The following is a 113629-nucleotide window of genomic DNA, read 5'->3' on the forward strand; positions in this document are numbered from 1 at the left end:
GACGGCTTCGGTCACCATCTCTCCTCCGGCCGGGAGCGGGGTACGCCGACGGGACGGATCGCCGGCGTACCCGTCCCGGGCATGTCAGGCCGGCGGCTGGGCGTCCGACGAGGTGTTCATCACCGGGCGGACCTCGACGTTGCCGGACGGGCAGATCTTGGCCAGCTCCAGCGCCTGGTCGAGGTCGCGGGCGTCGACGATGTAGTAGCCGCCGAGCGCTTCCTTGGTCTCGATGAAGGGACCGTCGGTGACCAGCGGCTCGGCGCCCTCGCGCTGCTTGACCGTGCTCGCCGTGCTGGACCGCTCGAGGGCCTCCCCGCCGAGGATCCGCGCCCCGGCCTTCTCCACCGCTTCGGCGAACGCCCCGTGCAGCTTCATCGTCTGCTGCCAGTCGTCAGGCGTGACGTTGTCGTACCACTCTTCGCTGTCGTACAGCAGGAACATGTACTGCGCCATCTCGGGCTCTCCCTCGGGTAGGGCTTGTACTGAACATCTTGCTGACGATCGCCGCCACACGGAATCGACAACACCGGGGAAGAATCTTCCTTACTGTTGAGTACTGTGGCTGCCGTGAGCTCAGTGGAGCACCTGGACGTCCTGATCGTCGGCGCGGGCCTGTCCGGCATCGGCGCGGCGTACCGCGTCCAGACGCGCTGCCCGGACCGGACGTACGCCGTTCTCGAGGGGCGTGACGCGCTCGGCGGCACGTGGGACCTGTTCCGGTATCCGGGGGTCCGGTCGGACTCGGACATGTTCACGCTCGGGTTCCCGTTCCACCCGTGGAAGGCGGCGAAGGCGATCGCGGACGGGCCGTCGATCCTCGACTACCTGCACGAGACGGCGTCGGCGTACGGCATCGACAAGCACATCCGCTTCGGTCAGCACGTCGTGCGCGCCTCGTGGTCGTCGCCGGACGCGCTGTGGACGGTGGAGACCGCGGCCGGCGCGTCGTACACCTGCTCGTTCTTGTACGTGTGCAGCGGGTACTACGACTACGACTCGGGGTATGTGGTCGACTTCGACGGGCAGAGCTCGTTCGAGGGCCGGATCGTCCATCCGCAGCACTGGCCCGCCGACCTGGACTACACCGGGCAGCGAGTGGTCGTCATCGGCAGCGGCGCGACCGCGGTGACGCTCGTGCCCGCCATGGCCGGTACGGCGGAACACGTGACGATGCTGCAGCGTACGCCGAGCTACGTCGCCTCTCGTCCCGCCCGCGACGCGTTCTCCGACCGCCTCCGCGCCGTACTGCCCGAGAACCTCGCGCATCGGTTGATCCGTGGGAAGAACGTTGCTGTCAGCAGTGCGCTCTACAGTGCCTTCCGCAAGTGGCCGGTGCACGCGGCGTGGCTGCTGAACGCCGGTGTGGCCCGGGAGCTGCCGAAATCGATCCCGGTCGACCCGCACTTCACCCCGCAGTACAAGCCGTGGGACCAGCGGCTGTGTCTGGTGCCGGATGCCGATCTGTTCAAGGCGCTGCGGGACGGGTCGGCCTCGGTGGTGACGGATGAGATCGTCCGGTTCACTCCGGGCGGTCTGCTGCTCCGCTCGGGCCTGGAGCTGGAGGCCGATCTGGTGGTCACCGCGACCGGCCTCCGTATGGTTGCGCTCGGCAACATCCAGGTGACGGTCGACGGGCGGTCCGTCGAGCCGCACGACACGTTCGTCTACAAGGGCATGATGCTCAGCGGCGTACCGAACCTCGCCTGGTGCATCGGGTACACCAACAACTCCTGGACGCTGCGTTCCGACCTGACGTCGCAGTACGTCTGCCGGCTCCTCAACCACCTGACCGCCACTGGCACACGGATCTGCGTCCCGGAGGTCGATCCGGCCGAGTACGACGCCCCGCCGCGGCCCGTCGTCGATCTGACCTCCGGCTACATCCGCCGCGCCGCCGCCATCCTGCCCCGCCAAGGCACCCAGGGCCCCTGGCGGCTGCGCCAGAACTACCCGCGCGACCTGGTGTCCCTCCGGTTCAGGGCGCTCGACGACGGCGTCATGCAGTTCGTCCAGTAGTTCGACTAGGAGATGGGCGCCGGCGGCTGCGGGCCGACGTACGTCGCGATCGGGCGGATGATCTTCGGGTCCTCGGACTGTTCGAGGATGTTGGCGGACCAGCCGATGATGCGGCTGACGGCGAAGGTCGGCGTGAACATCGCGCGCGGGATGCCGCAGAGCTCCATCACCACGCCGGCGTAGAACTCGACGTTCGCGTAGAGGTTGCGGCCCGGCTTCAGTTCGGCGAGGACGTCGACGATGCGCTGCTCGACGGTGGTGGCGAAGTCGACCAGGTCGCCGCCGATGCCGCGGGCGATGTCGCGGAGCATCAGCGAGCGCGGGTCCTCGGTGCGGTAGACCGCGTGGCCGAAGCCCATGATCCGGTCGCCGGCGGACACCTTCGCGCGGACCCAGGCGTCGATCCGATCCGGCGTACCGATCTCGTCGAGGCTGGCGAGCGCACGGTCCGGGGCGCCTCCGTGCAGCGGGCCGGAGAACGCGCCGATCGCTCCGGCGACGGCCGAGACGACGTCGGCGCCGGTCGAGGCGATCACGCGCGCGGTGAACGTAGAAGCGTTGAAGCCGTGGTCCACGGTCGAGACGAGGTAGTGCTCGACCGCGGTCGTGTGGACCGCTGTCGGCTCGGTGCCGGTGACCAGGTAGAGCCAGTTCGCCGCGGCCGACAGGTCGGCGCGGGGTTCGAGCGGCTGCTGACCTTCGCGGAGGCGGTAGAGGGCCGCGAGGATGGTCGGGGTCACGGCGCAGACCAGCATCGCGTCGGCCTTGCGGCGGGCCGCGTCGGCGTCCCACAGCGGCGGGAGGCCACGGACGGCCGCCAGGAGCGACAAGGCGGTGCGGAGGCCGGCGAGCGGGTTGAACTTTGCCCCGGCGGTTGCGATCGCGGGCAGTACCGCGCTGACCTCGTCGGGCAGGGCGCGCAGCGGCGCCAGCTCGGCGATGAACCGGTCGCGCTCGGCGTCGGTCGGCAGGCGGCCCTCGAACATCAGGTACCAGACGTCTTCGAGCGTCTTGGACTTGGCGAGATCGATCGCCGAGTACTGGCGGTAGTGGTAGAACCCCTCGTCACCACGGACGTCGCCGAGGGTCGTCTCGGTGACGACGACGTTGCGCAGACCGGGCGGAACAGTGATCGTTGTGGACATATCCTCAGGGTTGACACGCAATCAACTATTGTCAATATTGATCCAGTCAATGTGAGCGGCTCGAGGAGCGGGGAATGACGGCCGAAGGTGACGAGAATTACCTGACCACCGCAGAGGTCGCACGCCGGCTGCGGGTGAAGCCGGAGACGATCTACGCCTACGTCAGCCGCGGCCTGCTCACCAGCGTCCGGGCCCGCGGCCGCCGCGGCAGCCTGTTCTCCCCCACCGAGGTCGACCGCCTCGCCAGCCGCTCGGTGGACCACTCCGGCGTGGTGGAGCGCATCGAGTCGGAGCTGACCCTCCTCCAGAACGACGAGCTCTACTACAGAGGCCACTCAGCCCGCGAACTCGCCACCAGTTGGACACTCGAGCAGGTAGCCGACCTCCTCTGGACCGCCCAACCCCCCGCCCGCTCCACCCCGAACACTGCCGGGGCGGTGTTCGGGGTGGAGCGGGAGGGGGTGCAGCTTGCTCAGGCTGCGATGGGGGTGGTGCCGGAGGGGGCTCGGTTGACGGATCGGTTACGGGTGGCGGTGGCGGTGCTGGGGGCTGCTGATCCGTTGCGGTTCGACCTGTCTGCGCAATCGGTGACTGCCGCAGCTGGGCGGCTGATCGGGACCTTGGTGACCGCGCTGCCCGGCGATATGGGCTCCGGCACGCTCGGCGCGCGCCTGTGGCCGAAGCTGTCCGGCGAAGCGCCTCGCGCCGAGGTGCTCGATGCCGCGCTGATCCTGCTGGCCGACCACGGGCTCGCCGTCTCGACGGTCGCCGCCCGGGTCGCGGCCAGCGCACGCGCCAACCTGTACGCCGTGATCTCCGCCGGCCTCGGCGCCCTCGACGGCCAGTACCACGGCGCCGCACCGACCCTCGCCTACGAGTTCCTCCGCCGAGCACAGCAGGACCCGCTCAAGGCCCTGTCGGACCAGCTACGGACAGGCGAACCGATCCCCGGCTTCGGGCACCGGATCTACCAGCACCGCGACCCACGCGCCGAAGTACTCCTCGGCCTGCTCGGCGACCACCCGATCGTCGGCACGATCGCCGCGGTCGCCGAGCGCACCCCGACGTTCCCGAACAGCGACCTGGCCATCGCCGCGATCATGCACGCGTACGACTTCCGTCCCGACGCCGGCGACGCGCTCTTCGCGATCGCCCGGATGATCGGCTGGACCGCGCACGCCCTCGAGGAGTACGCGGCCCCGGCCCTCCGCTTCCGCGCGATGGGCGTCTACACCGGTCAGACCACCTGACTACTTCGCGCCGAGCTTGATCAACGTCGCCGCACCCGGTGCCAGCTCCAGCGGGATCGGACCGACCCGCCGCGCGGCGTACGCCTGCTTCGCCGGCTGGAAGATTCCGACCGACCCGACCGTCTGCTCGTTCACCGAAACCACGGTCGGGGCCAGCGTCGAGTGCGAGCGGTTGGCCACCAGCACCCAGCGATCCTTGACGGCTGCGTCCCGCGACCGGAACGTGCCGAGCACCACCGGACTCCGCGAGACGTCGGTCACGAACTCGGTCGGCGTGAACCCCACTGCTCCGTTCGGGAGCGGGGTCTCGTTCGCGTGGACGACGGACTCCGACACGAGCGGCTTCAGCTCGCGCCCGACCTGATGCAGCCAGGTCGTGTTGATCTTCTTCGCGGCGGCGTAGCGGGGAGTGCGTTGCCCGTCGACCGTGATCAGCGCCGGACCGAACCCTTCACCCCGAGCAGCCTCGGGCGTCCAGTAGGTGAAGTACTGGATCCCCTTCGCGCCGTACGCGAGGCTGATGTTGACCTGCCAGAGCAGCTCGGCCGCGGTCGGCTCGCGATGGTTGTTGTAGGCAAGCGTCTGGATGTAGGTCCACGCCGGGATGTCGCCGTGCAGCGCCGCGTCGCGGACGATCGCCCAGTTGTGGAAGTAGTTCTCGTCCTCGCGCCCCTCCGACAGCAGCGGGTACCGGTCGAAGGAGATCAGCGACGGCTGCACCACGTCGACGAAGTTGCGATAGTACGTCGCGTCGTCGGACGGCAGCAGGTTGATGTACGGCAGCAACTGCGGGGCGAGCTCACGCGAGATCGCGAGCGCCTTCGCCAGCGTCGCGAACCAGCCCGCGCCGGGTTCGTCGTAGAAGTTGAAGCCGGCCAGCGAGGAGTACGGTCCGTACGCGTCGCGGGCCCGGACGTAGAGCGCGCTCGCCTCGGCCGGCGTCACGCTGAGGAAGTCGGTGGGGGTGTCGGAGATCGAGAACCAGCGCGACATGTTGCGGATCTGGATGTCGTCCGAGATCAGCATCTTCAGCCCGGCGTCGCGGGCCAGCCCGAGCTGGTACTGGAAGATGTTGCCGTCGCCGGCGTAGTTGCCGGAGACAATGAAGTCGAAGCCGGCGGTCCTGATCTCCGCGAACCGTTCAGTCGTACTCGCGTACGGATGCGGCGGCCAGAACAACCCGATCGGGAAGTCGGGGCCACCGGTCAACGGCAGCGTGTCCGGCGACGGCACCGCGGCAGTCGCCGGCCCGGCAGCACCGGCCGCGGCGGCGCTCGCGGTGGTGGTGGTTGCGACACCTGCCGCAGCGGTCAGGGCGGTGGCGCCGGCGCCGAGAAGCAGGCTGCGGCGGCTCGGGCCGAGGATCTCGTGCGGACTCTGCATGGTTCTCCTTCGTAAGGCGGTCGAACGGAGCTTGCGGCAGACTTTTCAGGACCGTTGGCGGTGATCCGCGACGGCGTCGGCGGTCGCGTCGAAGGCCTGCTCGGCGAGGGGGTAGTCGCGCTGGGCGACACCGAGGTACAGCGCGTCCAGGACGATCATCTGGGCGTGCCGTCCGGACAGTCCTCCGGTCCGGAACGTGACATCGCGCGCCGCTGTGACCAGCACGATGTCCGCGGCCCGCGCCAGCGGCGACCGCGGATAGTTGGTGATGGCAACAGTCGTCGCCCCTTGCCGGCCGGCCCGGGACACCGGTTCGAGGACTTCGATCGTCTCGCCGCTGTGCGAGATCCCGATCGCGACATCACCCGTCCCGAGCAGGGCCGAGCTGGCCAGCGCGGTGTGTACGTCGCTCCAGGTACTCGCGGCGCGCCCGATCCGGTGCAGCCGCAGCCGCAGGTCCTCGGCCACCGACGCCGATCCCGCCACGGCGTACAGATCGATCCGCCGCGCGTCCGAGATCGCCTGCACCGCCCGCCCGAGGGCGTTGACGTCGAGCGAAGCGACAGTGTCCTCGAGCGCCCGCGTGTCGGCGCGCAGCAACGTCCGGAGTACGTCGTCGAGCGAGTCGTCCGGACCGACCTCCGACCCGGTCCCGCGCTCCCAGCTGAGACTGGTCCGGCCACTCTCGGCCGCCAGGGTGAGCCGCAGCTCGGCGTACCCCGACAATCCGAGCGCGAGGCAGAACCGGGTGACGCTCGGCAGCGACGTACCGCACCGGGCCGCCAGCTGGCCGATCGTCGAGCCGGCAACCGCCGCCGGATCCCGCAGTACCTCGGCGGCGATCCGGGCCTGCGCCGGGCTCAACGCCGGCAGCAGGCCGTGGATCCGCGCCTCGAGACTCGGCGGCGGCGATGCGACAGCACTCATGTGAAGAATTCTCAGAGCATCTCAGCACCAATTACAAGAATTCACACTGTCCGATTCCGGCCAGGTCCGTCAGCCCCTCACCCCTGCCGCATCCGCCGGACAGTGAACTGGTCGGACCAGCCGCCCGCGATCAGCACGTCGATCCGCCCGCTCAGCACATACGTCCCGGACGGCGTGACGGCGGCCGTCGTCGGACCGGAGACCGGCCACGGCTCGACCGACCGCACCTGGGCGGTCCGGTAGTTGTCGCGACTGCTCAGCACAGTCGCTCGCTCGACGCCGGCCGCACCGAGCTTGTTGGTGATCGCGATCAGCCGCCCGTCCCGCGCGAGCGCCAGACCGTCGCCGCCGACCAGTGCACTGGTCAGACCAACCTCGGTCATCTCACCCCGGCGAGTGATCCGGAACAGCTTGCCGACGTCGTACCGAACCGTCAGCAGGTAGCCGGCCGGGTCCCAGACGATGCCGTTGGCACCGATCGTGTCGCTGCGCAGCCGCTCGTCCCGGACCAGGACCGACGCCGTGCCGGCCGGCGTGATCCGGTAGATCGCGTCCGCCGCCGGGTCGGTGACGTAGGCGTTGCCCACGGCATCGATCGCGAGATCGTTCACGCCGTGACGACCGCCGGCCGGATTCAGCCGCGGGGTGTTCAGGTCGACCCTGCGCTCGAGCCGGCCGGTGCGCAGGTTGTAGATCGCGACGCCGGACTGCTTGTAGAGCGTGGCATCCGACGTCCGCTCGCCGTTGCCGATGTCGGCGTACGTGACGAGCACACGATTGCGGACGGCATCGACATGCAGCCCGAACGTCGACACCCCCGGCGCGACGCCGAACGGGTGCGGCACGCCGTCCCGGCCGACGACGGAGATCCGGCCGGTGGCCAGCGAACCGATCAGGAACGCCTGCCGGGTCGGGTCCCAGGCGATCCCCTCCGGGTACCGATCGGCTGTCCGCCCGTCGATCTGCACGGGTAGTGCCTTGGATGCGGTGCCGGCAGGACCGGCAGCCGCAGCAGCGGTGACGGACAGGGTGGCCGACGGTGTCACCAACGCGAGCAGCGCCGCGGCCAGCACACGAAACTTCATGGAGAACCCCTCCTCTGAATGGATACGAGCACAGAGACTAATCAGAGGTCTGATGATCGTCAATGCATATATCATCGCCGCCGTTCGTAGGATGGTCCGTATGCGGATGTCCTTCGACGAACGGCTCGGCAGTCACTTCAAGCGGGTCGAGCAGGAGCTGCAGGCGGCGAAGTCGGCCGCCGTGAAGCCGGCCGGGCTCACGGTTCCGCAGTACGCCGCCCTGTTCGTGCTGGACGAGCAGCCGGGGATCTCGGCCGCCGAGCTCGCCCGCCGCTGCGCCGTCACGCCGCAGACGATGACGACGATCCTGCGCAACCTGGAGGCCGGCGGCCTGATCGAGCGCACGCCGCATCCGCTGCACAAGCACGTGATCGAGACCCGCCCGACGCACGCCGGGCGCAAGGCACTCGATCAGGCCGACAAGCGGGCCACCGGCGTCGAGCGCCGGCTGGCCGCGGCCTTCACCGAGGAGGAGGCGGAGACCCTCCGCACCCTCCTCGCCAGGGTCTCCGAGACCTTGACCTCGGACCCGATCCTGAAGGGATAGAACAGGCTGGAACGGGCTAGAACAGCGCCGACATCAGGCGGCGGCGAGCCTTCATCACCCGCTCGTCGTCCGCGCCGACCACCTCGAACAGCTCCAGCAGGTGCAGCCGGACGGTGTTCCGCTCGTCGCCCGAGGTCGCCTGGACCGTGCTGATCAGGCGGGCGAAGGCGTCGTCGACATGTCCGCCCATCAGATCGACATCGGCGACCAGCAGCTGCGCCTCGACGTCGGTCGGGTTGTCGGCGGCACGCGTCCGGACGTCGTCCGGCACGTCCTGGGTCCGCTTGACCAGCTGCACCCGGGCCAGTCCGGACTTCGCCTCGGCGTCGCCCGGCGTCTCCTTGAGCAGCTCCTCGTACGCCGCGATCGCGCCGTCCAGGTCACCCGCTCCGACCGCGTTCTCGGCCTTCTCGTACCGCGGGTTCGGCGGCGGCTCTTCGTCCGACTCGGCGTCCGGGGCGGCCGGGCCGACCGGCTCCGCGCGACCGGTGATGCCGTTCGCGACCGCGACCGTCAGCAACTGGTCGAGGTACTGCCGGACCTCGGGCTCGCCGAGGACGCCCTGGAACAACGGGACCGGCTGACCGCGCAGGATCGCGATCACCACTGGCACCGCCTGGACGCCGAACGCCTGCGCGACCTGTGGGTTCGCGTCGACGTCGATCCGGGCCAGCAGGAACTTCCCGGCGTACTCGGTCGAGAGCTGGGCCAGGACCGCACCGAGGGCGTTGGAGCCCTGCGAGCGCGGCGACCACAGCTCGACCACGACGGGCGCCTGCAGGGAGCGCTCGATCACATCGGTCTGGAAGTTCGCCTCGGTCACGTTCAGCACATACGCGCCGCCCGCAGCACCAGCCGGCGCACCGGCACCTGGACCGCCGGCAGCACCCGGCGCACCGGGCGCGGCTCCGGCCGGCTTGCGCAGGCCCGACAGGTCGATCGCCCCGGGACGGGAGAAGTTGGACTGGCTCACCACTGTCCTCGCATTCCGTGCCCACTACCTACGTTCACAGGTCCATCCTCTACGACGGGGCCGAACTCTGCTGCCCCCGGGTCGCCATCAACAGCCGGGCCAGGCCGCTCCGGGTGCCCGCGACCGCGATCCGGTCCCCCACCCGGAGCTCCCGCTCGGACGCCGGAGTCCGCCCGGACGGGGGCGTCCGGTCGCCCGGCCGGGGCTCGGGGCCGGAGGTCGGACTCCAGTCCCAGGACTGGCCGGCGTCCTGCCGTGCGAGCACCCGCAGTCCGCCGGCCTCGTCCAGCTCGCCGAGCCGTCGCCCGACCGCGATCGAGCCGAGCTCGACCGTGACCTCGGTCAGCAGCAGAACACGCCGACCGGCGGGGACCGTCACCTGGCTGCGCCGGTTCGCCACCGCGGCGGCGACCGCCGGCGCGACCAGCATCGACACCGACCGGCTGTGGCCGAGGCCGAGCCGGCGCTCGACCCGTTGCGCCAGGTCGTGGTCGAACATCCGCATCGTGATCCAGGCGTCCGGGTTCAGGTCCCGGGCCATGATGGCCGACTCCAGATTGGTGATGTCCCCGTCGGTGATCGCAAGCACCGACTGACACCGCTGTACGCCGGCCGACCGCAGCGTCTCCTCGTTGCTGCTGTCCCCGACCACCACCGGGATCCGCAGCCGGTGCGCCGTCTGTACGCCGGGGGCCTCGTCGTCCTGGTCGACCCCGACCACCGCGACTCCCCGCTCGGTGAGGATCTCCAGCACCCGCGAACCGACCGTACCGAGGCCGCACACCACCACGTGATTGCGCGGCCGGCCCCGGACACCGCCGATGATCCGCGACAGCCGCGCGCCGATCAGCGAGTCGACCACGACCGCCGTCAGCAGCGCCATCAGCACGATCCCGGTCAGCTGGACCAGGACCGCGCTGACCTTCACCCACGGCTGGGCGTCGTTGAACTTGTCGTCGTCGATCCCCGCGGACGTCACCACACCGGCCGCGAGGTACAACGCCCGCCACCACTCGATCCCGCCGAAGAAGTGGATGATCCCCGTACCGGCCACGATCAGGAACGCCATCACCGCGGCGATCTTGCGGACCCGGCTGTCGAGGATGTCGCGCAGGGCCATGAACCAGCCGGCCGGACGGACGTCGTGACTGCGCCAGACCGTCCGTACGCCGGTACCGAGCACGATGTCGCCCTCGGGATCCGAGCTGGACAACGGCAGCAGGTCGGGCGTGGCGGACGAGCTCGTGTCCGCGAGCACTGTGAGGTGCGGCTCCCGGATCAGGTCGGCCTGACCGGCCACCAGCCGACGACCGCCGAGGTCCAGCCAGGTCAGCTCGTCGTCCTCCAGAGCGTCCGAGACGAACGCGGGAGCCGCCAGCGACGGCCCGTTGATCACCACACAGTCGCCGAGCAGACTGTTCATCTGCTTGCCCAGCCGCGGGTTCACCATCTGCACGATGATCCGCAGCTCCGGATCCATGTCGCGCGCGGTCAGCGCGGTATGCACATTGTGAACGTCGTTGGTGTCCAGCAGAACCAGCGCACGCGCCGTGGACGGCGCCCCGTCGTCGGCAGCGTCGACCCCGGCCCGCCGCAGCAGCGACTCGCTGATCACCCGCGCGCCCATCACGGTCGCGCCCAGCTCACTGATCCGGTCGAAGTGCCGCGAGTCAGGGTTGACGATCGCGGTCACCCGGTCGCCCGAGCTCACCAGCTCGGTGACGACCCGCAGCATCGTGCGGTCCGAGCCGCAGACCACCACCGGCCGCCCGTCCGGCGGACCGGCCGCGCCACTGATCGCGGCGGCCCGCTCGGGCGGTGGCGGCTCCTCAGAACCGGGCGGGCTCTCGGTACTCTCCCCACTGTTCCCGAAGAACGTGACAGATTTCCCCCATCGTGGCCTCCGCACGCACTGCCTCCAGCATGGGCTCGATCAGGTTGCCAGTGCCGCTGGCCGCCTCCACCAGAGCCGTCAGCGTACGCCGTACCCGGTCCTCGTCACGCTGGGTCTTGCGTTCCGCCAGCACCCGGCACTGCTCGATCTCGACCTCGTGCGAGACCCGGAGGATCTCCAGGTCGCCGGACACGGTGTCGGTGAGCGTGTTGACGCCGACGATCTTCTTCTCGCCCTTCTCGAGCTTCTGCTGGTACTCGAACGCGGCGTCGGCGATCTCGGCCATGAACCAGCCGTCCTCGATCCCGCGCAGGATGCCGCCGGTCATGGTCTCGTCCGGGCTCATCTCCTTGATCCGCGCGAAGATCTGCTCGGCCTCGGCCTCGATCGCGTCGGTGAGCGCCTCGACGTACCAGGAGCCGCCGAGCGGGTCGGCGACGTTGGTGACCCCGACCTCCTCCATCAGCACCGACTGCGTCCGCAGCGCGATCTCCGCCGACTCCGCGGTCGGCAGCGCCAGCGTCTCGTCGAGCGCGTTGGTGTGCAGCGAGTTCGTCCCGCCGAGCACCGCGGCGAGCGCCTCGACGGCGGTCCGCACGACGTTGTTGACCGGCTGCTGCGCCGTCAGGGACACGCCCGCGGTCTGGGTGTGGAAACGCAGCGAGAGAGCCTTGTCGGTCTTCGCGCCGTACACGTCGCGCAGCCAGCGGGCCCAGATCCGGCGGGCCGCGCGGAACTTCGCGATCTCCTCGAAGAAGTCCAGGTGGCTGTCGAAGAAGAACGACAGGCCCGGCGCGAACACGTCGACATCGAGGCCGCGCGACAGCCCGAGCTCGACGTACCCGAACCCGTCGGCGAGCGTGTACGCGAGCTCCTGCGCGGCCGTCGAGCCGGCCTCGCGGATGTGGTACCCGGACACGCTGAGCGGCTTGTACGCCGGGATCGTGGTCGCGCAGTACTCCATCAGGTCGCCGATCAGGCGCAGATGCGGCTCCGGGGGGAACAGCCACTCCTTCTGCGCGATGTACTCCTTGAAGATGTCGGTCTGCAGCGTCCCGTTGAGCTTGGTGATGTCCGCGCCCTGCCGCTCGGCGGAGACCAGGTACATGCAGAAGGCCGGCACGGCGGGGCCGGAGATCGTCATCGACGTGGTGACGTCCTGCAGTGGGATGTCCTTGAACAGCCGGTCCATGTCGGCGGCGGAGTCGATCGCGACGCCGCAGTGGCCGACCTCGCCGAGCGACTTCGGGTCGTCGGAGTCGCGGCCCATCAGCGTCGGCATGTCGAACGCGACCGACAGGCCGCCGCCACCGCCGTTCAGGATCATCCGGTACCGCTCGTTGGTCTGCTCGGCGTTGCCGAAGCCGGCGAACTGGCGGATCGTCCAGGTCCGGCCGCGATAGCCGGTCGGATACAGCCCGCGGGTGAACGGGAACTCACCCGGCCACCCGATCCGCTCCATCCGCGGGTCGTCGAACCCCTCGGGAGGCCCGTACACAGGCGCGACCTCGGTGCCGGAGAGCGTGGTGAAATCCGCCTCCCGCTTCCGCGCCGCGTCGTACCGCTGCTGCCACCGGCTCCGGCCGGCCGCAATCGATTCGGCATCCATCAGTCAGACCTCCTCGGGAACTGGTCCCAAAATACTAGGACGTCCAACTATTTCCAACCGCGGGGGGCCTGCGGGTCGAGCAGCTACGGGATCAGAAGTCGCCGGCGTTGTGGCGAAGGGGCTCGAGGACGGTCCAGAGCATCTTCAGCTGCTCATCGGTGAGCCCGGACACGGCGAAGTCGGCGGCGACCAAGTCGGCGGTGGCGCGCTCGACCAGTTCGCGACCCTCGGGGGTGATCTCGCACAGGACCGCGCGGCCGTCATCGGGGTGCGGCGTCCGCGTCACCAGCCCGGCCGCCTCCAGCCGGCGGACGATCGAGGTCACCGACGTCGGATGCACCTGCAGCCGCTCGCCCATCTTGCCCAGCGGCAACGAGCCGCGCCGCGAGAAAGTGAGCAGCACCAGCGCCTCGAACCGCGCGAACGTCAGCCCGTGCTTGCGGAGGATGTCGTCCAGCTCGTTGATCACGATCTGCTGCGCACGCATCAGCGACGTGACGGCACGCATCTGCTCGACCGCGCCCCACCGCCGCCCCCACTGCCGCGACGCCTCGTCGATCGGATCGAACGGCAACGCCCTCTTCCTCGCCATGGGCCGAAGATTAGCCCGACACTAGGCAGACCATGTCGAAACTCAGAGATTCGGACTTCCCCGCCCTCGGGACCGAGACCCCCGCCGAACAACTGATCAGCCTGCGGTTCCAGTGGTACAACCGGCAGGCCAACTGGGCCCGGACGGCCTATCGCGGCCTCGGGACCGTACAGCTGGTCGCTGCCCTGCTGATCGCGATCTCGGTCGCCTTCGACGTACCCAGGTGGCTGGCGCCGGCACTCGGCGGCGTGATCGCCCTGGCCGAAGGGATCCGGACGCTGTTCGGGTTCAAGGACTCGTATCCGACCTACCGCCGGACCGCCGAGGACCTGCGCAACGAGGCGTGGCTGTACGTCCAGCGGGCCGGGCAGTACGCGACCGCCGGCGACGCCGGGAAGCTGCTGACCCAGCGGGTGGTCGAGATCAGCCATTCGGAGACTTCGGACTGGGAGGAGGCGCTCAAGGCGCGGAGTGTATGAAACTGTCCACGGGGTCTGGGAAGGTGCGGGCATGAGATTTCTCGAGCACGTGCAGGCCGAGAGCGCGCGGCTGGTCGAGGTGGCGCGGACGGGGCTCGACGCGGCCGTGCCCAGCTGTCCGGGGTGGACGGTCGACGACGTCGTCCGCCATGTGGCGCAGGTCTACGTCCACAAGGTCGAGGTGCTGAAGCGCGGCGCCCTCCCGGACCCGTGGCCGCCGGACTTCTCCGACCTGGAAACCCTCCAGTGGTACGACGATGCGCGCACAGCCCTGATCGCCGCGCTCGAAGCGGCCGGGACCGAGACGCAGACGTGGACATTCAACCCGCGCGACTCGACCTCCGCCTTCTGGTTCCGGCGGATGGCGCACGAGAGCCTCGTCCATCGCATCGACGTCGAGCAGGCCCACGAGGTCATCACGCCGATCGACCCCGACCTGGCGCTCGACGGCATCGACGAGGTCCTGTACCCGAACGTCGGCGGCCCGTGGTGGGAAGAGGGCGACACCGAGTTCCCGATCGACGCGACGGTCCGCATCACCGCGGCAGGCCGGTCCTGGACGATCCGCGCCGACGCGACGGCCGTCGACGTACAGCAAGGCGCCGAGGGCGAGGCGGCCGCGGAGATCTTCGGTGATCCGGCGCCGATCTACCTCTGGCTGTGGGGCCGGTCCGGCGAGGACGCCATCCAGACCGTCGGCGATCCGACTGTGGTCCGCGCGTTCCGCGGCCGGATCTCGGAAGCCACGCAGTGAGGATGTCCTCTCCGATGTCCTCTGTGGGTCTGCCTGTTCGTTCCTTTGACGAGGGACCAGAGTGGTCCCAGCGAGAAGGAGGACTCCGATGGCGCAGTACCTTGCACTGACCTACACCGCGGACGTGGACTGGTGGGCGCCCGAGCAGGCCGAAGAGCTGGCCGAGTACCGCAGGTTCGGCGTCGAGTACGCCGGACAGGTCAAGGCGAGCGCCGTGCTGCACCCGACCGCGACGGCGACCGTCGTCCGGGTCGAGGGTGCGCGCGGCGGGCCGGTGATCACCACCGACGGCCCGTACGCCGAGACCAAGGAAGCACTGACCGGCTACTACCTGATCGAGGCCGAGGATCTCGAGGCGGCGGTGAAGATCGCGGCCGAGATCCCGGCGGCCTGGGGCGGCGCGGTCGAGGTCCGCCCGGTCATCGTCGCCAACTGAGTCGCTGGATGAGTCGCTGGATGAGTCGCTGAATGAGCCAGCGGTACGACGCCGTTGCCGACACGATCCGGATCGAGGGGACGCGGATCCTCGCCACCCTGATCCGGACCGTCGGCGACGTGCAGCTCGCGGAGGACGCCGTCCAGGAGGCCGCGCTGGCGGCGCTCGGGGCGTGGCCGGTCACCGGCGTACCGCCCGAGCCGCGTGCCTGGCTGACCGTGACCGCGCGCCGGAAGGCGATCGACATCATCCGCCGTGAGCAGTCCCGCACGGCCAAGGAGCGTGCCGGCGCCGACCTGATCGAGCTGTCGCGCCGCGAGCCCGACTCCGACGAGGTCGTCCACGACGACCTGCTGCGGCTGATCTTCACCTGCTGCCATCCGTCGCTCTCCCCGCCGACCCGCGTCGCACTCGCCCTGCGCACGCTCTGCGGGCTGTCGGCCGCGCAGATCGCCGGTGTGCTGCTGACCACCGAGGTCGCCACCACCAAGCGGCTCGTCCGCGCTCGCCAGAAGATCGCCGCCGCCCGCATCCCGTACCGGGTCCCGCCGCAGGACGAGCTCGCCGGCCGCCTGCCTGCGGTCTGTGCGGTCATCCACAGCCTCTACACCGCCGGCCACGCTCCCGCCGAGGGCGAGGCGGCGTACGACGTCGACCTGTGCGCGGAGGCGATCCGGCTGGCCGAGCTCCTGCATACGCTCCTGCCCGACCAACCGACGCCGACTGCGATCCTGGCGCTCCTGCTGCTGACCGAGGCCCGGCGCCCGGCGCGCGTGGATGAGTCCGGTGAGGTGGTGACGCTCGACCTGCAGAACCGTTCCCGCTGGGACCAGAGCCTGATCACCCGCGGGGTCGCGCTGCTCAACGACTCGCTGGAGCGCTCCGATCGGCAGGCGGACGCCTATCAACTCCAGGCTGCGATCGCGGCCGAGCACGCCCGCGTCCCGAGCTACGCCGCCACGGACTGGCGCGAGATCGTCCGCCTGTACGACCTGCTGGTCGAGGTCTCCCCCAGCCCCGCGGCCGAACTGGCCCGCGTCGTCGCCATCGCCGAGACCGGTGAGGTCGACGCCGCGCTCAAGCTGCTGGACGCCATCCCGCAAGGCTCGCGCCGGCACGCGATCCGCGGCGAACTCCTGGCCCGCAAGTCCCGCTACGCAGAAGCCGTCACCGAGCTGGACGAAGCCCTGGCGACCGCACCCGCAAGCCATCCCGAGCGAGCGCACCGGGAGCGCCGCCGCCAGCACTTCCTGCACCTCGCCAACTCGCCCCCGCCAGCCCGACAGCCCTCCGACCCGCCAGACCTGCCAGACCCGCCAACAGGACCGCCCGACCCACCGTGGACCATCTGAGGGGTTAACCCCTCAGCTTGAGGGTTGGCCCCTCGCCTGCAGGGGCGCAACCCACCAACTCAGGGGTCAACCCCTGAAATGGCCCCCGACACGCGGCGGGATCAGTCGTCGTCGGTCCAGTTGCCGCGTTCGCTGTTGAAGATCGACTTGGCGCCGGACGGCGGGGTGGGGCGCGCCTCGGGGGTGGTCTTCGTGGTGGTCGTCACCGGGGCGTAGGCGCCGCTGACCTCTTGCGCGGAGTCCATCCCGATCGGGCCGGTGCCGTCGTCGTCGGAGTCCTCGTCGCCCTGCAGTACGTCGACGCTCGCGGACGCCCGCAGACCGGTCCGCTGGATGACGCGCTGGATGGTCAGGTCGCGGTCGTCGGGCCGGCTGACCCATTTGATCTCACGGAAGCCCTGGTCCTGCGCGGCGGATTCGAAGACGAAGTGGCCGTAGCCCAGCATCCGGCCGATGATCGGCTTCTGCAGGGTGATGTCGAGAACCCGGGCGATCGGGGTGGTCGCGACGGTCTGGGAGAAGACGCCACGGATCCGCATGACTCGCATGTTGGTGACCACGAAACGGTCCCGATGGTGGGTGAGGAACTGCCAGAAGGCATGGGTCAGCAACACCAGCACGATCGCGAGCAGCACCGGCTGCCCACCGATCTCGGTGGCCGCCATCGTCAGCAGCAGGGCAGCCGCCAGCGCAACCTCGAGCATCGGCACCGAGTACACCACCCAGTGCTGCCGAACCTCGTCGATGACGACCTCGCCCTCGTCCGAGATCAGATGGCGCCGGACCTTCGGGTCGAAGATCCGGAACACGCCTATTCCGGCCATCCACTCACTCCCCTGGCGCGCCGTTGTGTGACCCCGTACAGCCAAGTGTCCCGCACGATCGCTCGCAACGGGACACGTGACCGGCAGATCAGCTGAACAGCGCGGTCAGGAACGTGATGACGCTCCCGAACGCATCACCAACGGCCGAGAACGCGCCGCCCACCGCGTTGGCGGCGTTCGTCGGCTGAGTGAACAGATAGAAGCCGGCAAAGGCGATGAGCGACCAGATCAACAGCTTCTTCGGCATGTCGCCACTCCTTGTTCCTAACCACTCGGTCGACTGTGTTGGAATTTGTATCACGGACCGTCACCAATTGTCACTGACTGAACACAGCCCACCGCACAATGCTCACCAGCTACAAGGTCCATTCTGTAACGGATTCGGGGGCATGGCACCCACCGGCGCGCCGCCCCGAGACGCCGATCGGGCCGCGCCGCGGAAATCCTGCGGCATTTGCCCGAATTCGGCACAACTTCCGGTGAACGGAAAGCGAAGACACAATGTGACACTGCGTGGTCGAGTGTTCCATGACGTTCTTCGGCGAGACAGACGTCACAAAGCCGCGATCAACTCGTCCGCCGCAGAATACGGGTCGGTGCCGCCGTCGGCCACCTTGGCCGCCAGTACGTCGAGCCGCGCGTCGCCGTGCAGGTGCGCGAACCGGGCCCGCAGCGCCGTCGTCGCGATCGCCTCGATCTCGTCCCGCGCCCGCGACTGCCGGCGTTCGGTCAGGACGCCGTTCCCGCGCATCCAGACCAGCCGGTCCTCGATCGCCTGCACCACCTCGGCCACCCCTTCATTGCGGGAGGCAACCGTCTTCAGGATCGGCGGCGTCCAGGCGCCCTCGGCCCGCTCGGCCAGCGCCAGCATCGAGCGCAGATCCCGCGTGACCGACTGGACACCGTCCCGGTCGGCCTTGTTCACCACGTAGATGTCGCCGACCTCGAGGATCCCGGCCTTGGCCGCCTGGATGCCGTCGCCCATCCCGGGCGCCAGCAGCACCAGCGTCGTGTCCGCCATACCGGCGATCTCGACCTCGGACTGCCCGACCCCGACCGTCTCGACCAGCACCACGTCGAACCCCGCGGCATCCAGCACCCGCAGCGCCTGCGGCGTCGACCACGAGAGTCCGCCGAGATGCCCGCGCGATGCCATCGACCGGATGAACACCCCACGGTCGGTGGCGTGGTCCTGCATCCGCACCCGGTCCCCGAGCAGCGCACCGCCCGAGAACGGCGACGACGGGTCCACCGCGAGTACGCCGACGCGCTTGCCGGTCTCGCGGTACGCCGAGACCAGCGCCGACGTCGACGTGGATTTGCCGACGCCGGGCGAACCCGTGATGCCGACGATGTGCGCGTGCCCGGCGTGCGGTGCCAGCGCGGCCATCACCTCACGCAGCAGCGGGGACTCGTCCTCGACCAGCGAGATCAGCCGAGCGACCGCCCGCGAGTCCTCCTCGCGGGCGCGCTCGACCAACTCGCCGACCGGCGCGGTCCGTCGCGGCATCAGGCTCCTCGTCGCTGGATCGGGCCCGGCATCAGTTCTGCGTCGACTTTTGCGGCACCCGGACGATCAGCGCGTCACCCTGGCCGCCGCCACCGCACAGCGCGGCCGCGCCGACGCCACCGCCGCGACGGTTCAGCTCGAGGGCCAGGTGCAGCACCAGCCGCGCGCCGGACATCCCGATCGGGTGGCCGAGCGCGATCGCGCCGCCGTTCACGTTGACCTTGTCGTCGCCGACCTGCAGCTCACGCGTGGACGCGATCCCGACCGCGGCGAACGCCTCGTTGATCTCGATCAGGTCGAGGTCCGCGGGCTGGATGCCTTCCTTCTTGCAGGCCTTGGCGATCGCGTTGGCCGGCTGGCTCTGCAGCGTCGAGTCCGGCCCGGCGACCGAGCCGTGCGCGCCGATCTCGGCGATCCAGCTCAGGCCGAGCTCCTCGGCCTTCGCCTTGCTCATCACGACGACAGCGCAGCCGCCGTCGGAGATCTGCGACGCCGACCCGGCCGTGATCGTGCCGTCCTTGCCGAACGCCGGCCGCAGCCGGGCCAGCGCCTCCACCGAGGTGTCGCCGCGGACGCCTTCGTCGCTGTCGACCACGATCGGGTCGCCCTTGCGCTGCGGCACCTCGACCGGCACGACCTCGTCGGCGAACACGCCGTTCTTCCAGGCCTCGGCGGCACGCTGGTGCGAACGGGCGCTGAACTCGTCCTGCTCCTCGCGGCTCAGCTTCAGGCCGGTGTTGTTCGCCTGGTCCGTCAACGCACCCATGGCCTGATCGGTGAACGCGTCCCACAAACCGTCGTACGCCATCGAGTCGACCAGCGGCACGTCGCCGTACTTGAAACCCTCGCGGGACTTCGGCAGCAGGTGCGGCGCGTTGGTCATCGACTCCATCCCGCCGGCCACGACGATCTCGTACTCGCCGGCGCGGATCAGCTGGTCGGCCAGGGCGATCGCGTTCAGCCCGGACAGGCAGACCTTGTTGATCGTGATGGCCGGGATGTCCATCGGGATCCCGCCCTTGGCCGCGGCCTGACGGGCGGTGATCTGACCGCCGCCGGCCTGCAGCACCTGGCCCATGATCACGTACTCGACCTGGTCCGGCGCGACGCCGGCCCTGGCCAGCGCGCCCTTGATCGCGAAGCCGCCGAGCTCGGCGCCGGTGAAGCCTTTGAGTCCGCCCAGCAGCCGCCCGATCGGGGTCCGCGCGCCGGCGACGATAACGGTGGTGTTCCGCGTGTCAGACATATCGTCACGATACCTGCGGCGGCACTGGTACGCCGCTGCCCGGACGCGTCAGACGGGTCACACGGATGGTGTCGGCTGGGCCACTTTCGATGGCCTCCTGGCATCGGTCTGCGCCACGCTGGCGGGATGGATCAGCTGTTCGACGCGATCGACCATGTCGGCATCGCGGTCGCCGACTTCGACGAGGCCGTGCGGTACTACGCGGACGTGTTCGGCATGACCGTCGCGCACGAGGAGATCAACGAGGAACAGGGCGTCCGCGAGGCGATGCTGTCGGTCGGCGACTCCGGTTCCTCGATCCAGTTGCTGGCGCCGCTGTCGGACGCGTCGCCGATCGCGAAGTTCCTCGACCAGCGCGGCCCCGGCATCCAGCAACTCGCCTACCGCGTCAGCGACCTCGACGCGGTCTGCGGAGTACTGCGCGAGCGCGGCGCCCGGCTGCTGTACGACGAACCACGGCGCGGGACGGCCGGATCGCGAGTGAATTTCGTTCACCCGAAGTCGGCCGGCGGCGTACTGGTCGAACTCGTTGAGCCACCGGCGCAGAACAGCCGGTGACGGCGCGCGCTGACACCCTCCTCGGTTGCCCCGGGCGGACTACTCTGTTCAGGTGCTGAGGGACAGCGCCACCGACTCCTTGCACGGTGCGCCGGCCGGGTTCAAGCACGACGCCTTCGTCCACGGATCGGACGAGGAGTTCGTGCTGCGCGCGGCTGCGTTCGTGCGCGAGGGCCTGGCGGCGGGGGAAAAGACCGTGGCCGTGCTGCCGCCGGAGCGGATCGCGGTCATGCGCGACGCCCTGGACCGGCCGGCCTCCGACGAGCTGACCGTCGTGGACGCGACCGTTGCCGGGGGCAACCCTGCGCGGCTGGTCCCGTTCTGGCGGGCGATCCTCGAGCAGCATGCCGGCCGGCCGGTGCGAGGTCTGATCGAGGCGGCGTACCCGGGTCGGCGCGCGGCGGAGTACGACGAGGTCCTGCTGCACGAGGCGTTGAGCGACATCGCTTTCGCCGCGGACCGTTCGTTCCGGCTCGTCTGCGCGTACGAGGCCTCGGTCGGGATCGATCCGACCGCGACCCATTCCGGCCGGAGCGACCTGGGAGCCCTTGCGGACAAGACGTTCCGGACCGCGCTGGCCGACGTACCGGATCGCGCCGAGAGGTGGGAGTTCGGGGCGGACGAGCTCGGGCAGGTGCGGCAGTGGGTCGGCGGGCAGGCGTCCTCGCACGGGGTGTCGCGGGACCGGCTGGAGGACCTGGCGCTGGCGTTGCACGAGATCTGCACGAACAGCATCCGGTTCGGCGGCGGCCGCGGGGCGCTGGCGGTGTGGATCGCCGACGGTGCGCTGATCTGCGACGTGACCGACCGCGGCCGGATCGACAACCTGCTCGTCGGCCGGGTGCTGCCGCCGCTGGACGGGCTCGGCGGCCGGGGCGTCTGGCTGGCGAACCAGCTGTGCGACCTGGTCCAGCTGCGATCCGGCGACGACTTCACCCAGGTGCGGCTACGGACCGGACTGCGGTAAGACCACTGACAACGGTGGACTGGTGGAGTGACGGTCGTCTCAACCGTCGCTCGCTGTGTTACAGGGCACAGCCAGGCGTGCATACTCAGCGGTAAGTTCCGCTCACCGCGTTGACCTTGGCCGCCGTTGCAGGAGGTACTTCCGTGAAGCAGATCCTCGAAGCGATCTTGTCCGGCGACACCGCCGCCGTGGGCGAGCTCGACGTACCGGAGCACTATCGCGGCATCACCGTGCATGCCGACGAGGCGACCATGTTCGAGGGTCTGGACAGCAAGGAGAAGGATCCGCGCAAGAGTCTGCACCTGGACGACGTGCCGACGCCCGAGCTCGGCCCGGGCGAGGCGCTGGTCGCGGTGATGGCGAGCGCGATCAACTACAACACCGTGTGGACCTCGATCTTCGAGCCGGTGTCGACATTCTCCTTCTTGAAGCGGTACGGGAAGCTGTCGCCGCTGACGGCCCGTCACGACCTGCCGTACCACGTGGTCGGCTCCGACCTGGCCGGCGTCGTACTGCGGACCGGGCCCGGCGTGAACGCGTGGAAGCCGGGCGACGAGGTGGTCGCGCACTGCCTGTCGGTCGAGCTGGAGTCGCCGGACGGGCACAACGACACGATGCTCGACTCCGAGCAGCGGATCTGGGGATTCGAGACGAACTTCGGCGGTCTCGCCGAGCTGGCGCTGGTGAAGTCGAACCAGCTGATGCCGAAGCCGGCCCACCTCACCTGGGAGGAGGCCGCGTCGCCCGGGCTGGTGAACAGCACGGCGTACCGGCAGTTGGTGTCCGCGAACGGCGCCAACATGAAGCAGGGCGACGTCGTACTGATCTGGGGCGCTTCCGGCGGACTCGGGTCCTACGCGACGCAGTTCGCGCTGAACGGCGGGGCGATCCCGGTCTGCGTGGTGTCGTCGCCGGAGAAGGCGGAGATCTGCCGGGCGATGGGGGCCTCGCTGATCATCGACCGGTCCGCCGAGGGGTACAAGTTCTGGAAGGACGAGCACACCCAGGACCAGAAGGAGTGGAAGCGGTTCGGAGCGCGGATCCGCGAGCTGACCGGCGGGGACGACCCGGACATCGTGTTCGAGCACCCGGGCCGGGAGACGTTCGGAGCCTCGGTGTACGTCGCGCGGCGCGGCGGGACGATCGTGACGTGTGCGTCGACGTCCGGATTCATGCACGAGTACGACAACCGGTACCTGTGGATGAACTTGAAGCGAATCATCGGCTCTCACTTCGCCAACTACCGCGAGGCCTGGGAGGCCAACCGGCTGATCGCTCGCGGGATGGTGCACCCGACGGTCAGCAAGGTCTACTCGCTCGAGGAGACCGCACAGGCTGCGTACGACGTCCACCGCAACCTGCACCAGGGCAAGGTCGGCGTCCTCACCCTCGCCCCGTCGGAGGGCCTCGGCGTCCGCGATCCTGCCCTGCGCGCCGAGCACGCGGACGCAATAAATCGCTTCCGTAACAGGTAGTTGTCCACAGCACTCGATTGGCTGGTTTCGGGTGGGTTCTGACAGGCTTATGGTGGGGGATTCACGCTGAGCCGCCAGAAGGGAATCTCGGGAGATGCCTGACGAGTCGAGCCTGCCGTTCTTCGACCGCACGGCGACCGCGGCCGGGGGCTTCCCGGTCAGTCGCCGTGGGTACGACAAGCAGGCCGTGGACGATTACGTCCGCGCTTTGGAGATGCAACTCGTCCAGGCACGCAACCGCGCCGACGAGCTCCAGCACAGTGTCGCGCCGATGCAGCACCAGCTCGAGGAGACGCGGCGCCAGCTCGAGGCCAGCGCCAACCCGTCGTACGCCGGACTCGGCGACCGGGCCGCGCAGATCCTCCGGCTCGCCCAGGACCAGGCGTCCGAGGCGCTCGAGGAGGCCAAGCGCGAGGCCGAGGAGCTGCGTGCGAACGCGGCCAAGGAAGCCTCCGCCGCGCGGGCGACCGGTGACCGTGAGGCCGAGGACATCCGGACCGTCGCGCTCAACGAGGCGGACAGCATGCGGCGGACGGCCGAGGGCGACGCGGCCGAGGTCCGGCGTACGGCCGAGACCGAGGCGGCCGAGGTGCTGCAGGCAGCCCGGCGGAAGTCGGAGCAGCTGCAGCTGACGGCCGAGTCGCAGGCGAGCACGCTGAAGAACGGCGCGCTGCACGAGGCGGAGAAGATCCGGACCGCGATCCAGCGCGAGTCGGCGGCGCTGCGGGCGCGGCTGGCGGACGAGCGCGAGCAGCAGGCCAAGGAGCTCGCCGACAAGCACCAGCAGATCGCGGCCGACACCGACAGCCTGACCACCCAGATGAAGGAGGCCGCCGAGGCGTCCGAGCGCCGGGTGGCCGAGGCGACCGAGCAGGCCCGCAAGATCCGTGCCGAGGCCGAGGAGTCGGCCGAGCGCACCCTGTCCCGCGCCCGGCGCGAGGCCGAGCAGCTGCTCACCACCGCGCGGACCCGCGCCGAGGCCGAGCTGGCGAACGCGGCCGACGAGGCGGAGCGGTCCCGGACGGTCGTCGCCCGCGAGACCGAGCGGCTCGCGAAGCGCCGCGACGGCATCCTCACCCAGATCGCCGGGCTGAACGAGATCGCCAGCAACATCGCCCGCCAGGCCGCCGAGCTCGACTCCGAGACCGCGGCTGGGCCCTACGTCAACCCTTTCGCCCGACCGAACACCGGCCCCACTGGTGGCACCGCCACCACCGCTAGCGCCGGCAGCCCGTTCGCCTCGGACCCGGCCGACAGCTCCTACGCCCCCAGTGCGCCGAGCCCGGCAGACAGCCCATTCAACTCCGGAGCTGCGTCGTCGGGCGACCAGGCGTTCAACGCCGGTCCTACGTCGCAGGGCGACCACGCGTTCAACTCCGGTGCTACGTCGCAGGGCGATAACGCGTTCAGCTCGGGTGCGTCGACGTCGCCGGACAGCGGGTTCGGCGACGATGCGGCGGAGTCCGGGCTCGGCTCGGGTACGGCGGGATCGTTCGCGCCTGGATCGGCTGAGGACGACAACCCGTTCCCGGGGGCGACGCCCGCCGCCGGTGGGTACGCGCCGTCGAGCCCGTCGGGTGCCAGCCCGTTCCCGGGTCAGTCGTCGTACCAGGACGAGGAGGAGGACGAGGAGGGACCGTTCACCGGCTCCAGCCCGTTCGTCGGGATCGGCGCGGGTGACGCCCGCGTGGACGAGACCCGGATCGACACCGCCCTGCGCGTCGACCCCAAGGACACCCCTGACCTCGCCGGGAAGACCGCAAGCAAGACCGCCGGCGGTCCCGCCGACACCGACTCCCCCACGAGCCCCGCGAGCTCGAATGGCCGCTCCACGTCGAATTCCACCGCCGGCTCCGACACGGACGCCGACGCCAAGTCCGACGCCAAGTCCGACGCCAAGTCCGACGCCAAGTCCGACGCCAAGTCCGACGCCGCTGGTTCGGACGACGAGGACGAGCCGAAGGATGCGACCCGGGTCGACGAGTTCCGCCTGGATGACCTCGCGAACGAGGAGACTCGGGCGCACACGCGGTCGGCCGGCTCGGCGAAGTCCTCCGAGGGCAAGTCGTCCGCGGACGACGCGAAGACCGATGCGGCCACCTCGAGCGCGCGATCCCCGAAGGACAAGATGTGACGCCACCCGGCGACGACAGCTCCACAGCGACTGACCCGGACCTCGCCGAAGCTACTCGCGAAGCGAAGACCGCCGCAGCGCAGGCCGAAGCCGCCGCCGGCAAGAGCGAAGACGCCGCAACCGAAGCCGCGACGTCCGCGCAGCAGGCCGACACCTCGGCCGACAAGGCAGACGAGTCCGCGCAGGAAGCCGACACCTCGGCCGACAAGGCAGACGAATCCGCGCAGGAAGCGGATGATGCTGCCGACAAGGCCGAGGCGGCCACCGAGAATTCGGAGGACGCCGACCAGGACATCGCCGACGAGCTGCTGATCGAGGAGCGGCACCCGTCCGTCGGCATGGGCGTGCCCGGCCCGCCGATCCGCCGTGGGAACCCGTTCACGTTCGGGTTCTTCGCCGCGCTCGGCGTACTCGTCGCCTGGGGCCTGTGGAACGCACTCGGCCAGGCCCGTTCGGTGCTGATCCTGCTGCTGGTGTCGATGTTCATCGCCGTCGGCCTGAACCCGCTGGTCGAGTGGTTCATGCGCCGCGGTGTGAAGCGCGGCCTGTCGGTCGGCCTGGTGTTCGTGCTGATGATCCTCGCGGTCGTCGGCGTCGGGTTCGCGATCGTGCCGGTCGTCACCGACCAGATCAACAGCCTGATCAAGAACGCGCCGGGCTACCTCGACCTGCTGGAGAAGTCGAAGACGCTCAACCAGCTGAACGACAAGTACCACTTCATCCAGAAGGCCCAGGACTACATCCAGGACCCGGCGCTCGCCCAGCGTGCGTTCGGCGGCATCCTCGGCGTCGGCAGGGTGGTCGCCGGGGCGCTGTTCAACACGTTCACGATCCTGGTCCTGACGCTGTACTTCCTGGCGTCGCTGCCGTCGGTCAAGCGGGCGGCGTACAGCCTCGTCCCCCGCACCCGCCGTACCCGCGTCTCGATCCTCGGCGACGAGGTCCTCGGCCGGGTCGGCGGCTACGTGAGCGGCCAGTTCATGGTGGCGCTGTGCGCGGGCGTCTGCATGTTCATCTTCCTGGAGATCATCGGCCTGCGTGACTACGCCGTGGCGCTGGCGATCGTGGTGATGTTCTGCGACTTCATCCCGATGGTCGGCGGCCTGATCGGCGTGGTCGTGGTCGCGCTGATCGGCTTCACCGGCGGCCTGTGGACCGGCCTCGGCTGCCTGATCTACGGCGTCATCTACCAGCAGATCGAGAACTACGTCGTAGCCCCCCGCATCATGCGCCGCGCCGTAGACATCCCCGGCGCCGTAACCGTCATCGCCGCCCTCCTCGGCGGCGCCCTCCTAGGCGTAGTAGGCGCCCTCCTCGCCATCCCCTCCGCCGCCGCCATCCTCCTCATAATCCGAGAAGTCTGGGTCCGCAAAGCCGACGCCTCCTAGGATCCGCAGTCGCGGCTGCCGCTCGGCCGTTCCGTTCAGGAGGCCGAGCGCCTGGTCGCGGCGGGTCGTTTGGGTGATCGGACACGAGGACTGGTCTTCTTCCGGGTCGGATGGTCGCCGTCGTGCGGGGCCGGGCGCGTGGCCGCGGACTTGCTCTCGGGTCGGGTCGTGTTCGGCGTGGTGACTTCGACCAGGCGTACGGCGCGGCCGTTGGCCAAGGGGATGACGAGGTCGTGAGTGAACTCTTGGCGGGACTTTCGTATGGCCTTCGCCGACCTGGCGCCACTGGCCTCGGCGGCGGCCTGGACCAACTGCGAGACGCGTTGGTGGGAGATTCCGAGCACGCTGCTGACGTCTCTCACCGGGACGCTTGCGCCCGTCAACGCCGATGCGACCTCGCGGGTGAGCTCCGCGACCAGCGCTTCGAGCTCCTTCGCGCGGCGACGCAATCCGTCGACGAGGACCTTCGCTTCCAGCAGATCCTGCCCGTCGGCTGCGATCCCCGTGACTTCGACCGCGACCCGCGAGAGCGGAACGTCGGTCGTCACCGCGATGTACTCGCGAGCCATCTGCTCGACCTCGTCCAGCCGGCGGGCCTGGGTCAACCCGTCGAGCTCAGGCACCGCCACCATCCACCAGCGGCCATCGCGCTCGACCGTCACCTCGTAGGTCTTCACTGGTCCGTCCCCTCACATTCAGCGAGTGCCTTGCCGGCCTTCCGCACGACTCCCGGCGAGATCATCCGATGACCATCCGGCAATGCGAACGTGTGCTGACCACAGGAACACTCGTACAAGCTGTGCGACCCTTCCGTCCTGACCTGCCGCCAACCAGCGTCCTTGAACGCTTCACGACCTTCCGTGTCGGCTGCTCACTGACCATGACTTTAGTCTAGGGAGATAGACACTTTCAAGGCAAATCAGCTAGACGGATGCTGGTCAGTTGGTGACGTCGAGGATGAAGTGTTGGGCTGGGGTTAGGCGTTTGTAGGTTTCGACTCGGATGTGAGCCTGCTGGTCCAGTTGTTGGGGTAGGTGGCGGAGGGCGAAGTAGGAGTGCATGGCGCGGCGGGGGCGGTCCGTGTGGTTCTGGGTGCCGCCGTGCCAGAGGTGGCTGTTGAAGATGACGACGGTGCCGGCTTTGCCAGTTAGCTGGACTTGGTCGGGGTGGGGGGCGGCGGGGTCGGGCATTTCGTCGGCGGGCATGGTGCCGCGGCGGTGGGAGCCGGGGACTACGCGGGTGGCGCCGTTCTCGGGGGTGAAGTCGTCGAGGAGCCAGATCGAGTTGCAGACCTCGTACTCGCCCGGTCGAACGGGATGCCCCGAGTCCGCGTGCAGCGCCTGGTGACCCTCGCCGGGGAGAGCGGCGCGGCTGTTGAGGGACGAGAGTTTGAACTCGCCGAGTACGTGCCGCATCGCGGCCAGCACGCGCGGATGACTGAAGCAGACCTCGAACTTCGGATCCTTGTTGACCAGGTCGGCGAGCCGGTCGGTGCCCTTCTCCTGATGCACCTCCAGGCCCGCTCGGTCGCCCTCCGCCGCGGTGAGTTCGGCCAGCCGTTTGTTGAGTGCTGACACCTCCTCCAAGCTGAGGACGCCTTCCAGCGGCAGGTACCCGTCGCGGTCGAGTTGGTCCTTCTCGGCCTGGGTGAGTACGTCGTCGGTCACGCCGAGATCCCGCAGCGCGGTCGTCATATCCATCGCCATATCCGTCAGGGGCTCCTTCCCAAGATGCACGAATCGATGCCAGCATCGATCCGGCGTACCCAGGAAACAATGCAGAAGGCGACAGCGCTTATGCACAAATCGCTACGACTGCTCGGTGCCGGCGTCCACACCGCGGCGCCCGGCAAGGACTACCCGTTGCACGCCCACACGTCGTGGGAGCTCGTGTACTACGTTCGCGGCCGGATCACCTGCCCCGTCGGCGAGGAGACGTACGCCGCCACGCCGGGCACCGTACTGCTGACTCCGCCGAGCACGTGGCATGCCGAGCAAAGCCGCACCGGCTACGCCAACCGCTTCCTCCAGGTGGACGCCGGCGCCGCCCACCCTTGGCCGCGCCTGTGCTACGACGACGCCGACCACACCCTGGGCCGCGTGTTCGACGCCTTGGTCCGCGAGAGCAACGGCGAACTCCGCGCCCTGCTCTTGTCCGAGCTCGACCTCCGCCTACGCCGTGCGGCCGCCACCCCGCCCACAACCCCGGCCGAGCAACTGGTCCTCGAAGCAGAGCGCATCTTCGAGGAACGCTTCGCCACCGGCCTCCGGATCACCACCGTCGCCGCCGATCTGGGCATCTCGCCGTCCGGCCTGCGAGCCGCGTTCACCCGCCTCCGCAACACCAGCCCGCAAGCCGCGCTCCAAGCGGTCCGCCTGCGCCACGCCCTCGCCCACATCCGCAACTCCACGCTGCCACTGCAGGCGATCGCCGACCTCACCGGCTACCACTCCGTCAGCCACCTGACCCGCCACATCAAGGCAGCGACCGGCTCACCGCCCGGTGCCCTCCGCACGGCCGAGTTCGTCCTTGAGCAGTGAGCCGATCCACGCGTCGACGCGCTGCCCCCGATGTACGAGTCGCTTCCGCAACTGCCCCTCCATCACGAAGCCGGCCTTCTGCGCAACGCGGCGCGAGGCCTCGTTGCCGATCTCCGCACGCCACTCGATGAGCTCCAGGTCCGTCGCCTCGAACGCCCACCGGCACACCGCCCACACCGCCTCGGGCGCGACGCCCCGACCGCGCGCCGCCGGGGCGGTCCAGTAGCCGACCTCCGCCGTACCGTCGCCTCGCATGCCGAGCCCGACGCGCGCCAGCCGCTCGCCGGTCGCGGCGTCCTCGACCACGAACTCGGCCCGCTGACCACTCGCGCCCTGCTCGATCGCGAGGTGCTCGACGAAGAACTGCGCATGCTCCATCAGGTACGGCGAGGGCACCTGGACGTACTGCTGGAGCGCCGGATCCTGCGACACCTCGAACACCCACGCGACGTCATCCATCGTGAACGGCCGCAAGCGCAGGCGCCCCGCAGCGATCACGCGAACGCGGCGCGGACCGTCGTGAGTTCGATCCCCCGCTCCTCGATCGCCTTGCGGATCTCGGGGTCGGTGACGATCGCCTGGTCCGACAGCCGGTACTCCTCGGCCCAGCGATACGTGTCCGAGCCGGGCTTGTGGAGCGCCGCCAACTCGGGCTGGGCAGCGGCGCAGTGCGTGACGAGGAGATGCACCCCCGGCGTCAGGTTGTCGAGGTACTCCATCACCCACGGCTTCTTCTCCGCCGCGTCCCGATCGCTCAACGTCTCGATCGACCCGAACCGCTGCGACTCCACCGCCCCGTAGATGAACGGCTTCCCCGCCGCACTCGAGACCTCGTCGTACGCCGCGGGCGTCGCGGACTGCCCCATGTGTACGTCGAGGTAGTCGATCGTCAGCCCCTCCGCCGCGAACTTCGCGACCTGAGCCGTCAGCTCGCCCACCGAGTCCTCCGGGGTGATCGACGCCTGCGCCTCGGCCACCGTCCGCCGGAACGTCCCGTCCTCCCCCACCAACGAGGCCCCGTCCGTCAACGGCCGCCACCGCAGGAAGTCCCACTCACACGTCAGCGTCTGATGCACCCCCAACGGAATCCCGAACTCCCGCGCCAGATCAGCCGCCTCGGTGAACCAAGGACAAGCCGCCATCGTCGACGCCTGCGTCAGGATCCCCTCCCGGAACGCCTGCATCGTCCCGACGTTCACCGCATGACACATCCCGAAGTCGTCACCCTGCACAACCAACCGAAACTCAGCCACGCCCACTCCACTCATCCGCCGACAGAGCCACCTACGACCGTACTTCCTACCGGAGCGCGGGACCGAGGATCTCGCAGGTATCTCAGTTCTACGGGCCGGCGAGTTTGGTGATCTCGGGGGCCTGGTTGGTGTGGAAGGCGCAGGCTCGGGGATAGGAGGCCAGGCAGCCCCGGGTGGTCATGAGGGCGGTGTAGTAGTCGATGTACCGGAAGCCGTAGGTCTCGCCGCGAGCGAAGGCCTGGTGGCGGATGGCGGAGACCCAGCGGTAGAAGGCCTCGTCGGGGATGGGGACGTAGAGGGACGGGGTGAAGCCCTCCATGTCCTCCCAGTTCTCCGCGTGGAGGAAGCTGCGTACGCCGTGGCGCGGGAGCTCGGCCAGCTTCGCGGCCAGCGCGGGGTACGGGGTCACGGCGGCGAAATCGTCGGTCGGATCGATGGGCAGACCGGCCAGGAAGCGGGCACGCTCGGCCAACACGGCCGCGTTCTCGTGGTCGCTGTGGATGGAGTGTTTCCAGTGGGTGATGATCGTGTCGGGCTGCTTCTCGCGGATGATCCGGGCAAGCTCCAGCGCCACGTCGTCGCCGGCAGGCAGGAAGCCGTCGCTCTGGTCGAAGACCACGAAGTCCGCGCCGATCGCGTCCGCGAACGCGGTACCCTCGGCGATCTTCTGCTTCTTGTACTCCGCCGGCGACATCCGCGGGTGACCGCGCTCGCCCGGCGTCAGCGCGACGATCGTGGCCGACGCGCCTTCCAGGATCAGCTTGGCGAGCGTCGGCCCCGCGGTCAGGTCCATGTCGCCGATGTGCGCCCCGATGGCGAGCACATTTCTGTTCACAACGGTCTCCTCATTCAGGCTCCTCATTTCAGGCCACTGAGTACGACGCCGCGCACGTAGTACTTCTGGAACAGCAGGAACACGACCAGCACCGGCAGCGTGCTGATCACCAGGCCGGCCATCACGATCGGCATCGTCCGGTCCGGATCGAGGAAGCTCTGCAGCAGCTGGATACCGACGGGAAGCGTCTGCAGGTCGGGATCCGAGGACGAGATCAGCAGCGTCCAGATGTACTCGTTCCACGTCCCGATGAACGTGATCAGCCCGAGCGTGATCGCCACCGGCTTGGTCTGCGGCAGCACGATCAGCCGCCAGGTCTGCCACTGGTTCGCGCCGTCGATCTTGGCCGCCTCGAGCATCTCGTCCGGCAGCGACACCATGAACTGCCGCATCAGGAAGATGCCGAAACCGCTGACCGCGAACGGCAGGATCAGCGAGATGAGACTGGTCGTCAGCCCGCCGTCGCCGCCGCGCCCGAGGATGTCGTTGCCGCCGGCAAGCGGCCAGTTCAGCATGATCAGGAAGGTCGGGATCAGCAGCAGGAACGGCGGCAGCATCATCGTCGCGAGGATGAACCGGAAGATCACCGCCCGCCCCCGGAACCGCAGCTTCGCCAGCGCGTACCCGGCCATCGACGAGGTGACCAGCACCGAGATCGTCACCGACACCGTGACGATCACGCTGTTGCGGAACAGCCGGCCGAGCTCCAGTTGCGAGAAGGCGTCGCGATAGTTGTCGAAGTTGAACGACTGGGGCAGCAGCTTGTACGGGATCACGCCGTACTCGCCCGGACCCTTGAACGAGCTCATCACCATGTCGAGGAACGGCATCACCATCGCCACCCCGCCGAGGATCACCACCAGGTAGGCGAACCACGGGAACTTTCCGCGCCGCTTCACGAGGTCTCCTCTCCGCGCCGCCGCGCGATCCACAACTGCAGCAGCGTGATCGCGAGGATGATCACGAACAGCACCATCGCCATCGCACTCGCCGTCCCCCAGGCGCCGAACTTGAACGCCCGCTGGTACATCTCGAACGCCGCGACGTTGGTCGCGTTCACCGGCCCGCCGTCACCGGTCATCACGATGATCAGCGCGAAGGACTGCAGCCCGCCGATGAACTGCGTGATGAGCACGAACAGCAGCGCCGGCCGAAGCAGCGGCAACGTGATCGACCAGAACATGTGCCACGCGTTCGCCCCGTCCACCTCGGCGGCCTCGTAGTACATCTCGGGGATCGCCTTGAGGCCGGCGGTCAGGATCAGTACGGCGCCGCCGATCGAGGCCCACGCGTGGACGACGGTCACCGACGGCAGCGCGTACGACGAGTCGGACAGGAAGCCGACGCTGTTCACGCCGAGCTTGTTCAGTACTGCGTTGATCAGGCCGGCCGGCTGGTACATCATCTTCCACACGTTGCCGATGGCCACCACCGTCGCGACGACCGGCAGGAAGTACAGCACCCGCCAGAACCCCTGGAACGACAACCGGTCGATGCAGTAGGCAACCAGCACCGACCCGAACGTGGCCAGGAACACCGATCCGAACGCGAACAGCAGTGTGTTCACCAGGATCGGCTTGACGAACGTCCCGTCGAAGCTGAGCACGTCGCCGAAGTTCGAGAAGCCCGCCCACTTCAGCGTGCCCAGGTCGAACCCGCCCCAGTCCGAGAACGCCAGCACGATCGCGAAGATGAACGGCAGGATCAGGAACACGCAGAAGAACAGCAGCGCCGGCGAGAGGAACAGGTACGCCGCCAACCCCTCGCGGTGGAGCTTCCCGACCCGCCGGGCCGGCGCCGCCAGAGCGCCGACCCCGCTGACCGCGGTCGTCATTGCGGCTTGACGGCCTTCGCCGCCTGCGCCAGCGCGTCGTCCGGATTCTTGCCATTGGCAAGGACCGTCATGATCGCGTTGTGCAGCGCGGTCTTCGCCTCGTACGCACCCGGCTGGTTCGGCTCGGCCATCGCGTACGTCGCGGCGTCGTAGATCGGCGCGAGGTTCGGGTCGGAGAGCGTCTTCTTGTACTCCGTCTGGTCAGCCGTCCGCGGCGGGATCAGCCCCTGGTCGGCGAGCCACTTGCCGGTCTCCGTGACGTTGCTGCCAGTGCCATTGTCCGGGGAGGCCTTGTGCTCGTTCATCCAGGTCAGGAACTTCCACGCCTCGTCGGCGTGCTTGCTGCGCTGGTTGACGCCCATGAAGAACCCGTACGCCAGCGAGCCCTTGCTGCCCGGGGTCGGGCCGGGGATCGCGGCCACGCCGACGTCCGAGGCGTACTTGTCCTTCATCTGGGTCTTCAGGCTGCCGATCCACCAGCCGGCCTGGATCGCCATCGCCACGCCGCCGCTGCGGAACTGCTTGGTCGGCGAGATCGAGGTGTTCGACGCCTTCGCGGCCGCCAGATCGCCCTCGAACTTCAGCGCCGCCTTGCCCTGCTCGTTGTCGAACTGCGGCGTCCCGTCCGGACCGAGGAACTTCCCGCCGGCCGAGTCGAGCAGCGACAGGAACGGGTGCACCGACTTGTTGTCGCCGTCCTGGATCAGGCTCAGGCCCTCGACCTGGATGTTGCCCTTGGCATCGCGCTTCACGGTCTTCTTCGCGTCGTCGGCGAGCTCGGCCCAGGTCGTCGGCGGCTTGGTGATGCCGGCCGCGGCGAGGATCTTCTTGTTGTAGAAGAGCACGTAGGTGTTCAGCTCGGTCGGGTAGCCCAGCAGTGTGTCACCGGTCGTGACGGCGCCGAGCGCGGCCGGGCTGTACTCCGCCTTGATCTTGGTGGCGATGTCGTCCGGCACCTTCGCCACGACGTTCGCCTTCATCAGCTGTCCGCCCCACAGGCCGTACGCGCTGACGATGTCCGCGCCGCGACCGCCGGTCTGCCGGACCGTCATGGTGGTGAGCAGGTCGTCGAACTTGACCACCTGCGCCTTCACCTGGATCTTCGGGTTGTCCTTGTTCCATTCCGCGATCATCTTGTCCAGCCCGTCCTCCGACGGGCCGTCGCTGTAGTGGCTCAGCAGCGTCAGCTCGACCTTGCCGCCGCCACCGCCCGAGTCACTGCCACCGCCACACGCGGCGGCCGTGGCGAGGAGCCCGGCGACGACCGCGAGTCGCAATCCTTTCGAGATACCCATGTCTGTCCCTTAAGCGTCGGACCGGGCAAGCGGCGCCCGGAGGATGGTGAACGTGCGGGTGATGCCGAAACCCGTCTTCAGGTACAGCTGTCCGGCCGCGGACTTCTCGCCGGTCCACAGGAACCAGGCCGAGTGGGCGCCGGCAGCAACCATCCGCTCGAGCGTCAGGTGCAGCAGCACCTTCCCGAGCCCGGTGCCGCGCGAGGCCGGCAGTACGCCGAACGGCCCGAAGCGGTCGATCACCCCTTCGTACGTGCCGTGCATCGCCCAGCCGAGGATCGCCCGGCCCGACTGTGCTCCACCGGGTCGGCGCGCCACGACGATGCGATCCGTCGGCAGCCCGGAGACGACACCCTCGCGGATCGCGCGCGCCCAGTCCGGGTTGAACTCCGCGCCGGCGATCGTGATCAGCGCGGTCAGCTCGTCATCGGTTGGTGTACCAAAGCTGTAGCCCTCGGCCGTGAGCGCGTCGATCCGCTTGCGGACCTCGTCCGGAACGGCATACCCGACCAGACCGCGGTCCATCGCGACCGCGTCGTACTGCCGCTCGAACCCCGCCTCGGCCAGCAGCCGGGCCGCCGACGGATAGCGGGCGCTGTCGAGCCCGGGCAGGAAGTAGTTCGGCGTGTACGACGAGAAGAAGACCTCGGAGCGCCCGTGCGACCGCAGCCAATCCATCGCCGCGGACAACAACGAGCGGCCGACACCGCGGCCGCGGTGCTCCGGATGCACGAAGAAGAACGGGATCCAGCCGGACGTGGGCTCGAGGTCGTCGGCGTCGACCGCGATCAGCCGCCGGACCGCGTACGCCGCGCCGACGATCTGATCATTGATCACGGCCACCTGGAGACCGGCCGGGTCGAAGTTGCGATCGAGCAGGAACAGGTCGCGGAATCGCTGGTAGCTGATCGGATCGGCCGGCGCGGCGGCCGTCCACACCTCCGCCAACGCCGGCCCGTCGCCGACCTGGAACGAACGGATCATCAAGCAGTCCCTTCGTAGAGCAATACGTCAGGGCTTACCCACCCGGCAGGCGTGATTGCCGCCGGCAAGAGATCGACCGGGTCGTCGCCGGCCTCGAGTGCCTTGCGGAGCGAGTCCGAGCCCCACAGCCGGTCCAGCGACGGCAGCAGGCCGAAGTCGGACGGGTAGAGCTCGTTCAGCACGCGCAGCATCACCAAGGCGGTCCGCACCGGCTCGAACGCATCCCGATCCACGACATGAAGCTGTACGCCGGACACGGGCCGACCGGCGTACTTGCTGAACACCGGCTCGAACCAGGTCCGCCGGAAGATCACGCCAGGCAGGGCGCAGTCCGACAACGCCGGTACGAACCGGTCGTCGACGTACGGCGCCCCGATCGTCTCGAACGGTCGCGTCGTACCGCGGCCCTCGCTGAGGTTCGTGCCCTCGAAGAGGCCGGTCCCCGGGTATACCAAAGCTGTGTCGGGCGTGGGCATGTTCGGCGACGGCGGCACCCATGGCAGACCGGTGTCCGTCGACGTCCGGCTCCAGCCCTCCACCGGGATGACCGTTGCCTCCCCCAACTGTCGCGCGAGCTCGCCGACGGTCAGCCCGTGCCGCAGCGGGATCGGCGCCCGCCCGACGAAGCTCTCGAACCCGGCCTGCAGCGTCGGCCCCTCGACCCGGACACCGCCCAGCGGGTTCGGCCGGTCGAGGACGACAAATGGCATACCGAGCCGCGCCGCCGCCTGCTGGCAGTCGTACATCGTCCAGACGTAGGTGTAGAACCGCGTCCCGATGTCCTGGATGTCGAAGAGCAGCACGTCGACATCGGAGAACAGCTCGTCGAGCGCCTCGCCCTGCCGCAGGTAGGTGTCGAAGACCGGGAGCCCGGTGTCGGGATCGACGCCCGCACCTTCACTCGCGCCCGCTTGCGCCGTACCGCGGAGGCCGTGCTCGGGACCGAACAACGCCGTCAACGGCAGCCCGGCCGCACGCAACGCGACCGAGGTCGGCGTGAGGTCCGGCAGCACGCCGGTGAAGTTCGTGATCAGTCCCAGGCGCCCGTCGGGCGCCAGCCCCCGGTCCTCGGCCAGACGCTGTGCGCCGGTCCGGACCACCATCGACACCACCAACCCAGATCATGGATCCCACAGGAACTGAGTTGAAAACTTACCGATGCCGTCACGCAAAGGTCAATGGATTACGGACAAACGTTTACCATCGTCAGCCGAGGAACGGGACGAGGGCAGCCAGGAAGTCGTCGAGCCGCTCGGCGTGGACCCAGTGCCCCGCCTCCGGAACCTCCGCGTACCGGACCTGCGGGAAGTACGCCGCGATCGTCGCGCGATGGTCCTGCTGCACATAGTCGGACTTCCCGCCGTAGATGAACAGCGTCGGTCCGTCGTACCGCAGGCCCTCGACGGCCGGCCACCCGGAGATCGCGGGCAGGGCGGCCTCGATGACCGGGAGGTTGGGACGCCAGCGCGCCCCGTCCGAGTCGAGGATCAAATTCTGCAGCAGGAACGCGCGCGTCCCTGGCGTGGGTACGGCGGCGACCAGCTGCGCGTCCACGTCCGCGCGGCGGGCAACCGACGACAGGTCGGCGTTCCGCATCGCCTGGGCATAGTCGACGAAGGCCGGCGGGTACGCGACGGGAGCCGCGTCCACCACGACGAGGCGCTCGACGACCTGCGGGTACTGCAGGGCGGTGAGCATCGCGGTCTTGCCGCCCATCGAATGCCCGACGAGCGCGACCGGCCCGACCCCCAGCGACTCGATCGTCTCGTGGACGTCGGCGGCCATCTCCGGGTAGCTCATCGAGTCGACGTGCGGCGAGGTGCCGTGGTTGCGCAGGTCGAAGGCGAACACCCGGTGCTCGCCGGCGAGCCGGCGCGCGGCGGTCATCCAGTTCCGCCCGGAGCCGAACAGTCCGTGCATCACCACGACCGGCGTGCCGGTGTCGCCGTACGACGTGACAGGCAGTTTCATCCGCGACCTTTCAGGACTGGCGCTTCAGGATTGGCGCTTCAGGATTGGCGCTGCCAGCACGCGGTGTGCCAGTGGCGCCGCTCGTCGAGGGACTGGGCGCCGCTGATCGCGCCGAGCAGGCTGGGGTTGTCCGGCCACACCACCACGTGCGGAGTGGCGGGCGGGATCAGCTGGTCGCAGCCCGGGCAGCGGTACGACTTCGCCGACGCGGAGCCGGACACGCGCCGGACGTTCCACTCACCGCCCGACTTCTGCTCACGCCTCTGGGTACCACCGAGCAGCGGCCGGTCGTTGACCGGCCGCTGCCACTTGGAAGGCCTTCTGCGCGACATAACCCCTCAAGGCTAGTCGTATGACCTAGCTCACCTCACGAAGCTCCGCCCCGACCTCGTGCATGTGGCGCAACCCCATCCGGTACGACTCGATCAGACCGGTCGAGATGTAGGGCATACCGATGCTCTCGCAGTACTTGCGGACGATCGGCTGGGCGAACCGGAGGTTGGCCCGCGGCATGCTCGGGAAGAGGTGGTGCTCGATCTGGTAGTTCAGTCCGCCCATCATCCAGTCGGTGACCAGACCGCCGTTCACGTTGCGGGACGTCAGCACCTGCTTCTCGAGATGGCCCCAGTTGCTGTCGGCATCGGGCATCTCCATGCCCTTGTGGTTCGGCGCGAACACGCTGCCGAGGTGCAGCCCGAAGATCATGTGGTGCACGAGCGCGAACACCAGCGCCTGCGCCGGCGACATGATCAGGAACAGCGCGGTGAGGTACAGCACCACATGCGCGGCCATCAGGCCGAGTTCGACCCGTTCCGTACGGCGGCGGGCCAGCAGGAAGCGGATGCTCGACACCTTGAGGTTGAAGCCCTCGAGCGTGAGCAGCGGGAAGAACACCCGCGCCTGGTTGCGGGTCAGCCAGCCCTCCAGACCCTTGCGGCCCTCGGCCTGCTGGAGCGTCCAGACGAACACGCCCTCGCCGACGTCCGGGTCCTTGTCGGTGTGGTTCGGGTTGGCGTGGTGGCGGTTGTGCTTGTCGTTCCACCAGGCATAGCTCATGCCGAGCACGAGGTTGCCGTGCAGCATCCCGATCCAGTCGTGCAACCGGCGCGAGCTCGCGATCTGCTGATGACCGGCGTCGTGCCCGAAGAAGGCGGCCCGGGTGGTCAGGATCCCCAGCGGGAGCGCGAGCAGGACGACCCACCACGAGGCCCCGATCGCGGCGATCGCGGCCCAGGTCACCGCCATCAGGGCCACGTTGATCCCGATCGCCATCGCGTACGCCGCCGTACGGCGTTCGAGCAGGCCGGCGGCCTTGATCTCCCGGAGCAGTGGAGAGAAATCGCTCCCCTTGGTCCCTGTCGTGGTCCCCGTCGTGGTCCCGGTCGTGGTCACTGTGGCTGTCATGGGATCCAGCCTGGTCGCGATCGCGGCCGCACACATGAGTGCTACTACCCGGAGTGACCGGGGAGCTGATGCCCGGGGCAGAGTAGGGATAACACCCCTGCCGCGCGGCTCACCCTCGGTCATGATGGAGGCATGAGCACCGTCGCGACCACCGAAGCACCGCCGATGCGGTACCCGAAGCTCGCCCAGCCCTGGATCGCGCTGTTCCTCGCGATCCTGGCCGAGCTGGGGATCGCCCTGTTCGTGCTGAGCGTGGTGTCGGTCCCGCTGATCGCGGTGTGGGTCGGCATCCCGCTGCTGCTCGTGGTGGTGCCGGCCGCGCGCTGGTTCGCCAACTGCCACCGGACGATCCTGGCCGGCTTCCTCGGCGAGCGGATCCCCCGCCCGTACAAGAAGCCGCCGATGCCCGGCATGCTGATGCGGCTGCGGACCATCCTGACCGACCCGCAGACCTGGCGGGACATCGTCTGGCTGCTCGTGAACGCCGTGCTCGGCTTCACCCTGTGTCTGCTCAGCGCCGTGCTGTTCCTGGCGATGCTGTTCTACCTGGTCTACCCGCTGCTCGTCGGTGTGACGCCGGAGGGCGTGTTCACCGAGCCGTTCGGCGGGCTGCTGACCGTGAACTTCTGGACCAGCTTCCTGGTGATGCCGGTCGCGCTGATCGCGTTCCTGATCTGGCAGGCCGCCGGCGAGCGGCTGCTGAAGGCGAACGCGTTCCTGGCCCGCTCGCTGCTCGGCCCGACCGAGAGCGCCAAGCTGGCGATGCGGGTCCGCGAGCTGGCCGAGTCCCGCGCCGAGACCGTCGACACCCAGGCGGCCGAGCTGCGCCGGATCGAGCGCGACCTGCACGACGGCGCCCAGGCCCGGCTGGCCGCCCTGAGCATGAACCTCGGCATGGCCGAGGAGATGGTGGCCCGCGACCCGGCCCAGGCGGCGGCGCTGCTGACCGAGGCCCGCGAGTCGGCGAGTACGGCGCTGTCCGAGCTGCGCGACCTGGTCCGCGGGATCCACCCGCCGGTGCTGGCCGACCGCGGTCTGGACGGCGCGGTCAAGGCGCTGGCGATGTCCTGCCCGTTCAAGGTCGACGTCACCTTCGACGTACCGGGCCGGCCGCCCGCGCCGGTCGAGTCCGCGGCGTACTTCGCGGTGGCCGAATGCCTCGCGAACGCGGTCAAGTACTCGGCCGCGACCACCGCCTGGATCCAGATCACCCACGAGGACGAGAAGCTGCACATGATCGTCGGCGACGACGGCGTCGGAGGTGCCGTGATCAGGCCCGGTGGCGGTCTGTACGGTATCGAGCGGCGGCTGGCCGCCTTCGACGGTACGTTGACCGTGGTGAGCCCGAGCGCCGGGCCGACCACCGTGATCATGGAGCTGCCTTGCGAGTCCTCATCGCTGAAGACCACGCCCTCCTCCGGGACGGCCTGATCCGCCTGCTCGAGGCGCACGACTTCGAGGTCGTGGAGGCGGTCGACAACGGGCCCCGGCTGGTGCCCGCCCTGGTGGAGCACCGGCCGGACGTCGCCGTGGTCGACGTCCGGCTGCCGCCGACGTTCACCGACGAGGGCCTGAAGGCGGCGATCGAGGCCCGCAGCCAGGTCCCCGGCCTGCCGATCCTGGTGCTGTCGCAGTACGTCGAGCAGCTGTACGCGCGGGAGCTCCTCACCGGCGGTGGCGGCGGCGTCGGGTACCTGCTGAAGGACCGGGTGTCGAACGTCGCCGAGTTCCTCGACGCGGTACGCCGGGTCGCGGCCGGCGGTACCGCGATGGACCCGGACGTGATCGGTCAGCTGCTGGCCCGCAACACCCGCGACGAGCCGATCGGCCGGCTGACGCCGCGCGAGTCCGAGGTCCTGGGCCTGATGGCCGAGGGGCGCTCGAACGCCGCGATCGCCGGCGCGCTCTTCGTCACCGAGAAGGCGGTCAGCAAGCACACCAACAACATCTTCGCGAAGCTCGACCTGCCGCCGTCCGAGGACGACAACCGCCGCGTGATCGCCGTACTCACGTACCTGTCGTCGCGGTAGGTGCGGATCCCCAGGCCATCACAATCGCCAGTCTTCGCGGCGTGCAGGCGGGCCCTGCGGCCGGTCGGGCGATTGTGATGGCCTGGAGATCCGGCTCAGGAACTCCCGGGTGCGTGGCTCGCGCGGCGCGTCCAGGACCTGGGCCGGCGGGCCGACCTCGAGCGGGCGGCCCTGGTGCAGGAAGCAGACCCGGTCGGCGACGTCGCGGGCGAAGGCCATCTCGTGCGTGCAGACGAGCATCGTCATGCCCTCGGACTTCAGCTCGCGGAGCAGGTCCAGCACCTCGCCGACGAGCTCCGGGTCGAGGGCCGAGGTGACCTCGTCGAGCAGCATCAGCTGGGGCGAGTTGACCATCGCGCGGGCGATCGCCGCCCGCTGCTGCTGACCACCGGACAACTCGTCCGGCTTGGCCGTGGCCTTCTCGGCCAGCCCGACCCGCTCCAGCATCTCCAGCGCCCGCGCCCGGGCCACCTCCCGAGACCGCCGGTGCACCCGGATCGGCGCCAGCGTGATGTTGTCGAGCACGCTCAGATGCGGGAACAGGTTGTACGACTGGAACACGATCCCGATCCCCGACCGCACCTTGTCGGCGTCGACCCGCGGGTCCGTGATGTCCACGCCGTCCAGCTCGACCACGCCGTCGTCGACGGTCTCGAGCAGGTTCACACAACGCAGCAACGTCGACTTCCCGGACCCCGAGGCGCCGATCAGTACGACGCACTCACCCGCGTCGACCTCCAGCTCGAACCCGTCCAGTACGACGTTCTCGCCGTACACCTTCCGCACTCCGCGCAGGGACAGCAGGCTCATACCGGACCGCCTCCCCCGCCGTACCAGCCCTGGCGTCGGGCGACGTAGTCGGTCAGCCTGGTGAGCGGGATCGTCAGCGCGACGAACAGCAGGCCGGCCACGACGTACGGCGTGAAGTTGAAGTCCTCGGCCGTCTCCAGTTGCGCGGCGCGGATCGCGTCGATGACGCCGAGTACTGCGATCAGGCCTGAGTCCTTCTGCAGGCTGACGAAGTCGTTCAGCAACGGCGGCATCACCCGTCGTACGGCCTGTGGGAGGACGACGAAGCGCAGCGTCTGGCGATACGTCAGCCCGAGCGAGCGCGCGGCCGCTCGCTGCGACGGATGCACCGATTCGATGCCGGCGCGGAACACCTCAGCGACGTACGACGAGTAGGTCAGCACGAGCGCCGCCCCACCCCAGATCACCGCCTGGTTCGGCAGCCCTCGCAACTGCAGAGCCGGTACGCCGAAGCCGAGCAGGAAGATCACCAGCAACAACGGCAGACCGCGGAACACGTCCGTGTAGGTGGCCGCGAACACGCGTAACGGGAAGAAGATCGGACCCCGCAGCGTGCGCATGATCGCCAGCGTCATGCCGAAGATCACGATCAGCACCGCGCAGATCAGCATTACCCGGACGTTCAGCCAGAGGCCCTGGGCAACGATCGGGAGCGCCTCCCAACCGCGGTGGAGGTCGAAGAACGTCGACCGGACCCGCGGCCAGCCCGGGGTCGAACCGATGCCGACGGCAACCAGCGCGAGCAGGACCACGGAGCTGACGACCGCGATCGTGGTCGATCGCCGCGCCTGCCTGCGCCGGTACGCGATCCGCTCGAGCTGTAGCGCCGACGGCTGCCAGTCCGTCACGCCTCCGCCTCGCTTCGCTCGCTTGGCTCGCTCACGAGAGTTCGGGAGCGCCGGACTCGGTCAGGTACTGCTTCTGCAGGTTCGCCAGGGTGCCGTCGGACTTGAGCGCGTCGACCGCCTGGGTGACGCAGCCGGTCAGCTTCGAGCCCTTCTCGAGCACGAACCCGAACTGCTCCGTGGCCCCGCTCGACGGCAGCTGGCCGACGATCTTGCCGTTGTCGAGCTGCGCGCCGGTCATGTAGAACGCGGTCGGAAGATCCACCACGATGCCGTCGATCTGCTTGTTCTTCAGCGCCTGGACCGCGAGGTCGTTGGTGTCGAAGACGGCCGGCGTCTGCTTCGGCTTCACCTGGTCCCGCAGGGCGGTGTAGCTCGTCGTACCGACCTGGGCGCCGAGTTTGGCGTCGGCGAGCTCCGCGACGGACTTGGCGCCGGCGATCTTGCTGCCGGCGGTCGTGATCACGGTCTGCCGGACGCCGTAGTACCCGGACGAGAAGTCGACGGCCTTGCGCCGGTCCTCCGAGATCGACACCTGGTTCACGTCCAGGTCGAACGCCTTCGGCCCGGGGGCGAACGCGGTGTTGAACTGCACCGTCCGCCACTTGACCTCGGCCTGCTCGAATCCGAGCTTCTTCGCCACCGCATAGGTGACCGCCGACTCGTACCCCTTGCCGTTGCTCGGGTCGTTGTTGCTGAACCACGGCTCGTACGCCGGCTTGTCGGTGCCGACCGTCAAGGTGCCGGCAGTCTTCACCGCCAGCTTCTCCTTCGCACAGGCATCCGCCCCGGACGGCGTCGACGAGCCGGACGAGTTGTTGTCCTCCGGCGCGCAGGCGCCCAACCCCACGACAGCCAGTACCGCCAGCCCCACCACCGCACGCGTTCTCATGCCGAGAAGCCTAAGACTTCTTGCGGTACGTCGTGGGGCTTGATCCGGTGTGTAGACGGAAGCGTGTCGAGAAGTAGAGGGGGTCCGCGTAGCCGACCTGGACGGCGATGGCGGCGACCGAGCGGCTGGTGAGCTCCAGGAGGCGGGCCGCGGCGTCGAGGCGGCGGCGTTCGACGAACTGTTGCGGGCCGACGCCGAGCTGATCGCGGAACAGGTGCGCGAACCGGGAGACCGAGAGGTTGACCGCCCTCGCGAGCCGCGGGATGTCCAAGGTGGCGGTCAGGTCCTGGTCGATGAGCTCGATGGCACGGAGCAAGCGGTCGTCGATCTGGACGGCCTTCGGGTTCTGGGTGTCGCACCACAGCAGCGCGGCCTCCAGGGAGTTGGCGCTGAGCTGCTCGGCCTGGGGGATCACGCTGTGCTGATGCCGGACGGCGTCGCGCAGGTGGTCGGCAATCCGGTCGAATGTCGGGCCGGCCGGCTGCAGCTGAACGATGCCGGGGGCAACTTCCGGCCAGTCGAGCAGCGGCAGCCAGTCGGGTTTCGGGTTCACGTGTGCGTACAGGAAATGCCAGCGGTCGCCGACCGTGGCGTAGTCGTGCAGCGTGCCGGGGCGGACCAGCGTGACGCTGCCGGGCTCGGCGCGGACCTGACCGAATCGTCCCTGGCCGTCGAGGGTCTGGACCAGCAGCCAATCGGTCGTCCCCCGCCGCCGGTACGTCGCGTAGTCAGGGCCTTCGTCGAACTCACCGGTCGCCACCCGGCGGACCACCGGGATCGGCGAGTCAGCAGGATCTCGAAGGTTCACAGCTAGATAGGCTATCGCCCGGCCGCCGCCTCCGACAGATCCTTGAGATATGAGAGTCGTGGACATCTACCAGCGGGACGGCATCGTCCAGGTCCCCCAGTTGCTGGATTCCGCTGAGGTCGAGCGGATCAAGACCGTGTTCATGGAGCAGGTCGCCGTCGATCACTCGCTCGCGATCGACGACGGCGTACCCGAGGGCGACCCGCTGGCGAAGTACCCGCGGTTCGTGCACCCGCACCGGCGTGCTGACCTGGAGGCCGGGCGACTGTCGCTCGAGTTGATGCTGGACAGCCGGATCGTCGATGTCGTGCAGGCGCTCATCGGTCCCGCGCTCGCCGCCCAGTCGATGTTCTACTTCAAGCCGCCGGGCGCCCGCGGACAAGCGCTGCACCAGGACAACACGTTCCTGCGCGCCGATCCGGAGACCTGTCTGGCCGCGTGGATCGCGATAGACGACGTGGACGCGGACAACGGCGGGCTCGCGGTCGTACCGGGGTCACACAAGACCGAGCTGGTCTGCCCCGAGCCCACTGACCTGACCGAGTCCTTCACCAGCGTCGAGGTCCCGATCCCGGACGGCCTCAGCAAGGTGCAGACGAAGATGAAGGCCGGCGACGTCCTGTTCTTCCACGGCAGCGTCGTCCATGGGTCGCGCCCGAACGGCACCGACGACCGCTTCCGCCGTTCGCTGATCTTCCATTACATCCCCGAGGACAGCGTCGAGATCGCGGCCTTCTACAACCCGCTCGTCAAGCTCGACCGCCGCGAGACAGTCCTCCCCGAGGCGATCGGCGGCGGTCCTTGCGGCGACTACGCGCAGGCCGAGCCGTAAACCGTCAGCTCGCGTAGTCGCGGAAGCCTCGGCCGGTCTTGCGGCCGAGGTAGCCTGCCGTGACGAGGTGCTCGAGCAGCGGGGCCGGGGCGAAGCCCGGCTCGCGGAACTCCAGGTACAGGGTGCGCTGGATCGCCAGCGCAACGTCCAGGCCGACCACGTCGAGCAGCGCGAACGGGCCCATCGGGAGGCGGCAGCCGAGCTTCATCGCGGCGTCGATGTCGTCGACGCCGGCGTAGTGCGCCTCGAGCATCCGGACCGCGTCGTTCAGGTACGGGAACAGCAGCGCGTTCACGATGAAGCCGGCCCGGTCGCCGCAGCGCACCGGATGCTTGCCGGCGGCAACGGCCACGCCGGCCACGGTGTCGGCCACCTCGGGCGCGGTGCTGACCGTGCTGACGACCTCGACCAGCTGCATCACCGGCGCCGGGTTGAAGAAATGCAGTCCGACCACGTCGGACGGCCGCTTGGTCGCCATCGCGAGGTCGATCACCGGCAGCGACGAGGTCGTGGTCGCCAGGATCGCGCCCGGCTTGCAGATCTCGTCGAACGTCTCGAACAGCGCCTGCTTGACGCTGAGCTCCTCGACCACGGCCTCGACCACCAGGTCGACCGTGGCCAGATCGTCGAGCTTCGCCGTACCGGTCACCCGGCGCAGCGCCGCATCGCGCTCCTCCGAGGACAGCTTGCCGCGCTGGACGCCCTTCTCCAGCGAGCGTTCCAGCGCCGCGCGGACCCGCTCGACCTTCTCGGTACCGCGGGCGACGTACAGCACGTCGTACCCGGCCTTGGCGCAGACCTCGACGATGCCGACCGCCATCGTGCCGGAACCGACCACGCCGATCTGCTTGATCGGGCGGACCGCGACGTCGTCGCCGTTGCGGTGCGGCGTGCTTTCGTCGTCGACCACGACCGGCGAGTCCGGCCCTTCGTAGGTGTAGAAGCCACGCCCGGTCTTCCGTCCGAGCAGTCCGGCGGTGACCATCTGCTTGAGGATCGGCGCCGGCGCGTGCAGCCGGTTGCGGCCCTGCTTGTACATCGTGTCGAGGATCTCGTACGTCGTGTCGAGCCCGATCAGGTCGAGCAGCGCCAGCGGACCCATCGGGTACCCGCAGCCGAGCCGCATCGCCGCGTCGACGTCCTCACGCGTGGCGTAGCGGGACTCCACCATCGAGACGGCGTGGTTCAGGTACCCGAACAGCAGTGCGTTGGCGATGAAGCCGGCCCGGTCGGCCGCGACCACCGGGACCTTGTCGAGGCGACGGGCCAGGGCCTGTACGTCGTCGACCACGTCCGGCTCGGTGACGACGGTCTTAATCACCTCGACGAATTCCTGCACCGGCGCCGGGTTGAAGAAGTGCATGCCGACGACGCGGCGCGGGCGCTGGGTCGCGACGGAGATCTCGGTGACCGACAACGAGGAGGTGTTGGTCGCAAGGATCGCGTCCTCGCCCACGATCTTGTCCAGCGCGGCGAAGATCTCGCGCTTCAGCTCGAGCCGCTCGACGACGGCCTCGATCACCAGGTCGCAGTCGGCCAGCGCCTCCATCGAGGTCGCGAACGTGACCCGGTCGAACAGCGCCTGCTGGTCCTCGACCGACAGCTTGCCGCGCTTCACGGCCCGGTCGGTCGAGTGCTGGATGTGGCCGCGGCCGCGCTCGACGGCCTCCTCGTCCCGCTCGACGCCGACCACGGTCAGCCCGTTGCGCGCGAACACCTCGGCGATCCCGGCGCCCATCGTGCCGAGACCCACCACACCCACCGTCGTCAATTCCCGAGCCATGCTCTGCACTATGCCAGTCCGGACACTGGTCCGCCCATGAGTTGCATCACCGGCGAGGTCAACCTCACACGTTCTCGTCGTACACGACCGGGGTCTCCATCCAGCCGTCCAGCAGCCAGAGCGGATCCGGGGCGGCCTGGAGTGCCGTCGCGATCGGCCGTGGCCGTAGGTCCAGCCCGGCCACCTCGGGCAGTGGCAGCCAGACCGCGCGGTAGCTGCCTCGCTCCGACTCGGCCGGGCTCGCCATCTCGGGGCCGTCGCCGGTGCCGAACTCGCCGCCGATGACGTCCGCACAGAAGTAGTGCTGCGTGCTGTCGCCGAAATACACGACCGCGACGACGCTGCGGATCTTCACCAGGAGCCCGAGCTCCTCGTAGATCTCACGCCGCGCGGTCTCGGCCGGGCTCTCGCCTTCTTCGACCTGGCCGCCGGGCAGAACGTAGTACGTCATCCCGTCCCGCACCCGCTCGATCGCGGCGATCCCGTCGCCGGTGAGCAGTACGACTCCCGCCCGGATCATGCGCGCGTCGCCAGCACCAGGAACCACATCCCGAACTTGCCCTCGCCCCGGTCCAACTTCTGCACGCTCCAGCCTGTACTCGTCAGCAGCTCACGCAGCGCATCCTCCTGCCACATGACGAAGTGCCGAGGCAGATCCAGATTTCGATCGGACCACTCCTCGCCCTTGCCCTCCCGTGTCGAGAACGCCAGTACGGTCGCTGCTCGTGCCGCCTTCCGCAGTACCTGGGCCAGGTCGGGACGGTTGAAGTGCAGGAACACCGCGTCGGCGAAGACCGCGTCGTACGGTCCGCCGAAGTCGTCGGTGAGCGCGTTCAACCGGTCGACCGCGTGCCCGTCGGCGCGCATCATCTCGATGAACGCCTGCGTGGCGTCGGTCCGGCGGACGACGAAGCCGCGGCGTTCCAGCTCGACCGCATCGCGTCCGGTCCCGCTGCCGATCTCCAGCACCCGGGCGCCGGGACCGACCCGCTCGGCGAGCAGATCGATCAGCTCGTCGTTGGGCGCCGTCGGGATCGAGTCGCGGAACTTCTCCGGAGCCTGCTCGTACGCCGACAAGGTCACCTCGTTGTCGGTCGGCACCCGCGTCCAGCCGTCGCCGGTGTGCTCGACGACGGCCGGAAGCTTGAGGCCGAGGTCCACGCCGAGCACGACGACCGTCTCGCCGCGATGCAGGTCCGCGATCGACTGCAGCTCCTGGTCGGGGTGCTGGGTCAGCTCGGGTACGACGGTCAGCCGTGCGCCGAGCCGCTCCGCCAGCCGCGAGCCGGCAGCCGCCTCGAACGTCCCGGCGTACACCTGGGCAACCCGCTCGCCGACCGCCGCCTCCTGCACGTCACCGGGCAGCAGCAGGATCCGCGCCGGACACATGAGATTCATCGGCCGACGTACTCCAATGCCTCGGCGGCGTACTCCGGCCAGACCGCGGACTGGGCCAACGGGATCACCACCCACTCCTTCATCGGCCGGCCCATCCCGGGATCGAACGCTTCGGCGCCGGGGATCGCGAGGGCCTTCTGCCGCGGCTCCGGCGGCAGCTTGAACGTCATGGCGTCGCCGAACATCCCCGCGAGCACCTTCTTGCCGACCTTGAGACAGGGCATGCCGAACATGCTGCCCCGGATCACTCCGGCCGACTCCAGTTCCGCGGCGACCGCGTCGTACGCGGCGACCGCCTGATCGCTGACCTTCGGCATCATGCTCACCACCCTCCCACTGATGACGGCCCGTGCACTACGGTGCTTTGTCGTGCGCTTGGTGATAGCAACGTGTTCTGTGGACTACTCGGGGCGGCTGACGGCTCATCTGCCGATGGCGCCACGGCTGCTGATGGTGAAGGCGGACGGATCGGTGCTGATCCACGCCGACGGCGGGTCGTACAAGCCGCTCAACTGGATGTCGCCGCCGTGCAAGCTGACCGAGGACGAGGGGGTCTGGAGCGTCACCAACAAGGCTGGTGAGGAGCTCCGGATCACGCTCGAGGAGGTGCACAGCGACACGTCGTACGAGCTCGGCACCGACCCCGGGCTGATCAAGGACGGCGTCGAAGCGCACCTGCAGGAGCTGCTCGCCGAGCACGTCCAAACGTTCGGCGACGGCTGGACGCTGGTACGCCGCGAGTACCCGACCGCGATCGGCCCGGTCGACCTGCTCCTCCGCGATGCCGACGGCAAGCATGTCGCCGTCGAGATCAAGCGCCGCGGCGAGATCGACGGCGTCGAGCAGCTGACCCGCTACATCGAGCTCCTCAACCGGGACCCGCTGCTCGCCCCGGTCCGCGGCATCTTCGCCGCCCAGCTCATCAAGCCCCAGGCCCAGTTCCTGGCCACCGACCGCGGCCTCGAATGCCTCACCGTCGACTACGACGCCCTCCGCGGCATGGAATCCGACGTACTCCGGCTGTTCTGAGCCCACGAGCCGTTGACAGCTGTTGAGCGCAGCGCGTTACTTAGCAATATGGCTAAGGAAACGGTGATCTGCACGTACCGCGTCCGGGAGGACGCGGAGGAAGCGTTCCGGGAGCTGCTGGCGGAGCGCGACGGGCGGCCGAAGTGGGAGTTCCCGCACTACCGCCGGCAGGAGATTTGACGGCTCGCGGCGGGCGCGAACTGGACGAGCTGGACCGCGTCTTCACGGCGCTCGCGCACCACTCGCGGCGGACGATCCTGCTCGTGCTGCACCTGCGCGGCGGCGAGATGACCTCGGGCGAGATCGCCGGCCGGTTCGACTACTCGTGGCCCACCGTGACCAGGCATCTGCGGGTGCTCGAGCAGGCCGGGCTGGTGGAGGTTGTGCTGCGCGGACGGGAGCGGGTGTACCGTCTGCACGCCGGACCACTGTTCGCAGTGGGCTCATCCTGGATCGACCGATTTCAGTCCAGATCCTGACAAAGCAGTAAATTTGCCCGATTTCGGGCAGATCCTTGGCCTTGACCTCCGGAACACTGCACAGTTGACGGGTGATCAGTGAGGCGGCGGCTGTGGAGCCGGTCGACGAGCTGGCCGATCAGGTCAGCCGGACGACCGGACTGTCGGCGGATGTCGCGCGGCGCGTGGTCGCCGACGTACTGGCTTATTTCACCGAGACGACCGAGGACTACGTCCGGCGCCGGCACCGTGAGTTGCAGACCTACGGCGCCCGCAACGACGAGATCTTCGCCCGCCTCGGCGCCGAGCTCCGGCACTGGCCGGTCCGCTCACCCGAACTCTCCGCCCGGCAGCTCCGACGGATCGTCTACGGCTGACCGGGCCGCTCAACCGAACCTACGAAGGGGCACCACTACATGTGCGGAATCGTCGGGTACGTCGGCACCAAGCCGGCTGCGCCCATCCTGGTGGACGGACTGGCCCGGCTCGAGTACCGGGGCTACGACTCGGCGGGGGTCGCCGTACTGGGATCCAGCGAGCTGAAGGTGCACAAGGACGCCGGACGGGTCCGTGAGCTGGAGGCGTCGCTGCCCAAGCGGTTCGGCGGCAAGCTCGGCATCGGCCACACCCGATGGGCCACCCACGGCGGTCCGAGCAAGGACAACGCCCACCCGCACGCCAGCGGCAACGAGCGGATCGCGGTCGTCCACAACGGCATCTTCGACAACGCCGGCGCGCTGCGCACCCAACTCGAGGACGCGGGCGTCAAGCTGCGCTCCGAGACCGACACCGAGGTCCTGGCCCACCTGATCGAGCAGTCCGAGGGCTCCACCCTCGAGGACAAGGTGATGGCCGCCCTGCGCCGGATCGAAGGCACGTACGGCATCGCCGTCATCGACCTCGACTTCCCGGACCGCATCGTGGTCGCCCGCAACGGCAGCCCGCTGATCCTCGGCATCGGCGACGGCGAGATGCACGTCGCCTCCGACGCGGCCGCGCTGATCCGCTACACCCGCCAGGTCGTGTACTTGGACGACGGCGAGATGGCGACCGTCCGCGCCGACGGGTACCGCACGTTCACGCAGGACGCCGCACCGACCACCAAGACCGCGAAGACGGTCGAGTGGGAGGCCGACGAGTACGAGCGCGGCCTGCACGAGCACTTCATGATGAAGGAGATCCACGAGCAGCCGGACGCGGTCGGCCGGGCCATCCGCGGCCGCCTGGACGAGCGCTTCCACACCGTGCACCTCGGCGGTCTGAACATGGACGCCCGCGAGGCGCGCGAGATCAAGCGGGTCAAGATCCTCGGCTGCGGTTCGGCGTACTACGCGGGTCAGATGGGCGCGCAGTTCATCGAGGAGGTCGCCCGGATCCCCGCCGACGCCGAGCCCGCGTCGGAGTTCCGGTACCGCAACCCGGTCGTCGAGCGGGACACGCTGTACGTCGCCGTATCGCAGTCGGGCGAAACGCTGGACACGCTGGTCGCGGTGCAGGAGCTGAAGCGCAAAGGCGGTCGCGTGATCGGCCTGGTGAACGCGGTCGGCTCGAGCATCGCCCGCGAGGTCGACGGCGGTGTGTACCTGCACGCCGGCCCGGAGGTCTCGGTCGCGTCGACGAAGGCGCTGACCAACATGGCCGTCGGATTCGCGATGCTCGGCATCCACCTCGGGCGGATCCGCGACGTCTCCCCCGCCGACGGCCGGCGGCTGATCGACGGGCTGAAGAAGCTGCCCGAGGACATCGCCGCGATCGTCGCGCAGGAAGAGGAACTGGCCAAGATCGCCGGCCGGCTCGCCCAGCACGAGTCGCTGTTCTTCGTCGGCCGGACCCGCGGTTACCCGGTCGCGCGCGAGGGTGCGCAGAAGCTGAAGGAGATCTCGTACCGGCACGCCGAGGCGTACCAGACCTCCGAGCTGAAGCACGGCCCGCTCGCCCTGATCTCCCCCGACGTGCCGAGCGTCGCGATCGTCCCCGACGACGAACTGCTCGACCGCAACATCGGCGCCCTGCACGAGATCGGCGCCCGGTCCGGCCCGCTGTACGTCGTCACGCACCCTGGCGTCGAGGTCCCGGACGGGGTCGCGGCGAAGATCGTCGTCCCGAAGAACGAGCCCGAACTCGACCCGATCCTGCTGACGATCCCCCTCCAGATCATCGCCTACTACGCAGCCGTTGCCCTCGGCCACGACGTGGACAAGCCCCGCAACCTGGCCAAGTCCGTCACCGTCGAGTAGGACCTCCGGATCTGCAGGCCATCACGACGGCGCCACCCGGCCCCCGCCACGCTCAGCGTGGCGGGGCCGTTGCATTTGTGATGGCCTGGAGATCCGGGGCAGGCGGTTGTCAGAGCTGGTGGCTCGGTTGTGCGGTGCGGCGGGTCGCGAGGGTGGGGGCCCGCTCGGCGTCTGTGCCCTGAGTCGAGGCTGGGCCGGGGTGGGTGAGGCCGGCTAGGGCGTGGTCTGCGGCGCTGGCTGCTTCGGCTCTTCTGTCTGCCTCGTTGAGTTGACGGGCGCGGGTGGCGCCCAGACCGCGGTAAGGGTGGAGGTTGAACTCGTCGACGAGGCGTTTGCAGACCTCCACCCCGCGCACCGAGTTCCCGGCCGTGTCCAGCCGCGGGGAGAACGTCACCACCGCCAGCCGCTTCGACGGCACCACCATCATCACGTTGCCCGACACACCGCTCTTCGCCGGCAACCCGACCTGGTCCGAGAACTTCCCGGAGTCGTTGTACATCCCGCTGTGCCCCATCACCGACAACACCCGCCCGGCCGTCTCCTGCGAGAACACCCGCTGCCCGGAGTACGGCGCGACGCCGCCGCTCGCGAGTGTCGCGCCCGCGGCAGCCAGCCGTTGCGCGTCGACCTCGAGTGAGCAGACCTGGAAGTAGAAGTCGGCGACCTTCGCGGCCCCGTCCTCTCCCGGCGCCGCCTTCAGCATCTGCCGGCTCTTCATCCGGCTCGCGAGCGACCGGTTGCCGTCGCCGGTGGATCGCTCGGCCAGATACGTCTCGTTGTCGAACCCCGGCGCGCGGCCCATCATCCCGGTCCAGGTCTCCCGCACCGTGCGGAACCGATCCGAGAGCTCCCGATCGGAATCGACCAGCGCCAGCGTCGCCATCGCACCGGCGTTGATCATCGGGTTCTGCGGCTTGCCGACCGCGTCCAGTGACAGCACAGGATCGTTGAAGGCCCCGCCGCTCTGCTCCTGACCGACCCAGCGATGCACTTCCTCCGGGCCGAGCTGCTCGAGCGCCATCGCGTAGCTGAACGGCTTCGACGTCGACTGCACGCTGAACGCGAGATCCGCGTCCCCGATCGAGAACGTCTGCCCGTCAGCCGTGCAGATCGCGATCCCGAACCGCTCCGGATCGGCGTCCCGCAACGTGGGGATGTAGTCGGCGACCGCGCCGTCGCGGTTCGCCAGCAGGTTGTCGTACATCGCTTCGATGCTGCGCGCGTACTCCCGGAACTCTTCCGGCGGCACAGCCAGCTCGCCGGCCAGCGCCCGGTACACCACGCCGTCGCCGTGCCGCGCGATCTCGGCGTACTGCCGGAAGCCGATCTCTACCGGCTGGATGTCGATCCCCGCCGGGCGGCCGACGTCGGCGAGCGCGGCCCGGACCCGCGGGTCGTCCGGCTGGATCCCGGCCTGCCCGAGCGACCTGAGCAGCTCCCAGGCCCAGACCCGGCCGTTGTCGTCCTTGTCCATCGACACGAACGTCCGCAAGAGCTCCGACTCCGGCACATCCATCGCAGCTTCCTTCCCCAGGCAGATATGGTCACGCGACGACGCTGTCGGCGGGCAGCAGCCTGCCGAACTCGTGTTTCCGCGCGGGTCACCTGGTGTTACGGCGGCGTCAAGCCGGACTCTTGTTGGACAAGTTGGAAACTTGTACGATCACTGGCCATGGATCGCATCCGCCAGGTGAAGCTTTCGTCGGTCGTCCTTCCGCTGGATCAGCCGATCAGCGATGCCAAGGTGCTGACCGGGCGGCAGCGGCCGATGACGGAGATCGTGTTCCTATTCGCGGAGATCGCGACCGAGCAGGAGCAGCACGGGATCGGGTTCAGCTACTCGAAGCGGGCCGGCGGTCCGGCGCAGTACGCGCACGCGAAGGAGATCGCGGCCAACCTGATCGGTGCGGACCCGTCGGACATCGCGAAGGTGTACGACAAGCTGCTCTGGGCCGGCGCCTCGGTCGGCCGGTCCGGCGTCGCGACGCAGGCGATCGCGGCGATCGACATCGCGCTCTGGGACCTGAAGGCGAAGCGGGCCGATCTCCCGCTCGCGAAACTGCTCGGCTCGTATCGGGACTCGGTCCGCGCGTACAACACGTCGGGCGGGTTCCTGCACGCGCCGATCGAGGAGGTGAAGGAGCGCGCCTCGAAATCATTGGCCGACGGCATCGGCGGGATCAAGATCAAGGTCGGCCAGCCCGACACCCGGATCGACCTCGACCGGGTCCGCGCCGTCCGCGAGCACCTCGGCGACGACGTACCGCTGATGGTCGACGCGAACCAGCAGTGGGACCGCCCGACGGCGCTGCGCTTCGGCCGCGTGCTGGAGGAGTTCGATCTGGTCTGGATCGAGGAGCCGCTCGACGCGTACGACGCCGAGGGGCACGCCGAGTTGGCCGCGGCGCTCGACACCCCGATCGCGACCGGCGAGATGCTGTCGAGCGTCGGTGAGCACGTCCGGCTGATCGAGGCCCGGGCCGCCGACATCATCCAGCCCGACGCGCCGCGTATCGGCGGCATCACGCCGTTCCTCAAGCTGGCGACGCTTGCCGATCACAACGGTCTCCAACTGGCCCCGCATTTCGCGATGGAGATCCACCTGCACCTCGCGGCCGCCTATCCGCGCGAGCCGTGGGTCGAGCACTTCGAGTGGCTGAATCCCCTGTTCAACGAGCGCCTGGAGACGGTCGACGGCCGGATGCTCGTCCCGGAACGTCCCGGCCTCGGCTTCACGACCAGCGAGCAGTGTGCGCGATGGACGGTGGACAGCTGTGAGTTCCGATGAGTGGTCTGGCTTACCAAATTGTTGAGGAGCTGAAGCAACGAATTCTGAGCGGGGCGATCGCTCCCGGCGACAAGCTGCCGGGCGAGAACAGCCTGGTGGAAGAGTTCGGAGTCAGCCGGACCGTCGTCCGCGAAGCGGTCTCCCGATTGCAGGCGGCCGGGCTGGTGGAGACGTTCCAGGGCCGCGGATCCTTCGTGCTGGAGGTCCCGGAGCGTACGTCCGGGCTGCGCGAGGTGCGATCGCACCGGGACGTGCTGGAGCTGATGGAGTTCCGGATCGGCGTGGAGAGCGAGGCGGCCGCACTGGCGGCAGACCGGCGTACCGCTCATCAATTGAAGGGGATCGAGCGGGCGCTGGACGCCTTCCGCCGGGTCGGCGACAACCCGGCACAGTCCGTGGAGGCCGACTTCGCCTTCCACCTCAAGGTAGCCGTTGCTTCCGGCAACCGGTTCTACGGCGACCTGATCAACGACCTGGGCCCGATGATGATCATGCTGCCGCGGACCCGGCTCGACCCGGCGTACGAGATGTCCGACCCGGACCACCTGACGCGGGTGGTCCACGAGCACGAGAACATCCACGCGGCGATCGCCCGCTCCGATCCCGAGGCGGCCCGCGCGGCGGCGCGGGTCCACCTCGCGAACACCCGGCACCGCCTCACCAGCGGGCAGTATTCGGGCTGAATCCCGGGTCGACCGTCCGCAGGTACGTCGTGTCGTCGCGCTTGCGGATCCCACACCGCAAGTACTGCTCGTGCAACTCCCCCAACGCGTCGCCGTCCAACTCGACCCCGAGCCCCGGACCGCTCGGCACCCGCACGCTCCCGGCCTCGAAGGCGAGCACGCCGGGCTTGATGACGTCCTCGGTCTTCCAGGGGTAGTGGGTGTCGCAGGCATAGGTGAGGTTGGGCGTCGCCGCGGCGAGATGCGTCATCGCCGCCAGACTGATCCCGAGATGCGAGTTGGAGTGCATCGACAATCCCATCCCGAACGTGTCGCAGATCCCGCCCAGCAGCTGGGACCGCCGAAGTCCGCCCCAGTAGTGATGATCCGACAACACGACTTGTACGGCGTCCGCGAGCACAGCCGGTTTCAAGTGGGAGAACGCGACGACGCACATGTTGGTCGCCAGCGGGATCTCCGTCTGCCGAGCGACCTCTGCCATCGCGTCGATCCCCGGCGTCGGATCCTCCAGGTACTCGAGTACGCCGCCGAGTTCCCCCGCCATCCGCACCGAGGTGTCCACGGTCCACGCGCAGTTCGGGTCGATCCGCATCTTGTGCTCGGGAAACGCGTCGGCCAGCGCCCGGACCGCCTCGGCCTCCTGCGCCGGCGGGAACACCCCGCCCTTCAGCTTGATCGCCGTGAAGCCGTACCGCTCGACCATCGTCCGCGCCTGCCGCACGATCCCGTCCGGATCGAGCGCCTCGCCCCACGAGTCCGGCTCCTGCCCGGGATGCCCGGCCCACTTGTAGAACAGGTACGCGCTGAACGGCACCTCGTCGCGCACCGCGCCGCCGAGCAGGTCCACCACCGGCCGCCCCAATTGCTTGCCCTGGGCATCGAGCAGCGCCACCTCGAACGGCGACATCACCACCTCGACCGGGTCCTGCCGATCTGGTATACCACCACCGGCCCGCAGTACGCCGGCTACCCGCCGCCGCAGCCCGTTCAGGTCGAACGCATCCAGCCCAGGCAGTACGTCGGCGACCGCCCGCAACCGCGTCAGGTGGTCGTCGGCGGCGTACGTCTCACCCAGCCCGACCAGCCCGTCGTCCGTCCACACCTGCACGATCGTCCGCAGCGCGAACGGTTCGTGCACCCCCGATACGTTGAGCAGCGGCGGATCCGCGAACGCGACCGGTGTCAGTTCGATCCGCGCAACCCTGCTCATCGAACGAGCGTAGGAAGACTGGTCATGCGTGTCCAAGGCCGATAAGGCATTGAGTGATACCTTTCGGGAATCATGTTTTCGCTCGATCAGCTGAGCGCCTTCGTCGCCGTCGCCGAGGAGTTGCACTTCGGCCGGGCCGCCGAGCGGTTGAGCATGACCCAGCCGCCGCTGAGCCGGCAGGTGCAGAAGCTCGAGCGGGCCGTCGGCGTGCGGTTGCTCGAACGCGACAACCGCAAGGTCGAGCTGACCGAGGCCGGGAGGGCCTTCCTGACCGAAGCGCGCCGGTTGCTCGCGCTGGCCGAGACCGCGGGCGACCTCGCGCGGCGCGTCGACCAGGGCGCGGCGGGCACCCTGCGGCTCGGCTTCACCGCGACCTCGGCGATCCGTACGCTCGGTCCGCTGCTGCGCCGGATCTCGGACGAACTACCTGACGTCGACGTGATCCTGCACGAGCGGGTCACGCCCGCACAGATCGACGGCCTGCTGCGCGGCGAGCTCGACCTCGGGCTCGGGCGGCCGCCGTTCGACACCGACGTACTGGACTCGCGGATCGTGTTCCGCGAGCCGTTGTGTGCCGTTGTCCCCGGCAACCACCAGCTCGGGGCGCTGGGCCGGCCGTTGACCGCTGGCGACTTCGCCGGTGAGCAGGTGATCAGTTACTCGCCGACACATGCTCGGTACTTCCACGAGCTGACGGTCCGGTTCCTGGCCGAGTCGCATCCGCGGATCGAGCAGCGGGTCCAGCAGATCCTGACCGTGATCCTGCTCGTCGCGGCCGGGCGCGGCGTCGCGCTGGTGCCGGCGTCGGCGCGCAACCTCGGCGTGGAGGGCGTGACGTACTGCAACCTCGAAGCGCCGGGCGATCTCGTCGAGCTGCACGCGATCTGGCGCCGGGACGCGACCAGTCCGGTGCTGCGACGCGTGCTCACGATGCTCCCGGAGCATCACTAGATCCAAAATCGATCTTGGACAGGTATCCACCAGCCTTTCTACGCTGACCAACGTGACCCATTACTCCCCCAGCGACCTGGCCGCGCAGCTGAAGACCGGATTGCTCTCGTTCCCCGTCACGCACTTCAAACCGGACCTGAGCTTCAACGAGACCGGGTACCGCGAGCACCTGTCCTGGCTGAGCCAGTACGACGTCGCGGGCCTGTTCGCCGCGGGCGGGACCGGCGAGGGCTTCTCGCTGACGACGGCCGAGATCGACACCGTCGTACGCGCCGCTGTGTCGGAGGTCAACGGCCGAGTCCCGGTGATCGCGCCGGCAACGGGCGGTACGGCGTCCGCGATCATCGGAGCGCAGGCGGCCGAGGCCGCGGGCGCGGACGGGATCTTGCTGCTTCCGCCGTACCTGACCGAGGCGGGACAGCGTGGTCTGGTCGAGCACGTGTCGGCGGTATGCCACAGCACGAGCCTCGGGGTGACTGTCTACAGCCGGGCGAACGCGATCCTGACCGATGTCAGCGTCGCCGAGCTTGCGGAGCGGAATCCGAACCTGGTCTGCCTCAAGGACGGCGTCGGCAACATCGAGATGATGACGCGGACGTACGCAAAGGTGGGTGAGCGGCTCACGTACATCGGCGGGCTGCCCACGGCCGAGACCTTCGCGCTGCCGTTGCTGCAGCTCGGGTACAGCACCTACTCGTCGGCGATCTTCAACTTCGTGCCGGAGTTCGCGCTCGGGTTCTACGCCGACGTGGTCGCGCAAGACCGCAGTTCGGTATACCGAAAGCTGAACGAGTTCGTGCTGCCGTACCTGGACATCCGCGATCGGGTGAAGGGGTACGCCGTTTCGATCGTGAAGGCCGGCGTGACGGCGATCGGGCGGGCGGCCGGGCCGGTGCGGCCGCCGCTGCAGGATCTGAGCGAAGAGGAGCTGGCGCAGCTGACCGAGCTCATCGGGAGGATCAAGTGACGCCGACCATCGCATCCGTCGAGGTGGTGCCTGTCGCCGGCTACGACAGCATGCTGCTCAACCTGAGCGGTGCGCACGGCCCGTTCTTCACGCGCAACATCGTGATCGTGACGGACAGCTCGGGCAACACGGGCCTGGGCGAGGTGCCCGGCGGGGAGAAGATCGCGGCAACTATCCGCGAGGCCGCCGACCTGCTGATCGACCAGCCCCTCAGCCAGCTGCGCAGTCTGCTCAGCACCGTCTCGACCACATTCCGGGGTAGGGATGCCGGGGGCCGCGGACTGCAGACATTCGACCTGCGCACGACGGTGCATGCTGTCACCGGGCTGGAATCGGCTCTGCTCGATCTCCTCGGCCAGCATCTTGGTATACCAGTCGCCGAACTGCTCGGCGACGGTCGGCAACGCACCACGGTCCCAGTACTGGGTTACTTGTTCTACGTCGGGGATGCGGCGCGGACAGATCTGCCGTACGCGACGGATGGCGGCGACGACACCTGGTCGCAGTTGAGGCGTCGGCCCGCACTGACCGCGGCGGACGTCGTCGCGTTGGCCGAGGCTGCGCAGGAACGGTACGGGTTCGCGGACTTCAAGTTGAAGGGCGGCGTCTTCGACCCGCACGTGGAGATCGACGCGGTCCGGGCGCTGCACGAGCGGTTCCCGTCAGCCCGGATCACGGTCGACCCGAACGGCGCGTGGCTGGTCCGAGAAGCGATCGCGGTCTGCTCGGGGCTGGACGACGTACTCGCGTATGTCGAGGACCCCTGCGGCGCCGAGGCCGGGTTCTCCGGGCGGGAGACGATGGCCGAGTTCAAGCGGTACACCGGGCTGCGGACGGCGACCAACATGATCGCGACCGACTGGCGCGAACTGGCGCACGCGATCCGGATGGACGCGGTCGACATCCCGCTCGCGGACCCGCACTTCTGGACGATGGCCGGATCGGTGCGCGTCGCTCAGCTCTGCCACGACTTCGGGCTGACGTGGGGTTCGCACTCGAACAACCACTTCGACATCTCTCTCGCGATGTTCACGCAGGTCGGAGCGGCCGCGCCCGGCGACATCACCGCGCTCGACACGCACTGGATCTGGCAGGATGGTCAGGCCCTGACCAAGGAGCCCCTGCAGATCGTCGGCGGCGAGATCGCCGTACCTCTACGTCCTGGTCTGGGCGTCGAGCTCGACCGGGACGCGTTGGATGCGGCACACGAGCTGTATCTGCAGCACGGACTCGGTGCACGCGACGACGCGATCGCGATGCAGTACCTGATCGACGACTGGACCTTCGACCCGAAACGGCCCTGTTTGGTGCGCTAGTGTCGCCCAGATGAGGGTCTTCTTGTCAACGGACATGGAAGGTACGGCGGGCGTCGTCGACTGGAGCCAGTGTCGCGGGCCGGGTCAGGAGTACGAGTACTACCGGGGCCAGTTGCAGGCCGAGGTCAACGCCGCCATCGACGGCGCGCTGGCCGCGGGCGGGACCGAGTTCCTGGTCAACGACTCGCACTCGACCATGCAGAACCTGCGTCCGGACGAGCTGCACGGCCGCGCCGGCTACCTGTCCGGGAAGCACAAGCCGCTCTACATGATGGAGGGCCTCGACGACTCGTTCGACGCGGCGTTCTTCGTCTCGTACCACGGGTCGGCCGGGTCGACGGGATCCGTGCTGCACCACACGTACAACCCGCGGGCGATCGCCGAAGTACGGCTGAACGGGGTCATCACCGGTGAGGCAGGCATCAATGCGCTGGTCGCGCTCGCGCACGGGGTTCCCGTCGTACTGATCTCCGGCGACCGGGTGACGATCGACGAGGCCCAGCCCTTCTGCCCGGACATCGAGTCCGTCGTCGTCAAGGACTCGATCTCGCACAACGCCGCTCTGTCGGTCCACCCGGAGCAGGCGCGCGAGCTGATCCACGACGGCGCCCGGCGCGCGCTCGCGCGGCTGACCGACATCAGGCCGCCGAGCATCACCATGCCCGCGGAGCTGACGGTCCGGTTCCACGGCCGGGCGTTCGCCGAGCTGGCCTGCGCACTGCGGCACGTCGAACGCCGCGAGGACAAGGTCGTTGCTCTGCGCAACGATGATCCGCTGGAGTTGTACCGGACCTTCATCGCCACCGTGCTGCTGAGCCGCGGCGTGAGCGAGTAACCGGGCGTTCAACTCCCGTTGCACGGGATAGGTTCTGATCGCAGCTGTCGTCCGACCGAGGAGCCCGCGATGCGTTGGCACAAGCCGCTTGCCGCAGCAGTTGTCCTGACCGCTCTCACCACGACGCTGACCGCGTCCGCGCTGCCGGCCAGGCACGGGGGCGGCGGTGGTGGCGGCGCAGCGTGTTCGCCGGACGCGACGTTCCTCGGGTTCAGCGACGCGCTGGACAAGACGACGTTCGACGGTCAGCCGGTGGCGGGTTTGTCGGCGCTCAACGTCACCGGCTCGCACAGCGCGGTCGCCCTGGTGGACAACGTCGCGACCACCCCCGCCCGGGTGTTCGACCTGCGCGTGAACGGCAAGCCGACGTCGGTCAGCGTCGACGGCATGACGATCCTCAGGCGCCCGGACGGTACGCCGTACAACGGTGGCGACTTCGACGGTGAAGGCCTCGTCGTCGAGCGGGGCAACCGGACTATCCTGGCCACCTCGGAGCGTGAGCCGTCGATCCGTCGTTTCCGGCTGTCGGACGGCAAGGAGATCGCGTCGCTGCCGGTCCCGAGCCGGTTCCAGGTCGCGCCGGCTGGTGAGGCGACGAGCAACGCGACGTTCGAGTCGCTCGCGGTCAGCCGCGACGGGCTGTCGTTGTTCGCCGGCATGGAGGGCCCGCTCGCCCCGGACGGCACGGACGCGAACAACCGCACCCGGAACCGCATCATCCGGTACGCCGGTCTGCCCGGGCACGCGTACCGCCCGATCGCGCAGTACGCCTACAAGCCGGACCCGGGTCTTGCGCTGGTGGAGCTTGCGTGGGTGAGCCCGACGGAGCTGGTGTCGATGGAGCGGACGTTCACCCCGGGCGTCGGGAACACGATCCGCGTGTTCACCGTCTCCCTGCGGCGGGCGACGGACGTGACCAAGGTGGCGTCGCTGGCGGATGCGCCGGCGAAGGTCTTCCTGCAGAAGAAGCAGCTGTTCGACCTGGTGAACTGCCCGCCGTCGGGCGCGGTCGCCAAGCAGCCGCAGCCGAACCCGCTGCTGGACAACGTCGAGGCGCTCGCGCTGGGCGGATACCTCCCGGGTGGGCGGCGCCAGCTGTACCTGATGTCCGACGACAACAACGGCGCCACCCAGATCACCCGCTTCTACTCGCTGGCCGTCAAGCTGTAGCACCCTGGCGTGATCACGGAGTGTGGGGAACACTGTGTGAATGCGCGTGATCGTGGTCGGGGCGGGCGTGATCGGGCTGAGCTGTGCCATCCGGCTCGCCGAGGGCGGGTACGACGTGGCGGTGTTCGCCCGGGACCTGCCGTTGGAGACGACGTCGTCGGTGGCGGCCGCGATCTGGTACCCGTACCTGTCGGCGCCCGAGGATCGGGTCGCTGCCTGGTCGCGGACGTCGTACGAGGAGTTCGCCAAGCTGGCGGAGATCGAGCCGTCGGTGCAGCTGCGGCACGGGCGCGAGTTCCTGGTGGACCGCACGCCGGATCCGCGCTGGGCCGACGTACTGCCTGATCTGACGCGGGTGGGGTCGCCGCCGGCCGGGTTCGTGGACGGGTGGGCGTTCACCACGCCGGTGATCGACATGCCGGCGTACCTGCCCGCGCTGGTGAAGCGGCTCGAGCAGGCCGGCGGGACGCTGACGCGAGCGGCGTTGTCCGCGTTGCCGACGGGGGCCGACCTGGTGGTGAACTGCACGGGCCTTGGTGCGCGTCTGACCGCGGGCGATCCGACGGTGACGCCGGTGCGCGGTCAGGTGATGACGCTCGAGCCGTGCGGGCTGACCGAGTGGCTGCTCGCGGATCGCTCGCCGACCGAGCTGACGTACGTCGTACCGCGCGAGAACGACGTGGTCGTCGGCGGCACCAGCCAGCCCGCCGACTGGAACCTGACCGTCGAGCCGTCGACCAGCTCGGAGATCCTGGAGCGGGCCGCCGAGCTCGTGCCTCAACTCCGCACGGCGAAGATCATCCGGCAGCGGGTCGGGCTGCGGCCGGCTCGCCCGACGATCCGGTGCGAGCTGGTGCGTACGCGGACCGGCGAGCCGGTCATCCACTGCTACGGCCACGGCGGGTCCGGCGTCACGTTGTCGTGGGGTTGCGCGGACGAGGTCTTCGAGCTTGTCCAAGGCATCTGACCGGTTGGTCATCCTCGACGGCGGGCTGTCGAACGCGCTGGAGGACCGCGGCCACGATCTGACGGACGCGCTGTGGTCCGCTCGGCTGCTGAGGGACGCTCCGGCGGAGATCGCGGCGGTACATCGCGCGTACTACGACGCGGGCGCGATGGTCGCGACGACGGCGAGCTACCAGGCGAGCGTGCTCGGCTTCGAGCGGGCCGGCGTCGAGCGAGCCGAGGCCGAGCGGCTGATCGCGAGCAGTGTGCGGATCGCGCGCGAGGTGCGCGACGAGTTCCCCGGCCGGCTGGTCGCCGCGTCGGTCGGTCCGTACGGTGCGATGCTCGCGGACGGCTCGGAGTACCGGGGGCGGTACGGCGTTTCGGCTGCGGTCCTGCGGGACTTCCACGCCCCGCGACTCGAGCTGCTGATGAACGCCGGGCCCGACCTGCTCGCCATCGAGACGATCCCCGATACCCAGGAAGCCGAAGTCCTGGTGGAGCTGCTGGCCGAGCTCGACTTCCCCGCCTGGTTCTCGTACTCGATCCACGGCGCGACCACACGCGCCGGCCAGCCGCTGGCCGACGCCTTCGCAATCCCGGCCATCGACCAGGTGGTTGCCATCGGCATCAACTGCTGCCCACCCGGCGACGTGCGGGCCGCCGTCGAGACCGCGGTGGCGGTGACCGGCAAACCGGCGATCGCCTACCCCAACCGCGGCGAGTCCTGGGACCCGGTCGCCAGGCACTGGATCGGCGACGGCTCAGGCCCAGCGAGCTTCGCACGCGCCTGGGCGGCCGCGGGTGCGACCTACATCGGCGGCTGCTGCCGCGTCGGTCCCGACGACATTCGTGCGCTACACGCCGAGGACCTGGCAGAGGAGGTCTAGGGCTCCGGGGTAGGCGTGGTCGGCTGGGGTGCCGTAGCCGACGATGACGGCTTGGCGGGTGGCTGGGGTCGGGTTGAAGTGGTAGGTGGAGAGGCTGGCGAGGCCGAGGCCCTGGCGGGCGGCTCGGGTGACGATGTCTTCGGCGTCACCGGGGACGTCGAGGAGGACGTGCAGGCCGGCGGAGATGCCGGCGACCTTGACGTCCGGGGCGCGGACGGCGAGGAGTTCGACCAGGCGGTCGCGGCGGCGGCGGTAGTGCAGTCGGGAACGCCGTACATGCCGGTCATAGTGGCCGGAGGCAATGAATTCGGCGAGGACCAGCTGGTCGAGCGTCGCGGTCTGGTAGTCCGCGGTGCGCTTCGCGGCGACGACCGGCTCGATCAGCCGCTGCGGCAGCACCATCCACGCCAGGCGGAGCCCCGGCGCGAGACTCTTGCTCGCCGTACCCGTGTACACGACCCGCTCCGGATCGAGCGCCTGCAACGCCCCCACCGCCTGCCGGTCGTACCGGAACTCGCCGTCGTAGTCGTCCTCGATCAGCACCGCCCCGGTCTCCCGCGCCCACTCCACGGCGGCGGTGCGGCGCTCCGGGGCGAGCGGAACACCCGTCGGCATCTGGTGCGCCGGCGTCAGCAACACCCCCTGCCCGGCCAGCCGCGACGTCTGCGCGCCCAACTCGTCGACCGGCACAGCCACAGCCGAAAGGCCACGCGCCCGGATCACATCGCGATGCAGCCCGTACCCGAACTCCTCCACCGCGATCGTCGTACCGCCGAGCGTCTTGATCGCCTCGCACAGCAGACTCACCGCTTGCACGTACCCCGAGCAGATCAGGATCCGCTCCGGATCCGCCCGCACCCCGCGAGCCCGGGCGACGTAGTCCGCGAGCACCCGCCGCAGCTCGATCCGGCCGCGCGGATCACCCAGCCCGAACGCCTCGTTCGGCGCCTGCGTCAACGCCTTCCGAGCCGCGGCCAGCCACTCCGTCCGCGGGAACGTCGCGACATCCGGAGCCCCAGGCCTCAGGTCGTACCGGTACGACCGCTCCTCCGACAGCACCACGGCCGGCGTCGACGGTACGGCGGCCCGGTTGGCAACGACCGTCCCGGAGCCCTGTCGCGCGGTCAGCCATCCCTCGGCGACGAGTTGCCCGTACGCATCCGCGACCGTGTTCCGCGCGATCCCCAGGTCCTTCGCCAGCGACCGCGACGAGGGCAGCCGCGTCCCCGCGGGCAACCGACCGGTCCGGATCGACTCGTGCAGGGCGTGGACGAGCTCGTTGCGGCCTCGCGCTGCCGCCAGATCCAGATGCAGATCCGCCCCGGCCGCGCCGGCATCACTCCCCCGCTCCCCCGAGCTCTCCATGAAACGGGACCTTATCGCGGCCCCGAACCCCGGGCCCCGAGGCACACGTCGGCGTTCATGCGGAGGCGATGGTGATGGCGAGTTTCCCGCGGACCGCCCCGGAGGCCAGCCGGCGCATCGCGTCCTGAGTCTCGTCGAGCGGGTAGGTGCGGTCGAGGCTCGGTACGACGCTACCTGCCTCGATCAGACCGGTGAGCCGCTCGAGGTCGGTGCCGCTCTCCGAGCTGAGGAAGAACGGGAACCGCTGGCGCACGAACACCGACAGGATCAGCCCGCGGAGCTGCCGGTTCATGCCGCCGGTCGGGCCGCGGCCGTCCTCGCCGCCGGTGATGACGGCCGTCCCGGTGGATGTCAGCGCACGCCGTAGCCGGGACAGCGACGGGTTGCCGGCGATGTCGAGGATGACGTCGAACCGGTCCGCGGTCTCGGCGAAATCCTCGCTGGTGTAGTCGATGACGTGATCGGCGCCGAGCGAGCGCACCAGGTCCAGCTTGGGACCGCTGGCCACCCCGGTGACCTCCGCCCCGAGGGCCTTGGCCAGTTGTACGGCGTAGCTGCCGACGCCGCCGGATGCCCCGATGATCAGCACCCGCTGCCCCGCCTTGACGCCGCCAGCAGTCAACGCCTGCAGAGCGGTCAGCCCGGAGATCGGCACGACGGCCGCCTCCTCGAAGGACAGCGACGCCGGCTTCCGCGCCAGTTTGTCCGCGCGGGTCACGGCGTACTCCGCGAACGAGCCCGGCGCCACGCCGTACACCTCGTCGCCGACCGAGAGCGTCGTCACCGCCGACCCGACGGCTGCCACGATGCCCGCGACATCTCGTCCCGGGACCGGATTCCGCGGCCGGCGGAGCCCGATGGCGAGGCGCACGACGGACGGCGTACCCGTCATCAAGTGCCACGTCCCGCGATCCAGGCCGGCCGCCCGCACCTGGACCAGCACCGACGATGGACGATGTGAAACCGCCCGAGCGCCCGCGACTCAGCACCGGCGGGCGACGTCGGCCCGGGCCGTGCTGAGACGGCACCGGTGGGCGATCGGTCTGCTGGAATCGCGGTCGACGCCAGGGCCCGCGACATTGCGCCACCACGACGCGGTCATCGCGACCCTTCGAGCGGCCGGCTTCTCGCAGGAGATGACCGCCCACGCGTACGCCCTGATCGACAGCTATACCTACGGCTTCGCGCTCCAGGAAGCAGCGCTTCCGTTCGAAGGTCCCGAAACCGTGGCCACTGTCGCCGAGCCGATCATGGAGCGGTTCGCCGCCGGCAACTACCCGCATCTGGTCGAGATGGCCACCGGCTACTACCTCGAGCCCGGCTACGACTTCGGGGACGAGTTCGGTTTCGGCCTCGAGTTGATCCTCGACGGACTGGCCCGGTCACTGGGCTGAAATGGCCCCAGGATTCCCCACGGAAGTGGACCACGTACCTGGGCCGATTCCCGCCTAGGTTTGATGACATGAGCACATCAACGACGCGACGAGTGAAGCTGGCCAACCTGGCGCCGGACTTCTACCAGGCGATGATCGAGCTGGACAGGGTGTCCGACACCGGGCTGGACCCGAAGCTGGCGCACCTGGTCCGGATCCGGGCCTCGCAGATCAACGGCTGCGCATACTGCACCGACATGCACTCGCTCGACCTGCAGGAGTTCGGTGCGGAGCAGCAGCAGCGGATCGCGCTGCTCCCGGTCTGGCGCGAGGCGGAGAAGTTCTACACCGACCAGGAGAAGGCAGCGCTGCAGCTGACCGAGGCGATCACGCTGATCAGCGTCGACCACGTGCCGGACGACGTGTACGAGGTCGCCGCCGAGGCGTTCGACGAGAAGGACCTGGCCCGCTTGATCTCGCTGATCATCACGATCAACATGTGGACCCGGGTCGGCGTTACCGGGCGGATGGAACCCGGCCACTACAAGCCGTGAGGACCAGTCGATGACACAGACTGCCGAGCTGTTCAGAGCGCTGCACCACGGCGGCGTCCCCCTCGTTCTCCCGAACGCCTGGGACCCGGTGAGCGCCCGACTGATCGCCGAGGCCGGCTTCCCCGCTGTTGCCACCAGCAGCGGGGCGGTCGCCCGCGTCCTCGGGTACGACGACGGGCAGCTGACCCCGCCCGCCACGATGTTCGCCGCCGTCGCACGGATCGTCCGCGCGGTCGACGTACCCGTGACGGCGGACATGGAGGCCGGGTACGGGCTGCCGGCGAAGGAGTTCGCCGAGCGGTTGCTGGAGACCGGCGCGGTCGGCTGCAACCTGGAGGACTCGGTCGGCGGCGGGCTCGTCGAGGTGGCGAAGCAGGCCGACTACCTGGCCGAAGTACGCGCCGCCGCGGGGGCCGAACTGGTGATCAACGCCCGGGTGGACACGTTCATCCGGCCCGTCGAGGATCCGGTCGCCGAGGCGGTACGCCGGGGGCACGAGTACCGCCGGGCCGGGGTCGACTGTGTCTACCCGATCATGGCGCCGGTCGATCAGCTCACTCAGGTGGCCGAGGGCGTCGGCGGGCCGATCAACGGCCACGCTGGGCCGGCCGGACCGACACCGGCGGAGCTTGCCGCGGCCGGTGCGACGCGGATCTCGTACGGCACCAGCGTGCACGCCTACCTGATGACCAAGCTGCAAGAACTGCTGCCGACCTTGGGCTAACCGTCGAGCGTCCGCGGCAGACCGAAGTACGCCGCGACGGTTGTCTCGAAGTGCACGACCTCATGGATCCGGTCGCCGGCGATGCCGACCACCAGCACCCCGATCAGGTGCAGGCCGCCGGTGACCGGATCACGGATGTACTCGCCCCAGGCGGGCTGGCCGTTGGCGCCGACCGGGACCATCGCCGCGATCTGCCTCTGGTGCGCGGCCAGCGCGGTGAAGAAGCGGTGCGCGGCCTCGGTGCCGTGGTACTCGAACGGCAGCGGCGGCATCCGCACCCACGCATCGCTCGTCATGAGTGCGACCAGCGCATCGACATCCTGCGCCGTGAACGCCTCGACGAAGCGGTCGATCAAGGCGCGTTCCTCCGCACCACCGACGCCGGCCGGTCGATCGGCCGCGTCCATCGTCGCCCGAGCCCTGGCGAGCGCACTGTTGACCGCGGCCTCGGTGAGACCGAGCAGCTCCGCGGTCTCACTGGCGCGATAGCCCAGCACGTCGCGCAGCAACAGCACCGCGCGCTGATTCGGCGGTAGCAGTTGTACTGCGGTGACGAACGCCAGCGAGATCGCCTCGCGGGACTCGTACCGCGCTTCCGGACCCGGCAGCTGATCCGGAAGGCCTTCGAGTAGGACATCCGGATACGGCTGCAGCCAGAGCACCTCGCCGGATCGGTAGGGCTCCGGCGCCGGAACGGGAAGCGGTACGGCGGCCACCGGCCGGCGTGACGACGACCGCAGTACGTTCAGGCACCGGTTCGTCGCGATCCGGTAGAGCCAGGTGCGGACCGACGAGCGTCCCTCGAACCCGCTCAGCCCGATCCATGCCGAGAGCAAGGTTTCCTGCAGCGCGTCCTCCGCGTCCTGCAACGATCCGAGCATCCGGTAGCAGTGCACCTGCAGCTCCCCGCGATGCGGCTCGACCAGCGCCGCGAATGCCTCCCGGTCACCTTCCCGCGCACGCTGGAGCAGCTCGTCCGGCATGAGTCACCTCCGTCGCCATTGTTCCTCGCACTGGTTCTGACACCGATGCACGCCAGAACTGATCGGTCCCGGAGCGAGCAGTTCCCGTCGTCCGCGCGGTCTGTCTCCCGTACAAGCCAATGTGCAAGCACCTGAGAACCGAACGGAGACAACACCATGTCGATCGAGAACCGCACGGTCCTGATCACCGGCGCCAACCGAGGCATCGGACGTGCGCTCGTCGAGGAAGCCCTGCGCCGAGGCGTCGAGCGCGTGTACGCCGGAACGCGCCTCCCACTCACCCACGCGGACGCACGGGTGACCTACCTCGGCCTGGACGTGACCGACCAGGCCCAGATCGAGGCGGCGGCGAAGACCATCGACTCCCTCGACCTCCTGATCAACAACGCGGGCCTCGCGGCGTACGACGACCTCGGGGATCGCGCACTGCTCGAACAGCACCTCGCGGTCAACCTCTTCGGGCCGCATGCCGTGACCACGGCGGTCCTCCCGCAGCTCATCGAGTCGCACGGGTCGATCGTCAACGTTCTGTCCGTGGCGGCGCTCGCATCCCTGCCGATGATCCCGGCGTACTCGATCTCCAAAGCGGCCGCGTTCTCGCTCACCCAGTCGCAGCGCGCGCTGCTCGCACCGCACGGTGTGCGGGTGCATGCCGTCCTGACCGGGCCGACGGACACCGAGATGTCGCGCGATCTCGAGGTGCCGAAGGCGTCACCGGAGTCGGTCGCGCAGGCGATCTTCGACGGGGTCGCGGCCGGTGACGAGGAGATCTTCCCCGATCCGATGTCCGCGATGCTGGCTCCGAGCTGGGCGAGCGGCTCCGTGAAGGCGCTCGAACGTCAGAACGCCGCGCTCCTCAGCGCATAGACGAGAGCCCAGTCCTGGTCGTTGGCGAGCGGGTCGGCGATGTGCGCCGGCTGGCCGTTGACGCAGCTGGGGTAGACGAACGCGCAGGTCGCCGATCCGTCCGTGCCGAAGCTGACCAGGTTCGCGCGGAGGATCGCGTCCTCGGCCGCGTCCAGCCAGGCGGCCTGTTCGGGCGTCACGAGCTCCCGCGGCCAAGCGGCGTACACGACCGCGCTCAGGGCGGACCAGTAGTGCGGGAAGACGTCGCCCCACAGCCGTAGCCGGCCGAACCAGTAGCCGTCCCAGTGCCGGATCGGAACGTGCCGCAGCCGTACGTCGGGTTGGTCGGCGGCGAACGCGGTCAGCCAGGGCAGGCGACGGGTCAGTTCGTCGCCGTCGATCTCGTCCGGCGCAATCTGGTAGGCCGAAACGAGAAGCTCGAGCAGCGGGGCAACCATCGACTGCTCGTAGTTCACCTCGTGCGGCGGCAGTTCGTCGCCGTACCCGATGAAGGTCTTCGCGTGCCGGACGAGATGCTCGCGGAGGCCGAGCTCGCGCAGCAACGGCCCGAGGTCGAACGCGAGGAAGTGGTCGCCGCCGAGCTCGTAGTACCGGTTGAGGATGCGGGTGGCCCCGGCCCGATCGCCCTGTCCGAGCAGGAAGCGCGCGAACCAGGGGAAGTTGTACAGGCGTACGGCGTTCTGGTGGACGCTGTCGTCGTGGATCGTGCCGGCGTCATCGAGCAGGCACTCGCGGACGAACCGCTCGTACCCGTCGAGCGCCTGGTCCAACTCGGCGCGATCGCCCCAGCCGCGAGCGCGGACCTCCTGCAGGAGCAGGGCCATCCCGACCCGCTCGCGCGCGTCCGACCAGTCTCGCCACGCGCTGGACAGGACGGTCAGCCCGCTGTCGTTGTCGTACGGCACGAAGGCGTACTGGCGACTGCCGGAAAGCTCGGGGCGGCGTTGGTGGTCGAGGACGAAGCGGACACGGCGCTCGGCGATCTGCTGGAGCGGTTCGTGGAACAGGACGGCGATCCGGGACCTGCCGTCGGCGGCTTCGACGTACTTGATGCCGGGCTCGGTGCCGGTGATCTCGCTGCCGTCGTGGAGCCGGATCGTCTCGGTGAGCTCGGCGGCCAGGCGGTCGGCCCCGATCAGTGGCCGACGATCCGCGTGGAAGGCAGGCAGATCGGTGTACCAGGCGAGCTGCCAGGTCCACCGGTACGACGATCCCGGCTCGAGGGTGATGGCTGGTTGGCCGCCCATCGCGTGCGGAGCGCGGGCGTGGTCGGTGACGTGGAGGTAGATGTGGCCGCGGATGTTGCTGCTCGTGCCGGATTCGCGGGACTCGACGGAGTACGCCCGGAGCTCGCCCTCCTTCAGTTGCAGGCCGAGGCCCGGCCCGCTGCCGTCCATCGGCACGGCCCAGACCCAGGCGTCGGCGCCGCCGGTCCAGACGTGCGCGTGGACGGCGCCGGTGAGGCTTTCGCGGCTGGACGTGTAGACGTCGCGGTACGGCGTACTGATCGCGAGGGAGCCGATCTCGATGGGGTCGGCGCCCGTGTTGCGGAGCTCGTACGTCTCGGTCCAGTGCTCACCGAAGCGGCGGCCGACCCGGAGCTCCAGCTCACCGAACCGGTACATCAGGTCGATACCGCTGCTGCGCCACCGGGTGAACGCAGGGTTGTCGAAGCGGTACGACCCGCGGTCGGTGATCACGAACCCCTTGCCCCAGGCATGCAGGCTGTCGTGCACCACGCCGTCGTCCAGCAGCACCGCGCGGCCGTCGGGATGCACGACCCGCGCCACTGCACCGTCGTCGAAAAGCTGGACGCTGCCGGGACCGAAGTCAAAACTCTCCACGATTCGCCAACCTATCGATGTCGAGAACCGCTCGGTGGCTCCGTCCCCCTGATGACAACGCACCCCAGCTGAAAGGTTGACCCCCATGGACACGCAGCAGATCGCCGAGATCCTCGCCAAGCCGTACTCGCAGCAGCTGCTCAACGGCTCCGAGCCCGCGCGCTTCGCCTACGACGGCCTCGACGGCGACCCGCGCGTCATCCCGATCGGCTTCTGGACCGAGGGCGAGCAGATCCTGATGGCCACCGTGCCGAAGTCCGCCAAGGTCGCGGCCCTGCGCCAGAACCCGAAGGTCGCGCTGACCATCGACACCGGCGCCTTCCCGCCCAAGGTCCTGCTGATCCGCGGCACCGCCGCCGTCGAACTGGTCCCGGGTGTGCCCGAGGGCTATCTGCAGGCCGGCCACAAGGTCATGACCGACGAGCAGTACCCGGACTGGGCGGCGGGCGTGAAGGGGCTGTACGACGAGATGGTCGTCATCACCGTGACGCCGACCTGGGCCAAGCTGCTCGACTTCGAGACCACGATCCCGAAGGCCGTCGAGGACCTGATCACCGAGAAGTCCGCCGGCTGAGGACGCCGGTGCCGCACCTTGCCGGCGGGGTGCGGCATGCTGGGGTGGTGGTATACCAAACCCTGGAGAAGTCGATGAACGACAGTCGGGAATCCGAGACCGAGCGGGTCACGCGGCAGCTGCGGGACGAGATCCTCGACGGCGTGCGACCACCCGGTGAGCGATTGGTGGAGCGCGAACTGGCCGCCTCGCTCGATGTCAGCCGGGTGCCGGTCCGGGAAGCATTGAAGGCCCTGGTGAACGAAGGGCTGGTGACGCCGCGCCCTCGATCCTGGTCCGTGGTCCGCACGTTCACCGACTCCGACATCGCGGATCTGACCGAGGTCCGGACCGCGTTCGAGCCGCTGACGTTCCGGCTGGCGGCCGAGCGCCGTACCCGCGAAGGGCTCGGCCGGCTGCGGCAGACCTTGGACGAACAGCTTGCAGCAGCGCGATCCCAGGACGCAGTGGTCGCGCGGCGGAAGGCCGCCGACTTCCACGAGATCGTGACCGAGCTGGCCTCGAACGAGCTGCTGATCGAGATCGAACGCCCACTCCGGAGCCGGATGCGGTGGCTGCTGACGCAGCACGACGACCTGATCGCCGTCGCCGGTCAGCACCTCGAGCTGTACACCGCGATCGCGAACCGCGACGTCGCCGAGGCCGAGCGACTGGCCAGTGACCACCTGGCCCGGTCGCAGACCCTGTTCCGGGTCGGCCGCGGCATGGACTGACGGCAAACGGGGCTCCTGCCCGGCCGTCAGCCGGTGGGTCAATTTGGTATACCATTCTCGCCATGACCGCCTTTCTGCTAGCTGACGTGCGCCCGTGGGGCGGTGATCCGGTCGACCTCCTGATCGCCGACGGAGTCATCGCGGACGTCACCCCGGCCGGGAGCCAGGCAGCCGTCGCAGAGCAGCGGGTCGACGGCCGCGGCCTCCTCGCGCTCCCGGGCTTCGTCAACGCCCACGCCCACGTCGACAAGAGCTGGTGGGGGCAGCCCTGGGTCTCGTACGGCGGCCAACCGACCACGCAGGGCCGGATCGCCCACGAGCGGGCCGAGCGCGACAGGTACGGCATCCCGAGCGTGGCCGGCGCGATCGCAGTACTGCGTGAGTTCTTGCGGCACGGTACGACGGCCACCCGCACGCATGTCGACGTCGATCTCGGCGTCGGGCTGACCGGGATCGCGAACGTGCGCGACGCCGTGGACGCGCTCGGCGGCGCGGTCGAGGTGGAGATCGTCGCGTTCCCGCAGGACGGCGTACTCCGGCGGCCCGGCGTACTCGAGCTGCTCGACAAGGCCGCGGCGGAGGGCGCCACCAGCATCGGCGGGCTCGACCCGGCGTCGATCGACCGTGATCCGGTCGGCCAGCTCGACGCGCTGTTCGAGATCGCGGCGCGGCGTGCGGTCGGGATCGACATCCACCTGCACGACCGCGGCGAGCTCGGCGCGTTCCAGTACGAGCTGATCATCGAGCGCACCCGGCAGGCCGGCCTCGGCGGCACGGTGAACGTGTCCCACGGGTTCGCGCTGGGCGAGCTGCCCGCCGAGCGACGGGCCGAAATGGTAGGCCGACTCGGCGAGGCCGGGATCTCGTGGACGACGGTCGCGCCGGCCAACTCGGCCCCGCTGCCCTGGCGCGAGATGCGTGCGGCGGGGGTGGCGATCGGCCTCGGCACCGACGGCATCCGCGACCTGTGGTCGCCGTACGGCGACGGTGACCTCTTGCAGGTCGCCCGCGGATTCGCCCGGCTGCACGGGCTGCGCGCCGACGAGGAGCTCACCTACGCGATCGAGCTCGCGACGACGTACGGCGCCTCCTTCGTGCATCGCGAGAACTACGGCCTCACGCCGGGAGCACGCGCGGACGTCGTACTGCTCGACGCCGAGAACGTGCCGGACGTGCTCGTCCGCGCGCCGCGTCGTGAACTGGTGGTCGCCGGCGGGCAGGTCGTCGTACGCGACGGCGAACTCCAGGTGTGAGTACCGGGACAGTCGTCGAACGGACGCTCGGCTCGCTGCGGGACAACCGGGCATTCCGGCTGTTCTGGTTCTCGAACCTGTTCTTCTTCGGTGGCGTGTGGACGCAGACACTCGTGCTCGGCTGGCTCGCGTACGAGACCACGCATTCCGATTTCCTGGTCGCGGTGTTCACCGCCGTACGGCTGGCCCCGTTGCTGCTCGGGCCGTTCGCGGGAGCGTTCGCGGATCGGCACAACCGGGTCCGGCTGCTGATCATCGCGGCCTCGTGGGCGCTGGTCGCGGTCAGTGCGGTGGCCACGCTGGCATCGCTCGGGCGGGCGACGTACTGGGTGCTGGTACTCGGCGGATTCGCGATCGGGCTCGCGCAGTCACCGTCCCAGCCGGCGCGTGCCTCGCTGGTGATGGACCTGGTCGGGCGTCAGAACCTCAGCAACGCCAACGCGCTCAACTCGATGGCGCTGAACATGACGCAGGTGATCGGGCCGGCGGTCGGCGGGCTGATGATCACCGGGCTGGGTGCGCCGGCCGCACTGTGGGTCTCGACATTCTGGTATGCCATTTCGCTCGCGACCCTGTTGCCGCTGCGCCGGTACGGCCGGGTCGTCGGCGGGCACGCCGAATCGGCGATCCGGATGGTCACGAGCGGTCTGCGCGAACTCGCCCGGAACCGGCTCGCCTCGACCGCCCTACTCATCACCCTGGCCGCGAACACCCTGCTCTGGCCGGTGGCGCAGTCGTTCATGCCGGTCTTCGCGCACGAGTCGCTCGGCCTGGACGCCGCCGGCCTCGGCTGGCTCCTGACCTGCGCGGGCGTCGGCGGGCTGGGCGGCTCGCTGGTGATCGCCTGGCTCGGCGACTTCCGGTTCAAGGGCGGCATGTTCATCGTCGGGACCGCCACGTGGGGACTGCTGTGGTCGGTGTTCGCCCTGTCCCACAGCGTCGTCGTGTCATTCGTGGTGATGACCGCGATCGGCGTGATGAGCGCGGCCTTCGGCGTACTGCAGACCACACTTGTTCTGATGACCACGCCGGAATCCCTCCACGGCCGCGCACTGGGCGTCCAGGAGCTTGCCATCGGCATCATGCCCGCGGCGTCCCTGGTCCTGGGCGCCTTCAGCGAGCACTACGGCGTCGGCATCACCACCTTCGTCAGCGCTCTCCTGCTCGTCCTCCTGGTCGCCGTCCTCGCCAGCTGGACGCCGGCGCTCCTGCGCTACGGCGGCAGTCGGGCCACCGAAAGAACTACCGTGGCTCCGTGATCCCCAGCTGAAGGAGGGCCGATGGCGGATCGGGTTCGGGTTCGGCGGGTCTACGACCCGGTGCAGGACGACGGCGGACAGCGGGTTCTGGTGGATCGGCTGTGGCCGCGGGGGCTCAGCCGGTCGAAGGCGCGGATCGACGAGTGGTGCAAGGAAGTCGCGCCGTCCACCGAGTTGCGCGAGTGGTACGGGCACGAGCCCACCCGGTACGACGAGTTCGCGCGGCGGTACCGCGGCGAGCTCGACGACCCGGTCCGGGCCGAAGCACTCAGCCACCTGCGGGAGCTGGCCGGGAACGGCAGGCTGACGCTTCTCACCGCGACGAAAGACTTCGCGATCAGCCAAGCCGCCGTTCTGGCGCTCCTCCTCGACGACTAGCTCGACGGCCGGCTCGGCGGGAACCAATCCCGATCGCCCGACACAACAGGTGTGTAGGCGATCGAGATCGGAGTCTGAATGCACGGCAGCAGTCCGGGAACCACCTCGTGAGCGACCCTTCGGCCGTGGCCGATGGGTGCCGGATGACGACAGCCGGTGACCGGGCCCTCTGGGACCGCGCGACCGACGGCGACTCCGAGGCGTTCGGGCTGCTGTACGACCGGCACGCCCAGGCGATCTATGCCTTCCTGTACCGACGCACCGGGTCCTGGAGCGACGCGGAGGACCTGACGTCGACGGTGTTCCTGCACGCCTGGCGACGCCGCGCCGACGTCGTGCTCGACCGCGACTCCGCACTTCCCTGGCTGCTGCGGACCGCGGACTACACGGTGCGGAACGAGTGGCGGGCCAAGCTCAGGTACCGCAAGGCCCTCGCCGCCGCCCACATCCTGGTCGACCAGGTCCGCGACCACGCCGACGAGGTCGCCGGACGGCTCGACGACGACCGCCGGATCCAGGAGGCCCGCACCGCGCTGCGGCGCCTCCCCGAACACGAACGCGAGATCGTCGAGCTCTGCATCTGGGCCGGCCTCGACCAGCAGGCGGCCGCCGTCACGCTCGACGTACCGCTCGGCACCGTCAAGTCCCGGCTCTCCCGGGCCCGCAAACACCTGCGCGAGCTGAAGCTCTCATCCAGCCTGGAGTCGCCGGCATGATCACTCCTCCCCCGGAGCTCCGCCCCGAGGTCCGCGCCCGCCAGCGCGCCGAACTCACCGCGATCGTGGCTCACGAGGCCACCACCCCCGTGCCGCACCGTCGCCTGGTCCCGTTGCTTGCCGCGGCAGCCGTTCTCGCCGTCACGGCCGGTCTCGCGTTCGGTATACCAGCGCTCCATCAGCGCACCGCCCCCGCGCCGGCCGATCAGCCCTCGCCGGCGCCGGCCGTGACGCCGCTGAGTGCCGCGGACAAGGCCCGGTTCGGCAAGCTCTGCTTCGACAAGGCCGGCCTGCCGATCCACCGGGGATCGTCGAGGAGATACCAGGTCCTCGACGGCTTCACGTTCACGACCCCACCTGCCGACGCCTACACGCCGACCTGGGTGGTGATCAAGGCCTTCGGTCTGTGGACGACCTGCGGACTCGACGCCAAGGGAACGGTTCGGCAGGCGCTTCCGGAGGGCGCGAACCAGGATCAGTACCGCGCGGTGGAGACCCGGATGATCGGCGCCGGCTCCTACGCCGCCCACATCACCAGGATCACGGTTGCCGTCGGCAACCAGACCCCGGTCGAGGCGGTCCTGCGGCACGGCTTCTACTACACCGCGACACCGTACGTCCGGGTCCGTGGCCCGCGTGCCGACTCGACCCCACGCGAGTACGTCGTCCGGGGGTACGACGCCGCCGGCAAGCTCGTGTACACCAGCCCGAAGACCGACGGCGAGTTCAAGGCGCTCAGCAACTCGTGCTACCTCAACCCCAACGGCAAGCTGACCGCCTGGATGACTGGCAACCCGCATCCCGACCCGAAGACCTGCCGCCAGGGCTACTTCTGGACCTACCAGCCGAAGTGATCAGCCACGCAGGACGACGCTCGACTCCGCGGTCAAGGCGAGGAAGGTCAGGGATTCCTGCAGGTACAGCTCGACGGTGTCGGCGTCGTGGGACAGGTAACCGATCGACAGGTCCTGGCCGAGGTGCAGCTCGTAGTCGCCACCGCGCGTCGACACCAGCAGGGCGCCGTCGAGGGCCGGCGCCCAGATGATCTCGCCGTCGCCGACGAGCCGGGCCAGGTGATCGCGGATCGGGTAGCCATGGTCCGTCGTTTCGGCGACCGCGGTGTACAGGTCGGCCGACAGCAGCAGGCTGTACGGCCCGTCGACGCCGGCCAGCCGGAGCACCCGCAGCGCCTGGGCGACGGAGTCGGGCAGCTCCTTCGCCTCGGCCGGCAGCGCGAGTACGGCGTTCGAGCTGCTCGGCGCGAGACCCTCGATCCCGGCAGGCCCGGACCCGTGGAAGACCAGGTGGTCCTCTGCGAACGCGATCTGCTTGGCGGCGTCCTTGACCGGCTGCCAGTCGGAGTCCTTCGCGCCGCGCTCGACGTCGTCGACGGCCTGCCGGGTGACGATGAACGGGACCCGCAGCTCGATGATCGGCTGGGACAGCCGCCGATGCGCGATCACGCCGTCGCCCGGCGCCTCGACCGTCTCGAGGTGCCCGGTGCCGACCGAGGACAGCTCGGGTCCGGACGGGCCGACCACGTCGACGACCCGCCGCCCGGCGATGTCGCGGGTGAAGGTACGCCGGGCCTCCTCCTCGATCTCGCCCCACGCGGCATCGGACACCGGGGCCAGCTCGCGGTGCAGGTTGTTCGTCATGTGCGACTCCTTCTGAGGCTGCCGATTCCCAGCGACCCGTCCGCCGTACTCCCAACGGGCATTGTCCTGGGCATCGTCCTGGGCACGGTCCTGGGCGTGGTTCTGGCGGGCGTGGTCGTCGTGGGTGCGGGCGTCGGGTCTTCGAGGAACTCCGCGGTCGGCACGAAGAACAGACTGCCGGTGACCGCGGTCGAGAAGTCAAGGATCCGGTCGTGGTTCCCGGGCGGCGCACCGACGAACATCCGGTGCAGCATCCGCTCGATCACGTCCGGCGTGGCGGCGTACCCGATGAAGTACGTGCCGAACTCGGCCGCCCCGGGTGAGCCGAAGGCCATGTTCTCCCGGACGATCTGCCGCTCGGTGCCGTCGGCGTCGACGATCGTCGTCGCCGTGACGTGCGAGTTGGCCGGCTGGTCCGCGTCGGTCAGCTCGATGTCGCTGAGCTTCTCCCGGCCGATCACGCGCTCCTGCTCGGCGACCGGCAGCGCCTGCCAGGCATCGAGGTCGTGCAGATACTTCTGGACGACGACGTAGCTGCCGCCCGCGTACGCCGGGTCCTCGTCGCCGACCGTGATCGCGGCGACCGCCTTGGAGCCGGTCGGGTTCTCGGTCCCGTCGACGAATCCGAGCAGGTCGCGCTCGTCGAAGTACTTGAAGCCCTGCACCTCGTCGAGCACCTTCACGTGCCCGGCGAGCCGCGCCATCACCTGGCGGGCGAGCTCGAAGCACAGGTCGAGCCGGCGGGAACGCAGGTGGAACAGCAGGTCTCCGTGGGTTGCCGGCGCGGTGTGCCGAGCGCCGGACAACGCCCGAAAGGGATGCAGCTCGCGCGGGGCCGGCGCGTCGTACAGCCGGCCCCACGCGGACGCGCCGATGCCGACGACGCAGCTCAGCTGGTCATCTGGAGCGCGGAACCCGACGGCGCGCGCCAGCCCGGCGACGTCCGCCAGCAGACCCCGCGCCACGTCCTCGGATCCAGGACGTACGGCGAGCACCAGGAAGACGGCCGCCTTCGCGGGCTCGCGCAGTACCTCCTGAATCAGGACCACCACTTCCCGCTGCTGGACAGGGCGTCCGCGGTCCGGTGAGTGGAGTCCAGGGCGTCGAGGCCGGCCATCGCGGCGTCGTCGAGCTCGAAGTCGAAGACGTTGAAGTTCTCGGCGATCCGGTCCTGGTGGACGGACTTCGGGATGACCGAGAGCCCCTTCTGGATCGCCCAGCGGATCAGGACCTGCGCCGGGGTGTGGCCGGTGGCGGACGCGATGCGCGCGACGGCCGGGTCGTCGAGGTGACGGCCGGTGCCGAGCGGGCTGTAGGCCTGCGCGACGACGCCCGCCTCTTCACCGGCGGCGACCAGCGCGGCGCGGTACTCGAACGGGCTGAACTGGATCTGGTTGACGGCCGGCTGGATCGAGGCGACCTTGGCGAGCTCCTGGATCTCGTCGGCGCCGAAGTTCGAGATGCCGATGCCCTTGGTCAGCCCGGCCTCCACCGCCGCCTCCATGCCCGGCCACGCCCACGTCGGACCGCCCTGCGGCCAGTGGATGAGGTACAGGTCGAGGTAGTCGGTGCCGAGCCGCTCGAGGCTCTTCTCCGCCTCGACCCGCGCGTCCTTGCCGCCCGGGTAGAACTTCGTGGTCAGGAAGATCTCTTCGCGCGGGACCCCGCTCTCGCGGATCGCCTTCCCGACGCTGGCTTCGTTGCGGTACGCCTGGGCCGTGTCGATCAGCCGGTAACCGGCCTCGAGCGCCCACGTGACGGCCCGCTCACACTGAGCGCCGTCGTCGACCTGCCAAACCCCCAGCCCGAGCACAGGGATCTCAGTTCCATTGGAAAGCGTGCGAGTCGTCACGGTCATGTACTTCTTCTACCACGCCCGACCTACAGCTTGTTGGCGTGGCGGATTACTTGGACGACGTCGGCCATCATGCCGGTGAGGTCGTAGTCCTTGGGGGTGTAGATCGCGGCTACTCCGGCGGCGCGCAGCGACTTGGCGTCGGTGTCGGGGACGATGCCGCCGACGACGACCGGGACGTCCTCCAGGCCGGCCTCGCGCAGACCTGCCACGACCTGCGGGACCAGCTCCATGTGGGAGCCGGACAGGATGGACAGGCCGACGCAGTGGACGTCCTCGGCGACGGCCGCGGCGACGATCTGCTCGGGGGTCAGACGGATGCCTTGGTAGATGACCTCGAAGCCGACGTCGCGCGCACGGACCGCGACCTGCTCGGCGCCGTTGGAATGGCCGTCCAGCCCGGGCTTGCCGACGAGCAGGCGGAGACGTCCGCCGAGCTCCTCCGACGTCGCGGCGACCTTCGCCCGGACCGCAGCGATCTCGGCGCCACCGCCGGAGACGCCGACCGACCCGGACACGCCGGTCGGCGCGCGGTACTCGCCGTACATCTCCCGGAGCACCCCCGCCCACTCCCCTGTCGTGACACCGGCGCGCGCACATTCGAGGGTGACGGGCATGAGGTTGTCGGTGGTCTTCGCGGCGGCGCGCAGCTTGCCCAGCGCGGCGTCGACCGCCGCCGCGTCACGTGAGGCACGCCAGCTCTGCAGTGATTCCAGCGCGGCAGCCTCGGCGGCGGGGTCGACGGTCTGGATCGCGGTGTCGAGATCGGCCGTCAGCGGCGACGGCTCGGTGTTCTCGAACCGATTGACCCCGACCACGACCTGCTCGCCCGACTCGATCCGCTGACGTCGTTCGGCATGCGACGAGACGAGCGCCTGCTTCAAGTAGCCGCTCTCGACCGCCGCGACCGCACCGCCCATCGCCTGCACCCGGTCGATCTCCTCGCGGGCACCGTCGACCAGCGAGGACACCTTCGCCTCGATGACGTGCGACCCGTCGAAGATGTCGTCGTACTCGAGCAGGTCGGACTCGTACGCCAGCACCTGCTGCATCCGCAACGACCACTGCTGGTCCCAGGGTCGCGGCAGCCCGAGCGCCTCGTTCCACGCGGGCAGCTGCACCGCCCGCGCCCGCGCGTTCTTCGACAGCGTGACACCGAGCATCTCGAGCACGATCCGCTGCACGTTGTTCTCCGGCTGCGCCTCGGTCAGCCCGAGCGAGTTCACCTGTACGCCGTACCGCAGCCGCCGCGCCTTGGCGTCCGTCACGCCGTACCGCTCCAGCGTCAGCTCGTCCCACAGCTGCACGAACGCGCGCATCTTGCAGGTCTCCTCGATGAACCGCACCCCGGCGTTCACGAAGAACGAGATCCGCTGGACGACGTCCCCGAAGCGCTCCGGCGGCACCTGCCCGCCGTCACGGACCCGGTCGAGGACGGCGGTCGCCGTCGACAACGCGAACGCCAGCTCCTGCACCGGTGTCGCACCGGCCTCCTGCAGGTGGTAGCTGCAGATGTTGATCGGGTTCCACTTCGGCATCTGCGCGACCGTGTACGCGATCACGTCGGTCGTCAGCCGCAGCGAGGCGTCCGGCGGGAACGCGTACGTCCCCCGCGACAGGTACTCCTTCACGATGTCGTTCTGCGTCGTACCGGTCAGCTCATCGGGCAGCGCGCCCTGCTCCTGCGCCGCGACCTGGTACAGCGCGAGCAGCCACATCGCGGGCGCGTTGATCGTCATCGACGTGTTCATCTGCGCGAGCGGGATCTGGTCGAACAGCGCCCGTACGTCACCGAGGTGCGCGACCGGTACGCCGACCTTGCCGATCTCGCCCTTCGCCAGCGGGTGGTCCGCGTCGTACCCGGTCTGCGTCGGCAGATCGAACGCGACCGACAGCCCGGTCTGCCCCTTCGCCAGGTTGCGGCGGAACAACGCGTTCGATTCCGCCGCGGACGAGTGGCCCGCGTACGTGCGCATCACCCAGGGTCGATCCGAGGTCGCCATGTACCCGAGAGTAGGACTGTGTGCCCTTGTGAGTCCGCACCTCGTGACCGGTGTCACCAGGGGTGTGGATCACACTCAGGCGCTGAGCGGTAGCGGCGTTCGCTCGACTTTGAGGACCCGGTGCAGGCGGGTGACGGCGAGGATCCGGACGACCGAGGGCAGCGGGTGCCAGAGCACCAGTTGCCGGCCGAGGGACTGGGTGCGGCGGTGGGTCGCGACCAGGAGGCCGAGGCCGGTCGCGTCGACCGCGTCGACCTCCTCCAGGTCGACGATCACGTCGCCGTCGGAGGTGTCGATCAGATGGTTGAGCGTCTGGCGGACGTCGCCCACCGTGCGCACGTCGAGGATGCCGGTCAGGTGTATGACGTTGTCAGGCTCAGCTGACGTTCTGTGGGTCGGTGCGAGCATGTCCGTGCCCTCCGCTCTTCCGGCGGCCCCCGAGTGATCGGCCGCGTGGCAGCGTCGTGCTGGGTCTTGATGGTAAAGACTCCCCGGAGACACGGAAGGTTGCCAAGGTCTCGCGATCTTTTGTTTCGCGAGACAATGGTGTCTGTGTTCGCCGAGGATTACTTCCTGTTCCCGGTGGTGGCCATCGCCCTGGCCGGCGTGATGGTGCTGCTGTGCCGCTGGGCCTTCTCGAAGGCCAAGGGCGGCTCGCTGGTGCGGCGCGTCGACCAGCGCCCGGCCGAGCGGGACGCGTTCGGGTTGCTGACCGACATCCGGACGGTGGCGAACTACAACGAGGCCCGCGTGCTCGTGGCGCGGCTGAAGGACTTCGGCATCAAGGCGACCGCGGCCCGGACCAAGGACGGCTGGACGATCTACGTCTGGCCGCGCGACGAGGCCGCCGCCCGCGGACTGCTCAACTCCTCCTGAGCTTCCGCGAACATCTCTCCGGCTGTCATCCGGAGAGCGCTCCCGTGCGTCCTTCCACCGTGGCTCTGACAATTCCAGCGCAGGTCGAGCGTGATGCCGTCCCTGCGGATGACGACGGGTGGGAGCTGGAGGCGTCGGTGCTGGAGCCGGACCGGTTCGCCGCGATCTTCGACCGGTACTTCGGCCAGGTGCACTCGTACGTCGCCCGCCGGCTCGGGAGCGATGTCGCGGACGATCTGGCCGCGGAGACGTTCCTGATCGCGTTCCGGCAGCGGGCGCGGTTCGACCGGCGCACCGGGGTGGTGCGGGCGTGGCTGTACGGCATCGCGACCAATCTGATCCGCCGGCACCGCCGGGACGAGGTACGGGCGTGGCGCACGGCGGCGAAGCTGCCGCTGCCAGTGCCGGCCGCGGCGCATGAGGACCGGGTTGCCGCACAGATGACCGCACAAGGGGCTTCACGTGAGCTGGCCGCCGCGCTGGCGAAGCTGAACGCGAAGGACCGGGAGGTCCTGTTGCTGGTGGCGCTCGGGCAGCTGACGTACGACGAGGTGGCGGCGGCGCTCGGCATCGCCTATGGGACGGTGTGCTCGCGGTTGTCGCGTGCGCGCCGGGTAGTACGCGCGGCCGTCACCAATCCCGCGGAGGATCCGGCATGAACGAGTTCGACGTACTGCGGAAGGCGTTCCCGGAGGCAGACGGTCCGACGCCGGAGGCCACGGACGCAGCACGCCGCCAGGTCGAGGAGCTGATCCACGAGGCAAGACCGGCCCGGTCCTTCGCCGGCTTCGTCCGGGCGGGCTGGCTGGGCACAGCTGTTACCGCAGCGACTGCTCTGGTCGCGGTGGTCGGATTGGGTGGCGCACTGGTCGTGGGGCACGGCGGTGGTGGGTCACAGCCGGGTGGGCCGACCACTACTACCGCGCCTCGGCTGACGGCAGCGGCCGAGGTGCTGATCGCGGCGGCTGTGCGGCAGGAGAAGGACGAGAGGATCTCGGGGACGTACTTCCGGGTGCGGAGTCTGCAGCTGAACCCGACGACGCGGGTCGGCAATCCGAAGTACACGCTGGAGCGGCGGTCGGTCACCGAGAGCTGGATGCCGATGAAGCCGGGAGTGGAGTCCTGGTTCGGCTGGGTGAACCTCGGCTACCGGCTGGCCGGGCCGGCCGACACAGCCAAGTGGCGGGCGCAGGGGTCGCCGACGTCCTGGCAGCTCCCGTACGAGCGCACGCCGATCAGCATGTCGGACGGTGTACCGGTGGTGAACAAGATGTCGTTCCAGGACGTGCCGCCCGGGTACTACCTGACCGGTGACAAGCCGCTCAGCGCCGAGCAGATCGCGGCCCTCCCCACCGACCCCGCCCGGCTCCGCGCCTACCTCGGCAAGACCGCCGGCCGGGACCTGTCCCCTGCTGACCGCGAGTACGCCGTCTTCGCCGCGGCCGGCCGGTTGCTGTTCGAGATGCCTGCTCCCCCGAAGCTCCGCGGCGCAGCGCTCCGCGTGCTCGCCGCACTACCGGGCACACGCGTCCGCACCGGCGTGAAGGACCCACTGGGTCGCGTCGGCACCGAGGTCAGCCTCGTTGCTGCGCTGAGCAAAGCGAGCGGCAACCGGACCAGCCTCTTCTGGAGCGGAGCGACGTACATCATCGACCCGGCCACCGGCCGCCTGCTCAGCTCCACGCTCGGCGGGCCGAAGCCCGGCTCGACGGTCGTACTGGAGTCCGGTTGGACCGACGACAAGCCGGCTCCGCCCTCTGCAACCATCCGTTGACCGGTTGGGTCCAGCGTCTAGGGTCGGTATATGGGGACTCTGCTTGAGCTGGATCTGACCCGTGGTGTTCTCGAGACGCCGCCTGCTTCTCCGCTGGCGGCGTTTCGGGCCCGTCATCTGCCGACGCTGCGCGAGCTGGTATCGGCGCTGCGGAAGGGTGCGCGGGACGACGCGGTCGTCGGCGTGGTCGCCCATCTGGGTGGCCATCGGCTGTCGCTGGCGCAGGTGCAGGAGCTGCGCGAGGCGGTGGCCGACTTCCGTACGTCGGGGAAGCCTGCGGTCGCCTGGACCGAGTCGTTCGGGGAGACCGGTCAGGGAACTGTCCCCTACTACCTGGCGACCGCGTTCGACGAGATCTGGCTGCAGCCGTCCGGCGACCTGGCCATCACCGGTGTGACCGTGCAGGCCGTCTTCGTCCGCGGCGCGCTCGACAAGGCGGGCGTGATCCCGCAGTTCGGCAAGCGGCGTGAGTACAAGACAGCGGCCGACACGTTCACCGAGAAGGAGATGACCGAGCCGGGGCGCGAGATGGCGTCGCGACTCGCGGAGTCGGCGTACGAGCAGATCGTCGAGGGCATCGCCGTACGGCGCCGTCTGGACACCACACGGGTCCGTGAGCTCGTCGACAGCGCACCACTGCCCGCACAGGACGGTCTAGATGCCGGACTGGTGGATCGACTCGGCTACCGGTCCGATGTGTACGACGAACTCGAGAAGCAGCTCCAGTACGACGATCGGCTGCTGGCCGAGCGGTACATCCGGCGTGGTCCGCGGACCCTCGAAGATCTGCGCAAGGCGGTCCCCTGGCCGCAGAAGCCACTGGTGGCGGTGGTCCGGGTGACTGGCGGTATCTCGGTCGGCCGCAACTCCAACAGCCCGATGGGCGGGCCCGGGTCCGGTTCCGACACCGTCGGCGCCGCACTGCGCGCCGTGGCCGAGAACGAGCACGTCAAGGCCGTCGTACTGCGAGTCGACAGCCCAGGCGGCTCGTACGTCGCCTCCGACGCGATCCGCAACGAGGTACTGCGGCTCCGCTCGACCGGACGACCTGTCATCGCGTCGATGGGCGGCGTGGCCGCATCCGGTGGGTACTTCGTGGCGATGCCGGCCGATGTGATCGTCGCGCAGCCTGGCACGATCACCGGGTCGATCGGCGTACTGACCGGCAAGGGCGTCGTACGCGATGCGCTGGGCCGGATCGGAATCTCGCGGTCCGCTGTGTCCGAGGGTGCGAACGCGCAGATGTACTCGGCGCAGGAGGAGTTCACCGACGAGCAGTGGGCACGGTTGGAAGAGACACTCGACCGCATCTACAAGGACTTCGTGGCCAAGGCCGCCCAGGATCGCGGTCTGCCCGAGGAGCGGCTGGAGGCGCTGGCCCGCGGACGCGTCTGGACCGGCGCGGACGCGCACAGTCACAAGCTCGTCGATGAGCTAGGTGGCTTCCAGCACGCGCTGACGCTGGCCTGCAACCGGGCTGGTCTGGACCGCGACGAGATCGGCGTGGCCGCCGTACCGCATCGGAACCTGCTCAGCCAGCTGCGCGCACCCACCACGACCGATGATCTGGCCGTCAGTGCGGCGCCGTTGACGCTCGACGGCCTGGCCAGCGGTCTCTACAGCGCACTGGGGCTCCCGCCGGCCGGAGTACTGCGGATGCCGTTCAACTGGGAGATCAGCTAGTCGCGTTCGCCGCCCGGGACCCAGAGGACGTCGCCGCCGGAGGACAGGTTGGCGACGCGGCCGAGGATGAAGAGCAGGTCGGACAGGCGGTTCAGGTACGTGATCGCGAGCAGGTTGACCGACGGGCCGTGCGCCTCGACGGCGGCCCAGCCCGCCCGCTCGGCGCGGCGTACGACCGCACGGGCGACGTTGAGGTAGGCGGCGCCCTCGGTGCCGCCGGGCAGAATGAACGAGCGGAGCTTGGTCAAACGACCGTTGTAGTCGTCGCACCAGCCTTCGAGCCGGTCGATGTAGTCCTGCGTGATACGCAGCGGCGGGTACTCCGGATCGGGCGCGATCGGGTTGCACAGGTCGGCGCCGACGTCGAAGAGGTCGTTCTGGATCCGGGTCAGCAGCACCACGATCGTGCTGTTCAGGTGCCCGGCCGCGATGGCCACACCGATCGCGGAGTTCGCCTCGTCCACCTCGCCGTACGCCGCCAGCCGCGGATCCGTCTTCGAGGTCGTCGAGTTGTCGCCGAGGCGGGTCTCGCCGGCGTCACCGGTGCGCGTGTAGATCCGCGTCAAGTTCACTGCCATGCGAGGACTCTACGCAAAGCCGGATCCGGTCAAACGCTACAGTCGACCGGTGGAACGGTTTCGGATCGCGGGTGAGGCACGGCTCGACGGCGCTGTCGAGGTGGCCGGAGCGAAGAACAGTGTGCTCAAGCTGATGGCGGCAGCGCTGCTGGCGGAGGGTACGACGACGCTGCGGCAGGTGCCGGGGATCCTGGACGTCACGTTCATGGCCCAACTGCTGGACACCCTCGGGTGTTCGGTGAAGGTGGACGCGGACGGTCAGCTCGCGACGATCGCCGTGCCGGCCACGGTAAAGCACCAGTGCGACTACGACCTGGTGCGCAAGCTGCGCGCGTCGATCTCGGTGCTCGGTCCGCTGCTGGCGCGCTGCGGCCAGGCGGAGGTCGCGCTGCCGGGCGGCGACAACATCGGCTCCCGCGGGCTGAACATGCACGTCGCCGGTCTGGAGTCGATGGGCGCGAAGGTCCACATCGAGCACGGTTTCGTCATCGCCGAGGCGCCGCAGGGGCTGCACGGTGCCGAGGTCTGGCTGGACTTCCCGAGCGTCGGCGCGACCGAGACGATCATGATGGCGGCGGTGCTCGCGAAGGGCACGACGATCATCGAGAACGCCGCCCGCGAGCCGGAGATCCAGGACATCGCGAAGATGCTGGTCGAGATGGGCGCCCAGATCGACGGCGCCGGCTCGCCGCGGATCGAGATCACCGGCGTCGACGGGCTGCTCAACCCGGTGGACCACACCGTGGTGCCGGACCGGATCGTGTCCGGCAGCTGGGCGTTCGCGGCCGCCATCACCAAGGGTGACATCACCATCGCGAACGGGCACGCCGAGCACCTGGAGCTGCCGCTCGACAAGCTGCACCGGGCCGGCGCGGAGATCACCGTGCTGAACCCGGGCTTCCGGGTCCGGATGCACGACCGGCCGAAGCCGGTGGATGTGGTGACGCTTCCGTACCCCGGGTTCGCCACCGACCTGCAGGCGTTCGTGATCGCGCTCAACGCGGTCAGTGACGGCGCGGCGATGGTGACCGAGAACCTGTTCGAGGGCCGCTTCACGTTCGCGCAGGAGCTGACCCGGCTGGGCGCCCAGATCCAGACCGACGGGCATCACGCGGTCGTCCGCGGCGTACCGCGACTGTCCGGCGCGCCGGTGGTCGCCTCCGACATCCGCGCCGGGGCGGCACTGGTGCTGGCGGGCCTCGCCGCCGAGGGCGAGACCCTGGTGAGCGCCGCACACCACGTGCACCGCGGCTACACCGACTTCGCCGGCAACCTGCGCCGCCTGGGCGCCGACGTCGTGGTCGAGCCCGACGACGCCGAGATGTACTGGAACTGACGCCGCGGCTAGGGTCGTGCGCATGAGTGAGCGCGTGGTGCGGCCGGTTGGGCGGGGTTTTCTGTTTCTCGACTCGCATCCGGCGGGATGTGCACGGGTGGTCCGGGAGATGGCGGCGGAGGTCGAGCCGCGGACTCCGGCGCGTCGTACGGCGCTCGTGATCGGGTCCAGCTCCGGGTACGGGCTGGCGACGACGATCGCCGGGCTGGCACGGTACGGCGTCGACGGGATCGGCGTGTCGTTCGAGAAGGCGCCCACTGCCCGTCGTACGGCGACCGCGGGCTGGTACCGCACCGCGGAGACCGCCGCGCTGGCGGCCGAGCTCGGTCGCTCGTGGAGCTTCGTGAACGCGGATGCCTTCGCGGACACCACCAAGGACGAGGTGCTCGATCTCGTCGCCGAGCAGCTCGGCGGGATCGATCACCTGATCTACAGCGTGGCCGCACCGCGGCGGGTCGATCCGCGCAACGGCGAGACGTACCAGTCCGCGCTGAAGACGATCGGCGCGCCGTACACCACCAAGAGCCTCGCGTTCGAGGACGGCGAGCCGGTGCTGCAGGAGGTCGGCATCGACGTCGCGACCGAGGACGAGATCGCGCAGACCGTCAAGGTGATGGGCGGCGAGGACTGGGGCCGGTGGATCACCGCGCTCCAGGAGCGCGACCTGCTCAAGCCCGGGTTCAGCACCGTCGCCCTGACCTACATCGGCTCCGAGCTGACCGGGCCGATCTACCGGCAGGGCTCGATCGGCGCGGCGAAGGCCGACCTCGAGCAGAGCGCGCTGAAGCTGGCCGCCGACGGTGTGACCGCGATGACCTCGGTCAACGGCGCCGCCGTCACCCAGGCGTCGTCCGCGATCCCCGGCATCGGTCTGTACGTCAGCATCCTGCACAAGGTGTCCGGCCTGCAGACCCCCGTCGAGCAGTCGATCGCGCTCTGGGACCAGCTCACCGGCGAGTCTCCGCTGGACCTCGACGACGAGGGCCGCATCCGCCTGGACCGCTGGGAGCTGACCGACGACGTCCAGTCCGCCGTCCGCACCCAGTGGGAGTCCGCGACCCCGACCACCATCGGCGAGGTCGCCGACACCGCGTGGTTCTTCTCCGAGGTACGCCGGCTGTACGGCTTCGACGTACCGGGTGTGGATTACGAGGCGGAGACCGAGGTCGACGTCGAGTGGCCTAACCGCTAGGAACCCGGCGCGGGGCTCAGCCGAGCGGCGGTTCGGCGCGCAGGATCGACGTCAGCAGGCCCGGGAACCGGGCGTCGAGATCGTCGTAGCGCAGGCGGCTGGGGCGGGTGTTGCCGGCCAGCCGGGTCGAGACCACCCCGGCCTCGCGCAGCTTGCCCAGATGGTGCGACACGGTCGACACCTTCACCGGCACGTCGAGGGCGGTGCAGGTCGACTCGCCGGCCTGATCGAGGGCACGGATGATCTGCAACCGCACGGGATCGGCCAGCGCCTGCATCACCGCGCTCAGCGGGACCCCGGCGAGGTCCGGCTGGGGGAGGAAGAAATCTTCTTCGACGTTCATCGGAATCCAGCATAGCGGTCAACTATTACGACAATCATCGGAACAGGTATTACGATACCGATCGTAAGTTACGACAACGATCGGAACATGCTAATGCTCGACACCCGTCCGGCCACCTGGCGCCGGCCTGTCGCCGTCCTGTCGCTCGGCGCGTTCGCCGTCGGAACCGATGCCTTCGTGATCGCCGGGATGCTGCCGGACATCTCCGCGTCCCTCGACGTCAGCGTCGCGGCCGCCGGCCAGCTCGTCACCGTCTTCGCGATCTCCTACGCTCTGCTGGCGCCGGTGCTGGCCGCCTTCACCGGCAACTGGTCCCGACGGACCGCGTTGGTCGCGGCGTTGATCACCCTGGCGGTCGGCAACGCGATCACGGCACTCGCACCGAGCTACGGATGGGTGCTGGCCGCACGCGTCGTCGCCGCGGCCGGCGCGTCCCTCTACACGGCGGGAGCCAGCGCGACCGCCGCCAGCCTGGCCGGCGACGAACAGCGCGGCCGGGCGATCGCCCTGGTGATGACCGGCCTGACGGCCTCTCTCGCCCTGGGGGCACCGCTGGGCACCGCCGTCGGGGCCGCGCTCGGCTGGCGGGCGACGTTGTGGGCCGTCGCCTTGCTCGCACTTCTCATCGTGCTGGTGCTGTTCCTGCTGCTGCCCGACGTCCGTCTCGACGCGGTGGCAGGGCTCCGAGCCCGACTGCGGCCGCTGCGGGACAGGCGAGTGCTGGTTCTGCTCGGGGCGACCGTGCTCGCCTTCATCGGCATCTACATGCCCTATACCTACGTGAGCGCGGTCTACGGCCCGGCAGTCGGCACGGACGGCACCATGCTGGCCCTGGTGCTCCTGCTCTACGGCGTCGCCGGTACTGCGGGCAACCTGCTGGCCGGCCATCTCGCTGACCGCTTCGGCCCACGACGCGTCGTGCTGACCGTGACCTTGCTCCTCACCGTCGTGTTCTGCGTCGTCCCCGCGGTCCGGAGTTCGTTCGCGCCGGCCATCGTCGCGGTCGTGGTGAACGCGATGCTGGCCTTCATGGTGACCACTCCTCAACAGCATCAGATGCTGGCGGTGGCGCCGCCCGGTGGCCAGGCCGTGGTGACCGCGCTCTACCAGGCATCCGGCTACTTGGCGGTGTCGTTGTCCGGCGCGGTGGGCGGGCTGCTGCTGAGCCGGGTCGACGCCGTCTGGCTGACACCGGTCGCGGCCTGTTTCGTCCTCGCCGCCGCCTTGCTCATCTGGTTGGGCACCCGTCGGCCGACCGGGGTCGCAAACCCGGGCGATGCGAGCTAGAGCGGCTTGAACGACGCCAGCTCCAGGACCAGGTCGGCAGCCTCGTCCGAGGCATTGAGGTCGACGGACGCGGTGATCCGCCAGTCGTGGTTGCCTTCGGGGTCGTCGATGATCTGCTGGACTTCCCAGTAGCCCGGGTGTTCCTCGACCATGAACAGGGCCGGACCGCGGGCCGCCGGGCCGGTGTTCACCACGTCGTGCTCGGCGTAGTACGCCGTACCGGCCTCGGCCCAGCGGGCGGCGTCCCAGCCCGCGTCGGCGTCCAGCTGGCCGAGCTCGGCCCAGCGGTGCAGGGCGAGCAGCTCGACCCGGCGGAACATCGCGTTGCGGACCAGGACGCGGAAAGCCCTTGTATTCAAGGTGATCCGGCGCGGTCCGGCCGGGACGACCTCGACCTGCGCCTCGTCGGTGGGGTTGGTCAGCTCCTCCCACTCGTCGAGCAGGCTGGAGTCGGTCTGACGGACGACTTCGCCGAGCCACTCGATCAGGTCGGTCAGGTCCTCGTTCGCCTTGTCCGGCGGGACGGTCTGCCGTAGCGCTTTGTACGCGTCGCTCAGATACCTCAGGACGATGCCCTCGGAGCGCGCGAGGCTGTAGTACTGGATGTACTCGCCGAACGTCATCGCCCGCTCGAACATGTCCCGGACGACCGACTTCGGCGACAGCCCCGCCTCCGCGATCCACGGGTGGGTCTGCCGGTACATCTCCAAGGTTGCCTCGAGCAACTCTTCGAGCGGCTTCGGCCAGCTGATGTCCTCGAGCAGCTCCATCCGCTCGTCGTACTCGATGCCGTCGGCCTTCATCGAGTTCACGGCCTCGCCCTTGGCGTGATGCAGCTGCGCCATCAGGATCGCGCGCGGATCCTCCAGCGTCGCCTCGACCACCGACACCACGTCCAGCGCGTACACCGGGTCCTCGGGGTCGAGCAGGTCCAGCGCGGCCAGCGCGAAGGTGGACAGCGGCTGGTTCAGCGAGAAGTCCTTCTGCAGGTCGACGGTCAGCCGCAGGGACCGGCCGAACTCGTCGGGTTCGTCCAGGCGCTCGACCACCCCCGCGGTGAGCAGGGTGCGGTAGATCTGGATCGCGCGGCGGATCAGCCGGAGCTGCGCCCGGGAGTCCTCGTGGTTGTCCTGCAGCAGGTGCCGCATGCTCGCGAACGCGTCGCCGTCGCGGGCGATCACGTTCAGCAGCATCGCGTGGCTGACCCGCATCTTCGACTGCAACGGCTCCGGGTCGGCGGCGACGAGCCGGTCGAAGGTGTCCTCGCCCCAGGTGACGAACCCCTCCGGCGGCTTCTTGCGCTGGACCCGGCGCTGCTTCTTCGGGTCGTCGCCGGCCTTCGCGAGCAACCGGACGTTCTCCACCACGTGGTCCGGCGCCTGGACGACGACCGTGCCGGAGGTGTCGTACCCGGCCCGGCCGGCCCGGCCCGCGATCTGGTGGAACTCGCGCGCCTTGAGGATGCGCTGCCGGCGCCCGTCGTACTTGCTGAGCGCCGTCAGCAGGACGGTACGGATCGGCACGTTGATCCCGACACCGAGGGTGTCGGTGCCGCAGATGACCTTGAGCAGCCCGGCCTGGGCGAGCTGCTCGACCAGCCGCCGGTACTTCGGCAGCATGCCGGCGTGGTGGACCCCGATCCCGTGCATGATCAGCCGCTGCAGGGTCCGGCCGAAGCCCGAGCCGAACCGGAAGTGCCCGATCAGCTCCTTGATCTTGTCCTTCTCCTCCTTCGTGCAGACGTTGATGCTGGTCAGCGCCTGGGCACGCTCCAGGGCAGCGGCCTGCGTGAAGTGGACGACGTACACGGGGGCCTGGTGCGTCACCAGGAGCTCGACAAGCGTCTCGTGCAGCGGCGTGGTCACGTACTTGTAGATCAGCGGGACCGGGCGCTCGCCGGACGCGACGATCGCGGTCGGCCGGCCGGTGCGGCGGGACAGGTCGATCTTGAACCGCTCGACGTCCCCGAGGGTCGCCGACATCAGGACGAACTGCGCCTTCGGGAGCTCCAGCAGCGGGACCTGCCAGGCCCAGCCGCGGTCCGGCTCGGAGTAGAAGTGGAACTCGTCCATCACCACCTGGCCGACGTCGGCCGCCGGTCCTTCGCGCAGGGCGATGTTGGCCAGGACCTCCGCCGTACAGCAGATGATCGGCGCGCCGGCGTTCACCGAGGCGTCGCCGGTCAGCATGCCGACCTTGTCCGCACCGAAGACGTCACAGAGCGCGAAGAACTTCTCCGACACCAGCGCCTTGATCGGCGCCGTGTAGAACGTCCGCTGCCCGTGCGCGAGCGCCGCGAAGTGCGCGCCGGTGGCGACCAGGCTCTTACCTGACCCGGTCGGCGTCGACAGGATCACGTTCGACCCCGTCATCACCTCGATCAACGCCTCTTCCTGAGCCGGGTACAGCGAGATCCCCTGCTCCCCCACCCAACGCGCGAACACGTCGTACAGGTCGTCAGGCTCGGTCGTCCCCGGCAGTTGCTCAGTCAGCGTCATCGCATCCCATTGTCCCTGACCAACCGGGCCCCCGGCTCCGCCGGGTCCGCGACCGTTCAGCTCTGGGCAGGGACCGTTCGGCGACCTACGATGTGCAAACGATTGCACGTATGGATATTCGGGAGTGACTTGATGAGCATGACTTCTTCCACGTGGCGCCGGATGGGCGCGAGTTTGCTGGTGACGGCGATGGGAGCGGCGGGCCTGGTGGCTGCCGCTTCGCCCGATGGAGACCCGCCCGGGTCGGAGTTGGTGACGACCTGGGGCGCGGCCGATGACATCGCGGGCGGGACGTTGAGCGACGTGACGGTGCGGAATGTGCTGCGGACGAGTGTCGGCGGGCGTGATCTGCGGATCCGGATCTCCAACGCGAACGGGGATCAGCCCTTGGTGACGGACTCGGCGTACGTCGGGCGGCAGGACACCGGCGCGAGTGTCGTGCCTGGGTCGAGCCGGCGGTTGACGTTCGGCGGCAGTACGTCGGTGACGGTGCCGCCGGGGGCGATGGCGATCAGCGATCCGCTGCCGGGGAACGCACCGGCGGTGACGAGTCTGACCGTGAGCCTGCACGTGGTCGGGACGACGGGCGTGATCACCGCGCACAACCGCGCGATGCAGCACAGCTACAAGTCCACGTCCGGCGATCATGCGGCCGACGAGTCGAGTACGGCGTACCAGACCGAGTCGTCGGCGTGGTACTTCGTGAACGCGGCGATCGTCGAGGCGCCGCGGCAGGTCGAGACGGTGGCGACGCTCGGCGATTCGATCACGTCGTCGGTCGGTACGACGATCGACACGAACCGGCGCTGGCCGGACGTGCTCGCCGACCGGTACGCGAAGCTGCCGGAGCCGCGGCGGCTGGCGATCTCCAACGAGGGCATCTCGGGGAACCGCGTGCTCGGTGGCGTGGCGAAGGCGGGCAGCGCCGGGGCGAGCGCGCTGGCCCGCCTGGACAAGGACGTGTTGACGAAGCCGGGCGTACGGACGGTGCTGGTGCTCGAGGGGATCAACGACATCTACGCGGGCGCGACGACGGACGAGCTGCTCGCGGGGTACCGGCAGTTGATCGCGCGGGTGCACGCGTCCGGGCGGTGCATCGTGGGTGGGACGCTGACGCCGATGGGCAGCTCGTTCGTGTACACGCCGGAGAAGGAGGCTGTCCGGCAGGCGGTGAACACGTTCATCCGGAGCAGCCACGAGTTCGACGGGGTGGCCGACTTCGACGCGGCGACACGTGATCCCGCTGATCCGTCGCGGCTGAAGGCGGAGTACGACGGCGGCGACGGCCTGCACCCGAACGACGCGGGAAACAAGGCGATGGGCGAGGCACCCGGCCTCGATTCTCTGCGCTGCAAGTAGCGGGACCGCGTGCACCGCCGGGACAGGCGGTGCACGCGGCCGTCTCTATTTCTCGCCCTTGATGGCCAGGGCCTGTTCGAGTTCGTCGCGGATGGCGTCCGCGCCGGACTTCCGGTAGTCCGCGACGGCATCGTCCCAGGAGTTGAGATCGGCGCGGCCCAGCTGGATGTCCTTGGTGATGGAGTCCATCCGGGTGTCGAGGATCTTGCCCTTGGTCGACTGGGTCGGCGAGTACAGACCGTACGTCGGCGACAGGATCGCCGTCGGCAGCACCGTCTTCAGATGGCCGTACAGGTTGTCGACCGCGTCGGCATGACCCGGGAAGTACGCCGGGTAGGGCCCGTCGGACAGGTACTGGATCGGGAACTCCCCGAGGCACACCTCGCTGCCGCCGTCCTTGGTCAGCACCGGATCGGTCCCGTCCAGCGTGTAGTGCCGCCCGGGCAGGCCGAACTTGCGGAACAGGTACTCCTCGGTGCCGAACGGCGCGGCCATCCAGTTCAGCATCCGGAGCAGCAGCTTCGTCCGCTCGGGTGGGCCCGGCCTGATCGCGGCGATCGAGTTGTTCGGCGAACCGAGCAGTACCCGCCCGACCTTGCCGCCGTCGGCACGCGGTACCGGGATCGAGATGTTGAAGTCCTGGTCCGTGGCCCGCCGGTAGAAGCTCTGGATCGACGAGTAGGTGTCCTGCGTCATCACCGCCGACCCCTGGGTGAACCAGACCTTCTGGTTGTTCTTCGCGACCCCGTCCGGATGGATCACGCCGTCGACCACCATCTGCCGGGTGATCGCCAGCATCTCCTTGTGCTCCGGCAGTTCCCGGCTGTGCACCAGCTTGCCGTCGCGCACCTCCCAGCCGTTGGGCAGGCCGAGCATCGCGCTCACCGCGGCGGTCGGCGGCACCGCGAAGCCCCACCGGTTCTTCTTGCCGTCGGTGACCGCCTTCGCCACCTTCTGCAATTCGGCGACGGTCGGCGACCCGAGCTCGACGCCGAGCTTGTCGAGCAGGTCCTGGCGGGCCAGCAACGTGTTCGACGACATCACGCCGCGCTGGATCGGCACGGCCCGGATACCGCCGGAGAACACGCAGCCCCGCCAGGACGCCTCGGGGGCGTTGGCCAGGAACGGGTACTCGAGGATCGCGTCGCCGGACAGAAACTCGGTCAGGTCTTGCGCCCGCGCCTCCAGGAACTGCGGCAGGTACGCGAACGACCCGTCCACGTTGAACACGTCACCCAAGGTGTCACCGGCAACCGACGTGGCGAACTTGTTGACGTAGTCGGTCGCCGCCGTGATGGTCAGGTCCAGCGGCGACCCGAGCCGCCGGTTCAGTTCCTGCCAGTACTTGTTGCGATCGGCCGTCGGCGGAATCGGGTTCGACGTCAGCGTCGTTCCCGACACGTCGCTCCCGTCGCCCGGCGCCGCGCTGGTCACCTTCTGCGGATGGGCCGGGAACCGGTAGAAGCAGTCCGGCATCAACGGATGGCTCCGCGGCAGGTCCGGCTTCGGCCCGTCGAACCGTTTGTACGTCGGCAACGCGACCGGCTTGTTCAAGGCGGCGATGTCGGTCGAGCGGGTCACTGTCGAGCACCCGCTCAGTCCGACCGCGGCCGCGGCCAGCGATCCACCGAGAAGTGTCCTTCTGCTGAGGGTCATCCCTTCACCGCCCCGGTCAGCATGCCCTTGGCGAAGTGCCGTTGCAGGAACGGGTACACGATCAGGATCGGGACGAGCGACACCACCAGGATCGCCATCTGGATCGATTCCTGCGGCGGCAGCTGATCGGCCGCCGCGCCACCGAGATCACCGCTGCTGAGCTCGGTGTTGTTGATCACGTACGTCCGCAGCACCAGCTGCAACGGCCACTTCGCGGTGTCGCTGATGTAGAGCATCGCGTTGAAGAACGCGTTCCAGTACCCGACCGCGTAGAACAGCCCGACGACCGCGAGCACCGCCCGGGACAGCGGCAGCACGATCGACCAGAAGATCCGGAAGTCGCCGGCGCCGTCGATCCGGGCCGAGTCCAGAACCGAGTCCGGGATGCCCATGAAGAACGAGCGGAGCACGATCACGTTGAAGCCGCTGATCGCCGTCGGCAGGATCAGCGCCAGCAGCGAGTCGAGCAGCCCGAACTGCTTCACCACCAGGTAGTTCGGGATCAGGCCCGGGCTGAACAGGATGCTGAACAGCACGATCATCAGGATCGGCCGCTGCCCGAACGAGCCCGGCCGGCTCAGCGAGTACGCCAGCATCGTCGACCCGGCGAGACTGATCAGCGTGCCGCCGACGGCGATCACGACGCTCACCATCAGCGCCCGCTGCACCACTCCACCGTTGAAGATCGCCTTGTACGCGCTCAGGTTGAACGTGTCCGGCCACAGCACGAACCCACCAGAGTTCGTGACGTGTTCCTGGCTGGCGATGCTGGTCGAGATCACCCCGAGGAACGGGACGACGACGACCGCGCAGCAGACCAGCAGTACGACCGTCTTGAGTACCCGCGACGACATCGCCGGTCCGTCGTCGATGCCTTTCTGGATCGTGCTCATTTCTGGTACACCCCCGCCTCACCGAAGATGTGCGCGATCTTGTTGGCGCCAACCACCAGGACGACGGCAACAAGTCCCTTCACCAACCCGACCGCGGCCGACACACCCCATTGGCCTGCCAGTACGCCGTTGTTGTAGACGTACGTGTCGAGTACTTCGCTCGCCGGTCTGCCGACCAGGTTCTGCTGCAGGATGATCTGCTCGAAGCCGACGGTCAGCGAGTCGCCCAGCCGCAGGATCAGCAGCAGGATGATCAGCCCGCGGATGCCCGGCACGGTGACGTGCCACAACTGCCGCCAGCGCGACGCCCCGTCCACCCGGGCCGCCTCGTACAGCCCGGGATCGATCTGGGTCAGCGCGGCCAGGAACAGGATCGTCCCCCAGCCGGTGTCCTTCCAGATCACCTGGCTGGTCAGCAGCGCGATGAAGCTGTCCGGGTTGCCGAGGAAGTCGATCGTGCCCATCCCGTGCGAGCGCAGGAAGTTGTTGATCATTCCGCTGCCGCCGAGGAGCTGCTGGAAGATCGCGATCACGATCACCCAGGACAGGAAGTGCGGCAGGTACAGCACCGACTGCACGATCCGCTTGATCCGCTCCGACAGCAGGCTGTTCAGCACCAGCGCCAGGGCGATCGGCGCCGGGAACACGAAGACGACCTGCACCAGGGTGATCAGCAGCGTGTTCTTGAGCGCGTTGAGGAACTCCGCGTCGCCGTTGAAGATGACCGCGAAGTTGTCCAGGCCGACCCACGCGCTCCGGCCGAACGGGACGAACGGCAGGTACTCCTGGAAGGCGATCAGGTTCCCCAGCAGGGGCAGGTAGTGGAACGCCAGCAACAGGACCAGCCCGGGCAGGGCCATCAGCAGCAGGACCTTGTCCCGCCGGGCCCGCGCCCACCAGGACAGCGAACTGCTGCCCGGGCGGGACGCGGACCTACTCTCCGTAGCGCCCGGCGGTCCGGAACCGGTTACGCCGGACGGGTCGCCCACCGTGCTCCGTGTGGTTTGCGGGCTGAGGACTCCATCTGTTCGAGCCACGCGACACTCCCAAGGTCGTTGTCGTCGCTCCCTCGCTGGAGAGCGCTTTCCGTTCTCCTGTGTTCGACAATGTCGCGTCTTGGGGGTTCGTGCAGCTTCGCCCGGAGTGTCTTTACGGAATCATGGCTTTTCGTACGGGAAGGACGGCAGTACGCCGATCTGGTCGTACCGCATCCGGGAGTCGTCGAAGCCGCCCTCCCAGCTGACGTTGGCGAACGTGTCGCAGGGTCCGGCCGACGGCCCGTGGTACGGGTCGCTCTCGGTGTTCGTCACCTTGATGTCGGAGAACGCGAACCCGCAGCCGCCGAAGTCCATGTGCACGCCGTACGGCTTCGCGTCCGGCATCGACGGGTCCGCGTTCGCGTCGTCGATGATCAGCTGCGAGACCTCGGCGTCCGGCGTGTACGGCGGCTCGTTGCGGACGCCGTACGCGTAGAACGGGCCGGTGTCCCCGCTGTCCTGGGCCAGGTGCGACAGCCGGACGTACTTGACGGAGTTCCCGCCGGTGTAGTTGTCCGCGTTCGGGATCTCCGGCCGGGACTCGATGCTGATGCCGTACCGGGCGCCGTGCTCGACGACCGTGTGGCTGATCTCGTTGCCGCCGCTGTTCATGATCTCGACACCGGCCGAGTCGCCCGGCACCAGCTCGCCGAGGTGGTGGATGTAGTTGTCGGTGAACGTGTTGCCATGAGCAACATCGCCTTCGCCGGGATAGCCACCCTCGACCTTGATGCCGTCGTTGCCGACGTGTTCGATCAGGCTGTCCGAGACCGTGGTCTTCTCGTTCGCGAACAGCAGCTCGATCGCGGTGAACCCGGTCTGCTGGATGTGCAGCCTGGTCAGCTTGACGCCACGGGTGTTGGTCAGCGTGATCGCGCCCCACCGGTTCCGCGGCATCTCGATCTGGGTGTCGTACTTCGGGTACTTGTGCTTGACGCCCGAGTCGCCGGTCCCGTTCCAGCCGTACCGGTACCAGTCCATGAAGTCGGTGTGCTGGATGGTCAGGCCGTCGAGGGTCAGGTTCTCCACCCGGCGGGTGGCGGACGCGCCCTCGATCGAGAACACCTGCGTCTGCGTCGGCCGGAACACCTTGACGCCGTCCATGGTGCCGCCGGCCGGCTTGTAGTACAGCGTCTTCGCCGGGTAGTCCAGGTAGTACTCACCGGCCTGGTCGAGCAGGCTGAGCGAGTTCTGGACGTAGTACCGCGAGCCGCCGCCGGAGTTAATGAACCCGTACCGCGCCGGGTAGACCAGCGTGGTCCGCTTCTTGGTGAAGTTGATGTCGAGCATCGGGATCGTGTCGGTGAACCACGACCACGAGCCGCCCGACCACACCGTCACCTGCGCCGGCCACGACGTACCGAGCCGAAGATCCCACGACGGGTCGATGTCGCCGGTGTTGAACCCGAGCTGGTCGTGCACCGCCTCCTTGGTCGGGTCGAACAGGATCGACCGCAGGTACGGCGCCCACTTGTCGTCGGACTCCTTGTTCGGGTAGCGCGCCGTCGTGGCACGCTTCCCCTCGGCGTACAGGCTGTAGAACGGCTGGTCCACGTCGACGGGCGCCTTGAAGATGCCGTCCTTGTACGGCGTCCAGCCGGTCACCTCCTGCCCCGCCTCGAAGACTGCCTTGCCCGGGCCGTCGACGCTGCGATACGTCACGCCGGAGTCCCGGTCGTCGAACGTGATCGTCTTGTCGACCTGGTACGTGCCGGCCTTCAGGTTCACCACCGGCGTACATCCGGCGCTCCTGTGAAGGCGCAGCGTGTCCCGCGCGTGCTCAACCGTCTTCCACGGCTTCCGCTGCGTACCGGCCGCCGAGTCGCTCCCGCTCGGCGACACCCAGTACGACGTACAGCCCGGCCCGGCCGGGGCGGCGGCTCGCGCCGCCACCCCGCCGCCGAGGACGAGCGCCGGAAGGGCGAGCCCGGCGATGACTCCGGTGATCAGTCTCATCCTCGTCACCGGCCCGCGACGTCGTACGGGAAGCTGGGCAGTACGCCGATCTTGTCGTACTCCATCTTCGACGCGTCGAAGCCCGTGTCCCAGTCGGCGTTGGTCACCTGGTTGCACTGGTAGGACTGGTACTTCTGGTCGGTCACCTTGCCCACCTGGACGTTGCTGAAGGCAAACCCACACCCGCCGGCGTCCATGTGCACGCCACGTGTGCCACCCGCGTCAGGCATCGACGGGTCGGGGATGACGTCGCCGATCACCATCTGGTCGACGGAGTTCTGGATCGGGTGCGGCTCCTGGTTGTCCACGCCGTAGGTGTAGAACGCCCCCATGTCGCCGCTGTCCAGGCCCATCTCCTCGAGCTTGATGTACTTGAACGTGTTGCCGTTCGCGTACTGGTCGCCGTCGGTCACCTCCGGCCGCGACTCCAGGCTGATGCCGTAGCGGGCGCTGTGCTTCACCTCGACATTCGTCACCGTGTTGTTGCCCGTGTCCATCAACTCGATGCCCGAGGCATCACCCGGCACCAGCTCGCCGATGTGGTCGATGAACACGTTGGAGATCGTGTGATGGTTGCTCAGGTCACCTTCACCCGGCCAGCCGCCCTCGACCTTGATGCCGTCGGCACCGATGTTCTCCAGCAGGCTGTCGGTGATCTTGGTGTGGTCGTTGGCGAACAACAGGTAGATGCCGGTGAATCCGGTGTCGGACAGGTGCAACCGGCTCAGGTCGATTCCACTCGTGTTGGTCAGCGTGATCGCACCGAACCGGTTCCGCGGCATCTCGATCTGCCGGTCGTACTCCGGGTACTTGTGCTCCACTCCAGCGTCGCCGCCGGCCACCCAGCCGTTGCGGTACCAGCTGACGAAGTCGGAGTACTGCACGCCCAGACCGTCGAACGTGACGTCGTGCAGCCGGTCCTGCGGTGAGGAGCCGGCCAGGTTGAGCACAGTCTTCACGGTCGGCCGCAGTACCTTGACGCCGTCCATCGTGCCGCCGCGTGGCTTGTAGTAGACCTCACCGGCCTTGTAGTCGAGGTAGTACTCCCCCGGCTGGTCCAGGAAGCTGAGTGAGTTCTGGAAGAAGTACCGCGAGCCGCCGTTGCTGTTGACCATGGCGTAGCGGGTCCAGTACTTCAGCGTGGTCTGCGTCTTCTTGAAGTTGGTGTCCAGCAACGGGATCGTGTCGGTGAACCACGACCACGAGCCACCGGACCAGATCGTCACCGACGCCTGGCTCATGTCCCAGCTCGGGTCCCAGTCGCCCGGGTTGCCGTAGAGCCAGTTGTGGACGTCCATCTTGTCCTCTTCGTAGAGAACAGAGCGCAGGTACGGCGACCACTGCTCGTCGCTGCCACGGTTCGGGTACCGGGCGTTGGTCGCGCGGGTGCCGTCCTCGAAGAGTGTGTAGAACGGCTTCGAGGCGTCCACCTTGGCCTTGTAGATGCCGTCCTTGTACGGCTCCCAGCCGGTGATCTCCTCGGCGCCCTCGAGGTTCGCCTTGCCGGGACCGTCCACGCTGCGGTAGACGACCCGGTGGCCGTTCTTCCCGGAGTCGCGCTGGTCGAGGTCGACGGTCGAGGAGACCGGGTAGTCGCCGGCCTTCAGGTTGACGGTGATGTCGCAGTTCATCCGGTCGTTGAGGTGCTTGTTCCGGATCTCGTCACGGGCCCGGGTGATCGTCTTCCACGGGCTCTTCTCGGTGCCTTTGGCGGCGTCGTTGCCATCGGTCGCGACCCAGAAGTTGTCGCACTTGGCCGCACCGGCAGGCTGGGCGTTGAAGTTGATGGCGGCGACCGCCACCAGGGCAGCGGCGACCACCCCGGCGCCGACGCTGAGCGTCGTACGCCTGGTTGTTTTGGACATGTTGGGCGGGGTCCTCTCTCGGAGGGATCAGTCGCTGGCGTTGCCGTTCTGCGTGGCGCGCCAGCGCTCGTACTCGAGACGGGTCTTCTCGGTCAGGGGGTAGTAGTCACGCAGTGGGGCGCCTTCGTCGATACGGCGCCGGCTGAACTTCTCCCACGCGTCGTGCGCGGCAGCCGCCTCGACGACCGCCTCCGCACGGCGCCGGGGTACGACGACCGCGCCGTCGTCGTCGGCGAGCACCAGGTCCCCCGGCAGCGTCAGTACGCCGCCGACCGCCACCGGGACGTTGTACGCCCACGGGAACAGCTCGGACTGGGACGCGTAGTGCGGGGTGGCTCCGGTGGACCAGATCGGGACGTCGAGCTCCGACACCCGGGGCACGTCGCGGATCCGGCCGTCGACGACGATGCCGGCGCCGCCGCGGAGCTTGAAGTAGCGGACCAGCATGTCGCCGAAGCAGCCGGTGGTGTGGCTGCCGTACGCCTGGACCACCAGCACGTCACCGGGCTGGATCTCGTCGAGCACGGCCCACAGCGCAGTACTGCGCTCGATGTACTCCTGGGACTGGCCGTCGGCGATGTCCTCACGCTGTGGCATGAACTGCAGGGTCAGCGCGCGGCCGACGATCTTCTTGCCGGGGAACATGCTGGTCGGACCGTCGACGAAGGTCCGGCGGATGCCCTGGTTGTGCAGCCGGGCGCAGGCGGTGGCCGACCCGATCTCGGACAACCGCGCCACCAGCTCGGGATCCGGCGCCGGCGGGGTGTCGCCGCGCACCGGCAGGTCCCAGACCGGGGTCACCGGAGCTTGTTCCGTGCTGCTCATATGTCTCCTCAGTAGACTTATTGGCCAAGCGCCAGGTGACCGGCGCGATAGGTGTTTCTGGTCAGCCGCAGATCGAGCCGGATGGTCCGGCCGGGCGGCATCGTCACTTCGAGTCTGTTGCTGCCGACAACGACAGTGCGGCTGCCAGGCGTGGGTGGAGTCGAGGTGTAGGCGGGGGACGGACCTGGGTACTCCCCCGTCGCGGTGGAGACGGTCGCCTCGTCGATCCGGTCGGTGCCGAAGCTGCCGGCCTGGACGACAACACGACGGGTCTGGGTGGCGGATAGATTGACCAGCTGCAGGCCAGTGCGGTCCGGTTCGACGGTGTCGACCAGTGCGGCGACGTCGGGCGGCAGTCCGGGCCGTCCGCGGTCCGGGTCGAGGTACAGGATTCTCAACGGCAACAGGCCGCCGTTGTAGAGCAGTTGTGGCGTACCGGTGGTCAACTGCAGCAGGGCTTCGGTCGCCACTGGGTTGTGGCGTTGCCAATGGTGGATGTTCAGGTCGGCCGGGTCGACGGTATCGACGGCCATCAGGTCCATCCGGCGTTGCACCTGGGACAGTGCGACGCCCAGCATCGCCTCCGGGTAGCCAGGGTTGTCGCCGGCCAGGTAGGCGAGCCATGGCGCCTCGTGGCCGGCGTCCTCCTTGTTGCGGAAGTCGCGGACGGTCCGCCAGTCGTAGCCGCTGCGTTCGCGCAGGTTGGTCAGCCGGTCGCGGTCGTCCGACTCGAACGCGGCCTGCCACAACCACATCGGCAGTCCGAGCTGCGGCGGCTGGTAGTCGAACCAGCCGTCGTCGTTGTGCCGGTTCGGGATCAGCAGGGTCGGGTTCGCGCAGTCCTCGCCGAGCTCGGCCTGCCAGCGGTCCCGGATGCTCATCTCGGTCTCGTCGACCGCACCGCTGACGCCACGCTCGTACAGGTGGTCGAGCAGCTGACGAGCGAAGTCCAGTCGCTTCGAGTCACCTGTGAGTACGACGCCGTTCAACGCTGCGACACATGCGGCCGAGCCGACGCTGTAGACACCGTGCGGCCAGTTCCAGCCGTACGTGCCGCCGTACCAGCGTCCGTCGTGGAGCTCGCCGACGATGCCGTTCGGGCCGACGTTGTCGGGCAGCAGGCCTCCGTTCGCCTTGGCCCGCTCCTCCCACGCGTCCAGGTACTCCAGGGTCCACGCGGCGAAGCGGTCGCTGTGGTCGTAGAGCCAGGCGTTCGCGGTCAGCGTGGTCGCGGCCAGGTTGACCGCGGTGTCACCAGCACCGAGTCGGCGGATCATCTCCGCGCCCATCAGGTCCGCGTTCGCCGGATCACGCAGGTCGTCCCAGCTCGTGATCCCTGGTACGCCGGACAGCGGCAGGCCGAAGATCCGCATCTTGGCCTGGTCCGCGCCGTACGTGCGCCACTCGTCGTTGATGCCCCACCGCGGGCCGCCGGCGCCGTTGTGCGGCGCGCGGATGGTGCGGGTGGCGGGGTCGTAGTTGCCGGCCGGTGAGCCCGGTAGGTAGAGCTCGGCGAAGCGGTATGCACGTTCGCGGAACACCTCGTCGGTCGGGTCGGCGGCGCACAGGGAGTAGAAGAAGATCATCGACTCGCCGATGTGGAACCAGTCGTACCCGCGCTCGAACTCGCCGACCAGGAAGCCCAGATCGGTGAGCTGGCGGGTGACGCCTTCCCAGTGCCACTTGCAGACGTCGATCAGGTCGTCCGCGCCGCCGAGTTGGTAGAGCACCGGCCAGTTCACGAACGCTTCGTAGAAGTCGTCCGCGCCGTCCCGGCTCTGCACCGGGCCGGCGTACCGCAGGCTGCCGTCAGGCCGGCAGTAGCGTTCGCGGAACAGCCACCAGCCCTCGTCCATCACGTCGAAGAGGCGGCGCTGCATGATCGCCCAGGCCGGGGGTGTGCCGATGGGCGTCTCGGCAACGATCGGTCGGTTCGTCATCCCTTGGTCGCTCCCGCGGTCAGGCCGCTGATCACGTGCCGCTGGAGCAGCACGAAGACCACCAGCAACGGAGCCACCGCGAGCAGCAGCGTCGGGAAGACCACCGTGTAGTCCGTGGAGTACTGGCTCACGGCGGCGTACACGCCGGTCGTCACGGTGTAGAGGCCGCTGCCCGGACCGAGGATGATCTGCGGGTTCACGAAGTCGTTCCACACCGAGAACGTGTTCAGGATGACCATCGTCACCACGGCCGGCTTCATCAGCGGGAACACGATCGACCAGAACACCCGGTGCTTGCCGGCGCCGTCCACCGCGGCCGCCTCGTCCAGGCTGGCGGGGATCGTCATGATGTACCCGGCGTACAGGAAGATCGAGAACGGCAGCGTCAGCGTCGTCTCGAACAGGACGAAGCCGGGGATCGTGCCCATCAGCCCGAGGAACTTCAGCGTGTAGACGACCGGGATCACCAGCACCTGGCTGGGGATGAACGTCCCGCCGACGAAGAGCAGCAGCAGCATCCGGTACCGGCGTTCGCTGCGGCGCGCGATCACGTACGAGACCGGGCCGGCCAGCGCCACGGACAGCACGTTGACCGACACCACGAACAGGATCGTGACGGCGTACCCCTTCAGGATGTTGAAGTCCGGGTTCGTCGCCGCCTTCTTCAGGTACTCCGTGGTGAGCTGGTCCGGCGAGAGCGAGAAGGGATGCGCCAGGATGTCCTGCTGCGACTTGAACGCGCTGACCACCAGCAGGTACATCGGCACCAGCATCAGCACGGTCGTGACGACCAGGAACGCGATCCGTCCCCAGCCCTTCGTCCTCGGCTGCTTCAGCTGCAGCGTCGCCAACCGCGGCATCCGGAGCGCACTCATGCCTGCACCCCCTGGTCCGCACGCGCTCGCAGCCGGGCGACGGTGAGAGCGAGCCCTGCGGTGATGACCATCAGTACGACGCTCTGCGCCGAGCCGAACCCGAGCGCGTTGTTGTGGAACGAGTCCCACAGGATCAGGTACGCCGCCGTCTGCGTCGACCCGGCCGGGCCGCCACCGGTCAGCGACACGACCAGGTCGTACGTCTTGAGCAGTGTCACCAGCGACAGCACGAGGTTGACCGTGACGACCGGTGCGAGGGCGGGCAGCGTGACGTTGAAGAACGTCTGCCTGGGCGATGCACCGTCGATCCGCGCGGCCTCCAGCAGGTCCCGCGAGACGGTCTGCAGGCCGGCCAGGTACAGGACGACGTTCACGCCGAATCCAGCCCACACCAGTACGCCGATCAGGCTGGCGAGCGCCCAGTTCGGGTCGGACAGGAACGGCAGCACCTCAGCGCCCTTCGACGTGAGCCATCCGTTCACGACACCCGATGTACCGAGCACTGCGCTCCAGAGGAAGCCGACGACCAGTGCGCTCAGCACGTGCGGATAGAACAGCACGATGCGGAAGAACGCGTTCAGCCGAGAGGCGGCGTTCACCAGCAGAGCGAAGCCGAGCCCCAGCACGCTGAGCAGGACAGTGCCCACCGCAGCGATCAGCAGCGTCACCCAGCCGGCCCGGATCGCCTCGGCGCTGTGCGTCAGGTTGACGTAGTTCTTCAGTCCGACGAATGCCGGGTTGGCGCTGTAGCCGTCCCAGTCGGTCAGGCTGAGGTACAGCGACAGACAGACCGGGATCACCAGCATGACGACGAACAGCACCAGGGCGGGGCCGACCATACTGATGGTCGTCAGACGGGCTCTCACGATTTCGAGCCCATCCAGCTGTCGATGCGGGTGGCGACGTCCTTCGCGCTCTTCCCCGTGTAGAGGCTCTGGACTGCCTTGTTCCACTCGCCGTTGAAGCCCTGCGGCAGCGTGTTCGCGCCGTACCCCTCACCCTGGGCCACCTGCTTCGGCGCCTGGTCGAGGATGTCCTGCACCTGCTTGCCGAGCGGCGTCAGCTTGTCGGTGTAACCCGTGCGGAAGTTGCCGTCCTGCTGCAGCTGGCTCTGTACGGCGGTCTTGTCCGTGACCAGCCACTGCACCAGCTTCACCGCGAGATCACGCTGCTTGGTCGACTTCAGGACCATGTACGGCGCCGCCATCGTGACGCCTTGCGGACCGGGAGACGGCTGCCCCGCGGCTGTGGGGGCCGCGAACACGCCCAGGTCGAACTTCGGCTTGGCGTCGTCGGCGGTCCGGACGAACCAGCTGCCCATGACGTACATCGCGGCCTTGCCGGACAGGAAGTTCGTCTGGGCGCCGACGTCCTTCAGACCCAGTGCGTTCTTGTCGACGTACCCGCTCTTGATCCAGGACTCGTAGCGCTGCAGCAGCGGCAGCATGGTGTCGCCGAGCTTCAGCTGCTTGGAGTTGATCTGCTGGTACCAGTCCGGGTGCTCGGTGGCGACCGACGGGTCACTCAGCTGCAGCAACTGCAGTCCGGTCACGTAGTCGCCGGCTGTCTGCAGTGGCAGGTAGCCCGCGGTCTTCAGCTTGCCCATGGCCGCGGTCAGCTCGTCCAGGTCCTTGGGTGGGGCGCTGATCCCGGCCTTGGCGAACGCGTCCTTGTTGTAGAACACCAGCGACTGCGCCTGCTGGCCGACACCGACCGTGTACACCTTGCCGTCCAGCGCGGCCTGCTGCACCAGTGGCGTGTCCTTGGTCCACGCCTCGGCGGTCAGGTCGAGCATCTGCGGCGCCAGCACCTTGTCGGCCATCAGCGTCTCGACGACATCCGGCGCGTTGCCGGCCGCGAGCAGCTGCGGCAACGTGTCCTTCACGCCGGAACCGCTCGGCGCCTCGATCTTCACGTCGACACCCGGGTTGGCGTCCTCGAAGGGCTTGACCAGGCCCTCCCAGTAGCTCTTGGTCAGGTTGGGAGTGATGTTGACCAGCATCCGCACTTCGCCGGTGCCGCCGCCGGCAGCACCCTTGTCGTCGCTGAAGCCGCCGCCGCAGCCCGCCGCGCTCACCAGGATCGCGACGGACGTCAGCAGACCGAGCCTGCGCAAAACCTTGGGCGGTTGGGAACGAGCCATTTCCGGGTCCTCCTCGGATCGTCCCGGCGTCGGGGGCGGCCGGGCGTCGTTATCGAGTGACGATGCAGAGGACTACGCTCAAGTGTCAACGTATAAACGGCAAAGTGGACGTTCCGAGTCAGAAGTCCGTGCCATATAGGGTTGGCAGAACGGTGTGAACGGGGTCACTATGCAGCCATGCCCGATGCCGGAAGACCCAAGTCGCCGCTGACGCTGTCGACGGCCGAGCGGTCCGCGCTCAGCCAGATCGCCGCCGCGCCGCGGACCTCCGACGCGATGCGGCTGCGGGCCCGGATCGTGCTGGCCAGCGCTGAGGGCCGCTCGAACAAGGCGGTCGCGGACCTGCTCGAGGTCACCGCCGGCACGGTCGGCAAGTGGCGGCGCCGGTTCCTCCGGATGGGGATGGCCGGGCTGGACGACGGCATGCGCAGCGGGCGGCCGCGGATGGTGGACCGGGTGCAATTAGGCGCCGCATCGATGGCCGATTCCGGACATCGCACCTCCACCCGCGAGCTCGCCACGGCGTACGGCGTCTCACAGTCGACGGTCTCGCGCCGCCGCCGGGAGGAGGCGCAGCACTACCGCTCCGCTGGGCTGTCCCTGGGCGCGGCTCACCCGTCGCCGCCGATCTCCGGTGACACCGAGTTACTGTCCGACCGGGTCTACGACGCGATCCGCGGCTGGATCCTGTCCGGCGAGCTCGCGCCGGGCATGCGGGTGGTCGAGTCCGAGATCGCGCGAGTGCTCGGGACCAGCCAGACGCCGGCGCGAGAGGCCGTACGACGATTGGCGCACGAAGGACTGGTCACGTACCGGCCCCGGCTGGGGAACTTCGTCACGGAGATCTCGCAGGTCGAGGCCCGAGAGGCGCGGGAGGTCCGCGTACTGCTGGAGTCGGCCGCGGCCCGGCGTGCGACCGGGCACGTGCCGCCGGAGGAGCTGGAGCTGCTGCGGATCGAGATGCAGCGGATGACCGAGGCAGCCGAGCACCACGACATTGGTGCGTTCCGCGAGGCCGACCTGCGGTTCCATCGCCAGGTGCTGGCCACCAGCGGCAACTCGATGCTGCTCCGCGTCTGGCGCACCCTCGAACCGGCCCTCTGGAGCCTCCAGGTCGTCTCCAACGCCATGTACGCCGGCGACTGGGGCTTGATGGCCCGCCGCCACCTGGACCTGATCGACGTCCTCTCCGGCACCGACCCCGAGGACTCCGCCCGCCTCTTCGCCGCCCACGCCCGAGGCGAAAGCTCCATCACCAGACCAGCCGTGCACCATGCCTGATCGACCAACTGCCGCTCGCGGGCAGCACCTCCTCGATGCACACGTGCATGTCTGGGACCTTCGGCGCCGATCGCTGCCGTGGCTCGGCCCGCATCATCCGCTCCGTCGCGACTTCGCCCTCGACGACCTCGCCGACCCAGCCGACCCAGGCGGCGCAGGCGGCGCAGGCGGCGCAGGCGGCGGCCTGGTTGAGCTGGTGCTCGTCCAAGCCGACTCCGACCCGACCGAGGTTGGCGACCTGCTGGCCCTGGCCGAGCGGAACCCAGCTGTGGTCGGTGTTGTCGGGTGGTTCGATCTGCTCGACTTTCCGGACCGGTTGCCTGACGACCCGTGGCTGGTCGGCGTGCGTAGTCCGCCGGCGGACCAGACCGACCCGGACCTGCTGACTGACCCCGCCCACGTTCGCGGGGTGCGGGCCGCCGCCGACGCCGGCCTCGCCATCGACCTCCTACTCCGCCCACCCGCCCTGATCGGCGCCGCCCGGCTCGCGTCCGCCGTACCCGACGCCCGCCTGGTGCTCGACCACCTCGGCAACCCGACGACTCCCACTCCGGACTGGCTCGCGGGCATGCGCGCACTCGCCGAGTGCCCGAACGTCACCGTCAAGCTCTCCGGCACCGCCCACCTCGCGACCGACGACCTCCGCGCACTGGTCGACGTCGCCCTCGAACTCTTCGGCAGTCAACGGTTGCTGTTCGGCTCGGACTGGCCGGTGTGCACGCTCGCCGCCGGCCGCGCCGAGGTCGTCCGCCGTACCGAAGCACTGCTGCCGACCGCCACGCACAACGACGTGTTCCGTGGCACCGCCCAGCGCATCTACCGCCCCAGGGAGACCGCCCCATGACCCAATACACCCGCCGTCAGGTGTTGAGAACCGCCGGCGCCGCGGCCGGCACCGCAGTCGTCGCCGGCTCACTCACCAGCCCGCTCACCGCGACCGCCGCACCCGGCACCAACCCGCTGAAACTTTGGTATACCGAACCCGCCACCGAATGGCTCCAGGCTCTTGCCATCGGCAACGGCCGCCTCGGCGCCATGGTGTTCGGCGGAACCGCGACCGAACAACTCCAGCTGAACGAGGACTCGATCTGGGCCGGCGGCCCGCACCAGTACGACGACCCGGTCGGCAAGGACGTACTCCCGGAGATCCGCCGCCTGATCGCCGCCGAGCAGTACCTCGACGCGCAGAACCTCGCCGACGAGCACTTCATGGGCCGTCCGACCGAGCAGATGCAGTACCAGCCGGTCGGCTACCTTTCGCTGGCCTTCCCCGGGATCGACGCCGCCGCGGTCACGGCGTACCGGCGTGAGCTCGACCTGACGACGGCGATCACGTCGGTCGGCTACGAGCACGCCGGCATTCGCTACACCCGGGAGGTGTTCGTCAGCCACCCCGCGCAGGTCCTGGTGATGCGGCTGACGGCGGACCAGCGCGGTGCGCTCACCTTCGATGCGACGTACAGCACGGAACAGGCCGCGACGCCCGCCCGGTTCGACGAGCGGACGCTCGCACTCAACGGGATCAGCGGTGACGCCGAAGGACTGACCGGCTCGGTCAAGTTCACCGCGCTGCTCCGGGCGTTCGCCGAGGGCGGCAGCACGACGGTTGCCGACGGCAAGCTCTCGGTCGCCGGCGCGGACGCGGTCACGCTGCTGTTCTCGGTCGGCACCAGCTACCGCAACTACCTCGATGTCAGCGCGGACCAGGTGGCACGCGCGGTCGCGCCGCTGACGGCCGTCGGCCGCCCGGCGTACGGACGCCTCCGCCACGAGCACGTCGACGACTACCAGCGCCTGTTCGGCCGGCTCGACCTGGATCTGGGTACGTCGGACTCGATCGCGCTGCCGACCGACCAGCGCATCGCGGCGTTCCGCAACGGCGGCGATCCCCAACTGGCCGCGCTGTACTACCAGTTCGGCCGATACCTGCTGATCTCGAGCTCCCGCACTCCGGGCCAGCCGGCCAACCTGCAGGGCATCTGGAGCTACAAGATGCTGCCCGAGTGGCAGTCCAAGTTCACGCTGAACATCAACTGCGAGATGAACTACTGGCCGGCTGGTCCGACCAACCTGGCCGAGTGCTGGGATCCGCTGTTCCAGATGATCACCGAGCTCGCCGAGTCGGGCGCCCGGACCGCCAGCACCATGTACGACGCTCCTGGTTGGGTGGCGCACCACAACACCGATGGTTGGCGCGGTACTGCGCCTGTGGACTTCGCCTTCTACGGAGTCTGGCCGAGTGGTGGCGCGTGGCTGTCGCTGCTGTTCTGGGAGCGGTACGAGTACACCGGCGACCTGGACATGCTGCGGCGGTACTACCCGATCCTGCGCGGGTCGGTGGAGTTCTTCCTGGACCAGCTGCAGACCGACGCGAAGACGGGGTGGCTGGTGACCAGCCCGTCGCACTCCCCCGAGGTGAAGCACCACGACTACGACGGCACCGGTGTGAGCATGTGCGCCGGTCCGACGATGGACACCGAGATCCTGCACGACCTGTTCAAGGTGTTCGGCCAGGCCGCCGCGCTGCTGGGTGAGGACTCCGCGATGGCCGCTGCGGCGGCGGACGCGCGATCCAAGCTGGCGCCGATCCAGATCGGGTACCTCGGTCAGATCCAGGAGTGGCTGATCGACTGGGAGGAGGCCGCCCTGGAGACGAGCCGACATGTCTCGCACCTGTGGGCCGTGTTCCCGAGCGACCAGGTGACTCCCCGCAGTACGCCGGAGCTCGCCGACGCGGCCCGCAAGTCGCTGGAGCTGCGTGGTCCGGCCGTCACCGCTGGTTGGTCGCTCGCCTGGAAGCTGAACCTCCGCGCCCGGTTGCTCGAGCCGGACAACGCGTACAAGCACCTGACACAGCTACTGGCACCTGGCCGGACGGCGCCGAACCTGTTCGACCTGCATCCGCCGTTCCAGATCGACGGCAACTTCGGTGGGATCTCCGGCATCACCGAGATGATCATGCAGAGCCACTCCGGTGAGGTAGCGCTGCTGCCCTCCCTGCCGACGGCGTTCCCGACGGGGAGCGTGCGTGGACTGCGGGCGCGCGGTGGCTTCGACCTGGAGTTCTCCTGGTCGGACGGGAAGCTGACGAAAGCCCGGATCCGTTCACTGCTCGGGAACCGGCTGCGGTTGCGGTCCGGTCTGCAGGTCGATGTGAAGTCGTCGGCCGGTCCGGTGGCGTTCGCTCGCCCGGAGGACGGCGTGGTCGAGTTCCGTACGCGTCGTGGCGTCGACTACTTCATCGAGGTGCGGTCGTGATCGCGCTTCGACTGACACTGCCCTTGCTCATGACCCTGTTCGCACTTCCTCCTGCTGCTGGTGCGTCTGCACCCGGTATGACGACGGCCTGGCACGACGGTGCGCTGCGCGCCGACACGGCCGGGTTGGTCTCCCGGTCCGACCTCGTGCAGGAGGGCCCGGCGTGGCGTACGTACCAGGCCATGCCGCTCGGGAACGGCGTACTCGGCGCGGCGGTCTGGGCCGAGAAGGGCTACAGCGCTCAGCTCAACCGCGTCGACACATTCCCTGACCTCAAGTCCGCCGGGCGCCTCGTCGTACCCGGCCTGGATCCGCTCATGCGTTCGTCCGACTACAAGGGCCGGCTGGCTCTGTACGACGGTCAGCTCGTGCAGAGCGGTGGTGGCATGACTGCGCGATCGTATGTGCGGGCTGACGCCGATCAGTTCGTACTGGAAGTCACCGGTGCGGATCCGGCCAAGCTGCAGACCGCCGACCTGAAGCTGTGGGCAGGTCGTACGCCGGCTGTCAGCGCTGCCGGTGGGGTTGCTGCGTTGGCTGAGACGTTCCATGACGCTGCGTCCGGCAGTATTACCGGCGCGGTGGCTGCGTTGACTGCGCAGGCCCAGGGCGTCACCGCGTCCGTGGTGGATCCGCTGACGGTGCGGTTGACGTTCCGGCCGCGTGCGGACGGGAGTTTCCGGATCGTGGTCGGCGTACCGTCGTACCGCGGTGGCGAGCTGCGCACTGCTGCTCGCCGGGCCGTCGTGGAGACGCCGAGTCACCACCTGCAGTGGTGGCACTCGTTCTGGGCCAAGGCTGACCCGATGCGGATCACGTCGACGGACGGCTCCGGCTCCGGTGAATACGTCGAGAACCTGCGGACATTCCAGCTGTACACGATGGCCGCGTCGATGCGCGGCGACGTGCCCAGTACCCACGGCGCGGTCGTACGGATGTTCTCCTCTTCGGAGGACCAGGCCGACTGGGCACAGGACTCGTACTGGCACTTCAACCTGCGCATGCTGGTGTCCGCGAACCTCGGTGCGGGCATCGGCGACCTCAATGCGCCGTACTTCAAGTTCTATCTGGACCGGGCCGAGCTGATGCGCGAGTGGACCCGCACGCATTGGATCGGCGGCGAGGGCCTCTGTGTGCCGGAGTTCATGCGGTACGACGGCACCGGTGACGGCTGCGACAACACCCAGGAGCCCAGCTGGACTCGGCGGATCCTGACCAGCGGGCCGGAGCTGGTGAACAACATCTGGGAGCAGTACCGCTACACCGGCGACAAGGCGCTACTGAACCGCAGCTACCCGTTGATGCGGGACGTGGC

General features: G+C 69.0%; 112 protein-coding genes (2 of these 112 cut by a window edge). 53 read left to right on the forward strand and 59 right to left on the reverse strand.

The window, feature by feature from the left end:
• Positions 1-18, reverse strand: partial view of an RNA polymerase sigma factor gene (locus ACIA58_RS39650; protein ID WP_396409022.1) — the 5' portion only. The gene continues 1209 nt to the left of window position 1, outside the view; only the first 18 of its 1227 coding nucleotides appear in the window; the start codon lies at positions 16-18; its stop codon lies beyond the left edge, outside the window.
• Between the two features lie 66 nt (positions 19-84).
• Positions 85-456, reverse strand: coding sequence for a YciI family protein (locus ACIA58_RS39655; protein ID WP_396409023.1), 372 nt, complete (start codon positions 454-456; stop codon positions 85-87).
• Positions 457-570: 114 nt separating this feature from the next.
• Here ACIA58_RS39655 and ACIA58_RS39660 point away from each other — a divergent pair, with 114 nt between their 5' ends.
• Positions 571-2019: a flavin-containing monooxygenase gene (locus ACIA58_RS39660; protein WP_396409024.1), complete on the forward strand. Its 1449-nt coding sequence runs from the start codon at positions 571-573 to the stop codon at positions 2017-2019.
• Between the two features lie 5 nt (positions 2020-2024).
• Here ACIA58_RS39660 and ACIA58_RS39665 read toward each other — a convergent pair whose 3' ends face one another.
• Positions 2025-3164: a citrate/2-methylcitrate synthase gene (locus ACIA58_RS39665; RefSeq protein WP_396409025.1), complete on the reverse strand. Its 1140-nt coding sequence runs from the start codon at positions 3162-3164 to the stop codon at positions 2025-2027.
• Positions 3165-3238: 74 nt separating this feature from the next.
• On the opposite strand from ACIA58_RS39665, the gene ACIA58_RS39670 reads away from it, so the two are divergent.
• Positions 3239-4414, forward strand: a complete 1176-nt coding sequence (locus ACIA58_RS39670) for a citrate synthase (RefSeq protein WP_396409026.1) — start codon at positions 3239-3241, stop codon at positions 4412-4414.
• Here the strand turns inward: ACIA58_RS39670 and ACIA58_RS39675 are convergent, their stop codons facing one another.
• The 3 genes from ACIA58_RS39675 to ACIA58_RS39685 form a co-directional block, all read right to left on the reverse strand.
• Positions 4415-5797, reverse strand: a complete 1383-nt coding sequence (locus ACIA58_RS39675; RefSeq protein WP_396409027.1) for a hypothetical protein — start codon at positions 5795-5797, stop codon at positions 4415-4417.
• A gap of 45 nt (positions 5798-5842) precedes the next feature.
• Positions 5843-6724 carry a MurR/RpiR family transcriptional regulator gene (locus ACIA58_RS39680; protein ID WP_396409028.1) on the reverse strand — a complete coding sequence of 294 codons (882 nt, stop codon included), beginning with the start codon at positions 6722-6724 and terminating at the stop codon, positions 5843-5845.
• 77 nt (positions 6725-6801) lie between these two features.
• On the reverse strand, positions 6802-7809 hold the full coding sequence (locus ACIA58_RS39685) for a hypothetical protein (RefSeq protein WP_396409029.1): 1008 nt from the start codon (positions 7807-7809) through the stop codon (positions 6802-6804).
• A 100-nt stretch (positions 7810-7909) separates the two neighbouring features.
• Here ACIA58_RS39685 and ACIA58_RS39690 point away from each other — a divergent pair, with 100 nt between their 5' ends.
• Complete coding sequence (locus ACIA58_RS39690) at positions 7910-8356, forward strand: MarR family winged helix-turn-helix transcriptional regulator (protein ID WP_396409030.1); 447 nt, start codon at positions 7910-7912, stop codon at positions 8354-8356.
• A 16-nt stretch (positions 8357-8372) separates the two neighbouring features.
• Here the strand turns inward: ACIA58_RS39690 and ACIA58_RS39695 are convergent, their stop codons facing one another.
• The 4 genes from ACIA58_RS39695 to ACIA58_RS39710 all read right to left on the reverse strand — a co-directional run bounded on the left by ACIA58_RS39695 (position 8373) and on the right by ACIA58_RS39710 (position 13424).
• Positions 8373-9329 (reverse strand): tetratricopeptide repeat protein, encoded by a 957-nt coding sequence (locus ACIA58_RS39695; RefSeq protein ID WP_396409031.1) that lies wholly within the window; start codon positions 9327-9329, stop codon positions 8373-8375.
• A 49-nt stretch (positions 9330-9378) separates the two neighbouring features.
• Positions 9379-11238, reverse strand: coding sequence for an NAD-binding protein (locus ACIA58_RS39700; protein WP_396409032.1), 1860 nt, complete (start codon positions 11236-11238; stop codon positions 9379-9381).
• Positions 11159-12832, reverse strand: a complete 1674-nt coding sequence (locus ACIA58_RS39705; protein WP_396409033.1) for a methylmalonyl-CoA mutase — start codon at positions 12830-12832, stop codon at positions 11159-11161. The genes ACIA58_RS39700 and ACIA58_RS39705 overlap by 80 nt, the downstream gene beginning before the upstream one ends.
• 91 nt (positions 12833-12923) lie before the next feature.
• The gene (locus tag ACIA58_RS39710) at positions 12924-13424 is read right to left on the reverse strand and encodes a MarR family winged helix-turn-helix transcriptional regulator (RefSeq protein WP_396409034.1); all 501 of its coding nucleotides are present in this window, start codon (positions 13422-13424) and stop codon (positions 12924-12926) included.
• A 32-nt stretch (positions 13425-13456) separates the two neighbouring features.
• On the opposite strand from ACIA58_RS39710, the gene ACIA58_RS39715 reads away from it, so the two are divergent.
• The 4 genes from ACIA58_RS39715 (at position 13457) to ACIA58_RS39730 (ending at position 16445) form a co-directional block, all read left to right on the forward strand.
• A complete protein-coding gene (locus ACIA58_RS39715; RefSeq protein ID WP_396409035.1) occupies positions 13457-13903 on the forward strand; it encodes a DUF4231 domain-containing protein in 447 nt (148 codons plus the stop codon).
• Between the two features lie 31 nt (positions 13904-13934).
• Positions 13935-14657: a maleylpyruvate isomerase family mycothiol-dependent enzyme gene (locus tag ACIA58_RS39720; RefSeq protein WP_396409036.1), complete on the forward strand. Its 723-nt coding sequence runs from the start codon at positions 13935-13937 to the stop codon at positions 14655-14657.
• An 88-nt stretch (positions 14658-14745) separates the two neighbouring features.
• Positions 14746-15093 (forward strand): YciI family protein, encoded by a 348-nt coding sequence (locus ACIA58_RS39725; RefSeq protein ID WP_396409037.1) that lies wholly within the window; start codon positions 14746-14748, stop codon positions 15091-15093.
• A gap of 32 nt (positions 15094-15125) precedes the next feature.
• On the forward strand, positions 15126-16445 hold the full coding sequence (locus ACIA58_RS39730; RefSeq protein ID WP_396409038.1) for an RNA polymerase sigma factor: 1320 nt from the start codon (positions 15126-15128) through the stop codon (positions 16443-16445).
• 101 nt (positions 16446-16546) lie between these two features.
• Here the strand turns inward: ACIA58_RS39730 and ACIA58_RS39735 are convergent, their stop codons facing one another.
• From ACIA58_RS39735 to ACIA58_RS39750, 4 genes are all read right to left on the reverse strand, one after another.
• A complete protein-coding gene (locus ACIA58_RS39735; RefSeq protein ID WP_396409039.1) occupies positions 16547-17269 on the reverse strand; it encodes a PH domain-containing protein in 723 nt (240 codons plus the stop codon).
• Positions 17270-17357: 88 nt separating this feature from the next.
• Positions 17358-17516, reverse strand: a complete 159-nt coding sequence (locus ACIA58_RS39740) for a hypothetical protein (protein ID WP_396409040.1) — start codon at positions 17514-17516, stop codon at positions 17358-17360.
• Between the two features lie 306 nt (positions 17517-17822).
• Positions 17823-18779: a methylmalonyl Co-A mutase-associated GTPase MeaB gene (gene meaB, locus ACIA58_RS39745; RefSeq protein ID WP_396409041.1), complete on the reverse strand. Its 957-nt coding sequence runs from the start codon at positions 18777-18779 to the stop codon at positions 17823-17825.
• A 31-nt stretch (positions 18780-18810) separates the two neighbouring features.
• Positions 18811-20025 carry an acetyl-CoA C-acetyltransferase gene (locus tag ACIA58_RS39750; protein WP_396409042.1) on the reverse strand — a complete coding sequence of 405 codons (1215 nt, stop codon included), beginning with the start codon at positions 20023-20025 and terminating at the stop codon, positions 18811-18813.
• A 126-nt stretch (positions 20026-20151) separates the two neighbouring features.
• Here ACIA58_RS39750 and mce point away from each other — a divergent pair, with 126 nt between their 5' ends.
• From mce to ACIA58_RS39775, 5 genes are all read left to right on the forward strand, one after another.
• Complete coding sequence (gene mce, locus ACIA58_RS39755; protein ID WP_396409043.1) at positions 20152-20583, forward strand: methylmalonyl-CoA epimerase; 432 nt, start codon at positions 20152-20154, stop codon at positions 20581-20583.
• A gap of 52 nt (positions 20584-20635) precedes the next feature.
• On the forward strand, positions 20636-21550 hold the full coding sequence (locus tag ACIA58_RS39760; RefSeq protein WP_396409044.1) for an anti-sigma factor RsbA family regulatory protein: 915 nt from the start codon (positions 20636-20638) through the stop codon (positions 21548-21550).
• Positions 21551-21693: 143 nt separating this feature from the next.
• Positions 21694-23025, forward strand: coding sequence for a crotonyl-CoA carboxylase/reductase (gene ccrA, locus ACIA58_RS39765; protein WP_396409045.1), 1332 nt, complete (start codon positions 21694-21696; stop codon positions 23023-23025).
• 94 nt (positions 23026-23119) lie between these two features.
• Positions 23120-25159, forward strand: coding sequence for a transposase (locus ACIA58_RS39770; RefSeq protein WP_396409046.1), 2040 nt, complete (start codon positions 23120-23122; stop codon positions 25157-25159).
• Positions 25156-26547 (forward strand): AI-2E family transporter, encoded by a 1392-nt coding sequence (locus ACIA58_RS39775; RefSeq protein WP_396409047.1) that lies wholly within the window; start codon positions 25156-25158, stop codon positions 26545-26547. Before ACIA58_RS39770 ends, ACIA58_RS39775 begins: the two co-directional genes overlap by 4 nt.
• A 35-nt stretch (positions 26548-26582) precedes the next feature.
• On the opposite strand, the gene ACIA58_RS39780 is transcribed toward ACIA58_RS39775, so the two are convergent.
• Together ACIA58_RS39780 and ACIA58_RS39785 are read right to left on the reverse strand one after the other, a co-directional pair.
• Positions 26583-27224: a hypothetical protein gene (locus ACIA58_RS39780; RefSeq protein ID WP_396409048.1), complete on the reverse strand. Its 642-nt coding sequence runs from the start codon at positions 27222-27224 to the stop codon at positions 26583-26585.
• 261 nt (positions 27225-27485) lie between these two features.
• Entirely contained in the window at positions 27486-28247 is a 762-nt protein-coding gene (locus ACIA58_RS39785) for a phytanoyl-CoA dioxygenase family protein (protein WP_396409049.1), read from the reverse strand.
• Between the two features lie 75 nt (positions 28248-28322).
• Between ACIA58_RS39785 and ACIA58_RS39790 the strand changes: the two genes are divergently transcribed.
• Positions 28323-29087, forward strand: a complete 765-nt coding sequence (locus ACIA58_RS39790) for a helix-turn-helix domain-containing protein (protein ID WP_396409050.1) — start codon at positions 28323-28325, stop codon at positions 29085-29087.
• Here ACIA58_RS39790 and ACIA58_RS39795 read toward each other — a convergent pair.
• From ACIA58_RS39795 to ACIA58_RS39845, 11 genes are all read right to left on the reverse strand, one after another.
• A complete protein-coding gene (locus ACIA58_RS39795) occupies positions 29040-29585 on the reverse strand; it encodes a GNAT family N-acetyltransferase (RefSeq protein WP_396409051.1) in 546 nt (181 codons plus the stop codon). The genes ACIA58_RS39790 and ACIA58_RS39795 overlap by 48 nt on opposite strands.
• A complete protein-coding gene (locus ACIA58_RS39800; protein WP_396409052.1) occupies positions 29582-30340 on the reverse strand; it encodes a carbohydrate deacetylase in 759 nt (252 codons plus the stop codon). The genes ACIA58_RS39795 and ACIA58_RS39800 overlap by 4 nt, the downstream gene beginning before the upstream one ends.
• 88 nt (positions 30341-30428) lie before the next feature.
• Complete coding sequence (locus ACIA58_RS39805; protein WP_396409053.1) at positions 30429-31175, reverse strand: PIG-L deacetylase family protein; 747 nt, start codon at positions 31173-31175, stop codon at positions 30429-30431.
• Between the two features lie 23 nt (positions 31176-31198).
• Positions 31199-32074: a carbohydrate ABC transporter permease gene (locus ACIA58_RS39810; protein WP_396409054.1), complete on the reverse strand. Its 876-nt coding sequence runs from the start codon at positions 32072-32074 to the stop codon at positions 31199-31201.
• The gene (locus tag ACIA58_RS39815; protein WP_396409055.1) at positions 32071-33009 is read right to left on the reverse strand and encodes a carbohydrate ABC transporter permease; all 939 of its coding nucleotides are present in this window, start codon (positions 33007-33009) and stop codon (positions 32071-32073) included. Before ACIA58_RS39815 ends, ACIA58_RS39810 begins: the two co-directional genes overlap by 4 nt.
• Entirely contained in the window at positions 33006-34304 is a 1299-nt protein-coding gene (locus ACIA58_RS39820; RefSeq protein WP_396409056.1) for an extracellular solute-binding protein, read from the reverse strand. Before ACIA58_RS39820 ends, ACIA58_RS39815 begins: the two co-directional genes overlap by 4 nt.
• A gap of 9 nt (positions 34305-34313) precedes the next feature.
• A complete protein-coding gene (locus tag ACIA58_RS39825; protein ID WP_396409057.1) occupies positions 34314-35288 on the reverse strand; it encodes a GNAT family N-acetyltransferase in 975 nt (324 codons plus the stop codon).
• Complete coding sequence (locus ACIA58_RS39830; protein ID WP_396409058.1) at positions 35288-36391, reverse strand: exo-beta-N-acetylmuramidase NamZ domain-containing protein; 1104 nt, start codon at positions 36389-36391, stop codon at positions 35288-35290. The genes ACIA58_RS39825 and ACIA58_RS39830 overlap by 1 nt, the downstream gene beginning before the upstream one ends.
• A 103-nt stretch (positions 36392-36494) precedes the next feature.
• A complete protein-coding gene (locus ACIA58_RS39835) occupies positions 36495-37259 on the reverse strand; it encodes an alpha/beta fold hydrolase (protein ID WP_396409059.1) in 765 nt (254 codons plus the stop codon).
• Between the two features lie 38 nt (positions 37260-37297).
• On the reverse strand, positions 37298-37591 hold the full coding sequence (locus ACIA58_RS39840) for a hypothetical protein (protein ID WP_396409060.1): 294 nt from the start codon (positions 37589-37591) through the stop codon (positions 37298-37300).
• Between the two features lie 25 nt (positions 37592-37616).
• A complete protein-coding gene (locus ACIA58_RS39845; RefSeq protein WP_396409061.1) occupies positions 37617-38663 on the reverse strand; it encodes a fatty acid desaturase family protein in 1047 nt (348 codons plus the stop codon).
• Between the two features lie 132 nt (positions 38664-38795).
• On the opposite strand from ACIA58_RS39845, the gene ACIA58_RS39850 reads away from it, so the two are divergent.
• Positions 38796-40094: a sensor histidine kinase gene (locus tag ACIA58_RS39850; protein WP_396409062.1), complete on the forward strand. Its 1299-nt coding sequence runs from the start codon at positions 38796-38798 to the stop codon at positions 40092-40094.
• On the forward strand, positions 40046-40693 hold the full coding sequence (locus tag ACIA58_RS39855) for a response regulator transcription factor (protein WP_329001732.1): 648 nt from the start codon (positions 40046-40048) through the stop codon (positions 40691-40693). The genes ACIA58_RS39850 and ACIA58_RS39855 overlap by 49 nt, the downstream gene beginning before the upstream one ends.
• Before the next feature lie 18 nt (positions 40694-40711).
• Here the strand turns inward: ACIA58_RS39855 and ACIA58_RS39860 are convergent, their stop codons facing one another.
• The 4 genes from ACIA58_RS39860 to ACIA58_RS39875 are packed head-to-tail and all read right to left on the reverse strand — an operon-like array spanning position 40712 to position 44048.
• Positions 40712-41503: an amino acid ABC transporter ATP-binding protein gene (locus tag ACIA58_RS39860; RefSeq protein WP_396409063.1), complete on the reverse strand. Its 792-nt coding sequence runs from the start codon at positions 41501-41503 to the stop codon at positions 40712-40714.
• The gene (locus ACIA58_RS39865) at positions 41500-42351 is read right to left on the reverse strand and encodes an amino acid ABC transporter permease (RefSeq protein WP_396409064.1); all 852 of its coding nucleotides are present in this window, start codon (positions 42349-42351) and stop codon (positions 41500-41502) included. The genes ACIA58_RS39860 and ACIA58_RS39865 overlap by 4 nt, the downstream gene beginning before the upstream one ends.
• Positions 42352-42382: 31 nt before the next feature.
• The gene (locus ACIA58_RS39870; protein WP_396409065.1) at positions 42383-43240 is read right to left on the reverse strand and encodes an ABC transporter substrate-binding protein; all 858 of its coding nucleotides are present in this window, start codon (positions 43238-43240) and stop codon (positions 42383-42385) included.
• Positions 43241-43250: 10 nt separating this feature from the next.
• Positions 43251-44048: a helix-turn-helix domain-containing protein gene (locus ACIA58_RS39875; protein ID WP_396409066.1), complete on the reverse strand. Its 798-nt coding sequence runs from the start codon at positions 44046-44048 to the stop codon at positions 43251-43253.
• A gap of 49 nt (positions 44049-44097) precedes the next feature.
• Between ACIA58_RS39875 and ACIA58_RS39880 the strand changes: the two genes are divergently transcribed.
• Positions 44098-44880 carry a phytanoyl-CoA dioxygenase family protein gene (locus tag ACIA58_RS39880; protein ID WP_396409067.1) on the forward strand — a complete coding sequence of 261 codons (783 nt, stop codon included), beginning with the start codon at positions 44098-44100 and terminating at the stop codon, positions 44878-44880.
• A 4-nt stretch (positions 44881-44884) separates the two neighbouring features.
• Here the strand turns inward: ACIA58_RS39880 and ACIA58_RS39885 are convergent, their stop codons facing one another.
• The 4 genes from ACIA58_RS39885 to ACIA58_RS39900 all read right to left on the reverse strand — a co-directional run bounded on the left by ACIA58_RS39885 (position 44885) and on the right by ACIA58_RS39900 (position 48381).
• Positions 44885-46663: a 3-hydroxyacyl-CoA dehydrogenase family protein gene (locus ACIA58_RS39885; RefSeq protein ID WP_396409068.1), complete on the reverse strand. Its 1779-nt coding sequence runs from the start codon at positions 46661-46663 to the stop codon at positions 44885-44887.
• A 64-nt stretch (positions 46664-46727) separates the two neighbouring features.
• Positions 46728-47183 carry an NUDIX domain-containing protein gene (locus tag ACIA58_RS39890; RefSeq protein WP_396409069.1) on the reverse strand — a complete coding sequence of 152 codons (456 nt, stop codon included), beginning with the start codon at positions 47181-47183 and terminating at the stop codon, positions 46728-46730.
• Positions 47180-48061, reverse strand: coding sequence for a class I SAM-dependent methyltransferase (locus tag ACIA58_RS39895; protein ID WP_396409070.1), 882 nt, complete (start codon positions 48059-48061; stop codon positions 47180-47182). Before ACIA58_RS39895 ends, ACIA58_RS39890 begins: the two co-directional genes overlap by 4 nt.
• Entirely contained in the window at positions 48058-48381 is a 324-nt protein-coding gene (locus ACIA58_RS39900) for a hypothetical protein (RefSeq protein WP_396409071.1), read from the reverse strand. Before ACIA58_RS39900 ends, ACIA58_RS39895 begins: the two co-directional genes overlap by 4 nt.
• A gap of 49 nt (positions 48382-48430) precedes the next feature.
• On the opposite strand from ACIA58_RS39900, the gene nucS reads away from it, so the two are divergent.
• The 5 genes from nucS to glmS all read left to right on the forward strand — a co-directional run bounded on the left by nucS (position 48431) and on the right by glmS (position 51785).
• Positions 48431-49090: an endonuclease NucS gene (gene nucS / locus ACIA58_RS39905; RefSeq protein ID WP_396409072.1), complete on the forward strand. Its 660-nt coding sequence runs from the start codon at positions 48431-48433 to the stop codon at positions 49088-49090.
• A gap of 48 nt (positions 49091-49138) precedes the next feature.
• On the forward strand, positions 49139-49270 hold the full coding sequence (locus ACIA58_RS39910) for a hypothetical protein (RefSeq protein ID WP_396409073.1): 132 nt from the start codon (positions 49139-49141) through the stop codon (positions 49268-49270).
• A complete protein-coding gene (locus tag ACIA58_RS39915) occupies positions 49267-49569 on the forward strand; it encodes a helix-turn-helix transcriptional regulator (protein WP_130448762.1) in 303 nt (100 codons plus the stop codon). The genes ACIA58_RS39910 and ACIA58_RS39915 overlap by 4 nt, the downstream gene beginning before the upstream one ends.
• Before the next feature lie 74 nt (positions 49570-49643).
• On the forward strand, positions 49644-49925 hold the full coding sequence (locus tag ACIA58_RS39920; RefSeq protein WP_130449452.1) for a hypothetical protein: 282 nt from the start codon (positions 49644-49646) through the stop codon (positions 49923-49925).
• 39 nt (positions 49926-49964) lie between these two features.
• The gene (glmS, locus tag ACIA58_RS39925; RefSeq protein ID WP_396409074.1) at positions 49965-51785 is read left to right on the forward strand and encodes a glutamine--fructose-6-phosphate transaminase (isomerizing); all 1821 of its coding nucleotides are present in this window, start codon (positions 49965-49967) and stop codon (positions 51783-51785) included.
• 109 nt (positions 51786-51894) lie between these two features.
• Here glmS and glsA read toward each other — a convergent pair whose 3' ends face one another.
• Positions 51895-53301, reverse strand: a complete 1407-nt coding sequence (gene glsA / locus ACIA58_RS39930; protein ID WP_396409075.1) for a glutaminase A — start codon at positions 53299-53301, stop codon at positions 51895-51897.
• Positions 53302-53457: 156 nt separating this feature from the next.
• Here glsA and ACIA58_RS39935 point away from each other — a divergent pair, with 156 nt between their 5' ends.
• Together ACIA58_RS39935 and ACIA58_RS39940 are read left to right on the forward strand one after the other, a co-directional pair.
• Positions 53458-54573: a mandelate racemase/muconate lactonizing enzyme family protein gene (locus ACIA58_RS39935; RefSeq protein ID WP_396409076.1), complete on the forward strand. Its 1116-nt coding sequence runs from the start codon at positions 53458-53460 to the stop codon at positions 54571-54573.
• On the forward strand, positions 54570-55256 hold the full coding sequence (locus ACIA58_RS39940; RefSeq protein WP_396409077.1) for a FadR/GntR family transcriptional regulator: 687 nt from the start codon (positions 54570-54572) through the stop codon (positions 55254-55256). Before ACIA58_RS39935 ends, ACIA58_RS39940 begins: the two co-directional genes overlap by 4 nt.
• Here ACIA58_RS39940 and ACIA58_RS39945 read toward each other — a convergent pair.
• Positions 55231-56466: a glucarate dehydratase family protein gene (locus ACIA58_RS39945; protein WP_396409078.1), complete on the reverse strand. Its 1236-nt coding sequence runs from the start codon at positions 56464-56466 to the stop codon at positions 55231-55233. The genes ACIA58_RS39940 and ACIA58_RS39945 overlap by 26 nt on opposite strands.
• Positions 56467-56538: 72 nt before the next feature.
• Here ACIA58_RS39945 and ACIA58_RS39950 point away from each other — a divergent pair, with 72 nt between their 5' ends.
• The 7 genes from ACIA58_RS39950 (at position 56539) to mmuM (ending at position 63540) form a co-directional block, all read left to right on the forward strand.
• The gene (locus tag ACIA58_RS39950; protein WP_396409079.1) at positions 56539-57417 is read left to right on the forward strand and encodes a LysR substrate-binding domain-containing protein; all 879 of its coding nucleotides are present in this window, start codon (positions 56539-56541) and stop codon (positions 57415-57417) included.
• 52 nt (positions 57418-57469) lie between these two features.
• A complete protein-coding gene (gene kdgD, locus ACIA58_RS39955) occupies positions 57470-58384 on the forward strand; it encodes a 5-dehydro-4-deoxyglucarate dehydratase (protein ID WP_396409080.1) in 915 nt (304 codons plus the stop codon).
• Complete coding sequence (locus tag ACIA58_RS39960) at positions 58381-59700, forward strand: enolase C-terminal domain-like protein (RefSeq protein WP_396409081.1); 1320 nt, start codon at positions 58381-58383, stop codon at positions 59698-59700. The genes kdgD and ACIA58_RS39960 overlap by 4 nt, the downstream gene beginning before the upstream one ends.
• A gap of 10 nt (positions 59701-59710) precedes the next feature.
• The gene (locus ACIA58_RS39965; protein WP_396409082.1) at positions 59711-60535 is read left to right on the forward strand and encodes a M55 family metallopeptidase; all 825 of its coding nucleotides are present in this window, start codon (positions 59711-59713) and stop codon (positions 60533-60535) included.
• Positions 60536-60604: 69 nt separating this feature from the next.
• Entirely contained in the window at positions 60605-61705 is a 1101-nt protein-coding gene (locus ACIA58_RS39970) for an esterase-like activity of phytase family protein (RefSeq protein ID WP_396409083.1), read from the forward strand.
• A gap of 40 nt (positions 61706-61745) precedes the next feature.
• A complete protein-coding gene (locus tag ACIA58_RS39975) occupies positions 61746-62672 on the forward strand; it encodes an FAD-dependent oxidoreductase (protein WP_396409084.1) in 927 nt (308 codons plus the stop codon).
• Positions 62656-63540, forward strand: a complete 885-nt coding sequence (gene mmuM, locus ACIA58_RS39980; protein WP_396409085.1) for a homocysteine S-methyltransferase — start codon at positions 62656-62658, stop codon at positions 63538-63540. Before ACIA58_RS39975 ends, mmuM begins: the two co-directional genes overlap by 17 nt.
• On the opposite strand, the gene ACIA58_RS39985 is transcribed toward mmuM, so the two are convergent.
• Both ACIA58_RS39985 and ACIA58_RS39990 read right to left on the reverse strand, forming a co-directional pair.
• A complete protein-coding gene (locus ACIA58_RS39985; protein WP_396409086.1) occupies positions 63508-64905 on the reverse strand; it encodes a PLP-dependent aminotransferase family protein in 1398 nt (465 codons plus the stop codon). The two genes, mmuM and ACIA58_RS39985, sit on opposite strands and share 33 nt — an antisense overlap.
• A 55-nt stretch (positions 64906-64960) precedes the next feature.
• On the reverse strand, positions 64961-65848 hold the full coding sequence (locus ACIA58_RS39990) for an NAD(P)-dependent alcohol dehydrogenase (RefSeq protein ID WP_396409087.1): 888 nt from the start codon (positions 65846-65848) through the stop codon (positions 64961-64963).
• On the opposite strand from ACIA58_RS39990, the gene ACIA58_RS39995 reads away from it, so the two are divergent.
• The 3 genes from ACIA58_RS39995 to ACIA58_RS40005 all read left to right on the forward strand — a co-directional run bounded on the left by ACIA58_RS39995 (position 65763) and on the right by ACIA58_RS40005 (position 67556).
• Positions 65763-66299, forward strand: coding sequence for a TetR/AcrR family transcriptional regulator C-terminal domain-containing protein (locus ACIA58_RS39995; protein ID WP_396409088.1), 537 nt, complete (start codon positions 65763-65765; stop codon positions 66297-66299). The genes ACIA58_RS39990 and ACIA58_RS39995 overlap by 86 nt on opposite strands.
• Before the next feature lie 68 nt (positions 66300-66367).
• Positions 66368-66832 (forward strand): carboxymuconolactone decarboxylase family protein, encoded by a 465-nt coding sequence (locus tag ACIA58_RS40000; RefSeq protein ID WP_396409089.1) that lies wholly within the window; start codon positions 66368-66370, stop codon positions 66830-66832.
• Between the two features lie 10 nt (positions 66833-66842).
• On the forward strand, positions 66843-67556 hold the full coding sequence (locus ACIA58_RS40005) for an isocitrate lyase/phosphoenolpyruvate mutase family protein (protein ID WP_396409090.1): 714 nt from the start codon (positions 66843-66845) through the stop codon (positions 67554-67556).
• On the opposite strand, the gene ACIA58_RS40010 is transcribed toward ACIA58_RS40005, so the two are convergent.
• A complete protein-coding gene (locus ACIA58_RS40010) occupies positions 67553-68539 on the reverse strand; it encodes a sigma-70 family RNA polymerase sigma factor (protein WP_396409091.1) in 987 nt (328 codons plus the stop codon). The genes ACIA58_RS40005 and ACIA58_RS40010 overlap by 4 nt on opposite strands.
• A 156-nt stretch (positions 68540-68695) precedes the next feature.
• On the opposite strand from ACIA58_RS40010, the gene ACIA58_RS40015 reads away from it, so the two are divergent.
• Positions 68696-69406, forward strand: coding sequence for an SDR family NAD(P)-dependent oxidoreductase (locus ACIA58_RS40015; protein ID WP_396409092.1), 711 nt, complete (start codon positions 68696-68698; stop codon positions 69404-69406).
• Here ACIA58_RS40015 and ACIA58_RS40020 read toward each other — a convergent pair.
• Positions 69379-71250, reverse strand: coding sequence for a hypothetical protein (locus tag ACIA58_RS40020; RefSeq protein WP_396409093.1), 1872 nt, complete (start codon positions 71248-71250; stop codon positions 69379-69381). The genes ACIA58_RS40015 and ACIA58_RS40020 overlap by 28 nt on opposite strands.
• 85 nt (positions 71251-71335) lie before the next feature.
• Here ACIA58_RS40020 and ACIA58_RS40025 point away from each other — a divergent pair, with 85 nt between their 5' ends.
• The 7 genes from ACIA58_RS40025 (at position 71336) to ACIA58_RS40055 (ending at position 76997) form a co-directional block, all read left to right on the forward strand.
• A complete protein-coding gene (locus ACIA58_RS40025; RefSeq protein WP_396409094.1) occupies positions 71336-71824 on the forward strand; it encodes a pyridoxamine 5'-phosphate oxidase family protein in 489 nt (162 codons plus the stop codon).
• Between the two features lie 74 nt (positions 71825-71898).
• On the forward strand, positions 71899-72537 hold the full coding sequence (locus ACIA58_RS40030) for a GntR family transcriptional regulator (protein ID WP_396409095.1): 639 nt from the start codon (positions 71899-71901) through the stop codon (positions 72535-72537).
• 62 nt (positions 72538-72599) lie between these two features.
• Positions 72600-73790 carry an amidohydrolase gene (locus tag ACIA58_RS40035; RefSeq protein WP_396409096.1) on the forward strand — a complete coding sequence of 397 codons (1191 nt, stop codon included), beginning with the start codon at positions 72600-72602 and terminating at the stop codon, positions 73788-73790.
• Complete coding sequence (locus tag ACIA58_RS40040; RefSeq protein ID WP_396409097.1) at positions 73787-75049, forward strand: MFS transporter; 1263 nt, start codon at positions 73787-73789, stop codon at positions 75047-75049. The genes ACIA58_RS40035 and ACIA58_RS40040 overlap by 4 nt, the downstream gene beginning before the upstream one ends.
• Positions 75050-75070: 21 nt before the next feature.
• The gene (locus tag ACIA58_RS40045; protein WP_396409098.1) at positions 75071-75427 is read left to right on the forward strand and encodes a DUF488 domain-containing protein; all 357 of its coding nucleotides are present in this window, start codon (positions 75071-75073) and stop codon (positions 75425-75427) included.
• Positions 75428-75570: 143 nt separating this feature from the next.
• A complete protein-coding gene (locus tag ACIA58_RS40050; RefSeq protein ID WP_396409099.1) occupies positions 75571-76143 on the forward strand; it encodes an RNA polymerase sigma factor in 573 nt (190 codons plus the stop codon).
• On the forward strand, positions 76140-76997 hold the full coding sequence (locus ACIA58_RS40055) for a hypothetical protein (RefSeq protein ID WP_396409100.1): 858 nt from the start codon (positions 76140-76142) through the stop codon (positions 76995-76997). Before ACIA58_RS40050 ends, ACIA58_RS40055 begins: the two co-directional genes overlap by 4 nt.
• On the opposite strand, the gene ACIA58_RS40060 is transcribed toward ACIA58_RS40055, so the two are convergent.
• The 5 genes from ACIA58_RS40060 to ACIA58_RS40080 all read right to left on the reverse strand — a co-directional run bounded on the left by ACIA58_RS40060 (position 76998) and on the right by ACIA58_RS40080 (position 82067).
• Entirely contained in the window at positions 76998-77801 is an 804-nt protein-coding gene (locus ACIA58_RS40060) for a family 1 encapsulin nanocompartment shell protein (protein ID WP_396409101.1), read from the reverse strand.
• Positions 77798-78853 (reverse strand): Dyp-type peroxidase, encoded by a 1056-nt coding sequence (locus ACIA58_RS40065; RefSeq protein ID WP_396409102.1) that lies wholly within the window; start codon positions 78851-78853, stop codon positions 77798-77800. The genes ACIA58_RS40060 and ACIA58_RS40065 overlap by 4 nt, the downstream gene beginning before the upstream one ends.
• Entirely contained in the window at positions 78841-79659 is an 819-nt protein-coding gene (locus ACIA58_RS40070; protein WP_396409103.1) for an aldo/keto reductase, read from the reverse strand. Before ACIA58_RS40070 ends, ACIA58_RS40065 begins: the two co-directional genes overlap by 13 nt.
• A gap of 23 nt (positions 79660-79682) precedes the next feature.
• Entirely contained in the window at positions 79683-81659 is a 1977-nt protein-coding gene (locus ACIA58_RS40075; RefSeq protein WP_396409104.1) for a protein meaA, read from the reverse strand.
• A 75-nt stretch (positions 81660-81734) separates the two neighbouring features.
• Positions 81735-82067, reverse strand: a complete 333-nt coding sequence (locus tag ACIA58_RS40080) for an STAS domain-containing protein (protein WP_396409105.1) — start codon at positions 82065-82067, stop codon at positions 81735-81737.
• 135 nt (positions 82068-82202) lie between these two features.
• On the opposite strand from ACIA58_RS40080, the gene ACIA58_RS40085 reads away from it, so the two are divergent.
• From ACIA58_RS40085 to sppA, 4 genes are read left to right on the forward strand one after another with little or no spacing between them, the layout of a single operon-like run.
• Positions 82203-82535 (forward strand): hypothetical protein, encoded by a 333-nt coding sequence (locus ACIA58_RS40085; RefSeq protein WP_396409106.1) that lies wholly within the window; start codon positions 82203-82205, stop codon positions 82533-82535.
• Positions 82536-82594: 59 nt separating this feature from the next.
• A complete protein-coding gene (locus tag ACIA58_RS40090) occupies positions 82595-83194 on the forward strand; it encodes an RNA polymerase sigma factor (protein ID WP_396409107.1) in 600 nt (199 codons plus the stop codon).
• Positions 83191-84309 (forward strand): CU044_5270 family protein, encoded by a 1119-nt coding sequence (locus ACIA58_RS40095; RefSeq protein ID WP_396409108.1) that lies wholly within the window; start codon positions 83191-83193, stop codon positions 84307-84309. The genes ACIA58_RS40090 and ACIA58_RS40095 overlap by 4 nt, the downstream gene beginning before the upstream one ends.
• Before the next feature lie 30 nt (positions 84310-84339).
• Positions 84340-85992 (forward strand): signal peptide peptidase SppA, encoded by a 1653-nt coding sequence (sppA, locus tag ACIA58_RS40100; protein ID WP_396409109.1) that lies wholly within the window; start codon positions 84340-84342, stop codon positions 85990-85992.
• On the opposite strand, the gene ACIA58_RS40105 is transcribed toward sppA, so the two are convergent.
• The gene (locus tag ACIA58_RS40105) at positions 85989-86570 is read right to left on the reverse strand and encodes a cob(I)yrinic acid a,c-diamide adenosyltransferase (protein WP_396409110.1); all 582 of its coding nucleotides are present in this window, start codon (positions 86568-86570) and stop codon (positions 85989-85991) included. The two genes, sppA and ACIA58_RS40105, sit on opposite strands and share 4 nt — an antisense overlap.
• Positions 86571-86619: 49 nt before the next feature.
• On the opposite strand from ACIA58_RS40105, the gene murA reads away from it, so the two are divergent.
• Together murA and fabV are read left to right on the forward strand one after the other, a co-directional pair.
• The gene (gene murA / locus ACIA58_RS40110) at positions 86620-87906 is read left to right on the forward strand and encodes a UDP-N-acetylglucosamine 1-carboxyvinyltransferase (RefSeq protein ID WP_396409111.1); all 1287 of its coding nucleotides are present in this window, start codon (positions 86620-86622) and stop codon (positions 87904-87906) included.
• Positions 87907-87928: 22 nt separating this feature from the next.
• Positions 87929-89098: an enoyl-[acyl-carrier-protein] reductase FabV gene (fabV, locus tag ACIA58_RS40115; RefSeq protein WP_396409112.1), complete on the forward strand. Its 1170-nt coding sequence runs from the start codon at positions 87929-87931 to the stop codon at positions 89096-89098.
• Positions 89099-89114: 16 nt separating this feature from the next.
• Here fabV and ACIA58_RS40120 read toward each other — a convergent pair whose 3' ends face one another.
• Positions 89115-89441 carry an ArsR/SmtB family transcription factor gene (locus ACIA58_RS40120; protein WP_396409113.1) on the reverse strand — a complete coding sequence of 109 codons (327 nt, stop codon included), beginning with the start codon at positions 89439-89441 and terminating at the stop codon, positions 89115-89117.
• An 87-nt stretch (positions 89442-89528) separates the two neighbouring features.
• Here ACIA58_RS40120 and ACIA58_RS40125 point away from each other — a divergent pair, with 87 nt between their 5' ends.
• Positions 89529-90728, forward strand: a complete 1200-nt coding sequence (locus ACIA58_RS40125) for an MFS transporter (protein ID WP_396409114.1) — start codon at positions 89529-89531, stop codon at positions 90726-90728.
• On the opposite strand, the gene ACIA58_RS40130 is transcribed toward ACIA58_RS40125, so the two are convergent.
• Entirely contained in the window at positions 90725-93226 is a 2502-nt protein-coding gene (locus tag ACIA58_RS40130) for a DEAD/DEAH box helicase (RefSeq protein ID WP_396409115.1), read from the reverse strand. The genes ACIA58_RS40125 and ACIA58_RS40130 overlap by 4 nt on opposite strands.
• 132 nt (positions 93227-93358) lie before the next feature.
• On the opposite strand from ACIA58_RS40130, the gene ACIA58_RS40135 reads away from it, so the two are divergent.
• On the forward strand, positions 93359-94585 hold the full coding sequence (locus tag ACIA58_RS40135) for an SGNH/GDSL hydrolase family protein (protein ID WP_396409116.1): 1227 nt from the start codon (positions 93359-93361) through the stop codon (positions 94583-94585).
• 45 nt (positions 94586-94630) lie between these two features.
• Here the strand turns inward: ACIA58_RS40135 and ACIA58_RS40140 are convergent, their stop codons facing one another.
• The 10 genes from ACIA58_RS40140 to ACIA58_RS40185 form a co-directional block, all read right to left on the reverse strand.
• Positions 94631-96241: an extracellular solute-binding protein gene (locus tag ACIA58_RS40140; protein ID WP_396409117.1), complete on the reverse strand. Its 1611-nt coding sequence runs from the start codon at positions 96239-96241 to the stop codon at positions 94631-94633.
• Positions 96238-97134, reverse strand: a complete 897-nt coding sequence (locus ACIA58_RS40145; RefSeq protein WP_396409118.1) for a carbohydrate ABC transporter permease — start codon at positions 97132-97134, stop codon at positions 96238-96240. Before ACIA58_RS40145 ends, ACIA58_RS40140 begins: the two co-directional genes overlap by 4 nt.
• Positions 97131-98171 carry an ABC transporter permease gene (locus tag ACIA58_RS40150; protein ID WP_396409119.1) on the reverse strand — a complete coding sequence of 347 codons (1041 nt, stop codon included), beginning with the start codon at positions 98169-98171 and terminating at the stop codon, positions 97131-97133. Before ACIA58_RS40150 ends, ACIA58_RS40145 begins: the two co-directional genes overlap by 4 nt.
• 120 nt (positions 98172-98291) lie before the next feature.
• The gene (locus ACIA58_RS40155; RefSeq protein WP_396409120.1) at positions 98292-100127 is read right to left on the reverse strand and encodes a right-handed parallel beta-helix repeat-containing protein; all 1836 of its coding nucleotides are present in this window, start codon (positions 100125-100127) and stop codon (positions 98292-98294) included.
• Between the two features lie 5 nt (positions 100128-100132).
• A complete protein-coding gene (locus tag ACIA58_RS40160) occupies positions 100133-101992 on the reverse strand; it encodes a right-handed parallel beta-helix repeat-containing protein (RefSeq protein WP_396409121.1) in 1860 nt (619 codons plus the stop codon).
• Positions 101993-102019: 27 nt separating this feature from the next.
• The gene (locus ACIA58_RS40165) at positions 102020-102817 is read right to left on the reverse strand and encodes a hypothetical protein (RefSeq protein ID WP_396409122.1); all 798 of its coding nucleotides are present in this window, start codon (positions 102815-102817) and stop codon (positions 102020-102022) included.
• Between the two features lie 17 nt (positions 102818-102834).
• The gene (locus tag ACIA58_RS40170; RefSeq protein ID WP_396409123.1) at positions 102835-104757 is read right to left on the reverse strand and encodes a hypothetical protein; all 1923 of its coding nucleotides are present in this window, start codon (positions 104755-104757) and stop codon (positions 102835-102837) included.
• Entirely contained in the window at positions 104754-105632 is an 879-nt protein-coding gene (locus ACIA58_RS40175) for a carbohydrate ABC transporter permease (protein WP_396409124.1), read from the reverse strand. The genes ACIA58_RS40170 and ACIA58_RS40175 overlap by 4 nt, the downstream gene beginning before the upstream one ends.
• The gene (locus ACIA58_RS40180) at positions 105629-106498 is read right to left on the reverse strand and encodes a carbohydrate ABC transporter permease (protein WP_396409125.1); all 870 of its coding nucleotides are present in this window, start codon (positions 106496-106498) and stop codon (positions 105629-105631) included. Before ACIA58_RS40180 ends, ACIA58_RS40175 begins: the two co-directional genes overlap by 4 nt.
• Positions 106495-107775, reverse strand: coding sequence for an ABC transporter substrate-binding protein (locus ACIA58_RS40185; RefSeq protein ID WP_396409126.1), 1281 nt, complete (start codon positions 107773-107775; stop codon positions 106495-106497). The genes ACIA58_RS40180 and ACIA58_RS40185 overlap by 4 nt, the downstream gene beginning before the upstream one ends.
• Positions 107776-107952: 177 nt before the next feature.
• Here ACIA58_RS40185 and ACIA58_RS40190 point away from each other — a divergent pair, with 177 nt between their 5' ends.
• The 4 genes in view from ACIA58_RS40190 to ACIA58_RS40205 are tightly spaced (each overlapping or abutting the next) and all read left to right on the forward strand, a layout consistent with a single transcriptional unit that may run on beyond the window.
• Positions 107953-109056 carry an FCD domain-containing protein gene (locus ACIA58_RS40190; protein ID WP_396409127.1) on the forward strand — a complete coding sequence of 368 codons (1104 nt, stop codon included), beginning with the start codon at positions 107953-107955 and terminating at the stop codon, positions 109054-109056.
• Positions 109049-109900 (forward strand): amidohydrolase family protein, encoded by an 852-nt coding sequence (locus tag ACIA58_RS40195; RefSeq protein ID WP_396409128.1) that lies wholly within the window; start codon positions 109049-109051, stop codon positions 109898-109900. The genes ACIA58_RS40190 and ACIA58_RS40195 overlap by 8 nt, the downstream gene beginning before the upstream one ends.
• Complete coding sequence (locus ACIA58_RS40200) at positions 109897-112314, forward strand: glycosyl hydrolase family 95 catalytic domain-containing protein (protein WP_396409129.1); 2418 nt, start codon at positions 109897-109899, stop codon at positions 112312-112314. Before ACIA58_RS40195 ends, ACIA58_RS40200 begins: the two co-directional genes overlap by 4 nt.
• On the forward strand, positions 112311-113629 hold the 5' end (the start) of the coding sequence (locus ACIA58_RS40205; RefSeq protein ID WP_396409130.1) for a glycosyl hydrolase family 95 catalytic domain-containing protein. 1423 nt of this gene lie beyond the right edge of the window; 1319 of the gene's 2742 nt are visible here — the first part of the coding sequence; it begins with the start codon at positions 112311-112313; its stop codon lies beyond the right edge, outside the window. Before ACIA58_RS40200 ends, ACIA58_RS40205 begins: the two co-directional genes overlap by 4 nt.

The sequence above is a fragment of the Kribbella sp. NPDC051586 genome (assembly GCF_044453965.1).
GTDB lineage: Bacteria > Actinomycetota > Actinomycetes > Propionibacteriales > Kribbellaceae > Kribbella.

Coding starts and splice junctions, on each gene's coding strand:
- ACIA58_RS39655 (WP_396409023.1), bottom strand. CDS start 456: ATGGCGCAGTACATGTTCCTGCTGTACGACAGCGAAGAGTGGTACGAC.
- ACIA58_RS39665 (WP_396409025.1), bottom strand. CDS start 3,164: ATGTCCACAACGATCACTGTTCCGCCCGGTCTGCGCAACGTCGTCGTC.
- ACIA58_RS39670 (WP_396409026.1), top strand. CDS start 3,239: ATGACGGCCGAAGGTGACGAGAATTACCTGACCACCGCAGAGGTCGCA.
- ACIA58_RS39675 (WP_396409027.1), bottom strand. CDS start 5,797: ATGCAGAGTCCGCACGAGATCCTCGGCCCGAGCCGCCGCAGCCTGCTT.
- ACIA58_RS39680 (WP_396409028.1), bottom strand. CDS start 6,724: ATGAGTGCTGTCGCATCGCCGCCGCCGAGTCTCGAGGCGCGGATCCAC.
- ACIA58_RS39685 (WP_396409029.1), bottom strand. CDS start 7,809: ATGAAGTTTCGTGTGCTGGCCGCGGCGCTGCTCGCGTTGGTGACACCG.
- ACIA58_RS39690 (WP_396409030.1), top strand. CDS start 7,910: ATGCGGATGTCCTTCGACGAACGGCTCGGCAGTCACTTCAAGCGGGTC.
- ACIA58_RS39705 (WP_396409033.1), bottom strand. CDS start 12,832: ATGGATGCCGAATCGATTGCGGCCGGCCGGAGCCGGTGGCAGCAGCGG.
- ACIA58_RS39710 (WP_396409034.1), bottom strand. CDS start 13,424: ATGGCGAGGAAGAGGGCGTTGCCGTTCGATCCGATCGACGAGGCGTCG.
- ACIA58_RS39715 (WP_396409035.1), top strand. CDS start 13,457: ATGTCGAAACTCAGAGATTCGGACTTCCCCGCCCTCGGGACCGAGACC.
- ACIA58_RS39720 (WP_396409036.1), top strand. CDS start 13,935: ATGAGATTTCTCGAGCACGTGCAGGCCGAGAGCGCGCGGCTGGTCGAG.
- ACIA58_RS39725 (WP_396409037.1), top strand. CDS start 14,746: ATGGCGCAGTACCTTGCACTGACCTACACCGCGGACGTGGACTGGTGG.
- ACIA58_RS39730 (WP_396409038.1), top strand. CDS start 15,126: ATGAGCCAGCGGTACGACGCCGTTGCCGACACGATCCGGATCGAGGGG.
- ACIA58_RS39735 (WP_396409039.1), bottom strand. CDS start 17,269: ATGGCCGGAATAGGCGTGTTCCGGATCTTCGACCCGAAGGTCCGGCGC.
- ACIA58_RS39740 (WP_396409040.1), bottom strand. CDS start 17,516: ATGCCGAAGAAGCTGTTGATCTGGTCGCTCATCGCCTTTGCCGGCTTC.
- meaB (WP_396409041.1), bottom strand. CDS start 18,779: ATGCCGCGACGGACCGCGCCGGTCGGCGAGTTGGTCGAGCGCGCCCGC.
- ACIA58_RS39750 (WP_396409042.1), bottom strand. CDS start 20,025: ATGTCTGACACGCGGAACACCACCGTTATCGTCGCCGGCGCGCGGACC.
- mce (WP_396409043.1), top strand. CDS start 20,152: ATGGATCAGCTGTTCGACGCGATCGACCATGTCGGCATCGCGGTCGCC.
- ACIA58_RS39770 (WP_396409046.1), top strand. CDS start 23,120: ATGCCTGACGAGTCGAGCCTGCCGTTCTTCGACCGCACGGCGACCGCG.
- ACIA58_RS39785 (WP_396409049.1), bottom strand. CDS start 28,247: ATGGATATGACGACCGCGCTGCGGGATCTCGGCGTGACCGACGACGTA.
- ACIA58_RS39790 (WP_396409050.1), top strand. CDS start 28,323: ATGCAGAAGGCGACAGCGCTTATGCACAAATCGCTACGACTGCTCGGT.
- ACIA58_RS39815 (WP_396409055.1), bottom strand. CDS start 33,009: ATGACGACCGCGGTCAGCGGGGTCGGCGCTCTGGCGGCGCCGGCCCGG.
- ACIA58_RS39820 (WP_396409056.1), bottom strand. CDS start 34,304: ATGGGTATCTCGAAAGGATTGCGACTCGCGGTCGTCGCCGGGCTCCTC.
- ACIA58_RS39825 (WP_396409057.1), bottom strand. CDS start 35,288: ATGATCCGTTCGTTCCAGGTCGGCGACGGGCCGGCGTTGGCGGAGGTG.
- ACIA58_RS39830 (WP_396409058.1), bottom strand. CDS start 36,391: ATGGTGGTCCGGACCGGCGCACAGCGTCTGGCCGAGGACCGGGGGCTG.
- ACIA58_RS39835 (WP_396409059.1), bottom strand. CDS start 37,259: ATGAAACTGCCTGTCACGTCGTACGGCGACACCGGCACGCCGGTCGTG.
- ACIA58_RS39840 (WP_396409060.1), bottom strand. CDS start 37,591: ATGTCGCGCAGAAGGCCTTCCAAGTGGCAGCGGCCGGTCAACGACCGG.
- ACIA58_RS39845 (WP_396409061.1), bottom strand. CDS start 38,663: ATGACAGCCACAGTGACCACGACCGGGACCACGACGGGGACCACGACA.
- ACIA58_RS39850 (WP_396409062.1), top strand. CDS start 38,796: ATGAGCACCGTCGCGACCACCGAAGCACCGCCGATGCGGTACCCGAAG.
- ACIA58_RS39860 (WP_396409063.1), bottom strand. CDS start 41,503: ATGAGCCTGCTGTCCCTGCGCGGAGTGCGGAAGGTGTACGGCGAGAAC.
- ACIA58_RS39870 (WP_396409065.1), bottom strand. CDS start 43,240: ATGAGAACGCGTGCGGTGGTGGGGCTGGCGGTACTGGCTGTCGTGGGG.
- ACIA58_RS39880 (WP_396409067.1), top strand. CDS start 44,098: ATGAGAGTCGTGGACATCTACCAGCGGGACGGCATCGTCCAGGTCCCC.
- ACIA58_RS39885 (WP_396409068.1), bottom strand. CDS start 46,663: ATGGCTCGGGAATTGACGACGGTGGGTGTGGTGGGTCTCGGCACGATG.
- ACIA58_RS39890 (WP_396409069.1), bottom strand. CDS start 47,183: ATGATCCGGGCGGGAGTCGTACTGCTCACCGGCGACGGGATCGCCGCG.
- ACIA58_RS39895 (WP_396409070.1), bottom strand. CDS start 48,061: ATGAATCTCATGTGTCCGGCGCGGATCCTGCTGCTGCCCGGTGACGTG.
- ACIA58_RS39900 (WP_396409071.1), bottom strand. CDS start 48,381: ATGATGCCGAAGGTCAGCGATCAGGCGGTCGCCGCGTACGACGCGGTC.
- ACIA58_RS39910 (WP_396409073.1), top strand. CDS start 49,139: ATGGCTAAGGAAACGGTGATCTGCACGTACCGCGTCCGGGAGGACGCG.
- glmS (WP_396409074.1), top strand. CDS start 49,965: ATGTGCGGAATCGTCGGGTACGTCGGCACCAAGCCGGCTGCGCCCATC.
- glsA (WP_396409075.1), bottom strand. CDS start 53,301: ATGGATGTGCCGGAGTCGGAGCTCTTGCGGACGTTCGTGTCGATGGAC.
- ACIA58_RS39935 (WP_396409076.1), top strand. CDS start 53,458: ATGGATCGCATCCGCCAGGTGAAGCTTTCGTCGGTCGTCCTTCCGCTG.
- ACIA58_RS39940 (WP_396409077.1), top strand. CDS start 54,570: ATGAGTGGTCTGGCTTACCAAATTGTTGAGGAGCTGAAGCAACGAATT.
- ACIA58_RS39945 (WP_396409078.1), bottom strand. CDS start 56,466: ATGAGCAGGGTTGCGCGGATCGAACTGACACCGGTCGCGTTCGCGGAT.
- ACIA58_RS39950 (WP_396409079.1), top strand. CDS start 56,539: ATGTTTTCGCTCGATCAGCTGAGCGCCTTCGTCGCCGTCGCCGAGGAG.
- ACIA58_RS39965 (WP_396409082.1), top strand. CDS start 59,711: ATGAGGGTCTTCTTGTCAACGGACATGGAAGGTACGGCGGGCGTCGTC.
- ACIA58_RS39970 (WP_396409083.1), top strand. CDS start 60,605: ATGCGTTGGCACAAGCCGCTTGCCGCAGCAGTTGTCCTGACCGCTCTC.
- ACIA58_RS39975 (WP_396409084.1), top strand. CDS start 61,746: ATGCGCGTGATCGTGGTCGGGGCGGGCGTGATCGGGCTGAGCTGTGCC.
- ACIA58_RS39985 (WP_396409086.1), bottom strand. CDS start 64,905: ATGGAGAGCTCGGGGGAGCGGGGGAGTGATGCCGGCGCGGCCGGGGCG.
- ACIA58_RS39995 (WP_396409088.1), top strand. CDS start 65,763: ATGGCGAGGCGCACGACGGACGGCGTACCCGTCATCAAGTGCCACGTC.
- ACIA58_RS40000 (WP_396409089.1), top strand. CDS start 66,368: ATGAGCACATCAACGACGCGACGAGTGAAGCTGGCCAACCTGGCGCCG.
- ACIA58_RS40005 (WP_396409090.1), top strand. CDS start 66,843: ATGACACAGACTGCCGAGCTGTTCAGAGCGCTGCACCACGGCGGCGTC.
- ACIA58_RS40010 (WP_396409091.1), bottom strand. CDS start 68,539: ATGCCGGACGAGCTGCTCCAGCGTGCGCGGGAAGGTGACCGGGAGGCA.
- ACIA58_RS40015 (WP_396409092.1), top strand. CDS start 68,696: ATGTCGATCGAGAACCGCACGGTCCTGATCACCGGCGCCAACCGAGGC.
- ACIA58_RS40025 (WP_396409094.1), top strand. CDS start 71,336: ATGGACACGCAGCAGATCGCCGAGATCCTCGCCAAGCCGTACTCGCAG.
- ACIA58_RS40030 (WP_396409095.1), top strand. CDS start 71,899: ATGAACGACAGTCGGGAATCCGAGACCGAGCGGGTCACGCGGCAGCTG.
- ACIA58_RS40035 (WP_396409096.1), top strand. CDS start 72,600: ATGACCGCCTTTCTGCTAGCTGACGTGCGCCCGTGGGGCGGTGATCCG.
- ACIA58_RS40045 (WP_396409098.1), top strand. CDS start 75,071: ATGGCGGATCGGGTTCGGGTTCGGCGGGTCTACGACCCGGTGCAGGAC.
- ACIA58_RS40050 (WP_396409099.1), top strand. CDS start 75,571: ATGACGACAGCCGGTGACCGGGCCCTCTGGGACCGCGCGACCGACGGC.
- ACIA58_RS40055 (WP_396409100.1), top strand. CDS start 76,140: ATGATCACTCCTCCCCCGGAGCTCCGCCCCGAGGTCCGCGCCCGCCAG.
- ACIA58_RS40060 (WP_396409101.1), bottom strand. CDS start 77,801: ATGACGAACAACCTGCACCGCGAGCTGGCCCCGGTGTCCGATGCCGCG.
- ACIA58_RS40070 (WP_396409103.1), bottom strand. CDS start 79,659: ATGACCGTGACGACTCGCACGCTTTCCAATGGAACTGAGATCCCTGTG.
- ACIA58_RS40075 (WP_396409104.1), bottom strand. CDS start 81,659: ATGGCGACCTCGGATCGACCCTGGGTGATGCGCACGTACGCGGGCCAC.
- ACIA58_RS40080 (WP_396409105.1), bottom strand. CDS start 82,067: ATGCTCGCACCGACCCACAGAACGTCAGCTGAGCCTGACAACGTCATA.
- ACIA58_RS40085 (WP_396409106.1), top strand. CDS start 82,203: ATGGTGTCTGTGTTCGCCGAGGATTACTTCCTGTTCCCGGTGGTGGCC.
- ACIA58_RS40095 (WP_396409108.1), top strand. CDS start 83,191: ATGAACGAGTTCGACGTACTGCGGAAGGCGTTCCCGGAGGCAGACGGT.
- sppA (WP_396409109.1), top strand. CDS start 84,340: ATGGGGACTCTGCTTGAGCTGGATCTGACCCGTGGTGTTCTCGAGACG.
- ACIA58_RS40105 (WP_396409110.1), bottom strand. CDS start 86,570: ATGGCAGTGAACTTGACGCGGATCTACACGCGCACCGGTGACGCCGGC.
- fabV (WP_396409112.1), top strand. CDS start 87,929: ATGAGTGAGCGCGTGGTGCGGCCGGTTGGGCGGGGTTTTCTGTTTCTC.
- ACIA58_RS40120 (WP_396409113.1), bottom strand. CDS start 89,441: ATGAACGTCGAAGAAGATTTCTTCCTCCCCCAGCCGGACCTCGCCGGG.
- ACIA58_RS40125 (WP_396409114.1), top strand. CDS start 89,529: ATGCTAATGCTCGACACCCGTCCGGCCACCTGGCGCCGGCCTGTCGCC.
- ACIA58_RS40130 (WP_396409115.1), bottom strand. CDS start 93,226: ATGACGCTGACTGAGCAACTGCCGGGGACGACCGAGCCTGACGACCTG.
- ACIA58_RS40135 (WP_396409116.1), top strand. CDS start 93,359: ATGAGCATGACTTCTTCCACGTGGCGCCGGATGGGCGCGAGTTTGCTG.
- ACIA58_RS40140 (WP_396409117.1), bottom strand. CDS start 96,241: ATGACCCTCAGCAGAAGGACACTTCTCGGTGGATCGCTGGCCGCGGCC.
- ACIA58_RS40145 (WP_396409118.1), bottom strand. CDS start 97,134: ATGAGCACGATCCAGAAAGGCATCGACGACGGACCGGCGATGTCGTCG.
- ACIA58_RS40155 (WP_396409120.1), bottom strand. CDS start 100,127: ATGAGACTGATCACCGGAGTCATCGCCGGGCTCGCCCTTCCGGCGCTC.
- ACIA58_RS40160 (WP_396409121.1), bottom strand. CDS start 101,992: ATGTCCAAAACAACCAGGCGTACGACGCTCAGCGTCGGCGCCGGGGTG.
- ACIA58_RS40165 (WP_396409122.1), bottom strand. CDS start 102,817: ATGAGCAGCACGGAACAAGCTCCGGTGACCCCGGTCTGGGACCTGCCG.
- ACIA58_RS40170 (WP_396409123.1), bottom strand. CDS start 104,757: ATGACGAACCGACCGATCGTTGCCGAGACGCCCATCGGCACACCCCCG.
- ACIA58_RS40175 (WP_396409124.1), bottom strand. CDS start 105,632: ATGAGTGCGCTCCGGATGCCGCGGTTGGCGACGCTGCAGCTGAAGCAG.
- ACIA58_RS40185 (WP_396409126.1), bottom strand. CDS start 107,775: ATGGCTCGTTCCCAACCGCCCAAGGTTTTGCGCAGGCTCGGTCTGCTG.
- ACIA58_RS40190 (WP_396409127.1), top strand. CDS start 107,953: ATGCCCGATGCCGGAAGACCCAAGTCGCCGCTGACGCTGTCGACGGCC.
- ACIA58_RS40195 (WP_396409128.1), top strand. CDS start 109,049: ATGCCTGATCGACCAACTGCCGCTCGCGGGCAGCACCTCCTCGATGCA.
- ACIA58_RS40200 (WP_396409129.1), top strand. CDS start 109,897: ATGACCCAATACACCCGCCGTCAGGTGTTGAGAACCGCCGGCGCCGCG.